Source organism: Ruegeria sp. CDSC085 (assembly GCF_059610465.1).
The window spans coordinates 113,947-223,890 of the sequence record NZ_JBXWNR010000004.1 but is presented as its reverse complement, the minus strand read 5'-3'; the positions used below and the strand labels follow the sequence as shown (position 1 = coordinate 223,890).

At 57.9% G+C, this 109,944-nt stretch carries 120 protein-coding genes (2 of these 120 cut by a window edge); 64 read left to right on the top strand and 56 right to left on the bottom strand.

Translation table 11 applies throughout. The features are described 5' to 3' along the window. On the top strand, positions 1–1,509 hold the 3' portion of the coding sequence (gene pheT, locus AC2FJB_RS09055) for a phenylalanine--tRNA ligase subunit beta (RefSeq protein WP_496717903.1). The gene continues 888 nt to the left of window position 1, outside the view; the window shows 1,509 of its 2,397 coding nt (coding positions 889–2,397); its start codon lies beyond the left edge, outside the window; the stop codon is at positions 1,507–1,509. 82 nt (positions 1,510–1,591) lie between these two features. Further along, on the top strand, positions 1,592–2,038 hold the full coding sequence (locus tag AC2FJB_RS09050; RefSeq protein WP_496717904.1) for a YtoQ family protein: 447 nt from the start codon (positions 1,592–1,594) through the stop codon (positions 2,036–2,038). A gap of 50 nt (positions 2,039–2,088) precedes the next feature. Here AC2FJB_RS09050 and AC2FJB_RS09045 read toward each other — a convergent pair whose 3' ends face one another. Further along, a complete protein-coding gene (locus AC2FJB_RS09045) occupies positions 2,089–2,787 on the bottom strand; it encodes a glutathione S-transferase N-terminal domain-containing protein (RefSeq protein ID WP_117870500.1) in 699 nt (232 codons plus the stop codon). A gap of 261 nt (positions 2,788–3,048) precedes the next feature. Between AC2FJB_RS09045 and AC2FJB_RS09040 the strand changes: the two genes are divergently transcribed. After that, entirely contained in the window at positions 3,049–3,810 is a 762-nt protein-coding gene (locus AC2FJB_RS09040; RefSeq protein ID WP_496818201.1) for a mechanosensitive ion channel family protein, read from the top strand. A gap of 189 nt (positions 3,811–3,999) precedes the next feature. Here the strand turns inward: AC2FJB_RS09040 and ald are convergent, their stop codons facing one another. Further along, positions 4,000–5,118, bottom strand: a complete 1,119-nt coding sequence (ald, locus tag AC2FJB_RS09035; RefSeq protein ID WP_117870498.1) for an alanine dehydrogenase — start codon at positions 5,116–5,118, stop codon at positions 4,000–4,002. A gap of 134 nt (positions 5,119–5,252) precedes the next feature. Between ald and AC2FJB_RS09030 the strand changes: the two genes are divergently transcribed. Then, on the top strand, positions 5,253–5,711 hold the full coding sequence (locus AC2FJB_RS09030; protein ID WP_170346285.1) for an Lrp/AsnC family transcriptional regulator: 459 nt from the start codon (positions 5,253–5,255) through the stop codon (positions 5,709–5,711). Between the two features lie 3 nt (positions 5,712–5,714). Here AC2FJB_RS09030 and AC2FJB_RS09025 read toward each other — a convergent pair whose 3' ends face one another. After that, positions 5,715–6,554, bottom strand: coding sequence for a CPBP family intramembrane glutamic endopeptidase (locus tag AC2FJB_RS09025; protein ID WP_496717908.1), 840 nt, complete (start codon positions 6,552–6,554; stop codon positions 5,715–5,717). Positions 6,555–6,833: 279 nt separating this feature from the next. On the opposite strand from AC2FJB_RS09025, the gene ppk2 reads away from it, so the two are divergent. Further along, entirely contained in the window at positions 6,834–7,751 is a 918-nt protein-coding gene (gene ppk2 / locus AC2FJB_RS09020) for a polyphosphate kinase 2 (RefSeq protein WP_371415280.1), read from the top strand. A gap of 67 nt (positions 7,752–7,818) precedes the next feature. Here the strand turns inward: ppk2 and AC2FJB_RS09015 are convergent, their stop codons facing one another. Both AC2FJB_RS09015 and rpsU read right to left on the bottom strand, forming a co-directional pair. Then, on the bottom strand, positions 7,819–8,826 hold the full coding sequence (locus tag AC2FJB_RS09015) for a CAP domain-containing protein (protein ID WP_496717909.1): 1,008 nt from the start codon (positions 8,824–8,826) through the stop codon (positions 7,819–7,821). Positions 8,827–9,120: 294 nt separating this feature from the next. Then, the gene (gene rpsU / locus AC2FJB_RS09010) at positions 9,121–9,327 is read right to left on the bottom strand and encodes a 30S ribosomal protein S21 (protein ID WP_005614280.1); all 207 of its coding nucleotides are present in this window, start codon (positions 9,325–9,327) and stop codon (positions 9,121–9,123) included. A 111-nt stretch (positions 9,328–9,438) separates the two neighbouring features. Here rpsU and AC2FJB_RS09005 point away from each other — a divergent pair, with 111 nt between their 5' ends. Together AC2FJB_RS09005 and AC2FJB_RS09000 are read left to right on the top strand one after the other, a co-directional pair. Continuing rightward, the gene (locus AC2FJB_RS09005) at positions 9,439–10,131 is read left to right on the top strand and encodes a COQ9 family protein (protein ID WP_299899274.1); all 693 of its coding nucleotides are present in this window, start codon (positions 9,439–9,441) and stop codon (positions 10,129–10,131) included. A gap of 61 nt (positions 10,132–10,192) precedes the next feature. After that, complete coding sequence (locus AC2FJB_RS09000) at positions 10,193–11,179, top strand: NAD(P)H-quinone oxidoreductase (RefSeq protein ID WP_496717910.1); 987 nt, start codon at positions 10,193–10,195, stop codon at positions 11,177–11,179. A 30-nt stretch (positions 11,180–11,209) separates the two neighbouring features. Here the strand turns inward: AC2FJB_RS09000 and AC2FJB_RS08995 are convergent, their stop codons facing one another. Then, positions 11,210–12,067, bottom strand: a complete 858-nt coding sequence (locus AC2FJB_RS08995) for a DUF2189 domain-containing protein (RefSeq protein WP_496717912.1) — start codon at positions 12,065–12,067, stop codon at positions 11,210–11,212. A gap of 193 nt (positions 12,068–12,260) precedes the next feature. On the opposite strand from AC2FJB_RS08995, the gene AC2FJB_RS08990 reads away from it, so the two are divergent. After that, positions 12,261–13,244: a quinone oxidoreductase family protein gene (locus tag AC2FJB_RS08990; RefSeq protein WP_117870487.1), complete on the top strand. Its 984-nt coding sequence runs from the start codon at positions 12,261–12,263 to the stop codon at positions 13,242–13,244. A 49-nt stretch (positions 13,245–13,293) separates the two neighbouring features. Here the strand turns inward: AC2FJB_RS08990 and AC2FJB_RS08985 are convergent, their stop codons facing one another. The 9 genes from AC2FJB_RS08985 to AC2FJB_RS08945 form a co-directional block, all read right to left on the bottom strand. Continuing rightward, a complete protein-coding gene (locus AC2FJB_RS08985) occupies positions 13,294–13,827 on the bottom strand; it encodes an outer membrane protein (RefSeq protein WP_117870485.1) in 534 nt (177 codons plus the stop codon). A gap of 260 nt (positions 13,828–14,087) precedes the next feature. Continuing rightward, entirely contained in the window at positions 14,088–14,564 is a 477-nt protein-coding gene (locus tag AC2FJB_RS08980) for a YHS domain-containing (seleno)protein (protein ID WP_117870483.1), read from the bottom strand. 449 nt (positions 14,565–15,013) lie between these two features. Further along, positions 15,014–15,619, bottom strand: a complete 606-nt coding sequence (plsY, locus tag AC2FJB_RS08975; protein WP_496717913.1) for a glycerol-3-phosphate 1-O-acyltransferase PlsY — start codon at positions 15,617–15,619, stop codon at positions 15,014–15,016. Beyond that, positions 15,619–16,899 carry a dihydroorotase gene (pyrC, locus tag AC2FJB_RS08970; RefSeq protein WP_496717914.1) on the bottom strand — a complete coding sequence of 427 codons (1,281 nt, stop codon included), beginning with the start codon at positions 16,897–16,899 and terminating at the stop codon, positions 15,619–15,621. Before pyrC ends, plsY begins: the two co-directional genes overlap by 1 nt. Then, entirely contained in the window at positions 16,896–17,348 is a 453-nt protein-coding gene (locus AC2FJB_RS08965; protein ID WP_496717916.1) for a hypothetical protein, read from the bottom strand. The genes pyrC and AC2FJB_RS08965 overlap by 4 nt, the downstream gene beginning before the upstream one ends. After that, the gene (locus AC2FJB_RS08960) at positions 17,345–17,731 is read right to left on the bottom strand and encodes a hypothetical protein (protein ID WP_496717918.1); all 387 of its coding nucleotides are present in this window, start codon (positions 17,729–17,731) and stop codon (positions 17,345–17,347) included. The genes AC2FJB_RS08965 and AC2FJB_RS08960 overlap by 4 nt, the downstream gene beginning before the upstream one ends. Beyond that, positions 17,716–18,234 carry a hypothetical protein gene (locus AC2FJB_RS08955; protein WP_496717919.1) on the bottom strand — a complete coding sequence of 173 codons (519 nt, stop codon included), beginning with the start codon at positions 18,232–18,234 and terminating at the stop codon, positions 17,716–17,718. Before AC2FJB_RS08955 ends, AC2FJB_RS08960 begins: the two co-directional genes overlap by 16 nt. After that, positions 18,231–19,166, bottom strand: a complete 936-nt coding sequence (locus tag AC2FJB_RS08950; RefSeq protein WP_117870472.1) for an aspartate carbamoyltransferase catalytic subunit — start codon at positions 19,164–19,166, stop codon at positions 18,231–18,233. Before AC2FJB_RS08950 ends, AC2FJB_RS08955 begins: the two co-directional genes overlap by 4 nt. Positions 19,167–19,225: 59 nt before the next feature. Continuing rightward, a complete protein-coding gene (locus tag AC2FJB_RS08945; protein ID WP_496672405.1) occupies positions 19,226–19,813 on the bottom strand; it encodes a scavenger receptor class F, member 2 in 588 nt (195 codons plus the stop codon). A 110-nt stretch (positions 19,814–19,923) separates the two neighbouring features. Between AC2FJB_RS08945 and AC2FJB_RS08940 the strand changes: the two genes are divergently transcribed. The 5 genes from AC2FJB_RS08940 (at position 19,924) to AC2FJB_RS08920 (ending at position 27,021) form a co-directional block, all read left to right on the top strand. Then, a complete protein-coding gene (locus AC2FJB_RS08940) occupies positions 19,924–20,691 on the top strand; it encodes a uracil-DNA glycosylase (RefSeq protein WP_117870469.1) in 768 nt (255 codons plus the stop codon). Beyond that, positions 20,688–21,287, top strand: a complete 600-nt coding sequence (locus tag AC2FJB_RS08935) for a metallophosphoesterase family protein (protein ID WP_496682469.1) — start codon at positions 20,688–20,690, stop codon at positions 21,285–21,287. Before AC2FJB_RS08940 ends, AC2FJB_RS08935 begins: the two co-directional genes overlap by 4 nt. Before the next feature lie 229 nt (positions 21,288–21,516). Continuing rightward, positions 21,517–22,059 carry a molybdenum cofactor biosynthesis protein B gene (gene moaB, locus AC2FJB_RS08930; protein ID WP_117870465.1) on the top strand — a complete coding sequence of 181 codons (543 nt, stop codon included), beginning with the start codon at positions 21,517–21,519 and terminating at the stop codon, positions 22,057–22,059. Positions 22,060–22,165: 106 nt separating this feature from the next. Further along, a complete protein-coding gene (locus tag AC2FJB_RS08925; protein WP_496717921.1) occupies positions 22,166–23,614 on the top strand; it encodes an efflux RND transporter periplasmic adaptor subunit in 1,449 nt (482 codons plus the stop codon). Between the two features lie 5 nt (positions 23,615–23,619). Further along, positions 23,620–27,021: an efflux RND transporter permease subunit gene (locus tag AC2FJB_RS08920; protein ID WP_496717923.1), complete on the top strand. Its 3,402-nt coding sequence runs from the start codon at positions 23,620–23,622 to the stop codon at positions 27,019–27,021. Here AC2FJB_RS08920 and AC2FJB_RS08915 read toward each other — a convergent pair. Together AC2FJB_RS08915 and AC2FJB_RS08910 are read right to left on the bottom strand one after the other, a co-directional pair. Next, positions 26,988–27,437 (bottom strand): NUDIX hydrolase, encoded by a 450-nt coding sequence (locus AC2FJB_RS08915; protein ID WP_299899230.1) that lies wholly within the window; start codon positions 27,435–27,437, stop codon positions 26,988–26,990. The genes AC2FJB_RS08920 and AC2FJB_RS08915 overlap by 34 nt on opposite strands. Before the next feature lie 4 nt (positions 27,438–27,441). Beyond that, positions 27,442–28,242: a protein-disulfide reductase DsbD domain-containing protein gene (locus AC2FJB_RS08910; RefSeq protein WP_299899228.1), complete on the bottom strand. Its 801-nt coding sequence runs from the start codon at positions 28,240–28,242 to the stop codon at positions 27,442–27,444. 157 nt (positions 28,243–28,399) lie between these two features. Here AC2FJB_RS08910 and AC2FJB_RS08905 point away from each other — a divergent pair, with 157 nt between their 5' ends. Continuing rightward, complete coding sequence (locus tag AC2FJB_RS08905; RefSeq protein ID WP_496717925.1) at positions 28,400–28,954, top strand: YqgE/AlgH family protein; 555 nt, start codon at positions 28,400–28,402, stop codon at positions 28,952–28,954. Here AC2FJB_RS08905 and AC2FJB_RS08900 read toward each other — a convergent pair whose 3' ends face one another. Then, entirely contained in the window at positions 28,955–29,905 is a 951-nt protein-coding gene (locus tag AC2FJB_RS08900) for an L-threonylcarbamoyladenylate synthase (RefSeq protein WP_496717927.1), read from the bottom strand. Between the two features lie 138 nt (positions 29,906–30,043). Between AC2FJB_RS08900 and AC2FJB_RS08895 the strand changes: the two genes are divergently transcribed. The 7 genes from AC2FJB_RS08895 (at position 30,044) to AC2FJB_RS08865 (ending at position 36,548) form a co-directional block, all read left to right on the top strand. Continuing rightward, complete coding sequence (locus AC2FJB_RS08895) at positions 30,044–31,747, top strand: acyl-CoA dehydrogenase (protein ID WP_496717929.1); 1,704 nt, start codon at positions 30,044–30,046, stop codon at positions 31,745–31,747. Next, positions 31,747–32,793 carry an MBL fold metallo-hydrolase gene (locus tag AC2FJB_RS08890; RefSeq protein WP_496717931.1) on the top strand — a complete coding sequence of 349 codons (1,047 nt, stop codon included), beginning with the start codon at positions 31,747–31,749 and terminating at the stop codon, positions 32,791–32,793. Before AC2FJB_RS08895 ends, AC2FJB_RS08890 begins: the two co-directional genes overlap by 1 nt. 4 nt (positions 32,794–32,797) lie before the next feature. Beyond that, on the top strand, positions 32,798–33,250 hold the full coding sequence (locus tag AC2FJB_RS08885) for a DUF6173 family protein (RefSeq protein ID WP_496717933.1): 453 nt from the start codon (positions 32,798–32,800) through the stop codon (positions 33,248–33,250). Positions 33,251–33,306: 56 nt separating this feature from the next. Then, positions 33,307–35,148: a glycerophosphodiester phosphodiesterase gene (locus tag AC2FJB_RS08880; protein WP_496717935.1), complete on the top strand. Its 1,842-nt coding sequence runs from the start codon at positions 33,307–33,309 to the stop codon at positions 35,146–35,148. Beyond that, positions 35,135–35,674, top strand: a complete 540-nt coding sequence (locus tag AC2FJB_RS08875) for a hypothetical protein (RefSeq protein ID WP_117870445.1) — start codon at positions 35,135–35,137, stop codon at positions 35,672–35,674. Before AC2FJB_RS08880 ends, AC2FJB_RS08875 begins: the two co-directional genes overlap by 14 nt. Positions 35,675–35,763: 89 nt before the next feature. Further along, positions 35,764–35,898 (top strand): aa3-type cytochrome c oxidase subunit IV, encoded by a 135-nt coding sequence (locus tag AC2FJB_RS08870; protein WP_117870443.1) that lies wholly within the window; start codon positions 35,764–35,766, stop codon positions 35,896–35,898. 17 nt (positions 35,899–35,915) lie between these two features. Next, on the top strand, positions 35,916–36,548 hold the full coding sequence (locus tag AC2FJB_RS08865; protein ID WP_496717937.1) for a hypothetical protein: 633 nt from the start codon (positions 35,916–35,918) through the stop codon (positions 36,546–36,548). Here AC2FJB_RS08865 and AC2FJB_RS08860 read toward each other — a convergent pair. Then, positions 36,537–36,869, bottom strand: coding sequence for an AzlD domain-containing protein (locus AC2FJB_RS08860; RefSeq protein ID WP_117870439.1), 333 nt, complete (start codon positions 36,867–36,869; stop codon positions 36,537–36,539). The genes AC2FJB_RS08865 and AC2FJB_RS08860 overlap by 12 nt on opposite strands. Then, positions 36,866–37,582 (bottom strand): AzlC family ABC transporter permease, encoded by a 717-nt coding sequence (locus tag AC2FJB_RS08855; RefSeq protein WP_496717939.1) that lies wholly within the window; start codon positions 37,580–37,582, stop codon positions 36,866–36,868. The genes AC2FJB_RS08860 and AC2FJB_RS08855 overlap by 4 nt, the downstream gene beginning before the upstream one ends. 49 nt (positions 37,583–37,631) lie before the next feature. Between AC2FJB_RS08855 and AC2FJB_RS08850 the strand changes: the two genes are divergently transcribed. From AC2FJB_RS08850 to AC2FJB_RS08825, 6 genes are read left to right on the top strand one after another with little or no spacing between them, the layout of a single operon-like run. After that, positions 37,632–38,519, top strand: a complete 888-nt coding sequence (locus tag AC2FJB_RS08850) for a formate dehydrogenase accessory sulfurtransferase FdhD (protein WP_117872876.1) — start codon at positions 37,632–37,634, stop codon at positions 38,517–38,519. Further along, positions 38,516–39,052, top strand: coding sequence for a hypothetical protein (locus AC2FJB_RS08845; RefSeq protein WP_117870435.1), 537 nt, complete (start codon positions 38,516–38,518; stop codon positions 39,050–39,052). Before AC2FJB_RS08850 ends, AC2FJB_RS08845 begins: the two co-directional genes overlap by 4 nt. Beyond that, the gene (gene mobA / locus AC2FJB_RS08840; RefSeq protein ID WP_496717941.1) at positions 39,049–39,693 is read left to right on the top strand and encodes a molybdenum cofactor guanylyltransferase MobA; all 645 of its coding nucleotides are present in this window, start codon (positions 39,049–39,051) and stop codon (positions 39,691–39,693) included. Before AC2FJB_RS08845 ends, mobA begins: the two co-directional genes overlap by 4 nt. Further along, positions 39,690–40,181, top strand: coding sequence for a molybdopterin-guanine dinucleotide biosynthesis protein B (gene mobB / locus AC2FJB_RS08835; RefSeq protein ID WP_496717943.1), 492 nt, complete (start codon positions 39,690–39,692; stop codon positions 40,179–40,181). Before mobA ends, mobB begins: the two co-directional genes overlap by 4 nt. A 20-nt stretch (positions 40,182–40,201) precedes the next feature. Further along, the gene (locus AC2FJB_RS08830; protein ID WP_496718098.1) at positions 40,202–42,247 is read left to right on the top strand and encodes a molybdopterin-binding protein; all 2,046 of its coding nucleotides are present in this window, start codon (positions 40,202–40,204) and stop codon (positions 42,245–42,247) included. Beyond that, positions 42,244–42,837, top strand: coding sequence for a GNAT family N-acetyltransferase (locus AC2FJB_RS08825; RefSeq protein WP_496682504.1), 594 nt, complete (start codon positions 42,244–42,246; stop codon positions 42,835–42,837). The genes AC2FJB_RS08830 and AC2FJB_RS08825 overlap by 4 nt, the downstream gene beginning before the upstream one ends. Here AC2FJB_RS08825 and AC2FJB_RS08820 read toward each other — a convergent pair. The 3 genes from AC2FJB_RS08820 to AC2FJB_RS08810 all read right to left on the bottom strand — a co-directional run bounded on the left by AC2FJB_RS08820 (position 42,834) and on the right by AC2FJB_RS08810 (position 44,926). Beyond that, entirely contained in the window at positions 42,834–43,829 is a 996-nt protein-coding gene (locus AC2FJB_RS08820) for a hypothetical protein (RefSeq protein WP_496717945.1), read from the bottom strand. The genes AC2FJB_RS08825 and AC2FJB_RS08820 overlap by 4 nt on opposite strands. Before the next feature lie 14 nt (positions 43,830–43,843). Then, the gene (gene greA, locus AC2FJB_RS08815) at positions 43,844–44,314 is read right to left on the bottom strand and encodes a transcription elongation factor GreA (protein ID WP_117870427.1); all 471 of its coding nucleotides are present in this window, start codon (positions 44,312–44,314) and stop codon (positions 43,844–43,846) included. Positions 44,315–44,545: 231 nt separating this feature from the next. Next, positions 44,546–44,926: a VOC family protein gene (locus AC2FJB_RS08810; RefSeq protein ID WP_496682510.1), complete on the bottom strand. Its 381-nt coding sequence runs from the start codon at positions 44,924–44,926 to the stop codon at positions 44,546–44,548. A gap of 86 nt (positions 44,927–45,012) precedes the next feature. Here AC2FJB_RS08810 and soxR point away from each other — a divergent pair, with 86 nt between their 5' ends. From soxR to AC2FJB_RS08790, 4 genes are all read left to right on the top strand, one after another. Further along, the gene (gene soxR / locus AC2FJB_RS08805) at positions 45,013–45,468 is read left to right on the top strand and encodes a redox-sensitive transcriptional activator SoxR (RefSeq protein WP_496717947.1); all 456 of its coding nucleotides are present in this window, start codon (positions 45,013–45,015) and stop codon (positions 45,466–45,468) included. A 136-nt stretch (positions 45,469–45,604) separates the two neighbouring features. Then, entirely contained in the window at positions 45,605–47,251 is a 1,647-nt protein-coding gene (locus AC2FJB_RS08800; protein WP_496717948.1) for an electron transfer flavoprotein-ubiquinone oxidoreductase, read from the top strand. A 145-nt stretch (positions 47,252–47,396) separates the two neighbouring features. Beyond that, positions 47,397–49,067, top strand: coding sequence for a tetratricopeptide repeat protein (locus AC2FJB_RS08795; protein WP_496818158.1), 1,671 nt, complete (start codon positions 47,397–47,399; stop codon positions 49,065–49,067). Next, positions 49,057–49,878, top strand: coding sequence for a 4-(cytidine 5'-diphospho)-2-C-methyl-D-erythritol kinase (locus AC2FJB_RS08790; protein ID WP_496717950.1), 822 nt, complete (start codon positions 49,057–49,059; stop codon positions 49,876–49,878). Before AC2FJB_RS08795 ends, AC2FJB_RS08790 begins: the two co-directional genes overlap by 11 nt. Here the strand turns inward: AC2FJB_RS08790 and AC2FJB_RS08785 are convergent. After that, entirely contained in the window at positions 49,871–50,869 is a 999-nt protein-coding gene (locus tag AC2FJB_RS08785; RefSeq protein ID WP_496717952.1) for a polyprenyl synthetase family protein, read from the bottom strand. The genes AC2FJB_RS08790 and AC2FJB_RS08785 overlap by 8 nt on opposite strands. A 56-nt stretch (positions 50,870–50,925) precedes the next feature. Here AC2FJB_RS08785 and AC2FJB_RS08780 point away from each other — a divergent pair, with 56 nt between their 5' ends. From AC2FJB_RS08780 to AC2FJB_RS08770, 3 genes are all read left to right on the top strand, one after another. Then, positions 50,926–51,141, top strand: coding sequence for a putative signal transducing protein (locus AC2FJB_RS08780; protein ID WP_117870413.1), 216 nt, complete (start codon positions 50,926–50,928; stop codon positions 51,139–51,141). Further along, the gene (locus AC2FJB_RS08775; protein ID WP_299899194.1) at positions 51,138–51,902 is read left to right on the top strand and encodes a tRNA1(Val) (adenine(37)-N6)-methyltransferase; all 765 of its coding nucleotides are present in this window, start codon (positions 51,138–51,140) and stop codon (positions 51,900–51,902) included. The genes AC2FJB_RS08780 and AC2FJB_RS08775 overlap by 4 nt, the downstream gene beginning before the upstream one ends. A 130-nt stretch (positions 51,903–52,032) precedes the next feature. Beyond that, positions 52,033–52,197, top strand: coding sequence for a YdcH family protein (locus AC2FJB_RS08770; RefSeq protein WP_083445267.1), 165 nt, complete (start codon positions 52,033–52,035; stop codon positions 52,195–52,197). Here the strand turns inward: AC2FJB_RS08770 and yddG are convergent. The 11 genes from yddG to AC2FJB_RS08715 all read right to left on the bottom strand — a co-directional run bounded on the left by yddG (position 52,194) and on the right by AC2FJB_RS08715 (position 60,624). Then, positions 52,194–53,060 (bottom strand): aromatic amino acid exporter YddG, encoded by an 867-nt coding sequence (yddG, locus tag AC2FJB_RS08765; RefSeq protein ID WP_496717955.1) that lies wholly within the window; start codon positions 53,058–53,060, stop codon positions 52,194–52,196. The genes AC2FJB_RS08770 and yddG overlap by 4 nt on opposite strands. Continuing rightward, on the bottom strand, positions 53,057–54,004 hold the full coding sequence (locus tag AC2FJB_RS08760; RefSeq protein ID WP_496717957.1) for a transcriptional regulator GcvA: 948 nt from the start codon (positions 54,002–54,004) through the stop codon (positions 53,057–53,059). Before AC2FJB_RS08760 ends, yddG begins: the two co-directional genes overlap by 4 nt. 298 nt (positions 54,005–54,302) lie before the next feature. Further along, positions 54,303–55,025 (bottom strand): acetoacetyl-CoA reductase, encoded by a 723-nt coding sequence (phbB, locus tag AC2FJB_RS08755; protein WP_496717959.1) that lies wholly within the window; start codon positions 55,023–55,025, stop codon positions 54,303–54,305. 186 nt (positions 55,026–55,211) lie between these two features. Beyond that, complete coding sequence (locus tag AC2FJB_RS08750; RefSeq protein ID WP_496717961.1) at positions 55,212–56,387, bottom strand: acetyl-CoA C-acetyltransferase; 1,176 nt, start codon at positions 56,385–56,387, stop codon at positions 55,212–55,214. 190 nt (positions 56,388–56,577) lie between these two features. Beyond that, positions 56,578–57,411, bottom strand: a complete 834-nt coding sequence (locus AC2FJB_RS08745) for an EAL domain-containing protein (RefSeq protein WP_496717963.1) — start codon at positions 57,409–57,411, stop codon at positions 56,578–56,580. A gap of 103 nt (positions 57,412–57,514) precedes the next feature. Continuing rightward, positions 57,515–57,703, bottom strand: a complete 189-nt coding sequence (locus AC2FJB_RS08740) for a hypothetical protein (protein ID WP_117870399.1) — start codon at positions 57,701–57,703, stop codon at positions 57,515–57,517. A gap of 93 nt (positions 57,704–57,796) precedes the next feature. Beyond that, positions 57,797–58,768, bottom strand: a complete 972-nt coding sequence (locus tag AC2FJB_RS08735) for a sterol desaturase family protein (protein WP_299899184.1) — start codon at positions 58,766–58,768, stop codon at positions 57,797–57,799. Next, positions 58,765–59,151 (bottom strand): hypothetical protein, encoded by a 387-nt coding sequence (locus AC2FJB_RS08730; RefSeq protein ID WP_496717965.1) that lies wholly within the window; start codon positions 59,149–59,151, stop codon positions 58,765–58,767. Before AC2FJB_RS08730 ends, AC2FJB_RS08735 begins: the two co-directional genes overlap by 4 nt. Positions 59,152–59,210: 59 nt before the next feature. Continuing rightward, the gene (locus AC2FJB_RS08725; RefSeq protein WP_496717967.1) at positions 59,211–59,540 is read right to left on the bottom strand and encodes a hypothetical protein; all 330 of its coding nucleotides are present in this window, start codon (positions 59,538–59,540) and stop codon (positions 59,211–59,213) included. A gap of 84 nt (positions 59,541–59,624) precedes the next feature. Beyond that, positions 59,625–60,074, bottom strand: a complete 450-nt coding sequence (locus tag AC2FJB_RS08720) for a hypothetical protein (protein WP_496818153.1) — start codon at positions 60,072–60,074, stop codon at positions 59,625–59,627. Further along, positions 60,058–60,624, bottom strand: coding sequence for a TlpA disulfide reductase family protein (locus AC2FJB_RS08715; protein WP_496717970.1), 567 nt, complete (start codon positions 60,622–60,624; stop codon positions 60,058–60,060). Before AC2FJB_RS08715 ends, AC2FJB_RS08720 begins: the two co-directional genes overlap by 17 nt. A gap of 21 nt (positions 60,625–60,645) precedes the next feature. On the opposite strand from AC2FJB_RS08715, the gene argH reads away from it, so the two are divergent. The 4 genes from argH (at position 60,646) to AC2FJB_RS08695 (ending at position 66,383) form a co-directional block, all read left to right on the top strand. After that, positions 60,646–62,034, top strand: a complete 1,389-nt coding sequence (gene argH, locus AC2FJB_RS08710) for an argininosuccinate lyase (RefSeq protein WP_496717971.1) — start codon at positions 60,646–60,648, stop codon at positions 62,032–62,034. Between the two features lie 284 nt (positions 62,035–62,318). Continuing rightward, entirely contained in the window at positions 62,319–62,474 is a 156-nt protein-coding gene (locus AC2FJB_RS08705; RefSeq protein ID WP_162896828.1) for a hypothetical protein, read from the top strand. 62 nt (positions 62,475–62,536) lie between these two features. Beyond that, positions 62,537–63,802, top strand: coding sequence for a diaminopimelate decarboxylase (gene lysA / locus AC2FJB_RS08700; protein ID WP_496672356.1), 1,266 nt, complete (start codon positions 62,537–62,539; stop codon positions 63,800–63,802). Between the two features lie 37 nt (positions 63,803–63,839). Continuing rightward, positions 63,840–66,383 carry a TIGR02302 family protein gene (locus AC2FJB_RS08695; RefSeq protein ID WP_496717972.1) on the top strand — a complete coding sequence of 848 codons (2,544 nt, stop codon included), beginning with the start codon at positions 63,840–63,842 and terminating at the stop codon, positions 66,381–66,383. Positions 66,384–66,386: 3 nt separating this feature from the next. On the opposite strand, the gene AC2FJB_RS08690 is transcribed toward AC2FJB_RS08695, so the two are convergent. Next, the gene (locus AC2FJB_RS08690) at positions 66,387–67,127 is read right to left on the bottom strand and encodes a zinc-ribbon domain-containing protein (RefSeq protein WP_496717974.1); all 741 of its coding nucleotides are present in this window, start codon (positions 67,125–67,127) and stop codon (positions 66,387–66,389) included. Between the two features lie 182 nt (positions 67,128–67,309). Between AC2FJB_RS08690 and AC2FJB_RS08685 the strand changes: the two genes are divergently transcribed. The 4 genes from AC2FJB_RS08685 to AC2FJB_RS08670 are packed head-to-tail and all read left to right on the top strand — an operon-like array spanning position 67,310 to position 70,215. Continuing rightward, positions 67,310–67,987 carry a cell division ATP-binding protein FtsE gene (locus AC2FJB_RS08685; protein WP_496718099.1) on the top strand — a complete coding sequence of 226 codons (678 nt, stop codon included), beginning with the start codon at positions 67,310–67,312 and terminating at the stop codon, positions 67,985–67,987. Then, a complete protein-coding gene (locus AC2FJB_RS08680) occupies positions 67,984–68,883 on the top strand; it encodes a cell division protein FtsX (protein WP_496717975.1) in 900 nt (299 codons plus the stop codon). Before AC2FJB_RS08685 ends, AC2FJB_RS08680 begins: the two co-directional genes overlap by 4 nt. After that, positions 68,883–69,623, top strand: coding sequence for a lysophospholipid acyltransferase family protein (locus tag AC2FJB_RS08675; RefSeq protein WP_496717976.1), 741 nt, complete (start codon positions 68,883–68,885; stop codon positions 69,621–69,623). The genes AC2FJB_RS08680 and AC2FJB_RS08675 overlap by 1 nt, the downstream gene beginning before the upstream one ends. Then, positions 69,610–70,215: a pyridoxamine 5'-phosphate oxidase family protein gene (locus tag AC2FJB_RS08670; protein WP_496672345.1), complete on the top strand. Its 606-nt coding sequence runs from the start codon at positions 69,610–69,612 to the stop codon at positions 70,213–70,215. The genes AC2FJB_RS08675 and AC2FJB_RS08670 overlap by 14 nt, the downstream gene beginning before the upstream one ends. Before the next feature lie 20 nt (positions 70,216–70,235). On the opposite strand, the gene AC2FJB_RS08665 is transcribed toward AC2FJB_RS08670, so the two are convergent. Further along, positions 70,236–70,829: an NAD(P)H-dependent oxidoreductase gene (locus AC2FJB_RS08665; RefSeq protein WP_299899163.1), complete on the bottom strand. Its 594-nt coding sequence runs from the start codon at positions 70,827–70,829 to the stop codon at positions 70,236–70,238. A 100-nt stretch (positions 70,830–70,929) separates the two neighbouring features. On the opposite strand from AC2FJB_RS08665, the gene AC2FJB_RS08660 reads away from it, so the two are divergent. Next, positions 70,930–71,508: a TetR/AcrR family transcriptional regulator gene (locus AC2FJB_RS08660; protein ID WP_496717978.1), complete on the top strand. Its 579-nt coding sequence runs from the start codon at positions 70,930–70,932 to the stop codon at positions 71,506–71,508. Positions 71,509–71,529: 21 nt separating this feature from the next. Here the strand turns inward: AC2FJB_RS08660 and lpdA are convergent, their stop codons facing one another. From lpdA to sucC, 9 genes are all read right to left on the bottom strand, one after another. Beyond that, a complete protein-coding gene (lpdA, locus tag AC2FJB_RS08655; protein ID WP_117870374.1) occupies positions 71,530–72,918 on the bottom strand; it encodes a dihydrolipoyl dehydrogenase in 1,389 nt (462 codons plus the stop codon). A 72-nt stretch (positions 72,919–72,990) separates the two neighbouring features. Further along, the gene (locus AC2FJB_RS08650) at positions 72,991–73,260 is read right to left on the bottom strand and encodes a hypothetical protein (RefSeq protein WP_117870372.1); all 270 of its coding nucleotides are present in this window, start codon (positions 73,258–73,260) and stop codon (positions 72,991–72,993) included. Between the two features lie 2 nt (positions 73,261–73,262). After that, on the bottom strand, positions 73,263–74,774 hold the full coding sequence (gene odhB, locus AC2FJB_RS08645; RefSeq protein ID WP_496717979.1) for a 2-oxoglutarate dehydrogenase complex dihydrolipoyllysine-residue succinyltransferase: 1,512 nt from the start codon (positions 74,772–74,774) through the stop codon (positions 73,263–73,265). A 3-nt stretch (positions 74,775–74,777) separates the two neighbouring features. Next, positions 74,778–77,735, bottom strand: a complete 2,958-nt coding sequence (locus tag AC2FJB_RS08640; RefSeq protein ID WP_496717981.1) for a 2-oxoglutarate dehydrogenase E1 component — start codon at positions 77,733–77,735, stop codon at positions 74,778–74,780. Continuing rightward, the gene (locus AC2FJB_RS08635; protein WP_496717982.1) at positions 77,732–78,274 is read right to left on the bottom strand and encodes a DUF805 domain-containing protein; all 543 of its coding nucleotides are present in this window, start codon (positions 78,272–78,274) and stop codon (positions 77,732–77,734) included. The genes AC2FJB_RS08640 and AC2FJB_RS08635 overlap by 4 nt, the downstream gene beginning before the upstream one ends. Continuing rightward, on the bottom strand, positions 78,271–78,957 hold the full coding sequence (locus tag AC2FJB_RS08630) for a hypothetical protein (protein WP_496717983.1): 687 nt from the start codon (positions 78,955–78,957) through the stop codon (positions 78,271–78,273). Before AC2FJB_RS08630 ends, AC2FJB_RS08635 begins: the two co-directional genes overlap by 4 nt. A 3-nt stretch (positions 78,958–78,960) precedes the next feature. Then, positions 78,961–79,842, bottom strand: coding sequence for a succinate--CoA ligase subunit alpha (gene sucD, locus AC2FJB_RS08625; RefSeq protein ID WP_117870362.1), 882 nt, complete (start codon positions 79,840–79,842; stop codon positions 78,961–78,963). Between the two features lie 13 nt (positions 79,843–79,855). Then, positions 79,856–80,683: a glycosyltransferase family 25 protein gene (locus AC2FJB_RS08620; RefSeq protein ID WP_496717985.1), complete on the bottom strand. Its 828-nt coding sequence runs from the start codon at positions 80,681–80,683 to the stop codon at positions 79,856–79,858. Positions 80,684–80,780: 97 nt separating this feature from the next. After that, positions 80,781–81,974 carry an ADP-forming succinate--CoA ligase subunit beta gene (sucC, locus tag AC2FJB_RS08615; protein ID WP_496717987.1) on the bottom strand — a complete coding sequence of 398 codons (1,194 nt, stop codon included), beginning with the start codon at positions 81,972–81,974 and terminating at the stop codon, positions 80,781–80,783. A gap of 392 nt (positions 81,975–82,366) precedes the next feature. On the opposite strand from sucC, the gene AC2FJB_RS08610 reads away from it, so the two are divergent. Then, positions 82,367–83,359, top strand: coding sequence for a zinc transporter ZntB (locus tag AC2FJB_RS08610; RefSeq protein ID WP_496717988.1), 993 nt, complete (start codon positions 82,367–82,369; stop codon positions 83,357–83,359). Between the two features lie 122 nt (positions 83,360–83,481). Here AC2FJB_RS08610 and mdh read toward each other — a convergent pair whose 3' ends face one another. Further along, positions 83,482–84,444, bottom strand: coding sequence for a malate dehydrogenase (mdh, locus tag AC2FJB_RS08605; protein WP_496717989.1), 963 nt, complete (start codon positions 84,442–84,444; stop codon positions 83,482–83,484). A 161-nt stretch (positions 84,445–84,605) separates the two neighbouring features. On the opposite strand from mdh, the gene AC2FJB_RS08600 reads away from it, so the two are divergent. After that, positions 84,606–85,361, top strand: a complete 756-nt coding sequence (locus tag AC2FJB_RS08600) for a sulfite exporter TauE/SafE family protein (RefSeq protein WP_496717990.1) — start codon at positions 84,606–84,608, stop codon at positions 85,359–85,361. Here AC2FJB_RS08600 and AC2FJB_RS08595 read toward each other — a convergent pair whose 3' ends face one another. Further along, the gene (locus AC2FJB_RS08595; RefSeq protein WP_496672323.1) at positions 85,362–85,667 is read right to left on the bottom strand and encodes a hypothetical protein; all 306 of its coding nucleotides are present in this window, start codon (positions 85,665–85,667) and stop codon (positions 85,362–85,364) included. It abuts the gene before it with no gap. A gap of 171 nt (positions 85,668–85,838) precedes the next feature. On the opposite strand from AC2FJB_RS08595, the gene AC2FJB_RS08590 reads away from it, so the two are divergent. The 13 genes from AC2FJB_RS08590 to AC2FJB_RS08530 all read left to right on the top strand — a co-directional run bounded on the left by AC2FJB_RS08590 (position 85,839) and on the right by AC2FJB_RS08530 (position 95,658). Continuing rightward, positions 85,839–86,696 carry an HpcH/HpaI aldolase/citrate lyase family protein gene (locus AC2FJB_RS08590; protein ID WP_496717992.1) on the top strand — a complete coding sequence of 286 codons (858 nt, stop codon included), beginning with the start codon at positions 85,839–85,841 and terminating at the stop codon, positions 86,694–86,696. Between the two features lie 6 nt (positions 86,697–86,702). Then, the gene (locus AC2FJB_RS08585) at positions 86,703–87,257 is read left to right on the top strand and encodes an NnrU family protein (protein ID WP_496672317.1); all 555 of its coding nucleotides are present in this window, start codon (positions 86,703–86,705) and stop codon (positions 87,255–87,257) included. Positions 87,258–87,269: 12 nt separating this feature from the next. Further along, positions 87,270–87,476 (top strand): DUF1737 domain-containing protein, encoded by a 207-nt coding sequence (locus tag AC2FJB_RS08580; protein ID WP_117870343.1) that lies wholly within the window; start codon positions 87,270–87,272, stop codon positions 87,474–87,476. Next, a complete protein-coding gene (locus AC2FJB_RS08575) occupies positions 87,476–88,504 on the top strand; it encodes a MaoC family dehydratase (RefSeq protein WP_496717994.1) in 1,029 nt (342 codons plus the stop codon). Before AC2FJB_RS08580 ends, AC2FJB_RS08575 begins: the two co-directional genes overlap by 1 nt. Before the next feature lie 54 nt (positions 88,505–88,558). Beyond that, entirely contained in the window at positions 88,559–89,221 is a 663-nt protein-coding gene (locus AC2FJB_RS08570; RefSeq protein ID WP_117870340.1) for a DUF1194 domain-containing protein, read from the top strand. A 215-nt stretch (positions 89,222–89,436) separates the two neighbouring features. Then, positions 89,437–89,823, top strand: a complete 387-nt coding sequence (sdhC, locus tag AC2FJB_RS08565; protein WP_496672309.1) for a succinate dehydrogenase, cytochrome b556 subunit — start codon at positions 89,437–89,439, stop codon at positions 89,821–89,823. Positions 89,824–89,836: 13 nt separating this feature from the next. After that, a complete protein-coding gene (sdhD, locus tag AC2FJB_RS08560; protein ID WP_117870336.1) occupies positions 89,837–90,208 on the top strand; it encodes a succinate dehydrogenase, hydrophobic membrane anchor protein in 372 nt (123 codons plus the stop codon). 18 nt (positions 90,209–90,226) lie between these two features. Then, on the top strand, positions 90,227–92,032 hold the full coding sequence (gene sdhA / locus AC2FJB_RS08555; protein WP_496717995.1) for a succinate dehydrogenase flavoprotein subunit: 1,806 nt from the start codon (positions 90,227–90,229) through the stop codon (positions 92,030–92,032). A 24-nt stretch (positions 92,033–92,056) separates the two neighbouring features. Next, on the top strand, positions 92,057–92,656 hold the full coding sequence (locus tag AC2FJB_RS08550; RefSeq protein ID WP_496672303.1) for a class I SAM-dependent methyltransferase: 600 nt from the start codon (positions 92,057–92,059) through the stop codon (positions 92,654–92,656). Positions 92,657–92,803: 147 nt separating this feature from the next. Further along, positions 92,804–93,430: a sulfotransferase gene (locus tag AC2FJB_RS08545; RefSeq protein ID WP_496717996.1), complete on the top strand. Its 627-nt coding sequence runs from the start codon at positions 92,804–92,806 to the stop codon at positions 93,428–93,430. Between the two features lie 31 nt (positions 93,431–93,461). Beyond that, positions 93,462–94,241: a succinate dehydrogenase iron-sulfur subunit gene (locus AC2FJB_RS08540; protein ID WP_117870326.1), complete on the top strand. Its 780-nt coding sequence runs from the start codon at positions 93,462–93,464 to the stop codon at positions 94,239–94,241. A gap of 122 nt (positions 94,242–94,363) precedes the next feature. After that, positions 94,364–94,504, top strand: coding sequence for a hypothetical protein (locus AC2FJB_RS08535; protein ID WP_299899122.1), 141 nt, complete (start codon positions 94,364–94,366; stop codon positions 94,502–94,504). A gap of 290 nt (positions 94,505–94,794) precedes the next feature. Further along, on the top strand, positions 94,795–95,658 hold the full coding sequence (locus tag AC2FJB_RS08530) for an urea carboxylase-associated family protein (protein WP_496717999.1): 864 nt from the start codon (positions 94,795–94,797) through the stop codon (positions 95,656–95,658). A gap of 36 nt (positions 95,659–95,694) precedes the next feature. On the opposite strand, the gene deoD is transcribed toward AC2FJB_RS08530, so the two are convergent. The 3 genes from deoD to AC2FJB_RS08515 form a co-directional block, all read right to left on the bottom strand. Further along, the gene (deoD, locus tag AC2FJB_RS08525; protein WP_117870320.1) at positions 95,695–96,405 is read right to left on the bottom strand and encodes a purine-nucleoside phosphorylase; all 711 of its coding nucleotides are present in this window, start codon (positions 96,403–96,405) and stop codon (positions 95,695–95,697) included. An 18-nt stretch (positions 96,406–96,423) separates the two neighbouring features. Further along, the gene (locus AC2FJB_RS08520; protein ID WP_496718001.1) at positions 96,424–96,741 is read right to left on the bottom strand and encodes an H-NS histone family protein; all 318 of its coding nucleotides are present in this window, start codon (positions 96,739–96,741) and stop codon (positions 96,424–96,426) included. Between the two features lie 124 nt (positions 96,742–96,865). After that, positions 96,866–98,833, bottom strand: coding sequence for a methylmalonyl-CoA mutase family protein (locus tag AC2FJB_RS08515; protein ID WP_496718003.1), 1,968 nt, complete (start codon positions 98,831–98,833; stop codon positions 96,866–96,868). Positions 98,834–98,977: 144 nt separating this feature from the next. Between AC2FJB_RS08515 and AC2FJB_RS08510 the strand changes: the two genes are divergently transcribed. The 6 genes from AC2FJB_RS08510 (at position 98,978) to AC2FJB_RS08485 (ending at position 105,890) form a co-directional block, all read left to right on the top strand. After that, positions 98,978–100,342, top strand: coding sequence for a 1-acyl-sn-glycerol-3-phosphate acyltransferase (locus AC2FJB_RS08510; protein ID WP_496718005.1), 1,365 nt, complete (start codon positions 98,978–98,980; stop codon positions 100,340–100,342). Between the two features lie 136 nt (positions 100,343–100,478). Further along, positions 100,479–101,762 carry a crotonyl-CoA carboxylase/reductase gene (gene ccrA / locus AC2FJB_RS08505; protein ID WP_496718006.1) on the top strand — a complete coding sequence of 428 codons (1,284 nt, stop codon included), beginning with the start codon at positions 100,479–100,481 and terminating at the stop codon, positions 101,760–101,762. A 368-nt stretch (positions 101,763–102,130) separates the two neighbouring features. Further along, positions 102,131–102,850, top strand: a complete 720-nt coding sequence (locus AC2FJB_RS08500; RefSeq protein WP_496718007.1) for a helix-turn-helix transcriptional regulator — start codon at positions 102,131–102,133, stop codon at positions 102,848–102,850. Positions 102,851–102,933: 83 nt separating this feature from the next. Next, positions 102,934–103,572, top strand: coding sequence for an acyl-homoserine-lactone synthase (locus AC2FJB_RS08495; RefSeq protein WP_496718009.1), 639 nt, complete (start codon positions 102,934–102,936; stop codon positions 103,570–103,572). A gap of 60 nt (positions 103,573–103,632) precedes the next feature. Continuing rightward, positions 103,633–105,165: an ATP-dependent DNA helicase gene (locus AC2FJB_RS08490; protein ID WP_496718010.1), complete on the top strand. Its 1,533-nt coding sequence runs from the start codon at positions 103,633–103,635 to the stop codon at positions 105,163–105,165. Next, the gene (locus tag AC2FJB_RS08485) at positions 105,162–105,890 is read left to right on the top strand and encodes an SDR family oxidoreductase (RefSeq protein WP_117870302.1); all 729 of its coding nucleotides are present in this window, start codon (positions 105,162–105,164) and stop codon (positions 105,888–105,890) included. Before AC2FJB_RS08490 ends, AC2FJB_RS08485 begins: the two co-directional genes overlap by 4 nt. 3 nt (positions 105,891–105,893) lie before the next feature. Here AC2FJB_RS08485 and AC2FJB_RS08480 read toward each other — a convergent pair whose 3' ends face one another. The 5 genes from AC2FJB_RS08480 to AC2FJB_RS08460 all read right to left on the bottom strand — a co-directional run. Beyond that, complete coding sequence (locus AC2FJB_RS08480) at positions 105,894–106,661, bottom strand: TIGR02186 family protein (protein WP_496718011.1); 768 nt, start codon at positions 106,659–106,661, stop codon at positions 105,894–105,896. 2 nt (positions 106,662–106,663) lie between these two features. Beyond that, the gene (locus AC2FJB_RS08475) at positions 106,664–107,584 is read right to left on the bottom strand and encodes a sulfite exporter TauE/SafE family protein (RefSeq protein WP_299639497.1); all 921 of its coding nucleotides are present in this window, start codon (positions 107,582–107,584) and stop codon (positions 106,664–106,666) included. 90 nt (positions 107,585–107,674) lie between these two features. After that, complete coding sequence (locus AC2FJB_RS08470; RefSeq protein WP_117870295.1) at positions 107,675–108,598, bottom strand: sulfite exporter TauE/SafE family protein; 924 nt, start codon at positions 108,596–108,598, stop codon at positions 107,675–107,677. Positions 108,599–108,688: 90 nt separating this feature from the next. Continuing rightward, positions 108,689–109,657, bottom strand: coding sequence for an ABC transporter permease (locus AC2FJB_RS08465; protein ID WP_496718012.1), 969 nt, complete (start codon positions 109,655–109,657; stop codon positions 108,689–108,691). Beyond that, a protein-coding gene (locus AC2FJB_RS08460) for an ABC transporter permease (protein WP_496672287.1) crosses the window boundary here: on the bottom strand, positions 109,657–109,944 show its end. 807 nt of this gene lie beyond the right edge of the window; 288 of the gene's 1,095 nt are visible here — the last part of the coding sequence; its start codon lies beyond the right edge, outside the window; the stop codon is at positions 109,657–109,659. The genes AC2FJB_RS08465 and AC2FJB_RS08460 overlap by 1 nt, the downstream gene beginning before the upstream one ends.

Below are 109,944 nucleotides of genomic sequence, written 5' to 3'. Positions count from 1 at the left end.
GAGAAGGAATACACCCTACAGCCCGGCATGATGGTTATTTCCGGTGATAAAGGGCCGGAATCCATCGCAGGCATCATGGGCGGTCAGGAAACCGGCTGCACCGAGGATACTGTGAATGTGTTCCTGGAAAGCGCGTTTTGGGATCATGTGCAGATCGCGCTGACGGGTCGGGCGCTGAAGATCAATTCGGACGCGCGGTATCGGTTCGAACGCGGCGTGGACCCTGAATACACTCTGGAAGGTCTTGAGCACGCAACCCAGTTGATTCTGGACATCTGCGGCGGTGAAGCGTCCAAAGTGGTCGAGGCGGGTAAAGCGCCGAACCACGCACGTGCGTACAAGCTGGATGCTGAACGGGTGCAGTCTCTGGTCGGGATGGACATTCCCGAAAGCGAACAGCGTCAGACGCTGACCCGCCTCGGGTTCCGTCTGGAGGGCGAGATGGCCCACGTGCCAAGCTGGCGCCCCGATATCATGGGTGAGGCCGATCTGGTGGAAGAGGTCGCACGGATCGCCTCGTTGACCAAGTTGCAGGGCAAACCCTTGCCGCGTGTCACCGATGGTATTCCCAAGCCGGTGATGACACCGGCTCAGCGTCGCCAGTCCATGGCGCGCCGCACCTGCGCCGCGCTGGGTTACAACGAATGCGTCAGCTATACGTTCATCGATCAGGCTTCGGCCGCTTTGTTCGGTGGCGGTGACGATGCGACCATGCTGGAAAACCCGATCTCGTCCGAGATGAGCCACATGCGCCCCGATCTGCTGCCCGGATTGTTGCAGGCCGCGGCCCGCAATCAGGCACGCGGATACGCCGACGTCGCCCTGTTCGAAGTTGGCCCTGTATTCCATGATGGCGAACCCGGCGACCAGAAAACCCAGATCGCCGGCCTGCTGGTTGGCCGCAACGGCCCCAAGGATGTGCACGGGGCATCGCGCCCGGTGGATGTCTTTGATGCCAAGGCGGATGCCGAGGCCGTTCTTGCGGCGATCGGAGCACCGGCCAAGGTGCAGATTCTGCGCGACGGCGATGCCTGGTGGCACCCGGGTCGCCACGGCAAGATCTGTCTGGGGCCGAAAAAGGTACTGGGTGTCTTTGGTGAGTTGCACCCGCGCGTGTTGCAGGCGATGGATATCAAGGGCCCGGCATTGGCCTTTACGATTTGGCCGGACGAGGTTCCCTTGCCCCGTAAGTCCGGTGCCACACGTGCCGCATTGGAATTGCGTGATTTGCAAGCGGTCGAACGGGACTTTGCCTTTGTCGTGGATGAAAGCGTCGAGGCGCTGACCTTGGTAAACGCGGCAGCAGGTGCCGATAAGGCACTGATCGAAGATGTACGTGTCTTTGACGAATTCATCGGCGGCAGCCTGGGTGAAGGCAAAAAATCTCTGGCCATCACAGTACGCTTGCAGCCGACGGACCAGACGCTGAAGGAAAAGGACATCGAAGCGGTGGCCGAAAAGGTTATCGCCAAGATTACCAAGGCAACCGGCGGCGTTCTGCGCGGTTGATGCTGAGCAGCTTTCGGCGGACGCACAACTGAAATAGTGAAAGGGCTGGCGGCGCTCTTTCTGTTTTTGCGGAGGACTAAAGATGCTGAACGTATACCTCTCTGGTGAAATACACACCGACTGGCGCGAACAGATCATCGACGGCGCACAGGGGTTGGATATCACCTTCAACGGCCCGGTGACTGATCACGAGGCCAGCGACGATTGTGGCGTTGCCATTCTGGGGGAAGAGCCGAACAAATACTGGCATGATCACAAGGGTGCGATGGTCAATGCGATCCGGACCCGAAAGGGCATTTCGGATGCCGATGTGGTGGTTGTGCGGTTTAGCGACAAGTACAAACAGTGGAACGCCGCTTTTGATGCGGGTTATGCAGCAGCGCTGGGTAAGTCCATCATCGTGCTGCATGGTCCCGAGCATCAGCACGCGTTGAAAGAAGTTGATGCAGCCGCGCTGGCGGTGGCGGAAAAGCCCGCGCAGGTGGTCGAAATCCTGCGCTATGTGCTGACGGGGGCACTGCCGGGCTGAGCTTTGCGAAGAGGGTGCCAGCTTTGGCACCCTTCCTATTGCGAAACCGTTTAAGCGCGTGCGGGTATGGCCTTGCCGCGCTGCACAGCCGGACGCTGCATGAAACGGTCAACATAGGCGACGACATTGGCGTAGTCGTCCCAGCCAACAACCTCTTTCGCGCCGTAGAAGTCCAAAGCATTCAGCCAGGGGGCAAGAGCGATATCGGCGATGGAGTAATCGCCTGCAATCCAGTCCTGCCCGTCCAGTTGCATGTTGACCACGTTCAGCAGGCGCTTGGCCTCGTTGATATAGCGTTCGCGCGGTCGGGGGTCTTCGATTTCGCTGCCAGCGAATTTGTAGAAAAAGCCAAGCTGACCAAACATTGGCCCCACGCCCCCCATCTGGAACATCAGCCATTGCGTAATGCGATACTTGTCTGCTGCGCTTTGCCCCAGGAACTTGCCTGATTTCTCGGCCAGATACAGCAGGATCGCGCCGCTTTCGAACAGGGCAAGCGGTTCACCGTCCGGACCGTTGGGATCGAGGATGGCGGGGATCTTGTTATTCGGGTTCAGCGACAGAAACTCGGGGCTTTTGACATCCGCATCCGACAGCGTCACCAGATGAGCCTCATAGGGCAGGCCAGTTTCCTCCAGCATGATCGACGCCTTTACGCCGTTTGGAGTCGGATAGGAATACAATTGGATCTTGTCCGGGGATTGCGCGGGCCAGCGGGCCGTTATCGGATGTGGTTTGTTGTCCAGCATTGGGGGGCTCCTGTTTGGCTGTTCCGTCAAAACTAGGGACCAAGGCGCATTTATTTAAGCCCTGTGCGATGTGCATTTCCGGTCAGGCCGTGTTTTCTGGCGAACAGAGGGGAATTCCAGTGAAACTGGCACCTAGACCGGATGGCAAATTTGGCTCACAATCTGGTGACCCCCGCGAAAACCTCGCGGGTTTCTTGCTGTTGAAAGGAGATGGGCGTGGATGAGGTAGTAACACAGGTGGGAGCATATGCCCCGCTGATCATGAGTGCCGTCAAGGCGCTTGTCGTTCTGATCTTGGGCTGGATTGTGGCTGGCGCAATCGGGGGTATGGTTCGCCGCCGGATCAATTCGACGCCGCATATTGATCCGACACTGGGGAACTTTTCGGCAAGCTTGGTCAAATGGGCCATTCTCGCCATGGTTCTGGTTGCTGTTCTGGGTATCTTCGGAATTGAAGCCACCAGCATCGTCGCCATTCTGGGTGCCGCATCGCTGGCCATCGGTCTGGCCCTTCAAGGCACGCTCAGCGATCTGGCGGCCGGTGTGATGCTGGTTGTCTTCCGGCCCTACAAGCTGGGTCAATTTGTTGATATCGGGGGCACGTCGGGCACCGTAAAGGACCTGAACCTGTTCACCACCGAGCTGGTGACGCCTGATAACGTGCAGATCATCGTTCCGAACGGTCAGGCATGGGGCTCGATCATCACGAACTACTCTGCCCATGACACGCGCCGTGTCGATCTGGTGTTCGGGATTGATTACGGCGACAGCGCGGACAAAGCCATGCAGATCATTCTGGATGTGGCGAAAGCGGACAGCCGCATTCACAGCGACCCGGAAGCATGGGTTCGGGTTACGAACCTGGGTGACAGCTCGGTGGATCTGACGGCACGGCTGTGGTGCTCGGCACCAGACTATTGGGATGTCAAATTCGAGCTGACGAAAACGATCAAGGAAGCCTTTGACGACAAGGGTATTTCGATCCCTTATCCCCATTCTGTGGAGATCCAGAAACAGGGGTGACGGCTCCCGCCCGTCGATCGGGCATTCGAAGATGCCCTCCTCCGTTGGGTCCGGCACCGCGCCCTTGCGCGGTGCCCTTATCTTTGTTCAAACCGTCGCGTTTGATACTGACCGCGCCACGCCGAGGGCGTGGCGCTATGCCCAACGCTGTAAATCGTTTCTCAAAAGCGATTTCAGGGGCGGGAGTGTTTACGACTTGACGATCACGTTAGGTGAAACAACGTCGATACCAAGGGCCTTGCCGACCGCATAGTAAGTCAGCTTGCCTGCGTGAACGTTCAGGCCTTCCAGCAGATGCGGATCGTCCTGACACGCCTGTTTCCAGCCTTTATCCGCCAGAGACAGCATGAACGGCATCGTGGCGTTGCCCAGGGCGATGGTCGAGGTGCGCGCCACTGCGCCCGGCATGTTGGCAACGCAGTAATGCATGATGCCATCGACATCATAGATCGGATCGGCATGGGTGGTGGCTTTTGAAGTCTCGAAGCACCCGCCCTGGTCGATGGCAACATCGACAAGTACGGCACCGGGTTTCATCGTCGACAGCTGTTCGCGCGAGACAAGTTTCGGAGCTGCAGCACCGGGGATCAGAACGGCACCGATGACCATATCGGCATCCTGGATCAGCTCGGCCGTGGCGCCCGCCGTCGAATACTGGTTCTTGAAGGTTCCGCCAAAGACGTCATCCAGATAGCGCAGCCGCGGCAAGGAGCGATCCAGAACGGTGACATCCGCGCCCATTCCGGCAGCGATCTTTGCCGCATGGGTTCCTACGACGCCGCCGCCGATCACGACCACTTTGGCAGGGCCGACACCGGGTACGCCACCCATCAGAACGCCGCGCCCGCCATTGGCCTTTTGCAGTGTCCACGACCCGACCTGAGGGGCCAGGCGACCGGCGACTTCGGACATCGGTGCCAGCAGAGGCAGGCCGCCGTTCGCGTCGGTTACGGTCTCATAGGCGATGGCAGTACAACCTGATTCCAGCAGGTCATGCGTCTGATCCGGGTCCGGAGCCAGGTGCAGATAGGTGAACAGCAGCTGTCCTTCGCGCAGCATCTTGCGTTCCACAGCCTGGGGTTCCTTGACCTTCACGATCATGTCGGCGGTGGCAAATACTTCTTCCGCAGTGTCGATGATATGCGCGCCCGCCGCGACATAGGCGTCATTGTCGAAACCTGCGCCGATGCCTGCACCGGATTCGATAAGGACTTCGTGACCACGTGCAACAGCTTCCTGAGCAGCATTGGGCGTCATCCCGACGCGGAATTCCTGGGGTTTGATTTCCTTGGGGCAACCGATCTTCATGGGGGTCTCCGTTCATAAACTGCCTAAATTATGTGCATTTTCAGTGCAATTTCTGTGAAAGAAAACGTGTCAATACGTTTTTCTTTGGAAGAATTTCGCGTAGTTTACAAAAATCATGCAAAGGAATTGCAGCAATGAGCTTGGATGCGACTGATCGAAAGATTCTGGCGGCACTTCAGAAAAATGGTCGGATGTCGAATTCGGAATTGTCTGAACAGGTCAACCTGTCTCCGTCCGCTTGCCACCGGCGCGTGCAAAGGCTTGAGGTTGAAGGGTATATCCGCAACTACGTGGCTTTGCTGGATGCCCGGAAGATGAACGTGCCGACAACCGTCTTTGTCGAGATCACGCTGCAAGGTCAGGCCGAAGAGGTTCTGGATGCGTTTGAAAAGGCGGTGGCCCGGATACCGGATGTGTTGGAATGCCATCTGATGGCCGGTACGGCGGATTACATTTTGAAAGTCGTGGCGGAGAACACCGAAGATTTCGCACGCATTCATCGACAATACTTGTCGCGCCTGCCAGGGGTGGCCCAAATGCAAAGTTCGTTTGCTCTGCGTACCGTGTTCAAGACCACTGCCTTACCGGTCTGATTTTCATAAGGGGCCAGGATAGGTGAACAGAAACAGGTGCGTCAGGTTGAACCCAAAATGCATCGCAACGGGAACCCAGAGGCGCTTGGTTGCATAGTATCCCAATCCGCAGGCCAGCCCGAGAATAGAAGCAAAAGCCACGAGCGCCGGACCTCCGGCGAAATGGGCCAGCCCGAACAGCAGGCTGGCAGCGATCACGCTCCAAGCGTCCCCAAGACGTGCGGCGAAAGCCGATTGCAGATAGCCACGAAAAAAGGCTTCTTCCGTCAGGCAGGTCAGAAACGCGTTGGACAAGGCAAATACCAGCCACCAAGGGGGGACTGTAAACTCCGGCTGCACCGAGCCGAGGGAAAAACCGATGAGAAACAGGCCAGGAAGGATCAGTAACCCTACCAGCAAAGCTGTGGGTTTGATCTGCGTTTTTCCGCGCTGCATCCGGGGCCAGGCCAGAAGAATGGCAAAGAAGACCATCGGTTTGTCCAGGTTCAGATGCATGGTGAAACTGGCGCTTCCCGCACCCGCCTGCACCTGATCCAGAATTTTCAAATTGTTGAATCCTGGCAGCAGATGTGCACCCATGACCAGGCACCACAGGATCAATAACAGGTGCCCGGCGATAGCAGGCCAACCTTTCAGATGGGGTAGCAAAGCAGCTCCGACCAAACCAAAGACCACCGCAGCGATCGCCGTGGGTGACATCAATCCTATTGCCGAGGCAATGCTGATGAACAAAACCAGCAGAGAAAAGGCGATGCCAGTTCGCCGGGCCAGTGCCGCCAATTGCGCCGAGATCAGGACCAGCCATGGCCAGATGGAGGGCATCAGGGAAAGAAGGAATGTCACAATGGTCTCATCTGTTTTACGCGCCCCGTCATGCCGCACAAAAACAAGGCAATGCAAGCAGCCGTGGTGAAGTGCAGTGCGTTGCGTCAATTCAAACGCTTGTATCCTGCGGGTCAGACGTACAAATTCAGGGAAAAGACCGTATACCGCGCTGGACCTGATTTGCAGGTGTGACTACAGCCGCAGGACCCGTGACCCTCGTATCAATTTATCTGATGACATCAGGTGGTTATACGGGCCCGATATGGTCCGAACCCGAAGACCGAGAAGGAGCTGACCTTGGACAACGAAAACACTGGCGCCCCTAAAGACTGGCTGGAAGCCGAGCTGGAGGACACGCTCGATGAAGACTTCGAGATAGAATTCAGTGAGCCGATGCTGTCGATGGAAGTCCGGAAAATCTATCGGGAACAGCATCCGGACATGTTGGATCGCAAGGTTTACTTCCGCAACCTGCTGCGCCTGCAGGCCGAACTGATCAAGGTTCAGGACTGGGTGCAGCATACCGGGGCCAAGGTCTGTATCCTGTTTGAAGGCCGTGACAGTGCCGGCAAGGGCGGGGTGATCAAGCGGATCACCCAGCGTCTGAACCCGCGCGTGGCCCGCGTGGTCGCGTTGCCGGCACCCAGCCGCCGTGAGCAAAGCCAGTGGTATTTCCAGCGCTATGTACCGCATCTGCCGGCGGCGGGTGAAATCGTTCTATTCGACCGCTCGTGGTACAACCGGGCGGGGGTCGAGCGGGTAATGGGTTTTGCGTCCGAGGACCAGGTTGAACAGTTCTTTCAGGACGTTCCCGAATTCGAACGAATGCTGGTGCGGTCAGGGGTCATTCTGCTGAAATACTGGTTCTCGATCACGGATGAGGAACAGCAGTTGCGGTTCCTCATGCGTATTCATGATCCGATGAAACAGTGGAAGCTGTCGCCGATGGATCTGGAATCCCGCATCCGCTGGGAGTCCTACACAAAGGCAAAAGAGGACATGCTTTTCCGAACCAACATCCCCGAGGCCCCTTGGTACATTGTCGAAGGCAATGACAAAAAGCGTGAACGGCTGAACTGTATCGAGCATCTATTGACAAGAATCCCGTACGAGGACGTGCCTCAGGAAAAGGTCAATCTGCCCGACCGCAAGTACAACCCGGAATACGAGCGCCGCGTTTTGCCGGATGAGCTTTACGTACCAAAGATCTATTGAAGCAAAATCAGGCTCTGAGCCGGAACATGCGAGGCCGACACGGCCGGCCTCGCACAGGTTCAATTGATCAGGCTGCATCCATCATGCAGTCAAAGTTGAAGAAGTTGACCATTATGATGTCACAGTCATCGACGTCGGCTGTTTCGGTACCCGCAGGCTCGGATTCCGTTTCTGGCGTGGCGTCGGCGGTCGGCATCATGTCGACATCATCGGTGCCGGCCACGTCCGTGTCGCCGTTCATGTCGTCTTCCCAATCGAACTCGTCAAACTGCGCTTGCAGGTTTTCGAGGAAATTGGCGATTTCATCGAGGAAGGCCTGAACGTCAAAGCAGATTGCTTCGGGCTCACCGCCATCAACCACTTCGGTGTCCGGCATTTCAGGTTCCGGTTCCTCGGTTTCGGTGACGTCAGTATCCGGCGTTTCGGGTCCCGGCTCTTCAGTCTCGGTGACATCGGTGTCCGGTGTCTCGGGTGTAGGCTCTTCGGTTCCGGGCGTCTCAGTTCCTGGCTCTTCGGTTTCGGTGACGTCAGTATCCGGCGTTTCGACTTCCGGCTCTTCTGGTACGGCGACTTCGTCCGGCGTGGTTGGCGGAACTGGCGGTGTGTTTGTATTGCCGTTGTCCAGCATGACTGCCGCGTCGGTCGCGGCAAAGTTCTGGGTGACCATCACCGCATCAAAGCCCTGCATGTCACCGGTTTCGACGCCGATCCCGATATATTTGAAATCCGGGTTCAGGATATTGGCGCGGTGGCCCGGGCTGTTCATCAGGTTTTGGTGCAGCTGGGCCACGTCATCGCTGATGCCAGGCGCTCCGCGTTCTGACTGCCATGCGATGTTTTCGCCAGTACGCCAGCTTCCCTCAAGATCGAAACCGGCACCTTGCATCCGCTGGGTTGCACTGGAACCGCCAGAACCGGTGTGACTGAATGTGTCTGTATTCAACATCCAGGTGCTGTGATCTTCGGACGAGTCGTTTAGCTGCGTTTCAAGTTGCAGCGGGTTGAGCCCGCGGGATGTGCGTTCCTGGTTTATCAGCCCCAGCATCTCGCGTTCGAATGTACTTGCAGTCGACATGTTTGCCTCCGTTTGTGTTTGTGTCCTTTCAGACGGGCTCACTTAGAGGTGGGGGTGTCGACGGTGATAGGGGTTGGTTCAACTCAGGCGAGTTTTGGCGAGGCGATGCTACCAACACGAGATTCGCTGCGCTGCTAAATGCCGGGCAAAATGTTGCTGGTGAGGAAATGGCGGCTTGCCGCACAGCCCGTCCCACGAGTCGGCGGATTGTATCCGATCCCTGAAACGACAAACCCCCGGGCGATGCCTCGGGGGTCGTCAAATAGTGTCATCCAAAGCTGGACGAGCGAGGTTTTAGAGCAAACCTTCGCGCTGTGCTTTCTTACGTGCCAGTTTACGGGCACGACGGATCGCTTCAGCCTTCTCGCGCGCTTTTTTCTCGGACGGCTTCTCGAAATGTTGCTTAAGCTTCATTTCGCGGAATACGCCTTCGCGCTGCAGCTTTTTCTTCAGGGCACGAAGCGCCTGATCGACGTTATTGTCGCGAACACTAACCTGCATGTGGTTGTCACCACCTTTCTAGATAGAGTTGCAAGGAAATTGCAGGAGTTGGCGGTATAGCAAAGCCGTTCTAACTTGTCTAGTACTGGCCCCGACAACCGGAGAAACGTCATGACCACCACATATGAAGATGCAAAACACCAGCTTTTGGATGCAATGCTGAACCATGTTCCCTTCGATGGATGGTCGGAAACCAGTTTTCGTGCCTCCATTTCCGACTGTGGTCTGGATGACGGCCTGGCGCGCGCGATCTGTCCGCGCGGCGCAGTTGATCTGGCACTGGCCTATCATGCGCGCGGCGATCAGGCGATGCTGGACCGCATAAAGTCCGAAGACCTAAGTGGGCTGAAATTTCGGGACAAGATTGCCGCTTCGGTTCGGTTCCGTTTGCAAGCGGTCGAGGATAAAGAACTGGTGCGCCGGGGCATGACGCTGTTTTCCCTGCCAACTTACGCGGCAGACGGTGCCAGGGCAGTTTGGCAGACCTGCGATCTGATCTGGGATACGTTGGGCGATACCTCGGACGACGTGAACTGGTACACGAAACGGGCCACTTTGTCGGGTGTCTATTCCTCGACCTTGTTGTTCTGGCTGGGCGATGACAGCCCGGGTCATCAGCGCACGTGGGAGTTTCTGGATCGCCGGATCGCGAACGTCATGGAGTTCGAAAAGCTCAAGGCACAGATGCGCGACAACCCGGTGTTGAAACCGTTTCTGGCAGTTCCGAACTGGCTGGCGGGTCAGGTGAAAGCACCAGAGAAAATGCGAGCAGACCTTCCGGGAAAACTGAACCCCCGAAAGTAGCTCGTCTTGGTGCTGGGCCTTGACCCTGATGCCTGCTAGGCATTGGGCAAAGGAGGTGCCTATGACCCAGATGATGCGCGCTGTTGAGATCACCGAACCGGGTGGTCCTGATGTTTTGCAACTGACCGAGCGTTCTGTCCCCGAACCGGGTGCAGGGCAAGTGGTGCTGAAAGTGGCTTATGCCGGCGTGAACCGCCCGGATGCGTTGCAACGTGCGGGCGCTTACGATCCGCCGCCCGGTGCCAGTGACTTGCCGGGGCTTGAGGCTTCGGGCGAGGTTGTCTCGGTTGGGGCCGGGGTTCAGGGACTGTCCGTCGGCGATCAGGTCTGCGCGTTGCTGCCGGGCGGAGGCTATGCCGAATACGTCGCCACCCCTGCGGCCCACTGCCTGCCGGTGCCTGCCGGCATGGGAATGAAAGAGGCGGCTTGCCTGCCCGAGACCTTTTTCACCGTCTGGTCCAACGTGTTTACGCGGGGTGGGTTGAAGGCAGGCGAGAGATTTCTGGTCCATGGTGGCTCGAGTGGGATTGGTACGACAGCCATCCAGTTGGCCAACGCCTTTGGTGCCCGCGTTTTTGCCACCGCAGGTTCGGATGAGAAATGCGAAGCTTGCGTCAAATTGGGTGCGGAAAGGGCGATCAACTACCGCGATGAGGATTTTGTGGCCGTCATGCGGGCCGAAGGTGGGGCAAACCTGATCCTCGACATGGTCGGTGGCGACTATATTCCGCGTAACGTCAAAGCTCTGGCCGAGGATGGGCGGCTGGTCCAGATCGCCTTCCTGCAAGGACCGGTCGTGGAGCTGAACTTTGCCCTGATGATGGTCAAGCGCCTGACCCTGACCGGCAGCACCCTGCGCCCACAAAGCGATCTGGCCAAGGCCCGGATTGCGCAGGACCTGCGCGAAGCCGTCTGGCCTCTGCTTGAGGCTGGCAAGGTAGCGCCTGTTATGGATAGCGAATTTGATCTGGCCGAGGCTGCGGCTGCCCATGCACGCATGGAAAGCTCGGGCCATATTGGCAAGATCGTTCTGAAGGTCTCGGGCTGAGTATTGAAGGCGCGGGGTTGTCCCGCGCGTTCACGCAATCGCGCGGCGGTACAGGTGCCATGTGGCATGACCCAGAACCGGCATCACTACGATCAAACCCAACAGCATCGGCAGGGCACCCAGAAACAGAAGGGCAGCCACGATGAACCCCCAGGTCAAGATGACGCCGGGGTTGTGACGCAACACGCGAAACGACGTCACGACCGCCACCGGCAATCCGACTTTCCGGTCCAGAAGCAATGGAAAGCTGACGACACTGACCGCCAGAGCGCACAGAGCGAACACGAATCCAACGGTGAGTCCGACTGCCATCATCGTCCAGCCGGCAGTCGTAGAGAATACTTGCTGAGCAAAAGCGCCCAGTGACGCAGGGGCTTCTGGACCCATTGTATACGTGTAGATGCTTTGCGCCACCATCAGCCAGATCAGCAGAAGCATCACCAGATAAAACCCGAGTACCAGAATTGCGCCGAATGACGGCGAGCGAAAGACGCCGAACGCATCCAGCCAATGCGCCGTGCTGCCTTGCTCTCGTTTGCGGCTGATCTCGTACAAACCCACGGCTGCCACAGGACCGATCAAAGCAAAACCGGCAACGAGAGGAGCCAGAAGTGGAATCATACTGACGTTCAGGGCAAAGCCGAACATCAAAAGCCCTGCGATCGGGTAAATCAGTACAATGAATATGGCGTCCGCTCGTGTTTCGAGAAAGTCGTGATACCCCGCCCGCAGGCAAGCGCGCAGATCCTGCATCGTCAATGTCTGCACCATCGGCAGATGCTTGATATCTGCGCTTCCGAGTTGTGAAACGCTATCCGAGACATGATCACCGGCCGCACCCAGATTCTGGGCTGCCCAGCTGATCGGATTTCCGATTGTTTTTGCCATTTTCATCCCCTTCCCTGGCGAGAATTGCGCCGCGGAACGGATCCGGCAATTTGTTGTCCGTGGCCGGACCAGCCGACAACGCCTGACCTCATTATAGCACAGTTTGGCGAAATCCTGTTCAACACTGTGGCACCAGACGGATTGCCCTGCATCGCAGTCATGTTAGCTTGAGGTCAGGCAAGAGGAGGTCAGGATGCAGACAACAGCGAAAACGGTTGTAGTTCACGAATTCGGCGGGCCCGAGGTGTTGCGGATCGAAGACAGGCCAGTGGGCGACCCCGGACCGGGTGAAATACGTATTCGCCACCAGGCCTGCGGCCTAAATTTTATCGACGTATATCAACGTACTGGATTGTACCCCCTTGATCTTCCTCATGCTTTGGGCATGGAAGCGTCCGGCGTCATCGAGGCCGTCGGGGACGGGGTGACGCACCTGCAACCCGGCCAGCGGGCCGCATATGCGGCAGCCCCACCCGGAGCGTATTGCGAGGCCCGCGTAATGCCTGCGGCACAGGTGTGCCCTCTGCCGGACGGCATCACATTCGAAGCTGCTGCGGCAATGATGTTGAAGGGTTTGACGGTTGAATACCTGTTTCACCGAACCACTCCGCTGAAACGCGGGGATACGGTGCTGTTTCACGCAGCGGCCGGTGGGGTCGGACTGATCGCCTGCCAATGGGCGAAATCCGAGGGGATCACCCTGATTGGCACGGCGGGAACCGACGAGAAATGCAGCCTTGCCCGGTTCAACGGGGCTGCGCATTGCATCAACTACCGATCCGAGAATTTCACCGAACGGGTGGCCGAGATCACCAAGGGTCAGGGCGTGGACGTGGTGATGGATTCCGTCGGGGCGGATACGTTCCAAGGATCGCTGAATTGTTTGAGACCGTTAGGGATGATGATTTCCTTCGGCAACGCGTCCGGGCCGGTGCCGCCGTTCGATATCGGTGTTCTGGGTCAGAAAGGATCGCTCAAGATCACCCGACCCACCTTGTTCACCCATATTGCGGATCACTCCGTGTGTCAGGCAATGGCGCGCCGCTTGTTCGGCAAGGTCGAGGGCAGAGAGGTCAAGATTCACATCGATCAGCGTTTTGCGCTTGATCAGGTTGCCGATGCCCATCGCGCGCTTGAAGCGCGACAGACCACGGGCAGTACGATTCTGGACCTCTGAATCGAAGCCCGGCCGGACAGGCCGGGCCCATTTTTGTCTGGGATGCCATTCAGAACCGGTAAGAGGCGCGGATCTGCAATGTGGTTGCGTCGACATCCACATTGTTTCCGTTGAAGTTATCGAATTCGTGGTACAGCAGTTCTCCACCAATACTCACGTTTGGGGCCACGATCTGTTCGTAGCCTGCGCCAATGAACCACCCGTCATCGCTGCCCAAGGTGTCCGTACCAGCTTCGGCATAGCCTGCCGTGCCATATAGCAAACCTTGCGGGTTTATTTTGTAGCCAGCACGCGCCTTCAGCCGCCAGACATCTTCAACAGTTGCGGCGCCAGACAGATCCACGTCAGTCCAGTCATAGTCAAAACCGCCGCCAACGACCCAGTCGCCGAGATCATAATCGTAACCCAGGATGATACCACCGATTACGCCATCGCCGTCGACCCCGGACAGGCTGGTGTCCACATCGGCATAACCCAGTTGCAGACCGCCATAAAACCCGGTCCAGTTGCCCGAGGATTGTGCCATTGCCGATCCCGCGACCACGGTTGCGACAGTGGTGATGAGAGCCAATTTCAATGTCATCTCATTTCCTTTCGATTGTCACTCTGCTTCAGTGAAATTCAGTTCACTTATGCAGACCATTACGATCCGCTAGCGTCATCGGATCAGTGATACCTACGAATTCCAGCCCGTATTCTTGCGTTGAAACGTGACAAGACACGCCGTTGCCCTTTGAAAACGGGCACTTCTGATACTGATGAGATAGGAAGAAATGAGAGGTCTTCAAACGACGTGCGGCGGCGGAACGTTCCGCCGCCGACACGCCTGACAGTTTCAGCGGATTATTGCTTCTGCAATTCAGCAGGGGTCTTGTCCGCGATGTCTTCCCAGTTTGCGCTCGCGCTTTCGATAAAGCCCGGGATGTCGCCTTCCCAGCGTTCCTGGATGTCTTCCGACAGGTTCAGGTACAGCTTGTTGTCGACGATTTTCCAGTAGTTCGGGTCACCGTCGAACTTGAAGCCCATGGCTGTACCGAAGGCACAGTAGCCACCGTAGGCAGGCAGGTAGGCTTCCGGGTTGGCTTCGAAGGCGGCTTTGTTTTCTTCCGACGAGAAACGATACATTGCATCGTCGTACAGCGTGGTGATGCGGTAGTCACCTTTGGTGGCTTCACCAACGGTGAAATAGGCAACCGGGTCATAACCCTGCATGGCCAGACCAGTCGAGCTCGCGTTGATGTCCACACCCGCAGCCAGAGCGGATGTTGCCACTGCAACGGACAGAGCGACGCCACCGATCAGAGATTTAAACTTGTTCATTGTTCCACCTTTCGTGAAAGGAGCCTCGTCTGTGTGCGGATCGAAGGCCCCGGATTGTTGTCCTGTGTGGCCCGTAATTGACCGTCACGACAGCGATCTGGGGTGCAGTTGGATCACGTTCAAAACAATGAATCGTGATTGTGCGCCAGAGAATAACGCCTGTTCATAAATGCAGGCCCGGCATTACGCGTCCGGTTCAAAGTCCAGAACAAACGCAATGACTTTGCAGGCCGCCATTTCACACGGCCTCAGCAGTGCCCCGCTGAGGCACGTCTGATACAGGTTCATGCTTATATAGTCGGTTCCGCCCAGTTCGTGTGCAACCAGCTAGTGGGATTTTCCCTCTGCCATATGTTGACGCACAACGACGTAGCGCCGGTCCCCCGATATACCAGTGAAACTACCCTTGGGCAGCGCGAAAAAAGCGGAAATAAAAGCGTCCGGCGGTGTCACGACTTTCCGATTTTCGGTTCAGTTCCGGCCTTGATTCGCGCGACGTTGGTGCTGTGACGCCAGTAGATTAGAAGCGTCAGAATAACCCCCAGGATAAAAGATTGCCCGCTGGTCAGAACCAGCACCCAGGTTGTTGAAAGTGCAGCCGCGGCCAACGCGCCGACCGAGGATATCCGCCAGATCGCTGCCGCCACCAACCAGCTGAGACAGCAAGCGACACCGACGCGCCAGTCCAGCGCCAGCCAGAGGCCTAGAAAGGTGGCCACGCCTTTTCCGCCCTTAAACCCCAGCCAGATAGGAAAGCAATGGCCCAGAAAGGCAAAAAGGGCTGCGATTTGTGCGGCGTCTTCTCCGGCATAAGTACGGGCAATCAGAACCGCCACCGCGCCTTTGGCCGCGTCAAACAGCAATGTCAGCGCCGCTGCGGCTTTGTTGCCGGTGCGCAGGACGTTGGTTGCGCCGATATTTCCGGATCCGATTTCGCGCAGATTTCCCAACCCCATGACCTTGGCAAGCAAAAGGCCGAAGGGAATGGAGCCCATCAGATATCCAACCACCGCCCACTGGAGCAGTTCGCTAGTCGAGTTGTCGATCGGGGGCATTAGGAACTCCGGAACACTTCTTGACCTGCAACATAGGTCGAAATGACCTTACCTTGCATCCGCTGGCCGTCAAATGGAGTGTTCTGAGATTTGGATTTTAAGGCAAACCGATCAAGCACAAAAGGCACATCCGGGTCGAACAGAACCAGATCTGCCGGGGCACCTTCCGACAATCGGCCACTTTCCAGACCAAGCCGTTTGGCCGGGTTCAATGCCATCGCCCGGAACAGGGTCGGCAGGTCCAACTGGTCGGCATGATACAGGCGCAACGCCGCAGGCAACAGCGTTTCCAGCGCCACCGCACCCGAGGCGGCTTCTTCGAACGGCAGGCGTTTGCTTTCCTCGTCCTGCGGTGTGTGCATCGAACTGATCGTATCGATGAGGCCGGTGCGGACGGCCTCGATCACCGCCTGCCGGTCATCCTCGGACCGCAGCGGCGGCTTGACCTTGAAGAAGGTGCGATAGTCGGCCACGTCGAGCTCGTTCAGCGTCAGATGGTGAATCGACGTACCAGCGGTTATGTCCAGCCCGTTGCGCTTGGCCCGTTCCAGCGCGGGCAGGGCGCGAGCCGTGGTGATCTGGTCGGCGTGATAAGCTGCGCCCGTCATTTCGAGCAGCGCAATGTCACGGTCCAGCCCCATGCGCTCGGCCATGGGTGAAACGGCTGGCAATCCGCGCAGGGCGGCGAATTTGCCGCTGGTGACAGCAGCCCCGGCGCTGAGGCCCGGGTCCTGCGGATGGGCAATCACCAGCGCGCCGCAGGATTTCGCATAGGTCAGTGCGCGGGAAAACACCTTGGTATTGGTGATGACGTGATCGCAATCGGTGAAGGCCACCGCACCCGCGTCCTGCAAGAACCCGATCTCGGTCATCTCACGCCCTTCGCGCCCCTTGGTCAGCGCGGCCATCGGCAGAACATTGACCGGCGCATCCGCCTGCGCGCGCCTTGTCGCAAATTCCAGCGTTTCCGGCGTATCGACCGCAGGCAGAGTATCCGGCCGGGTGACGATGGTTGTCACACCCCCGGCAGCCGCCGCAAGACCAGCGGATTTGTAGCTTTCCTTGTGCCGTTCCCCCGGCTCGCAGACCTTGACGCCGATATCGACGATGCCGGGAGCGAGGCACTTGCCGCCGCAGTCGATGACCTGAGCGTCAGTGACGGGCATGTCCCCGTTGCCCTTGCCCTGAATGAGGCCGTCGGCAATGTGCAGCCAGCCGAGACTGTCCGTGCCGGTTTCAGGGTCGATCAGGCGGGCATTGGTGAAGATCATGGTGTTCATGTCTGGGCCTCTCGGGCTTGGGTCAACGCCGCCAACGCGGCATCCGGATCGGGCAGATGGTCGAATCTGAAAAAGGGGTGGCGGTTAAAAACTACCGCTGAGGGCACAGTGCGGAAATTCAGGAACCGGTTGATTTCCAGTTTCTTAGGTTTCAGTTCTTTGTTGATTTGCCACGCGTTTTGCGAGGTCACAACGTAAACTCTTTGCGAGCGAACAAAGCGGTCCGCCCACATCACAAATGCCAACGCGCCCGTGCAACTGATCAGCTTCCAAATATCCCGCAGGGTGTCAGCAAACCAAGGGATAGCTAACCACGACAGAATGACAGAGCCGATCAAAATTCTGTAAGACCAACCCAGATGAGGCGGAAAAAAACCGTTATGCGGCCGCCCGAACCATAGAACCTGTTCGCCCTCTGGTATCTTCTCGCGCCACCATTCGTCGCTCATCCCATTGCCCTTTCAATCGCGGCTTTGGTGGCGGCCGGGTCTGACTGGTATTTGATCAGATGCTTGTCGCCGGTTTTGGTGACGATCTGGACGAAGCTGCCCATGATATTCACGGCGGTGATCTGGTTCAGCGGCACGCTGCGTCCGCCGGGACCGGTCAGTGTTGTGTCTGATATTTCCCAATTGGCGACCAGTTCTTCCGAGGACAGATACCAGGCGCGTATGCCGATGGCAGCAAGGCCGGCGGGGGCTCCGGTCCAGACGTAGGGATTGCCGATCAGCCAAAGAACGATCATCGCACCGGCCATGGCAACAGCAGCCAGCCATGCGTTGGTGCGGATATAGGCCCCTTTGTCCGGGGCGAAGATCACAGGATCAGCCATAAGATGCCCCCGATGACCAAAAGCGCGACCAGTGCCAGTATGGCTGATCCGACGAGGCGGGGGGTGTCACCCGCTGTGACGGTTTGCGGAGCGGAAAAGGGCTTGGCGCTTTCGGTTTCAATGGTCCCCCCGGTCCAGTTCGTGGCCTCTTCCGTGAACAGGCCGATCAGGCGCAGGCGCGGATCAGGGTTCAGCGTCGCCGGGTGTCCGTTGAAAGCCGCGCTGCGAAGGACCATGACCCAACCGTCGACAGAGGCCAGAGCGTTCCGGTCCAGCTGATCCGCAGACACGCCGCAGCCCTCGGTCAGATAGCCGTAAAGGCCGAGGTCCTCGAGGTCGGAGACCGGGAATACATCGATGTGGCTGGAATCCAGCCCGTCGACCCCAAGCACCTGATCGGCGGCACCCGGTTCGCGCAGGAACTTTGCCTCTTCCGGACGCATGTCCAGCGCGAACAGGCGCAAGACGCCGTGTTCGTTGGGGGAGATGGCCAGCTTGTTCACGCGGCCTCGCGCAGGTTGCGGGCCAGCAGTTCCATTGCTGCCATGCGAACGGCGACGCCCATTTCCACCTGTTCCTGAATGACGGACCGGTTGATGTCGTCCGCCAGTGTGCCGTCGATCTCGACCCCGCGGTTCATCGGACCGGGATGCATGACGATCGCGTCTGGCTTGGCCTGTGCCAGCTTCGCGGCGTCCAGACCATAGCGGTGGTAATACTCGCGTTCCGAGGGGATGAACCCGCCATCCATGCGTTCTTTCTGGAGGCGCAACATCATGACGACATCGACGTCTTTGAGGCCCTCGTTCATGTCATCGTATATTTCGGCGCCAAACTCGGCAAATTGCGCGGGCACCAGCGTCGGCGGCCCAATCAGGCGGATGCGGTTCTCCATCTTGCCCAGCAGGATCAGGTTCGAGCGGGCCACGCGGGAATGGGCCACGTCCCCGCAGATCGCGATGTTCAGCCGGTGCAGGCGACCCTTGGCGCGACGGATGGTCAAGGCGTCCAGCAGGGCTTGCGTTGGGTGCTCATGTTTACCGTCGCCCGCGTTCAAAACGGCGCAATTGACCTTTTGCGCCAGAAGATCGACCGCGCCGGAATGCGGGTGCCGCACAACCAGAAGATCGGGATGCATCGCGTTCAATGTCATCGCAGTGTCGATCAGGGTCTCGCCTTTTTTGATCGAGCTTGCCTGCATCGCCATGTTCATCACATCCGCGCCCAGCCGTTTGCCCGCCAGCTCGAAACTGGCCTGCGTCCGGGTCGAGTTTTCAAAGAACATGTTGATCTGGGTGAGACCCGACAGCACGTCCGAATGCTTGGTCGACTGGCGGTTCATGGCGACATAGGTCTCGGCCAGATCCAGAATTTCGGTGATATCGGATTGCGACAGATGCTCGATGCCAAGAAGGTGACGATGGGCGAAACGCATGGGCGGGCTCCTGTCTGACAATCGCGCCGCTTATAGGAAGCCGTGCGACGCAAGGCAACCTAAGGTTCCGTACCCTCAGGCAGTTTTTCGCAGCCGCCCTCGGGCAGGCATTGCTCACCCGGCTTGCACCACTTGCCGTAGCCGCAGTCGATCGCCTTGATCGGTACACAACCCTGATGGGCCGAACATTTGAAACCGGGACGGCATTGTGATCCGGTTTCCTCGCACAGGAACCATCCCGGACGAGAACATCCCCCGCCGGGCAGGCAGGACGAGCCGCGCGCGCAGGTTCTGCCATCAGCGCAAGTGGTTGGAGGCGTCGTATCCAACTCGGGTGCGCTCCGTTCACACTCACCACGACCATTGCAGAAACTGTCGCCCGGACAGTCCAGCCGCGAGGCGCATTTGTTCAGGCCTGCGGGCGCACATCTGAGTCCACCTGCGACGCAGCGTTCGAACGGACCGCAACTGCGCCCGCCGCCGCAATAGGTGCCGCCCAGCGGAATGCAGTGGCCATCAAAACTGCATCTTTGCCCGCCTGAGCAACAGGTGCTGCCGCATTTGAACTGACCAGCACGGCACTGCCCGTGTTTGTCGTGAAACGTGGCCACTGCCGGATCACCAGTGACTACCAGCACTAAACCCATGATGAGGAATCGCAGAAATCTGAGCATCGCACGCCGATGGTCGGCGCGACAGAGCGTCCGATCAAGTCCTATTCGCTTTCCCTCAGCCCTCAGGAAGGTAAGTTATCCCTATGGAATCGGGTTTGGACTATTATTCTGCGCGGGCGCTGCTGGAATGGCAGATCGAATTGGGCGCCACCGAGGCAATCGGTGATGTGCCGGTTGACCGGTACGCGTTGCCCGACACCACGGCCAAACCCAAGAAAGCAGAAGCGCGCCCCGCCGCCCCGGCGAAGCCACGGGATGTAGACCCAGTTGCAATAGCGGGATCTGTAGCACAGGGCGCGGGATCGCTGGATCAATTGCGCGCAGCGATGGACGCTTTCGAACACTGCGAGCTCAAACGCGGGGCGCGACAGTTGGTTTTTGCCGATGGTACCCCCGGCGCGCGCGTGATGATCATTGGCGAAGCTCCCGGGCGCGAAGAAGACCGTGAAGGCAAGCCCTTTGTTGGCCGTGCAGGTCAATTGCTGGACCGGATGCTGGCGGCAATTGATCTGGATCGCCGCGAAAGCGTCTATATCACCAATGTGCTGCCATGGCGGCCCCCGCAGAACCGCGATCCCAAGCCCGAAGAGATCGGGATGATGAAGCCGTTCTTGGAACGCCACGTGGCACTGGCCAGGCCCGAGGTTCTGGTTGTGATGGGGAATATCAGCTGTCAGGCGGTGCTGGGCAAACGCGGAATCACCCGCCTGCGCGGCAAATGGGATCAGGCAATGGATCTTCCAGTGATTCCGATGTTCCACCCGGCTTACCTGTTGCGACAACCGCAGATGAAACGGCAGGCCTGGGCGGATCTGCTGGAACTGAAAGCGCGGCTGCGAGGTGCAACATGAAGGTTCTGGCATTCTCTGATCTGCACATGGCGCGCAACCGGGCAGCCGATCTTGTCGCCGCCAGCGCCGAGGCTGATCTTGTCATTGGCGCCGGTGATTATTGCAACTCGCGTCAGGGGCTGGACGAGGCGATGCATATGCTGTCCGGCATTTCGGCCCCGCTGGTCCTGATCCCGGGAAACGCAGAAAGTGCGGAAGAACTGGGCGATGCCGCCCCGGAAGGTGTCCATGTCCTGCACGGGTCTGGTATGACGATAGACGGCGTGAGCCTGTTTGGCCTTGGCTACGGCGTACCACCGACTCCGTTCGGAAACTGGTCCTGTGACCTGACAGAAGGTGAGGCGTCCGAGATGCTCGACCGGTGTGAAACGGCTGATGTCCTGATCGTTCATTCTCCTCCCAAAGGGTATGGGGATCAGACATCGCAAGGTCTTTCGGTCGGATCAACTGCCATACGAGATGCGGTGGAACGCCTTCAGCCAAGATTTGCGTTCTTCGGTCATGTACATGAAAGCTGGGGCTATCGAGGGTCCTTGGGTCGAACGCATTTGGCCAATCTGGGCCCGACGCCGAGTTGGTTTGAAGTAGGCTCATGACCGAAACCTTTACCCTGTTGGCGCCCATTCCGCAGTTTGTGAACCCCGAGGCGGGATCATCGCCGTCGGAGTGTTTGCGGTGAACGGGCTTGTGGGCATCTTTGCCGGATGCGCGAGTGGGCTGCGTGTCGGCAATCCACACGCCTCACGTAATATTGGCCGGATTACGGGGGGTATTTTTCCCGCCCTCGCTATCCGACTTGCCATTCTGGAAAGGGTCTGACGCAAGATGTCACGCATTGACGAAACCATGGAGTTCATCCCCGTCAGAATTGCCGTTCTGACCGTTTCGGATACCAGATCGATGGACGAAGATCGCTCGGGGCAGACATTGGTGGACAGGATTGAAAAAGCGGGCCATGTGGTTGCGGATCGCCAGATCATTCGGGACGAGCGCGACCAGATCGCCGACCAGTTGCGTGCATGGGTGGCTGATGAGCAGATCGATGTCGTGATCTCGACCGGGGGAACGGGTCTGACCGGGCGGGACGTGACAGTCGAGGCGCACCGGGACGTGTACGAAAAAGAGATCGACGCATTCGGCACTGTCTTCACCATCATCTCGATGGAAAAAATCGGCACCTCGGCGGTGCAGTCCCGTGCAACCGGGGGCGTTGCGGGGGGAACATACCTGTTTGCATTGCCCGGCAGCCCGGGGGCCTGCAAGGATGCGTGGGATGGGATTTTGGAAAAACAGTTCGATTACCGGCATCGCCCCTGCAATTTTGTGGAAATAATGCCCAGATTGGACGAACATCTGCGACGGAAGTAGACTGGTCGTACGTTCAATTCCGTATAACCGCTTTGTGGCTTGGCATAATTCGTGATCCGGCTACATGTTGTGGACGGCAGTGTGGTGCAACCGGGGTAACTGTTTGATGCGATTTTTACGGCAGAGTCTTGTCGGTATCTTTCTGGCGTTCCTGACGCTGGCTTTGCTTTTTGTTGCTGCGCAGATCATCATGGGTGCTGTGCAGGATGTCCTGACGCGAGAAGAAGCGACGCCTCCCTCGCGCGAACGGGTTTTTGCAGTGTCCGTGCATCGAGCCGAGGCTGAAACAGTTACCCCTTATCTTGAGGCTTTCGGGGAGGTTCAGAGCCGTCGCAGGCTCGAGTTGCGGGCCGCATTGGGTGGACGCGTTATCGGGCTAGCCGAAGACTTTGAAGATGGCGGAGTGGTTTCGACAGGCGAGCTTCTGGTCGAGCTAGACCCGGCGGATGCGCAATCTGCTCTGGACCGGGCCAAATCCGATTTATTGGACGCACAGTTTGAAGAACGGGACGCCGAGCGGTCTTTGTTACTGGCTCAGGACGAGCTGAAATCGGCAGAAGCACAGGCAGACCTTCGCGAACGGGCGCTGCAACGTCAGCGCGATCTGCAATCTCGGGGTGTCGGTGCTGCCGCCAGTGTGGAAGAGGCTGAACTGGCCGCCACCTCGGCGCAACAAGCGGTATTGGCCCGTCGCATTGCGCTCGCGCAGGCGGAATCCCGCGTCGATCAGGCCACAACTTTGCAGGCCCGCGCCGTGATCGCTTTGGAAGCGGCAGAACGTGACCTTGAAGATATGACCATTCGGGCGGGCTTTGGTGGTACCTTGACCGACGTGACGTTGGTGGAAGGGCGGTTGGTTTCGGCCAATGAAAAGCTGGCCGAACTGGTCGATCCCAACGCCCTTGAGGTGGCGTTCCGGGTATCGACAGCACAATACGTCCGCCTGCTGGATGAAAACGATCGTTTGATCAATGCACCGGTTACGGTCTCGCTGGAAGTTACTGGAACCGATCTTACCGCCCCAGGCCGGATCAGCCGCGACAGCGGTTCGGCAGGTGAAGGCCAGACAGGTCGTTTGATCTATGCGCATTTGCAAGAAGCCTCGGGCTTCAAGCCCGGCGATTTCGTAACAGTCTCTGTTCAGGAGCAACCGGTTGCCAACGTCTTTCGCCTGCCATCCTCTGCACTCGATGCGGCGAGCACTGTTTTGGTGCTGGGCGCAGACGACCGTCTGGAAAGTCTGCCGGTACAGCTGATCCGCCGGCAGGGCGATGAGGTCCTGCTGCGGGGCAATGGGTTGGAAGGGCGCGATGTCGTCGTCGGACGTACGCCTTTGCTTGGTTCAGGTGTGAGGGTACGGCCTCTGCGGATCGACGCCAATGCGGACCCGGGCATGGTCGAGCTGAGCCCATCGAAACGGGCCGCTCTTGTGGCACAGGTCGAAGCGAGCGAGACCATGCCGCAAGACGAAAAATCGCAGCTTCTGGGTCAGTTGCAGGAAGCGCGCGTTCCGGCCTCGCTGATACGTCGCCTTGAAACCAAGGCTGGGGGCTGATCGCCATGATGCGCGAGATACCGGGCGCGGCTGGTGGCATCCTCAGCTATTTCACGCGCCATCGGACCGTAGCCAATCTTTTGCTGCTTGTGATGCTTGTTCTGGGTGCGGCGGCGATCCCCAACATGCGGGCGCAGTTCTTTCCCGATGTGGTACTGGAACGTGTGGATGTCACCGTCTCGTGGGATGATGGCGGACCGGAAGACATGGACACTGGGATTGTCCAACTTCTGGAACCTGCCTTGTTGGCCGTTGAAGGCGTGACCAGTACCGAGGCCAGCTCTTACCCCGGTTGGAGTCGAATCCGGCTGGAATTCGAACCCAACTGGGATGTATCCCGCGCGGTCGAGGATGTGAGAACCGCGGTTGATGGCGTCACCGATCTGCCTGAAGGCGCCGAGGAACCCAAAATTCAGCGCGGTGTTTGGCGCGACCGGGTGACGGATCTCATAATCAGCGGCCCAACCGATACCGCGCAATTGGCCAAACTAACCGATGAGTTGATCAACCGACTGTTCGCTGCCGGTGTCACGCGAACCAGTATCCGTGGCATCGCGGCACCGCAGATCGTTGTCGAGGTGACCACGGCGCAGTTGATCGCAAACGACATTACAATGGCCGAGATCGCTTCGGCCATTGGAGCTGAGGTTAACACGGATCCCGCAGGTGAAGTGGATGGCGCGGGTGCGCGCATTCGCGCCGGCACCGAAAAACGCACCCCCGAGCAGATTGAAGGTATTGCGCTTCGGACCAATGCAGATGGATCGAAGCTGCGCGTTGGTGATATTGCCCGCATTCGCGTCGAAGGGGTCACACGTGACCGTAGCTATTTTGTCGGCGACCACCCGGCTATGTCGATCAGGGTCGACCGGTCGAACCAGGGCGATGCCATAGACATCCAGCACACTGTCGAGGATGTTGCCCGCAACATGCAGGCAAGCGTACCTGAAGGTGTGAAGATCGAACTGATCCGTACCCGGGCCCAGGCGATCACTGACCGATTGAACATCCTTTTCGATAACGGTCTGATGGGCCTTGGCCTTGTGGTCTGTTTGTTGTTCCTGTTTCTAAACGCGCGTATCGCGTTTTGGGTTGCGGCCGGTATTCCTGTGGCAATGTCGGCGGCCATAGCGCTGATGTATCTGGGTGGCCTGTCGCTCAACATGGTTTCGCTATTCGGCCTGATCATCACGCTGGGTATCGTGGTGGACGACGCGATCGTCGTGGGTGAACATGCGGATTTTCGCGCCCGCCGGCTGGGAGAGGCACCTGTCGTGGCCGCCGAACGTGCCGCCCGGCGCATGGCGATGCCGGTTTTGGCTGCGACTGTAACGACGGTAATCGCATTCTTTGGATTGACGTTGGTAGGCGGTCGGTTTGGAGAACTGATCCGTGATATCCCATTTACGGTGATCGCAGTTCTGATCGCCTCATTGGTAGAGTGCTTTCTGATCCTGCCAAATCATATGGCGCACGCAATTGCCCATTCTGCAAAAGAACACTGGTACGACCTTCCCAATCGTGTCGTCAATCGGGGCTTCCGCTGGGTGCGTGACAACCTTTTCCGTCCGCTGGTCATCTGGGTGATCTGGGCGCGTTATGTTGTTGTGGCGCTTATGATCGCAGTTCTGGCAAGCCAGGTTGCCCTCTTCATCCGGGGGGATGTCAACTGGCGGTTCTTCAACGCACCCGAGCGCAGCTCGGTCAGTGGCGGGTTTATCATGCGTGAAGGTTCGACACGGGCCGACACGATTGAAATGATGCGCATGTTGCAACAAGCCACCGACGAACTGGGGCAGATCTACGAAGAGCGTTATGGCGAAAACCCAATCGAATTTGTTCTGGCCGAGGTCGGCGGCACCGCGGGCCGTGGGTTGGCGGCGGCAGATGGCAAAGATGGCAGCGTTCTGGGTGGCATCTCGATCGAATTGATAGACGCCGACCTGCGCCCCTATTCCAGTTTCGAGTTTGTGGGCGAGTTGCAGGACTTCGTGCCGCGCCATCCGAATGTCGAAGTGCTCACCTTTCGGGGCTGGCGGTCCGGACCCGGCGGTGAAGCCATTGATGTGCAATTCTATGGCTCGGACGTGAACGTCCTGAAATCGGCGTCAGAAGACCTTCAGACCGCACTGTCGAAATTTCCCGAAGTCTCGGCGCTCGAGGATACTCTGGCCTATGACAAGGAAGAGTTCATACTGGACCTGACTGCGCAGGGAGAGGCGCTGGGCTTTCGGATCGAAACGCTGGGGCGGGCTTTGCGCAACCGTTTGAACGGGATTGAGGCCGCAACCTTCCCCGACGGGCCGCGCAGTGCCGAGATCCGTGTGGAACTGCCTGAGGGCGAACTGACGGCAGATTTCCTCGAGCGTACGCTGATGCGGTCTCCTGACGGGGTTTACGTACCGCTGGCCGACATCGTTTCGGTCGAGCGTAAATCCGGTTTCTCGACGGTTCGGCGCGAAAACGGCCTGAGGGTTGTTTCGGTCTACGGCGACATCTCGGAAGATAATCCGGCACGCGCCACCGAAATCGAACGGGCGATGCAGGAAGAAATTCTGCCCGATATCGCAGCGGAACGGCAAGTTGAGTGGCGCATGTCGGGTCTGAGTGAACAGGAAAATGATTTCCTTGCCGAAGCGCGCACCGGTTTGATCCTGTGCCTGACAGGTATCTACCTTGTACTGGCCTGGGTGTTCGCCAGCTGGACACGGCCAGTGGTCGTTATGGCAATCATACCCTTCGGCCTCGTTGGTGCGATCTGGGGCCACTACATCTGGGAAGTGCCGCTCAGCATGTTCACGGTGGTCGGATTGCTGGGCATGACCGGAATCATCATCAACGACTCGATCGTTCTGGTGACCACGATAGATGCGTATCAAAAAGACCGTGGTCTGGTTCCGTCCATTGTCGAAGGTACCGCAGACAGGTTGCGGCCCGTGATGCTGACCACTTTGACCACGGTTCTCGGACTTGCGCCGTTGCTTTATGAAGGTTCGCAACAGGCGCAATTCCTCAAGCCGACCGTGATAACGCTGGTTTACGGGCTTGGGTTCGGGATGTTGCTGGTTCTGATTCTGGTGCCTGCTCTCCTGGCGATCGTCAATGATGTAGCGCGCCCGATGACAGCCATGCGCCGAGCTGCGCGGGCACCCGACCGGGTGGTTCGGGGCGCACTGGCGGCAACCGGGGCCGCATTGGCGGTTTGGTTCGGCCTGACAATGATTTGGCCCGCAGTTACCGGCGCACCGCTTGGCCTGCTGCAAGGCCTCTATGCAGGTGGAGATGGCATTGCGGTGCTGCAAATGGGGTTGGGTGCATTTCTGGCCGGTGCAATTCTGATCGTGATCCTGAGCGTGGTGCTGTCAGGTTTGCTTTATGGGCGGCTCACAAGATCGGCCGATGCCTGATCCGCGCGGATTGCGTGTTCCATGAGGTCGATGACCCGCGCGCTCATCGGCAAGTCGCCCCGGCGTATCTGCTCGATGGCAAACCAGCGGGCATCCAGCGCGTCATCACCGGCTTGTGGTGTGCCAGACTGATAGCGGCAGGCAACGCCGACCAACAGGTAATGGGACAGAACCTGTCCCGCCTTGTCGTGGCGCAGCAGATCCAGGTTTCTCAGGTAATGTGACGGTTCCGCAATCACCGAGGTTTCTTCCTGCAACTCGCGCTGCGCCGCCTGCAATACGGTTTCACCCCACTCCACGTGGCCGCCGGGGAATCCCCAAAGCCCCTTGTCCGGCTGTTTGCTGCGCTGAACCAGAAGAACCTTGTCCTGATGCAGAACAACCGCCAACGCACCGATCTTGGGGGATTGGCTCATGGATTCAACCCGCGATGCAGCCCAGAATATCGACTGCGTGATTGGAACCCAGAACGGTGATCCGGATCTCGGACCGGTCCAGTGCAAATGGTGCACCTGATGCGTTTATGATTTCTGCTTCGGCCACCAGAGTATCCCCTTGCCTCTGAGACACAGGTTGCGAGGCCCAAAGAGCAGGATTGCCGGGTTCGATAACAGCGACTTCGCGGCCACCCGCTGACGGCATCGTCATCCGAGCTTCAATCCGCATTCCGTCTTTCGTGGGCGTCAGATTGCAGGTGGTCTTGGTGACACGTGCTTCGCGCGCGGAATAGGGTCTTTGCGCCAGCGCTGCAGCAATCGCCGGGTTGCGATCAGCGTCGGCGTCGAGCGTGTGGTCGAAATCCAGGCGTTCCGGGATGCAAACGTCTTTGCAGACCCCCAGATCCATCCTGCCTTTCAGGTGGACCGGTTTTGCCGGATTGCGCGGAGTGACCTTAATGGGCAGGACCAGCTGGTTTTCATAGCCAATCGATTGCAGGCCATCCTGATCAAATAATTCGGGCGCGGGCCAGATGATTTCCACCTGGCCGATATTGCTGGATCGCTTCCAGTCGAACTCGGGCGGGATGCCGGAATCTCCCGGCGCGCGCCAGTAGGTCTTCCAGCCATCCTTGAGCGTCAGCTTCAAAGCGGACATGTAGGTGCCGTTGGCCGTCCGCCCGCCATCCAGAACATCCAACTGGACCACGTCATCCAGGCCTTGCGCGGCAACTGGAACGGACAGGCTCAGGCACGCGAGTGCGGCGACAGCGGTAGGTTTCATCGACATCTTCATACCCCATAAATGCGCGTCGTTGGCGCGGATTCCAAGTCACGATCCGGTCACTGCGATGAAATCCGTCGAAATACGGGTTCGTCTCTTGCAAACTATGGTGCGGCGGGGCCATTGTTGATGTGAACTGACAAAGAGATGACGGCCCATGGACCTGACCGGAAAACTGTTGATTGCGATGCCCGGAATGGGCGATCCGCGATTCGACCATTCGGTGGTGTATATGTGCAGCCATGGCGACGATGGCGCCATGGGATTGATCGTGAACAAGCCTTCGGATCTGCGAATCAAGACGTTGCTGGGGCAACTGAACATCGCCTGTCGTATCCCGGTCATCGGAGAGCGCCTTGTGCATTTCGGTGGCCCGGTCGAGATGTCGCGCGGATTTGTCCTGCATGGCTCCGATTATGAGGCCAATCTGCATTCGATGCATATTTCTGAGGATTTCAGCATGACGGCGACGCTGGATGTGCTTGAAGATCTGGCGTCTGGCAGCGGACCGCTGAATTCGATGCTGACGCTGGGCTATTCCGGCTGGGGGCCAGGCCAGCTTGAGGACGAAATTGCCATGAACGGCTGGCTGACCACCGAAGCCACGACGAAACTTGTCTTCGACGTGCCCGATGACGAAAAATGGGAAGCTGCGTTGGCGACGCTCGGTGTGGATCCTCTGACGTTATCCGCCAGCGCTGGCCGGGCCTGATCAGCTGTCGCGTGGCGCGGCGGCGCGGCGCAACCTGTCATTGATTGCAGCCCCCAATCCGGTGTTCGGGATCGGAGACACGGCAATTGGTCGCCCGGTCTCGTTCAACCTGTGAAGGGCCGCAAAGAGATTCGCGGCCGCTTCGGTCAGACGTCCTTCGACAGACAGGTTCAGGTCGCATTCTACTGGCCCGAAGCCCAGCAAAACCTCATCGCCCTGACGGGCCGTGACGTTCAGGCGCACAGGCGCATCCGGCGCATAATGCGACTGCAACTGTCCCGGAGCGGTCAGCAGATCGCCGGATTGATGCAGGTGCAGAGGTATGTTCAACACGCTTTCGATCCGGTCCAATGCAACGCCCCCCGGACGCAGCAATCTGGGCTCTCCGGCCAAACCGACTATGGTGGATTCCAGACCCACTCCGCAGGGACCGTCGTCCAGAACCGCCGCGATCCTTCCGCCAAGACCGGACCACACATGAGCTGCCGTCGTGGGGCTGATCTGACCCGAAGGATTTGCCGAGGGGGCCGCGACGGGCCCATCAACGTCGGCCAGCAGCGCACGCGCCGTCGGGTGCGCGGGCACGCGCACAGCCAAAGTGTCCAGCCCGGCGGTCACCAGTGAGGAAATCCCGTGTCCTTCGCGCAACGGCAAAACCAGGGTTACAGGACCGGGCCAGAAGGCCTGTGCCAGCTGCTCGGCATGATCCGACCATTGCACGAACCGCTGTGCCGCGCCCACCGAGGCGACATGGGCGATCAGCGGATTGAAGCTGGGCCGTCCCTTGGCCTCGTAGATCGACGCGACGGCCTGACCGTTGCGGGCGTCGCCGCCAAGGCCATAGACCGTTTCGGTCGGAAAAGCGACCAGAAGACCCTGACGCAACATATCGGCAGCCCGTGCGATGCCGCCGGGATCTGCCGTCAATTCCTGTGTGCCGGATGAGATCATATCTGATGACGCCGCGTTTTGGTTGCCTGGAACTTGAGGAAAGGTACGTAATCGGTTCAGGCCCACACGCTTACCGGCGCTTGAACTTGATTCCAAGCCCGCCGATGTATTCTGATCCGTTAGACCCCGAGAGAAATCATGCCATATCGCGCCCCAATCTCTGATTATCAATTTCTGCTGGACCATGTCGTCGGGTTCGACCAGGTCGCTGCCACCGAGACTTTCGCAGATGCCAGCGCCGATGTCGTCAGCGCCATCCTGACCGAAGCAGCCAAGATGAGCGAAGAGGTTCTGGCCCCGTTGCAGCGTGCCGGTGATCTGGAACCGGCACGGCTTGAGAATGGCGTGCTGCGCAGCTCTCCGGGCTATGCCGATGGCTGGAAGGCGATTGCCGAAGGCGGGTGGATCGGGATCAGCGCTGATCCTCAATTTGGCGGTATGGGCCTACCGATGGCCATCACTACTGCCGTGAACGAGATGATGAGCGCCGCTTGCCTGTCGCTGCAACTTGCTCCGCTGATGGCGCAGGGCCAGATCGAGGCGCTGGAACATCATGCCAGCGACGAACTGAAGTCGCTGTATCTGCCCAAAATGATTTCCGGTGAGTGGTCTGCCACCATGAACCTGACCGAAGCACAGGCCGGATCGGATGTCGGTGCGCTGACCTCGAAGGCCGAACCAAACGGTGATGGCACCTACTCAGTGACCGGGCAGAAGATCTTCATTTCCTGGGGCGACAACGACTTTGCTGAAAATGTCTGCCATCTGGTTCTGGCCCGTCTGCCGGACGGTGTGCCCGGCACCAAGGGCATTTCCTTGTTTCTGGTACCGAAATACATCCCCGATGCGGCTGGAAACCCCGGCGTGGCCAACGACCTGAAGGTTGTTTCTGTCGAACACAAGATGGGCCTGCATGGCTCACCCACCTGCGTGATGCAATATGACGGCGCCAAAGGATGGCTTGTCGGTAAGGAACATGGTGGTATGGCGGCCATGTTTACCATGATGAATAACGCCCGCCTGGGTGTGGGTGGCCAGGGTGTGGGCGTTGCGGAAGGTGCCTATCAGCACGCTTTGGCCTATGCGCTGGAGCGTAAGCAGGGCAGGACGCCTTCGGGTACGATCATCGATCATGCGGATGTGCGTCGCATGATCATGGATATGCGCGCCGATATCTTTGCTGCGCGTGCGATTCTCATGGCCAACGCAACGGCGATTGATATGGCGAAAGCCACCGGCGACACAGACTGGGTCGCGCGGGCCGCATTGTTAACGCCAATCGGCAAAAGCTTTGGGGCCCGGACCGGAATACGCGTGGCTGAAACCGGCGTGCAGGTGCATGGGGGCATGGGCTTTGTCGAAGAAACAGGTGCGGCGCAGTATTCCCGCGATGTTCGCGTGACCGCGATTTACGAGGGAACCGATGGCATTCAGGCCATGGACCTTGTTGCGCGCAAAATGATGGACGGCGGGGAGGCGGCGTCGAACCTTCTGGACGAGATCGAAGAACAGGCAGAACACGCGCGTACGACGATGCCCGATTTGGCCGGTCCTGTGTGGGAGGCAACAGAAACCCTGCGCGAGGCCACCGAATGGTTGGTGGCGCAGGACGACATGAACGATCGATTTGCAGGCGCAACGGCATATCTTCAGGCGTTTGCCCGGGTGCTTGGCGGGCACTATCACCTGTCCGCGGCACTGGCCGATCCGGAAGGACCACGGGCCAAGCTGGCGCGATACTACATCAACGCCTTGTTGCCCGAGCATTCCGGCCTTCTGGCGCGGGTGCAAAGCGGGGCGGATGATCTCTTTTCGCTCAGCCCAGACGAATTGGCGGCGTGATGGACGGGGATCGCGTTTCGGGGATCAGGTATCCGTGGGCTGAACCGCCTGCGCCGGGTGAGGCCGTCGAGGTTGCCGAGGGCGTTCTATGGATGCGCCTGCCTCTTCCGATGGCGCTGGATCACGTCAATATCTACGCACTGGACGATGGCGAAGGTTGGACGATGATTGATACCGGGCTGTCGTCGAACAAGACGCGGCGTATCTGGGAAACCCTGATGGGTGGGCCCCTCGGGGGCAAACCGATCACCCGTGTGGTGGTGACGCATCATCATCCTGACCATGTCGGCAATGCCGGGTGGTTTCAGTCGGAGCACGGGGCCGAGCTGGTCACAAGCCGCACCTCATGGCTGTTTGCGCGAATGCTGACGCTGGATGTGCAGGAAACATGGCCGCAGGAGACGCTTGATTTCTATCGCTGCGCCGGCATGGCACCCGAGGTTCTGAATGCGCGGATGAAGGATCGTCCGTTCAACTTTGCCGACACGGTCTATCCCATGCCGCTGGGCTTTACCCGGATCAAGCAGGGCGACGTGATCCGAATGGGTGGGCGCGACTGGGACGTTCATATGGGCAATGGCCACGCGCCGGAACACGCCACCTTCTGGAGCCGTGATGACAATCTGGTGTTGAGCGGCGATCAGATTCTCAGCTCGATCAGTCCCAATCTGGGCGTCTATGCCACCGAACCGATGGCCGATCCGGTTTCAGCGTGGCTGGAAGCCTGCGAGCGTTTGCAAACGCTTGCCCGGCCCGATCATCTGGTCCTGGGCGGGCACAAGCTGCCTTTTACGGGTCTGCCGCTTAGAATGAGGCAGCTTATCGACAACCACCACGGCGCTTTGGATCGCCTGTTGAAACATCTGGATCAGCCCAGAGCTGCCGCCGATTGTTTTCTGCCTCTGTTCAAGCGCACGATCCGTGAAGGTGAATATGGGCTTGCGCTTGTTGAGGCGGTTGCGCATGTGAATCATCTCTACCACATTGGTGCAGTAACCCGGACGCAACGCGCCGACGGGGCATGGCTGTATCAGCGCAAAGGGTAGAAGAATGCAGGACCAGATCGAAACCTCGGCCGAGGCCGCCGAAGCCGCTGCTTTGCCGCGGTGTCATGAGGTGCACGCAGATCCCAACGCTCAATCCGGTGCCAAGGACCTGCCCGAGAGCTTAAAGAAGCCGGTCAAGAACAAAAGCTCTGCGCAATGGGCTTACGAACGCTTGATCATGTACATCCAGAACTTCGAAAAGACGCTGGACGGTGATCACGAAGTCGCCATGGGCTTCACCGGTGGCGATGCCGGCGTAATGCGGATCGAGGGGATGGGGTATTTCGACCCCGACATGATTACTTTTTATGGATCGGGCGGGGCCGGGGCCCGCACGCAACTGGTGCAGCATGTCAGTCAGTTGAATGTGATGCTGCGCGCTTTGCCTAAATCCGTCGAGGATAAACCTGCCAACCGTATCGGGTTCCGTCTGGCTGCGGATCTGAATGACAGCTGACTTGCAATTCACGCGTGCGCGCCTTTGAATGACTGCATCAGTCCGGAGGCCGCCACGTGACAACATTTTTTCAAGCAGTAACACATGCCTACGCCGAAGCTTGGGCCCGGCGTTGGGTCTTTGTGCCAATCTATGTCGCTGTGCGTTTGCTGTTGGTGGCGTTGATCGCACCGGGTGTGGCCGTGGCCGTCAATCTAGCGGTCTCTCTGTCAGATCAGACCGCTCTGACCGACCAGGACATTGCGATGTTCCTGCTGTCTCCGGCAGGGTTCATCGCGGGTGTCGCGGTGCTCAGCCTGTTTTTGCTGGCCGAGGTCTTTGTGTTCTCGGTCATGGCCGGGTCCTTGCGCATGGGGGAAGGCGACCCCTGGCGCGCAGGGGGCGCGGCGCTGGCACTGAACCTGTCCCGCTTTCCGGCACTGTTTGGGTTTGCCGTTCGGTTCATCCTGCGTGTCTTGCTGCTTGCCCTGCCGTTTGTGGCCATCGCGGGGTTGATCGCATGGTGGACGCTGACGGAATATGACATCAATTATTACCTGACGTTCCACCCTCCGGCCTTTCAGGTGGCCGTGGTTCTTATTGGACTTGTCGGTCTTGCGTTGGCATGGGTGTTGATTCGTCGTCTGTCCGGATGGGCACTGGCCCTGCACTTGGTCCTGTTTGAAGGTGCTTCACCACGCGGAGCATTCGCCAAAAGCGAACAAAAGATGGAAGGCAAGCGCGGGCGCTTGAAGATCGAACTTGCCCTTTGGCTGGGAATGCGGCTTGTGATTGCGGCGTTGATAGCTGCAATGGCAAGTTTGTTGTTTGCGCTTGTGCCGGTGCAGGAAGGCGGCAGCCTCAGACTGGCATTGATCCTCAGCCTGATCATCGCAGGGCTTTGGTCCTTGGCGGGGTTGGTTCTGGCGGCAACAGCGCTGGGCGCGCTGGCGGTTGTGCTGGACGCGTTTTTCGAAGCTGAGACAAAAGAAGTTCCCCATCCCGAACCCCGAAGGGTCCGCGTACCTGTACTTGTGACTGTCGCAGCGGCCCTGGCGGCATTGGGCATTGGCCTTTGGTTCGGTCAAGGCCTGCTGGAACGGGTGCAGGCGCCGGATCATGCTGAGGTCATCGGTCACCGGGGCGCTGCGGCTTTACGACCGGAAAACACAATGGCCTCGGTCTTGAAAGCGATCGAGGATGGTGCGGACTGGGTTGAGATAGACGTTCAGGAAACGGCGGATGATGTGATTATCGTGGCCCATGACAGCGATTTCATGAAGTTGGCCGGCGTCAACCTGAAGGTCTGGGATGCTACGATACAGGATGTGGCTGATATCGACATTGGAAGCTGGTTCGGGCCGGAATACGCCGCAGAGCGGACCCCGACCCTGCGAGAGGTTCTGGAAGCGGCCAGGGGCAAGTCCAAGGTCCTTATCGAACTGAAATACTATGGTCATGACGTTGATTTGGAAAACCGGGTGATCCACCTTGTCGAAGAGCTCGGGATGCAGGGCGACATTGCTACCATGTCGCTGAAGTACCCGGCTGTGCAAAAGATGAAAAAGTTGCGCCCCGACTGGCGCTCCGGCGTGCTGGCGGCCACGGCTGTCGGGGATCTGTCGGGGCTTGAAGGCGAATTTGTTGCGGTCAATGCAGGCATGGTGACACCGGGACTGATCCGCAAGGTGCAGGACGCGGGCAAGGATATCTACGTCTGGACTGTGAATGATCCGTTGCAGATGTCCAGAATGGCCTCGATGGGGGTGGATGGTCTGATCACAGACCGCCCGGCCATGGCCAATGAGGTTTTGCGCGTGCGCGCTGAAATGGGGCCGGGTGAGCGGCTGTTGCTGTGGCTGGCCACTACGTTTGGATTGCAGGTCGATACAGAGGCTATGCGCGATGAAAGCCCTTAAACTGGCGCTGATTCTGGCTCTGCCGCCACTGTCGGCATGGGCCCAGGATTTGATGCGAGGATTTGAAATGCCGGGCCACCGAGCGCTGATCGAACAAAGCGAGGGCGCCGAACTGACCTCGTTTGAAACTGACGGCTGTTCAGGCGGGTTGTCAGCCAGTTGGCGCTGGGTGGCAAAGCAGTTTCCGCAAGTTGGCGAACTGTATCAAGAGCACCCGCCATGGGAGTACTGCTGCGTGACCCATGACCGGGCTTATCACAATGCAGGAGGAGCGGAGACGACCGAGGAAAGCTATGACGCACGTCTGGCTGCGGATGACGCCTTGCACGCCTGTGTGGTAGAGCACGGAGACCGCCATGCAGAAGATTATGCCGACCGGTACGACATGACACCTGACCAGATTCGCAGCGTGCACGCGATCACTGCGGATGCAATGTATGGGGCGGTGCGATTCGGTGGCGGGCCCTGTAGCGGCCTGCCCTGGCGGTGGGGTTTCGGGTATCCCGGTTGCTCGGTTCTCAAGTAAGCGCATCTTGCGCGTGAAAGACGTGGTGACAGGCGTTGTATTTTCTATTATCCAACAGATCAAACACGCGAATTGGGAATCTGAGACTCATGGCTGAATACAAGCACGGCGAAATGGACATCACGGTCCAAACCAAAACTTTCAATGGTTTCATCAAAGCCACCACGTGGTGTGTAGTCGCCATTGCCTTCCTGTGCCTGTTTCTGGCGGTTTTCGCCTCCTGATAGTATTGGGGGCTAAATTGCTCAGGATTTTGATTGCCTGCTTGTTGGCAGCGACGCTGGCAGGCTGTGCCAATTCAAGCCGTCCTCAGGCGGATCAGAATGAAGTCGTATCCCGGTCCTACCGTGATCCGGGGCTATCGACGCTAACGCTTTACACGATGATCAGCACCCGCACCGGATCGGGTGCACATACGTCGCTGATGATCTCGGGTAGCGAGCGGGTGATCTTTGACCCTGCCGGTTCGTTCCGGGCGGATGTTGTTCCTGTGAAGGATGACGTGCTCTATGGCATTACCCCGGCGGTCGAGCGGGCCTATCGCAGCTCGCACGCGCGCGAAACGCATTATGCCCGTATACAGACCATACAGGTGAGCCCGCAACAGGCTGAAATCGCCTTGCAACTGGCAAAGCAGTCCGGTCCGGTCGCCGGCGCATTCTGCACCAACGCGACTTCGCAACTGTTGAAGCAGGTGCCGGGATTCGAGCAGATCGATGTGACGTTCTATCCGGTGAAATTGTCGGAACAGTTCGCACAGATTCCGGGCGTCGTGACCGAAGAGTACCGGGAAAACGACGATGCGGATCTGCAAAAAGGGTTGGCGGCGAACAATGCGCGTCTCAACCAGCTGAACGCTGTCTCAACTCAGTAGATAAAGCAGACCATAGAGCGTGGCGGCCCCGGAAAAGATGGCCGCCAGCACGTTTTTGCTGATCACTCCCACTATCAGGGCAACAGCCGCCGCCGACATACGGGGCAGATCGGGCTGTCCTTCGGTGGCCGATGGCCAGACAACCAGCGGTGCGATCAATGCAGGAAGGATGGCCACCGCTGTATACCGCAGGTGACGCAGCAGCCAGGGCGGCATCGTGCGATCACCTACAAAACCGATAAAGACAAAGCGAAGCGCATAACTGCCGATGGCAAGCCCGATGATAATGGCCCAGATGGTAACGGACTCCGGCTGCGTCATGACTGCGTCTTTCTACGTTCAAGGATCAGTTCCGCTTGCGCTCCGGCAATCATTCCAGCGCATCCGGCGATCAACAGACCTAGATTGAACGGGATTGCGACCGTCAGCAACGAAACCGTGATGGCCACAAGTGCTGCGACCACATGTGCAAAGGTCCGCATCATCGGCCCTATCATGGCCAGAAAGGTAATAGGCAGGGCAAAATCCAGCGCCCAGCTTTCCGGTATTTGTGCACCCAGCACTGCGCCCAGATAGGTGCCCAGAATCCAGAGCGGCGTGACCGGCGTGACAGAGCCCACGAAATAGGCCATGCGTTGTGGCACTGACAGGTCAGGCTCTTTCTCGAACCGCACGATGGAGCAGGCATAAGATTGATCCACGGTCAGATATGCCGCAAAGGCACGCTGCCACATGGGCGCGGAACCCAGGTAAGGTGTCAGTGATGCGGAATACATCGCCATACGCAGATTCACGGCCAGCGCCGAGATTACGATGATCACGGTCGGGGTGTTGTCCTGCAACAGTTGCAGGGCCGCGAATTGCGCTGCTCCGGCAAAAACGGTCGATGTAAAGGCCATCGTCTGAACAAGGGTCAGCCCGGCTTCGGTCGCGAAAACACCAAACAGAAGGCCAAAGGGCACGGCGACGAAGATGAACGGCGTCCCGTCCCGAAAACCTTTCCAGAAGTATGACTTGGATGTGGCAGAGGCCATGGCTAAATCCTATGGTGATGCGTGCAGCAGTAACTGTCTTGGGAAGGGGTTGCAATTGGCCACGGAATTCGATCTGTCGGACTATCTTATCGCCCCTGATCCGGGCGCGACACGCCTGACCCGCGCGGTTGAGGGCGTGGACCAGAACGGCGAAATCAACCAGATTTCGGTGGTCGAAGAGCGCCCGTTGACGATATTCCTCAACGCGCAGGAAATCGTGACAGCGATGACCATTGGCGATTACCCCGAATATCTGGCGCTGGGCTTTCTGCGCAATCAGGGGATGCTACTGGCGGATGACGAAATCACGCGCGTGGAATATGATGACGATCTTGAAACCGTGATCGTCCGCACCGCGCGCCAGACGTCTTACGAGGATAAGCTGAAGAAAAAGACGCGCACCAGCGGGTGTGCCGTAGGTACGGTGTTTGGCGACATGATGGAGGGTCTTGAGGACGTGCAACTGCCGCAGGTTCAGGTGCGTACTTCGTGGCTGTACGAACTGGCCTCGAAGATCAACCGCACCCCGTCGCTGTATCTCGAGGCCGGGGCAATCCACGGCACTGTCCTGTGCCGTGAAAACCGCCCGCTGGTGTATATGGAAGACGTGGGCCGCCATAACGCTGTCGACAAGATTGCAGGCTGGATGCTGTCCGAGAATGAGGCGGCGGAGGACAAGATTCTCTATACCACCGGTCGCCTGACATCCGAGATGGTGATCAAGACGGCAATGATGGGCATTCCGGTTCTGGCCTCCCGCTCAGGCTTCACCGCATGGGGTGTCGAGATCGCGCGCGAAGTCGGGCTGACGCTGATCGGCAGGATGCGCGGGCAGCGCTTTGTCTGCCTCTCGGGTGACGACCGTCTGCTGCGCGACGTAGACCCGTCTACCGTGTCAGGCGAGGACAAGAAACACCGCCGCAAAAGTGCAGGATGATTTTGGAAACTCTCAGACTCTTTTTCTTGATTGTTGTGACGGTCAGTATCTTACCGCTGAGCATTCTTGCTGCCCGAAACTACGCACGCAGCAAACGGACCATCGTAGACGGGATGGCACGGTTGGACGAGGAAACTCTGAATCGATTGGGATGGGACGCAAGAGACTATATCGGTACATTTGACCTGTTTGCCCCATTCCGGATGGGGTGGACAGCTTGGGGATTGGCGGTGAAAAAACAAAGCGCTGTATTGCAACGTATCCTCCTTCAAGGTTTGCCGGACTCAGTCGTATTACCCGACGAAATCCGACGATCACTCCGCAGGTATCGGTGCTATTTCTGGTCGTTTTTCGCGCCTATGGCGGTTTTGGTGCTGTTTCTCGCTTCCATTCGCTTCAGCCATGTTTTGGCCGACTTTTCCGGACTTCCTTTGAGCCTGTGTTTCATTTTGCTTGGTGCGGGCAATGGGGTTTGGATTTTTACACCGCTGGAGAAATTTCGAAAATGGCCGGATATCGAAGACCCATCATGACCAAGCCGTTTGGCATAATTCTCGCAGGCGGGCAGGCCACACGTATGGGCGGTGGCGACAAAGGTCTGCTGCAGATTGGAAGGCAGAGCCTGCTGTCCCATGTTATCGAACGTATCGCTCCACAGGTGAGTGGCCTGGCGTTGAACGCCAATGGAGACCCCGAGCGTTTCGCCGACCTGAACCTGCCCGTCCTGCCTGATACGATCAACGGATTTGCGGGCCCTCTGGCCGGTGTGCTGGCCGGGCTCGACTGGGCGGCAGGGCAGGGGGCAGACAGCATCGTGACGGTTGCCGCAGACACGCCATTCTTCCCGCGCGACCTGGTGGCGCGACTGACACAGGCTGCGGAAGGGCAGGTGCACCCTCTGGTGTTGGCCACCACGCCGCGTACGGGCGACGAGGCGCTGAAATCCGGCGGGGGCAAGCGGGTCAACCGACACCCGACCTTTGGGATCTGGCCCGTGGCGCTGCGCGATGATCTGCGGGGGGCGCTGATGGACGGGTTGCGCAAGGTGGTGATGTGGACTGACAAACATGACGGGCGCGAGGCTTTGTTCAACGCCGACCCGTTCGATCCGTTCTTCAACGTCAACACGCCTGAAGATCTGGACCGTGCCCGAACTTTGTTGGAGCAGGCATGAGGATCTATGGCGTCACGGGCTGGAAGAATGCCGGCAAAACCGGGCTGATGGAACGGCTGGTGGCCGAGATCACCAGCCGGGGTTTCTCGGTCTCTACGGTCAAACACGCGCATCACAGCGTCGATGTGGATCAGCCGGGCACGGACAGTCACCGGCACCGCGTGGCAGGGGCCAGCGAGGTATTGCTTGCCTCGGGGCAACGCATTGCTCTGATGCAGGAATTGCGGCGCGCGCCTGAACCGCCCCTCGCCGAACTGCTGGCGCGGCTCTCGCCGGTCGATCTGGTGCTGGTCGAAGGGTTCAAGCGCGAGGACCACCCCAAGATCGAAGCGTATCGCGCCGCGGCGGGTAACGCGCTGATGGCACCTGAAAACGGCACCATCCGCGCGGTGGCCAGTGACACCGCGCTGGATCTGGATCGCCCGGTTTTTGATCTGAACGACACGGCCGGCGTCACGGATTTCATACTGAAAGAGGTCGGATTGTGAGCCTGTTCCAAACCTTTGCAATGGTGGATTGGTCTGGAGGGAACGACACCGGGCCGACCCCGCGCAAGGATGCGATCTGGGCCTGCATTGTACGTAATGGAAAAGTGCTTGACCCCGAATACCTGCGTAACAGGCTGGTTGCAGAGCAATGGTTGGATACTCTGATCCGAGCCGAACTGAAGGCCGGTCGCCGTCTGCTTCTTGGGTTCGATTTTCCTTTTGGATATCCTTGCGGATTCGCCCGCGCGATGACCGGTACGGACGATCCGCTGGCTTTGTGGGACTGGTTCGACCAACATATCGAGGATTCCCCGAAGGCCAACAATCGCTTTGATCTGGCGGGTCGGATCAACTTGCGGTTTGGTGGTCTCGGCCCGTTCTGGATGAACGGATTGCGCCGAGATATTGACGGTCTGCCACGTACCAAAACGGGCTATTCAAACCCGTTCCCGGACCGCCGTGTCGTTGAGACTCTGGCAAAAGGCAGCTTCACTTGCTGGCAGATGGCAGGGGCAGGCGCGGTTGGCGGACAAGTTATGATGGGATTGCCGGTTCTGAACCGGCTTCGCCACCGGTTTACCGGGCAAGTCTCTGTCTGGCCGTTCGAGCCGTGGGATAAACCCGTCGCCTTCGTGGAAATCTGGCCGTCTTTATCCCTTGGCGCAGCACCGGATGGACGGATCAAGGACGCTTGGCAGGTTGAACAGGTTGCCTTGACTCTGTCGCGTCTGACAGAGCAGGAGTTGGATGCGCAATTGAACGTCTCAGCGGCAGAGGAAGGTTGGATATTGGGTGTGCCTCAGGACAAGCCGAACATAGCCCCGCCTCCGTTGCGGAACGATTGTTTTGCATTGCCTGCCGGGGTCAACTGGACACCGGTCGATGACGCTCTGGCCTATTTGCGCGACAGGCTGCACCCGATCACGTCAGTTGAGACGGTTGCGCTGAACAACACGAGCGGGCGCATTCTGGCCGGGGATGTGGTCGCCCGACGCTCGAACCCGCCGTTACCGAATACGGCTGTGGATGGGTTCGGGTTTGCTGGCCCCGCCCCCGATGGCCCACAGATCATGCCATTGATTGACGGGCGTGCGGCGGCGGGAATTCCGTTCGACGGTGACGTGCCTCAAGGCCGGGCATTGCGCGTGCTGACGGGTGCGGCGCTGCCTGACGGGGTGGATACGGTTATTCTGGAAGAGGATGTCACGGTCAAAGACGGCCACATTGCTTTCCACGGCCCGCTTAAAAAAGGCGCAAATACACGGCGCGCGGGAGAGGATGTGACCGCAGGCGATATCGCTCTTCCTGCCGGGCGCAGGCTGACCCCCGCCGATCTTGCGCTGCTGTCTGCCGTGGGGATTGCCGAAGTCAACGTACGTAAACCGCTTCGCGTGGCTGTAGTGTCCACGGGCGATGAACTGGTCGAAGCCGGAGAGCGCGCTGGTCCGGGTCAGATTTTTGACGCCAACCGCCCGTTACTGCTGTCATTGATCGATCGGATGGGGTTCGTGCCCGTGGATATGGGCCGTGTTTCGGATGATCGGGACGCCTTGCGGGATCGATTGGACCAGTCCGCAGAACAGGCGGATGTGATTTTGACCAGTGGTGGCGCGTCAGCAGGCGACGAGGACCACGTCTCAGCCTTGTTGCGTCAGGCTGGGGCGATGCAGCACTGGCGCATTGCGTTGAAGCCCGGGCGGCCGCTGGCTCTGGGCTTGTGGTCCGGCGTGCCGGTGTTTGGCCTGCCCGGAAACCCGGTTGCGGCCATGGTCTGTACTTTGATCTTCGCGCGCCCGGCTTTGGGGTTGATGTCCGGCGAAGGCTGGGCTGAACCGCAGGGTTTCGAAGTGCCTGCCGCCTTTGAAAAGCGTAAAAAGCCGGGTCGCCGGGAATATCTGCGCGCCAGAATGCGCGATGGGCGGGCCGAAGTCTTCCACTCAGAAGGGTCAGGCCGGATCAGTGGTCTCAGCTGGGCTGAAGGGTTGATCGAAATCGAGGACGGTGCGCGTCACGTCAAACCGGGCGATATGGTCCGTTTCCTCCCGTATGGAAGTTTCGGGTTGTGACGGTCACGATTTCTAGAGAGTTCGCCGATCAGGAACGCGCGCAAGCGGCGGCCCTGTTCTGGCAGGCATTTTCGGCCAAGCTGGGCAAAGTCATGGGTCCGGACGAAAAAGGATTGGCTTTCTTTGAAATCGCATTGAACCCGGATTTCGCGCTGGTTGCGCGGGATGAAACGGGCCGGGTGCTGGGTCTGGCGGGTTTCAAGACACGTGACGGCTCTTTTGCGGGGGGCAATATGTCCGACCTGGCGCGGGTCTATGGCTGGTTCGGGGCTATCTGGCGCGCTTTGGTTCTGAGCGTGCTGGAGCGCGAGCTGAAACCGGGCGTGTTCCAGATGGATGGTATTTTTGTCGCTGCCGAGGCGCGCGGCAAAGGAGTGGGCACGGCATTGCTGAATGCCATCAAGTGCGAGGCCCGCAACCACAACATGTCAGAGGTTCAGCTTGATGTCATCGACACAAACCCCCGGGCCCGTAGCTTGTACGAGCGCGAGGGATTTCTGCCTTTGGGTCAAGAAAAAACCGGACCGCTGAAGTATCTGTTCAATTTCAGCAGTGCGACCAAAATGTCGTGGGTTGTCAGGCCGGATTAATCAAACGTGCCTGCCACGCGACCCAGCAACATGAATGCGCGTGCCGTTCGGGTTTCACCCAATTCACTCAGTTCCGCATCGCTTGCCGTGGGTTCAAACTCGGCCATCATCTTGTCAAACCGACGCAGGAAATGGTGAGCGGCGTCGCGGAAAATCGGGTCCTGTTTCATTCGGGCTGCCGTCAGTGCAAGTGAAGATCTGTCGCGTACACCCCCCAGCGCCGCCACAGCGCGCCCGCGTGTGCCCTGGGCGAACTGGCGCCAGATTTCTGGCCGGGCCATGTCGGGGCGCAGGTCATCCATATAGATGCCTTCCTGGCTGAGCAGCGTCAGAACATCCTGCGAAGCTTGCACAAGCTGTGCCGTCTTGCGGTCCTTCAATGCAACACGCAGTGCATTGAACCCCTCGTTGTCGTCCTGCGTTTCGGGGAAATTCAGTGCGCGGATGAAAACCTCGGTACTCAGTGGTGAAGTGATCTCTTCCGCAGGTGTCCCAAGTTCCAACGAGGTCTGGTCGCCCTGAGTGGAAGGCTGCGCCGCTGCGGCAGAGCGCGCGGTGCGTTTGCTCGAGAATGTTGCCAAGGCGTCTTCGGTTTTCCGTGTGGCCGCAGCGATTTCGTCCAGCTTTTTGGTTACCGCGGGTTCATAAGCGCTGGAGGCGCGTTGCTGCTGCGCCACATAGGCTTGTCGGATCGCGTCAATTGCTGTTTGCAGGCGTTCGCTTTCCTCTCGCATCACCCGACTGGTGCGCATCGCGGTGGCCGCAACCCAGATCATCGCCACGGGCATGAACACGGCCAGAAAGGCGACGACAAAGCCACCGTTCTGCCCCTGGCCGGGCAGCACGAGAAAGACGACCGACACCACCAGCCAGATCAGGCTGAGCACCAATGCGGCAATCTCGATTTCGGTGACAGCCGGAGTCTTCGGGCGATCATAGATGCCCAGCGACGTCGGCTTTTCGGTTTCCGGGTCAGGTTTTGGCCCCGACATTACATGCGCTCCGGTCAGGCGTACTCGATACTCAGGATTTCGTAAGAGCGCACGCCGCCGGGTGTACGCACTTCGACACTGTCCCCTTCATCTTTGCCGATCAGGGCGCGGGCGATTGGGGATTTGATGTTCAGCAGGCCGTTTTCGATATTGGCCTCGTATTCACCAACGATCTGCCAGGTCTTTTCTTCCTCGGTATCTTCGTCGACCAATGTAACCTTTGCGCCAAATTTGACTGCGCCGGTCAACTTGGACGGGTCAATGACGTCGGCAAGCGACAGGATACCTTCCAGTTCCTTGATGCGACCTTCGATGAAGCCCTGTTTTTCGCGGGCAGAATGATATTCGGCGTTTTCCTTCAGGTCGCCCAGTTCCCGCGCCGATGCGATCGCTTCGATGATCGCCGGGCGTTCAACGGATTTGAGATTCTTCAGCTCAGCCGCGAGCGCGGCATTGCCCGCAGGCGTCATCGGGATCTTTTCCATACTCTCTACGTCCACGCATAAATTGAGTCGCCCCGCCGCACAGGAGCGTCGGGGCGAGTGTTAGGTTGGCAGTTACCTGACCCAAATGCCACGTGAATTGCAAGAGGTGTCAGCGCCAGCAGCGATCAATTCGCGACTTCGCGCCGTTTTGATTTAGGATGGGGCCTGTGCCGATGATCGGGATGCCGCGACCTGCGCCAACGCTGCGACGGGGTGCAAAGCCAAATCATCTCAATCATATTGCACCACTTCGAACTCGATGCCGTTATCATCCCTGAAATAGAATCGACGTCCAGGTTCGTAATCGGCGTGGTTGTGGGGTTCGAACCCCATGTCGCGTACTTTGGCTTCGGTCGCATCGATGTCTTCGACCAGCACGCCAACATGGTTCAGCCCTCCGATCACATCGTAGCTGCTTTCATCCGACTGTTTCGGGTCGTCAGGTTTATACAGCGCCAGATACGTATGGGCCGAGCCGACATGCACAGTGTAGCCACCGGCAATTGCAGGGCCTTCCCAACGGGTTTTCCAGCCAAAGACTTTTTGCATCCAACCGGCTGAGGCCTGCGGGTCGCGGACTGTGAAATTGGTGTGTTCAAGCGTCGCCATCATGGGATCTCCTGTGTTTTTTGGCTTGTCCCGACTCACCGTAATTTCTAAACCTAACTTTAGGTCAAGGTGATTTTTGTGAGCGTGTGATGGCTGTTTTAGAGGGGCTGGCGATTGGTGCATTGGCCCGGCGCACAGGGCTGGCCGTGTCGGCCATCCGGTATTACGAAGCACAGGGTCTGATTTCGCCTTGGCGCAACGCGGGCGGGCAGCGACGTTACCAACGGGCCGATATTCGGCGGCTGAGCTTTGTCATGATTGCGCAGCAGTTTGGCCTGACCCTGCCTGAAATCCGTGAGGTGTTGTCGGGCCTGCCGGGAAATCGCACACCGACGCCGCAGGACTGGAAGGCCATTAGTGTACAGCTTCGGGCCCATCTGGATCAGCGAATCGATACCCTGACGCGGTTGCGCGACAACCTCGATGGCTGCATCGGGTGTGGGTGTCTGAGCTTGCCGAAATGTGCGCTCTATAATCCCGATGACCGCGCAAAATCGAATGGTAGCGGTCCCAGATACCTGATGGGGGACACACCGGAAGGTTGATGTGTCGAATAGCCCTCTTGTTACGCCGTGTTTCGATTGACCAATGTCTTTGAGACCATGTAATCAGCCGTGAAACAAAATTGCGCAGATCATGCGGTGACAGCGCCAATTCGGAAAGTTAGCTAAGGAGCCCGCGATGGCCGAGATTGAACGCGAAGCGATGGAATATGACGTGGTGATCGTGGGTGCAGGTCCTGCGGGCCTGTCTGCGGCCATCCGTTTGAAACAGCTGGATGCCGACCTGAACGTTGTGGTTCTGGAAAAAGGTTCGGAGGTTGGCGCGCATATCCTGTCGGGCGCGGTTCTCGACCCGTGTGGTCTGGATGCTCTGATCCCGGACTGGAAGGAAAAAGGCGCGCCGCTGAATGTACCGGTCAAGGACGACAAGTTCTACATGCTGGGAGAGGCGGGTCAGGTCCGTATCCCGAACTTCCCGATGCCGCCCCTGATGCACAACCACGGCAACTACATCGTGTCGATGGGCAATGTCTGCCGCTGGATGGCCGAACAGGCCGAGGAACTGGGTGTCGAGATCTTTCCGGGCATGGCGTGCTCGGAAATGGTCTATGGCGAAAATGGCGAGGTCAAAGGCGTGGTTGCCGGTGTCTTCGGTCTGGAACCAGACGGTTCCTATGGCCCCAACACCGAACCGGGGATGGAGCTGCACGGCAAATACGTGTTCCTGTCGGAAGGCGTCCGGGGTTCTCTTTCCAAGGAAGTGATTGCCAAATACGATCTGTCTGCCGGCAAAGAGCCGCAGAAATACGGTGTCGGCATGAAAGAGATCTGGGAAATCGACCCGGCCAAGCACAAGGAAGGCAGCGTCACGCACACAATGGGCTGGCCGTTGGGCAGCAACGCAGGCGGCGGTTCGTTCATCTACCATCTTGAAAACAATCAAGTTTACGTCGGCTTCGTTGTTCACCTGAATTACAAGAACCCGCACCTGTATCCCTACATGGAATTCCAGCGGTTCAAGCACCACCCGATGGTTGCTGATCTGCTGAAAGGTGGCAAGCGCGTCGCCTACGGGGCCCGTGCGATCACTGAAGGCGGCTATCAGTCAATGCCAAAGCTGGTTGCTCCGGGCGTGGCGCTGTTGGGCTGTTCGGCGGGCATGGTCAACGTGCCGCGCATCAAAGGCAACCACAACGCGATGCTGTCGGGCAAAGCTGCGGCCGAAGCTGCTTATGACGCCATCAAGGCCGAGCGTTCGGGCGATGAACTGACGGCTTACGAGACTGAAGTTCGTAATGGTGCGATTGGTTCCGACCTGAAAAAGGTTCGCAATGTCAAGCCGATGTGGTCGAAGTGGGGCCTGACCGCCAGCCTGATGTTGGGTGGTCTGGACATGTGGACCAACACATTTGGCTTTTCACTGTTCGGTACTCTGGGTCACGGCAAAAACGATGCAGAATCGACTGAAGAAGCCAGTAAGCACCAGCCAATCGATTATCCGAAGCCGGATGGAACGCTGTCTTTCGATCGTTTGACGAATGTGTCGTTCGCAGCGACCAACCACGAGGAAAGCCAGCCCTGCCATTTGCGTCTGACCAATCCTGATATCCCGGTAAAGGTCAACCTGCCCAAGTTCGACGAACCGGCGCAGCGTTATTGCCCGGCAGGTGTATATGAGATGGTCGAAGACGAAGACGGTCCGCGATTCGTGATCAATTTCCAGAACTGTGTTCACTGCAAAACCTGCGACATCAAGGATCCCAGTCAGAACATCACCTGGACCACTCCGCAGGGCGGTGACGGACCAAACTATCCGAACATGTAAGCAAAAAACGGGCAATGGCAGCGTCATGAAGGCTCTGCCATTGCCTCTTGCCTGCCGAAGCCCTAGCTTAAACTTCAGTCAACGATAGCAAGGCAGGATTTCGGTGGTTTCCCTGGTTCGTCGCACGGCTTTGTCCGTGCTTCTCATGTCGTCGGTCGCAGTCCCGGCCTATTCGGAATCGAGTGCCGGATCATATCTGGCCGGGCGACAGGCGATTTACGAAAGCGACTATTCTGCCGCTGAACGGTACTACGCTCAGGCCCTCAGGTTTGATCCCCAAAATGCGCTGCTGCTGGAAAGTGTTGTAGTTGCCCGCATCGCTTTGGGGGAAGTGGCCCGCGCGCTGCCTGTCGCCCAGCAGATCGAGAAAGCCAACTTGCCCAGCCAGGCTGCGCGGATGGTGATATCGGTCAATTTGATTGCCGAGGGAAAATTTGACGAACTACTGGCCCGTGACCCTGAAACACAGGGTGTCGGCCCTCTTGTTGATGGCCTGATGATCGCCTGGGCTTATCTGGGACAAGGTGAGATGACGAAGGCGATGGATCAGTTCGATTCTGTCGCCACTCAGGATGGCCTCAGGGAATTCGCGCTTTATCACAAGGCGATGGCATTGGCGTCTATCGGTGATTTCGAAGGCGCAGAGGCGATACTTGCGGACAATGATGGAACGGTTGCCCGGTTCTCGCGTCGGGCTGCGTTGGCCCGCACCGAGATTTTGTCGCAGCTTGATCGCAACGAGGACGCCATTCAGTTTCTGGACGAGGTGTTTGTGGCAGGCAGTGACCCGACCATCGAGACCTATTTGAGCCAATTGGAAGCAGGAGAAACCTTGCCGTTCACTCATGTCCGATCCGCTCAGGACGGCATGGCCGAAATATTCTTTACCGTCGGTGCCGCGTTGAACAGCGAAGCTTCAGCCGACTATGTTCTGCTGTACACACGCTTGGCCAGTTTCCTGCGACCCGATCATGTGGACGCCATTTTGCTGAGTGCAGATCTGCTGGAAAACTTGCAGCAATATGATTTGGCGGTTGAGGCGTACCGTCTGGTCCCAGCGGACAGCAACGATCACCACGCGGCCGAATTGGGCCGGGCCGAAGTTTTGGACCGTTCTGGAAAAACCGATGCCGCCGTCGAAGTGTTGCAAAACCTGGCTGCGCAAAACCCCGACTTGCCGGGTGTGCACGTCGCTTTGGCAGACCTGCAGCGGCGACAGGAAAACTATGCGGCCGCGGTGACCTCTTACGACACTGCGATTGCCCTGACGGATAGTGCAGCGGGTGGGAACTGGTTCCTGCATTACGCGCGTGGAATCAGCCATGAAAGGCTGAAGCATTGGGATCAGGCCGAAGCTGATTTCCGCCGGGCGCTGGAGCTGAACCCGGATCAGCCCCAGGTTCTGAACTATCTGGGTTATTCGCTGGTTGAGCGCAAAGAAAAGCTGGACGAAGCGCTGGACATGATCGAACGCGCTGTAGCTGCTCGTCCGGATAGCGGCTACATCGTGGACAGTCTGGGTTGGGTTCTGTTCCGTCTGGGGCGTTACGACGAGGCCGTCGAACACATGGAGCGTGCGGTTGAGCTGATGCCGGTCGATCCGGTGGTCAATGATCATCTGGGTGACGTCTATTGGGCTGTCGGGCGCGCACGTGAGGCCGAGTTCCAGTGGAGCCGCGCCTTGTCCTTTATCGACCCGGAAGATGCTGATGGCGAAGCTGATCCCGATCGCATCCGGCGCAAGATCGAAGTCGGGCTGGATGCCGTCTTGGCCGAAGAAGGTTCGGAGCCATTGAAAGTCGCCAATGGAAATTAAGGCGTTTGCGCCCGCCAAGATCAACCTGACCCTACATGTCACAGGCCATCGTGAGGACGGTTATCACCTGTTGGATTCGCTGGTGGTTTTCGCTGATCTGGGTGATCAGCTGACATTCAGACCCGGTCCAGAGCTGTCTTTGGACGTGCGTGGCGAGTTTGCCGATGGAGTACCCGCAGACCGCCGAAATCTGGTCTGGAAAGCAGCTGAGGGCGTTGGTTGGACCGGGCATATCGACCTGAGCAAATCTCTGCCGCATGGGGCGGGCATCGGGGGTGGCTCTTCGGATGCTGCCGCAACACTTGGGGCTTTGGCAGGGCAGGGTTGCGACATCCCGCCGGAGCTGCCGTTGACACTGGGGGCAGATGTACCCGTCTGCCTGAAGGGCCGGGCGATAAGAATGCAGGGCATTGGCGATCGGTTGGCGGCGGTGAACCTTCCGCACCTGCCCGCCCTTTTGGTCAACCCGAATGTACAGGTGCCGACAGGTGCCGTTTTCGACGCGCTATCGTCCAGAGACAATCCGCCGATGCCTGAGGTTATCCCGGATTTTGCAAGCGCTGACGATTGCGCCCAGTGGCTGGGCGAACAGCGCAATGATCTGCAAGTGCCTGCCATGGGTGTTGCGCGTGAGATTGAACAGGTGCTGGACGAGCTGAACATGACCAATCGCGCTCTGGTGGCGCGCATGTCAGGGTCAGGATCAACTTGCTTTGCGCTTTATCCGACGATGAAAGATGCGCATTTCGCGGCTTATGATATCGGCGCAGCCCATCCCGATTGGTGGTGCCGTGCCGCGCAGCTTAACTGAGGCGCGAAACCACGTAGTCGGCCAGTTGGCGCAGCAGACTGCGAACTTCGTGGTCAGGCAATACAGCCAAAGCGGTTTTGGCTTTATTTGCCCAACCTAAAGCGTCTTGCCGGGTTTCTTCGAGCGTGGCGTATTTGTTCATCAGACCCAGCGCGTGATCCAGATCACCGTCCTGCTGCCGGCCTTTTTCAATCGTACGCTCCCAAAAGGCGCGTTCTTCCGGCGTGGCTTGCGCCAGGGCCTTGATGACAGGCAGGGTCAGTTTCCGTTCACGGAAGTCATCGCCAACGTTTTTTCCGGTCGTTTTGCTGTCGCCCTGATAATCCAGCAGATCATCGGCAATCTGGAACGCGATGCCCAATGAATCGCCATAGTCGAAAAGCGCTTGGATCTGCTCTTCCGAGGCGCCTGCGATCACACCGCCCACCTCGGTTGCGGCCGAGAACAATGCCGCCGTCTTACCACGCACAACCTGTAGATAAACGTTTTCATCTGTACGCAGATCGGTTGCGGCTGTCATTTGCAGCACTTCGCCTTCGGCAATTGTTGCAGAGGCATTGGCAAGGATGTCCAGAACCCGAAGCGAACCCGTTTCGACCATAAGCTGGAAACTGCGTGAAAACAGGTAATCGCCAACCAGAACACTGGACTTGTTGTCCCACAGCAGATTGGCGGTCGGGCGGCCGCGTCGCTGCGCGCTCTCATCCACTACGTCGTCATGCAGCAGGGTGGCGGTGTGGATGAACTCGACCGTCGCCGCAAGGCGCAGGTGGTGGTCGCCGGAATAGCCAAACAGGCGTGCTGCGGCCAATGTCAGCATTGGGCGCAGGCGTTTTCCACCGGCTTCGACCAGGTGCTGCGTCACTTCCGGGATACGTGGCGCATGGTCCGACGCCATCCGCGTACGGATCAGCCCGTTCACGGCCTCCATCTCGCCCGCCAGAATTTCGGCCAGGCGCTCATGCGGTTTTGAGATCATGTCGACGATCATCACACTCCTGATACAAGGCTCGACTTCCGCCTCGCCTTGCCCTTACATCCATCCCCATGAAAGAACTATTGCGCAGTACCGATCCGACGATCCTAGCCTTTGCATCCGCTCTCCTTGAGGGCGAGGATATAGACTGCTTTCAGATGGACGTAAATATGAGCATCCTCGAAGGCGGTATCGGAATCTTTCCCCGACGTCTGATGGTTCGGACCGAAGACCTTACCCGAGCCGAGCGCGTGATGCGCGATAACGAGATCCCGCTGGGCCGATGACGCGCTTCAAAGACAGTGAACTGACGTGCAACGATTTCCTGGGTGGTCGGGTGCGATTGCTGCAACCTGCGTCAGGTTACCGCGCCGGGGTAGACCCTGTTTTGCTGGCTGCATCCGTCCCTGCCAAGGCCGGACAGTCCGTGCTGGAGCTGGGATGCGGCGCGGGGGCTGCCATTCTGTGCCTGTCCGCGCGGGTACCGGGGCTGCAAATGGTTGGGGTCGAATTGCAGCCTGCCTATGCAGATCTGGCGCGCCGAAATTCGGAAATCAACGGCTTTGATATGGACGTGATTGAGGCAGACCTGAACGCTTTGCCTGATGATGTTCGACAGCGCCACTTTGATCACGTTATTGCGAACCCGCCCTATTACCGTGCAGGGGCGCATAGCCCCGCCTGTGACACGGGGCGGAGCATTGCCCTGGGCGAAGAGACTCCGCTGATCGACTGGATCGCCGTGGCGGCCAAACGCCTTGCCCCTCGGGGGTTTCTGCACATGATCCAAAAAGCTGATCGTCTTCCCGATATGCTGACGGCCTGTCAGGGGAAGCTGGGTTCAATCGAGGTGCTACCGCTCAGCGCGCGGGCGGGCCGCCAGGCCGAGTTGGTCATCCTGAGCGCCCGCAAAGGGGGACGCGCGGCATTTAGCCTCCATGCGCCTTTGATTCTGCACGCAGGTGAGCGCCACGAAAAAGACGGTGAAAGCTATACCGAGGCGGTCTCTGCCGTGCTTCGGCAGGCCGCCCCTTTGCCTCGGATCTGATGCCATCGGCAATGACCAGCCGAATTTGTCGGATTTATTACAGATTCTGTGCGTCTGCAGCGTGACAGTGTGGAAACGATGTGGTCAAATTCTTACGTGACATACAGACACGTAAACAAGGAGGATCGCAATGAGCGTGAGCGCACATCTGACGGAACTGAAGAAAAAGCACGAATCTCTCGGTCTAGAAGTGGAACAAGCCCAACGCTCGCCAGGCATCGATGATCTCCACATAGCTCAGTTGAAAAAACAGAAGCTCAAGCTGAAAGAAGAGATCGAGCGCCTGTCTGCTTAAGTTTTCAGGCTTGCGCGGGCCGCTATCAAGGCCCCGCCGGTAATCAGGAAAGCCGCGATCGCAAGCCCCCAAGATGGGGCGGCGATCCCGGCCGCCACCAAAGCTAGGGTCGACAATAACGGGGCCGCATATGATGAGGTTCCGAGGATTTGTATGTCGCCTTGCTTTACACCAATATCCCAGACGTAAAACGCCAACCCGACTGGTCCAAGGCCGAGTGCCAGCACCGACGCCCAGCCCAGTGCCGTATCGGGCAATACAGTGTCTTCCACCGCCAGATGCAGCAGCCCCGAGGCGAGCGCAGCCGCAAGGCAGAATACCGCCACGGAACTTGTCGGCGTGCCCTCCAATTTGCGCGATCGAACCGAGTAGCCCGACCATGTCAGTGCGCAGAGCAAGGCCAACGCATACCCCGGCAGGTATTGGGCCTGAAAGCCTGCACCGCCGCCTCCGGCGATGATCACAGCGGCCCCGGAAAACCCAAGACAGGCGCCGATCAGGTGACCGATACGCAGGTGTTCACCTGGCAAAAGTCCCGACAAAAGCACAATGAGCAGAGGCCAGAGATAAGCGATCAGCCCAGCCTCGGCAGCCGGTGCCATGCGCAGAGCTGAAAAATACAGCGCGTGATAGCCAAATAAGCCCATTGCGCCAAAAAGGTAAGTTGTCCAGGGGACCTGCTTCAAACCGCTCAGACCACCTGTTGCCGCCGCCCAGATCAGTCCAAGCGCCCCGCCGATCGAAAAACAGATCGTGTTCAGCAGCAGCGGCGGCGTGGGTGCCGACCCAACAGTGAACAACGCCAGTAAGGCCCACAGCAAGACGGCCACGAAACCTATGGCCGTTGCACGCATTTTGGTCATGGGGAGGAAACCTCTTCAATCGGAACGATTTTGAACTCATCCGATATATGCGCGGTTTTTTCAATCTCGGCCAGGAACCAATCGCGAAACGCTGCGATCTGAGGTTTGTTTTCAGCCCCCGGCAGGCAAAGAAACCGGAACCGGCCTAGGGTTTCCAGGGCCACTTTGAAAGGCGCAACCAAGCGGCCTTCGGTCAAGTCCTTGAGAATCATGGCGCGCCGCCCCAGTGCGACGCCAACCCCGGCAACAGCCGCGTCAATCGCGTGATCAGCATTAGAAAAATGTGCGCCATGGGTCGGAGTAAAGTCCATTCCCACGGCACGGAACCAGGCGGGCCAATCGCAGGGCGGAGTCAGAAAACTGATCGAATCGTCATGGATCAACGGCGCCTCTTGAAGGCTTTCCGGCGTGGTGAATTGTTCCGCAAGTTCCGGGGTCATGACAGGGGTCAGCCATTCCTTTCTGACGGGAACGGAATACAGCCCGTCATCCGCCGAATTCCCGAACCGGATGGCGACGTCCACGTCGTCTCGCTCCAGATCCATGTTGCGCAGCGTGGCCGAGAATTTCAGATCGATCTCGGGATGCGCCCGAGCAAATTCGTAGAGCCGTGGCGCCAGCCACTTGGCGGTCAAAGCTGGACCTGCAGTGACGGTCAGGCTTGTGCCATCTTCCTGTCTGCGCACTGCGCGCCACGCGGATTGCAATGTGGCAAACCCTTCTGCCGCACCGGGCGCGAGGGCACGGCCCGCCTCGGTCAGTTCTACGGCGCGGTTCAGGCGGCGAAACAGCGGCCGTCCAAGGTGTTCTTCTAGCGATTTGATCTGAAAGGACAGGGCGGCTGGCGTCACATGCAGCTCTTCCGCCGCCCTCGCGAAAGACATGTGCCGGGCTGCGGCGTCAAAAGCGCGCAGCGCGGTCAGCGGTGGAAGATAGTCGCTCATAGTGAAGTAAATCTTAACGGAATATCCAAGAAAGCTCGTTTGTCTCTTTCTTTCGTAACCTTCATATTCACATCAGGTCAAATAAAACTGATTTAAAAAGGAGACTGCCATGATCGAGATGACGACAAATCCCGCCGCCCAAATGGCGATCCTGCGCGCCCATCAAGAGCGCAGCCGGGTGGTCTGGCAGTTTTGGGGATGGGTATTCGGTTCCCGCTGATCGCAGCGCGCGCGATCTTACGGGATTACAAAGGGCCGGCCCAAAGGGACCGGCCCGCTTTTTCTTTCCAAGTCTGGATCAGACGAAGAATTGCGCACCGTTGGCCGAAATCGTCGAGCCGTTGATGAACTGCGAATCATCCGAGGCCAGGAAAGCCACACAACGCGCAATTTCCTCTGGCTCACCCAGACGTCCGGCCGGGATCTGGCCGATGATGGACTCGCGCACTTTCTCAGGCACAGCCATGACCATTTCAGTTGCGATATAGCCGGGGCAGATTGCGTTGGCAGTGATGCCCGCTCGCGCGCCTTCCTGCGCCAGAGACTTCACGATGCCCAGATCGCCCGCCTTGGTCGCAGCATAGTTCACCTGAGCGAATTGGCCTTTCTGACCGTTGATCGAGCTGATGACGATGACACGACCGAACTTGCGCTCGCGCATGCCGGGCCAGACGGGGTGTACGGTGTTGAACACACCGGTCAGGTTGGTGTCGATCACGTCCTTCCACTGGTCGGGGGTCATTTTGTGGAACGGAGCATCGCGGGTGATGCCTGCGTTGGCGACAACGATATCGATGGGGCCAACCTCGGCTTCGACCTGTTCGATGCCTGCTTTGGATTCGTCGTAATCGGCGACATTCCACTTGTAGGTCTTTATACCGGTTTCTTCGGTGAATTTTGCGGCGGCTTCGTCATTCCCTGCATAGGTGGCCGCAACGCTATACCCTTCGGCTTTGAGCGCCTTGGAAATTGCTGCGCCAATGCCGCGGGAACCGCCGGTTACGAGTGCTGTTCGTGCCATTTATGACTCCTTCAATTTTAGTCGTCTTGGTAATGCTGTTACTCTGAGATATGATCGTGCGCAATATTGTTTCGTCATGAATTTCGGATTCCGGGCGGCAATATCGTCGCATCCAAGAGGTAGAACCTCAATGTAACAAAAAAGGCGCCCAACTGGGCGCCTATTTCTATTTGATTGTCAAAGCGCTTAGTCGCGCTCCACACACAGGGCAACGCCCATGCCGCCGCCGATGCACAAGGTCGCCAGACCCTTTTTTGCATCGCGACGCTTCATTTCGAACAGCAAAGTGTTCAAAACACGGCAGCCCGAAGCGCCGATCGGGTGACCGATGGCAATCGCGCCACCGTTTACGTTCACGATCGACGGATCCCAGCCCATATCCTTGTTCACGGCGCAAGCCTGTGCGGCAAAGGCTTCGTTGGCTTCTACCAGATCCAGATCGTCAACCGACCAGCCTGCTTTTTCCAGCGCTTTGCGCGACGCGTAGATCGGGCCGACGCCCATGATCGATGGGTCCAGACCGGCGGTCGCGTAGGATGCGATGCGTCCCAGAGGTTCGATTCCACGCTTTCCGGCGTTTTCGGCTGACATCAGCAACGTGGCCGCAGCGCCGTCATTCAGGCCGGATGCGTTGGCCGCGGTGACAGAGCCGTCCTTGGTAAAGGCCGGGCGAAGCTTAGTCATGGCCTCCATTGTTGCGCCGTGGCGAATGTATTCGTCCTTGTCCATCACGATGTCGCCTTTACGGGTCTTGATGGTGAAGGGCACGATTTCGTCTGCGAATTTTCCGGCTTTCTGAGCAGCTTCTGCCTTGTTCTGCGAGGCGACGGCGAATTCATCCTGCATCTCGCGGCTGATCTGCCATTTTTCAGCAACGTTCTCGGCAGTCTGACCCATGTGATAGCCGTTGAAAGCATCCCACAGACCATCGCGGATCATCGTGTCGATGTACTTCATGTCGCCCATCTTGTGACCGGCGCGCAGGGCGGCAGCGTGGGGTGACAGAGACATGTTTTCCTGGCCACCTGCAGCGACGATTTCCGCGTCGCCCAACTGGATATGTTGAGCGCCCAATGCAACGGCGCGCAGGCCCGAGCCGCAAACCTGATTGATACCCCATGCGGCGCTTTCCTGTGGCAGGCCGGCATTGATATGCGCCTGACGCGCGGGGTTCTGGCCTTGGGCGGCAGTCAGAACCTGACCCATAATGGTTTCGCTGACTTCGCCTTTTTCTACTCCGGCGCGCTCGACAACTGCTTCCAGGACGGCAGCGCCCAGATCATGGGCAGGGGTGTTCGCAAACGAACCACTGAAGCTGCCGACACCTGTTCGTGCGGCGGATGCGATTACTACGTTGGTCATATGATCAGTCCTTTACCGTCATGGGCCAGCGGAATTTCTGACGGCGCAGGTCAAGAGGTGTCCTCTCGAAACAAGAGCGCCCCGTGATCCCCCGCTCAAGTACTCTTGCAATAGCGTAATGCTGCACATGCAGCAACGGGCAGCTTGTCTCAGTGTCTGAAAAGACATTAAAATGTCGGTCAAAAGGCGTTCAACTGCCTGTTTTTGATTTGTTTTCCTGCTTCCAGGGTTCCGCGACACTGGGTGCGCCAAACAAGAACCCTTGCAGGCAATCCACACCACTTGCGACCAAAAACGCGGCATCCTCCTGCGTTTCAACCGATTCGGCTGTGACCAGAATTTCAAATTCACGGGCCACCGCGATCAGGGCCCGCACCAATGTCTGGTTGTCAGGATTGTTGCTGATACCCCGCACAAACTGGCCATCGATTTTCGCCGCGTCGAACAGAAATTCGCGAAGATGGCGGAAGCTGAAGTTGCTGGCACCAAAGTCATCCAGCGCAAAAGCGATGCCGCGATCCTGCAATCGGTCCATGAAATCGACAACCAGCTCAGGTACCTGCATGGCCGAGCTTTCGGAAATCTCGAGAATCAACCGTTCGCCCAAGCCGGCATCTCGTTTCAGAAACCTGTCCAGTATTCTGGACCAGTTGGAATAACCGATTGAGCGAGCAGACATGTTGATCGACAGACGAATATCCGGGTTCTTTGCCAAGGTACGCAGCCCGAGTTCCAGCGCCACGCAGTCGAGTTCGCGGCCGATAGGTGTGTTTTCAACCTGAGGCATGAACTCGCGCGCCGGGATGACGCGACCGGTTTCGTCCAGAACCCGAATGAATCCTTCGTAAAACGCGACGCCACGTGGGGCGTGCGCTTGGATCACGGGCTGAAAGGCCAGCTTGCACTGCTTATGCTTCACTGCATCGGTTGCCATCTGCACGACCGAACGATCCCGTGTCGATACTGCCGCGTTCAACGGGCTGTCCGACCCCTCAGGCAGATGTGCCAGTTTTTTGTTTCCCATAAGCGCGGATTCCCATGTGACCGGGACAGGTGTCCGGTCACAATCTCGGGGCAAAGAGATGAATCTGGGGTTAAAGGTTCAGAAAAAAATCTGCGGCGCGGTCTCAGCGGGCGGATTGCCACGCGCGCGCCAGTGAGGCTGCTGCACCAAGTATCGCGCCCATTGCGCCAAGGGCCATCATTGCAAAACCAAGCGCAATCAGGGTTGCAACAGCGCCGCCAAGGGCTGCGAGCATGGCAATCATCAAGCCGAACAACCCAACAAAGGTTGAAATGGTTGCCAAACGGTTCATGCCGACCCTCGCTCACTCTTACACTACGCCTATCGACCGATATGGCGCACAAAGACCAGATTTCAAGGTACAAGCAGGCTTTAGTCAGCAGGTTCAGGCCTTTTCTGCTTGTCCGCTGGGCAACTTTCGGTCCAGATTCTCAAAACCGGGCGTTCCGCGATCTTCTGGATGGCGCGTCAGATGCTTGGCCTTGATCTGTTCCGAATTGTCCCGGCTGCCATCGTGGCTGTACCCCGGTGGCGCGAAGCAATAGGCCAACCGCTGGCGCAGGGTCAGCCCGGGCTGCGTGGCATCGTTCCAGATGCCGACCCATTCGTGAAACGCAACGCGCAGCGGGTTGAAGGTGCCGATATTGTGAACCAACCCGTAATCTACCCGGTCGTTTTCCTGTTCTGGCACAAAAGTGCCAAACATCTTGTCCCAGATGATGAACACCCCGGCATAGTTGCAATCCAGATAGCGCGCGTTGCGGCCATGATGGGCGCGGTGATGGCTGGGCGTGTTCATTACTGCCTCGAACCAGCGGGGCATCTTGCCGATGGCTTCTGTGTGAATCCAGAACTGATAGATCAGATTGAGGCCACCGACGAACAAAACCATCGCCGGATGGAACCCAAGCAGGATCAGTGGAGCGCGTACGACCATCATGAAGGTGAATGTATAGGTCCATGTCTGCCGCAGTGCGGTCGTTAGGTTATAGTGCTGTGAGCTGTGATGGTTTACGTGGCTGGCCCAGACCCAGCGGATGCGATGGCCAAAGCGGTGGACCCAGTAATAACGCAGATCATCCAGGACAAAGCACAGGATGATAACGGGAATTGATGTACCCAGGTTCATCGGAGTGATCTGCCACAGCCACATGAAAAACGCATAGGCGATAAAGCCCAGCAAAAAGCCCGACGCGATGTTTCCAGCGCCCATTATCAATGAGGTCACCGCATCGCGTGTTTCATAACGCCCGCCTTTGCCTTTGACTGCGATCCACAGAAACTCAGCCAGAATCGCTGCGATGAAAAAAGGAACGGCCCATTGTACCGCATCGGGAAAACTAATCTGGTTTGTCATGCGGGCTCCATCAGGTAACGCCAGTGATGGCGTTCGAATTCGTCCAGTCGAATGAGTGTTTTGGGTGCCGAGAATTCGTGAAACAGAATCTCATAACCTTCCGGATGATCCAGAAGGTCATAGTCCAGCAGATGCCGGGCAACGGTGTCGACCCCGAAGGACCAAAGCAACCCATTGCCCGTACTGGTGCGCACCACCGCGGCGTGGCCATCATGGGAAACCGTGACGTCGACCACATCATCGTCCGGAAAGTGACGTGCCCATTGTGAGCGTGCCGTGTCGGGCGTCAGCATCACCTGCTGCGACCTGCCGGTGAGATGCAATAACAGGCTGACGCCAGCTATGCCGCCGACGACCAGCGCCAATAGAATTTCAAGTGGCATTCCATCCTCCTGAGCGTAGAGTGCAAAGGAGCTGAAACTCTGTCAAAGGTGGCGTGACGTCAGCTGTTTTCCAGCCGTTCCAGTATCTCGTGTTGCACCACACGTTCGACGAAAGGTACCAGCCCCTCGGGGCCGGATGCCCGGTCCTTCAGGTGGATGCAGATATCCGGGCGGCGGGCGGCAATTATGCCCACCATTTCACCGCGGATCGTGTCGTCAAGTCCCGCGCCCAACATGGCGCAGGCAATCCGGGGCTCGGCATCCAGCTGTTTTCGAACCTCGTCGGTGTCATGTGCACCCAGCCACTCTATCGGCAGGTGATCCAGTTGCCGCGCCACATCTCCGATCACATTTGGCAACCGTCCGATCAGCAGTACGACGGGTTTCATCATTGCCTCCATTCCAAACAATATGCCTGCCCTGCCCGGCAGGGCAGGAACAGTATACCATGAGATTGATTGGGGGTGATGCCTTTAGTTGTTGATCGAATAAATGGTTGTTTTGCCCTTGCCTTTTTCACGGGTCATTCGGGCAGTGTCCCCGTCAGTTTCCCAAAGCTGACAATCCGTGCCCAGTGCCTTGCCGTCCAATACCCCGTTTCGGCACCAGAATTTTTTGTTCCAGACCCAGGTTCCACTGAACTTTTTCCCGCTTTTGAGTTTGGCTGAAATCGTGCCATCGGCATTCGCGACAAAAACATTGCCTTGTTCGTCGGTCAGCTTTTTTCCAACAATATCTGAATTGAACTGCTTTGCGGTCTTGACCCGTTTGTAGTCGGCATGTGCGGCGCCAGCGATTGCCAATGTGCCTGCAACAGCAAGGAATAGAATCGTTTGTTTCATAAAAAAACCTCCCACTCTTAATACGTGGGAGGATACCACAACTCCGCGAATTTTTCTAAATGCGTTAACTTTCAGCGCCAACGAGCGTCGAGATAATCGCCTTCGCACTGTCCGAGTTCCATTCCGCGTCGCCGATCAGCCGGGCGATTTCCTGCCCTTCGGGGTTCAGGATGACTGTGATCGGCAACGCGATCACGCCAAACTCACGCGCAGCTGCCGAACTGGGGTCTTGATGACGGGGCAGGTTGGCGATGCCGTTTTCTTCAAAGAACTTTTTGATACCGGCAGGTGAATTGCGACCCGTGGCCAACGTCAGAACCTGAAACTTGTCGCCGCCGAATTCTTCCTGAAGCTCGGCAATCTGAGGCATTTCCTTGCGGCAGGGCGCACACCAGGTGGCCCAGAAATTCAGCAACACATACTTGCCCTCGTAATCAGCAAGTGTTCCGACACCGCTGTCATCTTCCAGCTGAAACTCAATCAGTTTGGCCGGTTTGGGCTCTTTATGCAGGATCAGGCGTTTCAGGCTGTCTTCCCGCAGAGGGGCGAGCGTCTCGGCATCGGTCGCCAAAGCGGCGTTTGCACCCAGCGCAAGGGCCATATAAAGGGGGATCAGACGAAATAGGCGCATATCAACTCCGGGTTTTCTTACATGACCGATCAATCCTCGAACCAGATGTGGGGCGGCCGCTTTGCCGCCGGTCCAGACGCGATCATGGAGGCGATCAACGCCTCGATCGGGTTCGATCAGCGGATGGCAGCCCAGGACATCGCAGGCTCGCGCGCCCATGCGGCCATGTTGGCTGCCACAGGCGTCATAAGTGATAGTGACGCTGAAGCCATTCGGGAAGGGCTGCTCACCGTTTTGTCAGAAATCCAGAACGGAGAGTTTCAGTTTTCGACTGCGCTGGAAGACATCCACATGAATGTCGAGGCGCGCCTGAAAGAGATCATTGGCGAGCCCGCAGGCCGTTTGCACACAGGCCGGTCGCGCAACGATCAGGTCGCAACCGATTTCAAGCTGTGGGTCCGCGATCAGCTGGACGCGGCTGAATCCGGCCTGTTGGCCCTGATCCGCGCGCTTTTGGCGCAGGCCGAGGCCGGGGCCGATTGGGTCATGCCGGGTTTTACCCACCTGCAAACGGCGCAGCCTGTGACATGGGGCCATCACATGATGGCCTATGTCGAGATGTTTGGCCGTGATTTGTCCCGCGTTCGTGACGCCCGCGCCCGGATGAACGAATCCCCGCTGGGCGCAGCTGCGCTGGCTGGCACGTCGTTTCCGATCGACCGTCATATGACGGCTGAGGCGCTGGGCTTTGACCGCCCCGCTGCCAACTCGCTGGACGCCGTTAGTGACCGGGATTTCGCGCTGGAGTTCCTGTCGGTGGCCTCGATCTGCGCCATTCACCTGTCGCGCTTTGCCGAAGAGCTGGTGATCTGGTCCTCGGCGCAATTCCGCTTTGTCACGTTGTCAGATCGCTTCTCGACCGGATCATCGATCATGCCGCAGAAAAAGAACCCCGACGCGGCCGAACTGATTCGCGCCAAGGTGGGACGGATTTTTGGGGCCAACACGGCGCTGATGATGGTGATGAAAGGCCTGCCACTGGCCTATTCCAAGGACATGCAGGAAGACAAGGAACAGGTCTTTGACGCCGCCGACAACTGGATGCTGGCGCTGGCGGCGATGGAAGGCATGATCAGGGACATGACCGCCAACCGCGACAGCCTAGCCGCTGCGGCGGGTTCGGGTTTCTCGACGGCGACCGATCTGGCCGACTGGTTGGTGCGCGTACTGGGCCTGCCGTTCCGTGATGCGCATCATGTGACTGGATCTCTGGTGGCAATGGCCGAGAACAAGGGCTGTGACCTGCCGGATCTGACGCTGGATGACATGCAGTCGGTCCATACCGAGATCACAAAGGACGTCTACTCTGTCCTTGGTGTCGATAATTCTGTAAACTCACGCCAGTCCTATGGTGGCACGGCCCCGGATCAGGTCCGTGCTCAGGTTGAACGATGGAAGGCAATCGTGTGATGATCGCGCTGCGTGCGAGCTTGTTTATAGTTTTCGGCCTAATACTGGCCGGATGCGGAGCCGATGGCGAGCCCGTTCAGCCCGCGCCCGCACAGCCAACTGTCAGTGCGACAGTTGGGGTTGGCTCAAGCGGAGCGTATGTTGGCGGCGGTGTGGGTCTGAGCCGTGGACCGCTGGGTATTTACCTGGGATTCTGAGCCATTTTCATGTTGCGCATCGGTTTTTGATCTACCAACGCGAGGTGGCATGTCGATGCGCGTGTCATCCAAAGAAAAGATACTGAAATGAGAACACTAGGACTGTTTCTGGTATTTGCGGTTTTGACGGCTTGCGAACCTACATCGGCAAGACGCCCGGAACCTGCGGCCGAACCCAAGCAATCGGGCACCGGAGTTTCGATCTCGGGCTATGGCCGGGTTGGAGTTTCAACCCGAAATTAAACCTGGTGGATGGGTTCGGAATCCATTGATTCGAAGCCATCTTCTGGTCTAAGCGCGCAGGTATGGATCATTTTCTCTACCGCGACGGCGCGCTTTTCGCCGAGGATGTCCCTGTCTCCGAAATCGCTGCTGCGGTCGGAACGCCGTTCTATGTCTATTCCACCGCAACCTTGCTGCGGCATTTCCAGCTGTTTGACGATGCGCTTGACGGCACGGACCACCTTGTCTGCTACGCGATGAAAGCGGCCAGCAATCAGGCGATCCTGAAGACCCTGGCGCAGGCAGGCGCGGGGATGGACGTGGTCTCGGGCGGTGAGTACCTGCGGGCCAAGGCGGCGGGAGTTCCGGGAGAAAAAATCGTGTTTTCGGGTGTAGGTAAAACGGCGGAAGAGATACGTACGGCGCTGACCGGCGGCATTCGTCAGTTCAACGTCGAATCCGAGCCCGAGATGGAAGTGATCAACGCCATTGCACTGGAATTGGGTGTGGTTGCTCCGATCACTGTCCGGGTGAATCCTGATGTGGATGCCAAGACCCATGCCAAGATTGCGACCGGCAAGTCCGAGAACAAGTTTGGAATACCGATTTCCCGCGCCTCGGAAGTCTATGCGCATGCGGCCAGCCTGCCCGGGCTGGAGGTGATCGGCATCGACGTCCACATAGGCTCGCAACTGACCGAACTGGAGCCGTTCGAGCTGGCCTACACGAAAGTGGCCGAACTGACCGAGCAGTTGCGGGCTGAAGGCCACAACATCCGCCGTCTTGATCTGGGCGGTGGATTGGGGATTCCTTATACCCGCTCGAATGACGCGCCGCCGCTGCCGGTGGAATATGGCGCTTTGATCAAGAAGACACTGGGCCATCTGGGCTGTGAGATCGAGATAGAGCCGGGTCGCCTGATCGCAGGCAATGCAGGGCTGATGGTCAGCAAGGTGATCTATGTGAAGTCGGGCGAAGGCCGTGACTTCCTGATTGTCGACGCCGCCATGAATGACCTGATCCGTCCGGCAATGTACGAAGCGCATCACGATATTGTCGCGGTACAGGAGCCGGCGGCAGGCGTGGAACAGCAAGCCTATGACATCGTCGGCCCGGTTTGCGAATCCGGTGACACTTTTGCCAAGCAGCGCAACATGCCGCCGCTGAAATCGAGAGACCTGATCGCCTTCCGCAGCGCGGGTGCCTATGGCGCGGTGATGGCCAGCGAGTACAATACCCGCCCGCTGATCCCCGAGGTTCTGGTCAATGGCGATCAATTTGCAGTCATTCGTGAACGCCCAAGCTTTGACGAAATCATAAACCGCGATACCATACCTACGTGGCTTTGACGCGATAACCGCGCGGGCCAAACCCCGGAGGCCCGTCTTGTCCGACCGTTCCAACCTGCCCATTCCGCGCCTGTCCCTGTGGCTGACCCATGTCGGCATGGTGGCCGAACAGGTGCTGAGCGCATTCTGGCCGGTGTTCTCGATTGTACTGGTTCTGCTTGCGGCATTGATGCTGGGGCTGCAAGATCACGTTTCGGTGGAAATCGTCTGGGGTGCCGGTGCGCTGGCTTTGGTGTCGCTTGTGGTGGCGGTTGCTCTTGGCCTGCGAAAGTTCAATCTACCCTCGCGTGCGGACGCTCTGACACGTCTGGATGAGACCCTTCCAGGCCGGCCGATTCAGGCCTTGATGGATGATCAGGCCATCGGTGCGGCCGATCGGGATTCCGTGGTGCTATGGCAAGCGCATAAAGCCCGGATGGCGCAACGGGTCGCGACGGCCGAGCCTGTCAAACCAGACCTTCGGTTGGCATCGCGAGATCCGTATGCGCTGCGCTACGCGGCATTGCTGGCTTTTGTCGTAGCGCTGGTTTTCGGCTCTTTGTGGCGCGTGGGGTCGGTGGTGGATATGGCACCGGGTACTGCAGCCGCCGGGCAAGGACCGACTTGGGAAGGATGGGTTGAACCACCCCGTTACACGGGCCTTCCGACGCTGTACCTCGCGGATCAAACGGACGCGGAGCTTTCCGTGCCCAAAGGCAGCCGCATTACCTTACGGCTTTACGGTGAGGTTGGCGCACATAGCCTGACCGAAAACAGCTCGGCCCTGGGCGTCGAAGCTGCGACCGACCCAGAGCAGGAATTCGTGGCCGAACGCTCTGGTCAATTGCGCATCGACGGGCCTTCGGGGCGGGAATGGGCCGTTGATATCATTGACGACACGGCACCACAGATAGCCGTGGCCGGATCGGCTGAGGCCGAGGCGGGCGGGCAGATGAAGCTGCCATTCGTCGCAGGAGATGACTATGGTGTGGTTTCAGGTTCAGCCCGGATTGAACTGGATCTGGCTGCCGTTGATCGCCGTTATGGTCTGGCAGCAGAGCCCGAACCACGGGAAGCGATCGAGATTGAACTGCCGATGCCGATCACGGGCGACCGGGCGGACTTTGCCGAAGATCTGATCGAGGACTTCTCGCAACACCCCTGGGCGCATTTGCCGGTCCGGATTACTTTGATGGCTACGGACGCGGCGGATCAGCAATCTTCCTCCGAACCATATGTGACCGACCTGCCGGCCCGACGGTTTTTTGATCCGTTGGCTGCTGCGGTGGTCGAACAACGGCGTGATCTGCTCTGGTCGCGCTCCAACGCGCCTCGCATCGCGCAACTACTGCGGGCTGTATCTCATCTGCCAGAGGACCTGTTTCGTTCGGACACTGCCTATTTGCGCTTGAGGGTCGTACTGCGGCGGCTTGAGACCTTTGATCAATACGGGTTGAAACCTGAACAGCAGGCAGAGATCGCTCAGGCCCTCTGGGATCTTGCCGTGTTGATCGAGGATGGCACGCTGGCGGATGCGCTGGAACGAATGCGCCGCGCGCAGGAACGTCTGACCGAAGCGATGCAGAACGGGGCCAGCGACGAAGAAATCGCGGAACTGATGCAGGAATTGCGCGAAGCGACGCAGGATTACCTCCAGCAGTTGCAGCGGCTGGCTCAGCCCAATGGTGAAGATGGCGAGCGTCAGCCCGGCCAGAACGGCGAATCCCTGCAAATGACGCAGGATGACCTGCAACGAATGATGGACCGCATTCAGGAACTTATGGAACAGGGCCGGATGGCCGAGGCCCAGCAGGCATTGGAAGAGTTCCAGCAGATGATGGAAAACATGCGTGTGACCCAGGGACAGGGTCAGGGCCAGCAGTCCGAGGGTCAGCAGGCCATGGAAGGATTGGCGGAAACCCTGCGCGAACAGCAAGGTCTGAGCGATCAGGCCTTCCGTGATTTGCAGGAACAGTTCAACCCCGGCGCCCAATCCGGTGAAAGCCAGGGCAATGAGGGGCGCAACGGCGGGCAGGGCCGGGGGCAAAGCCACGAAGGTCAGGGCGGTCAGGGGGAAGGCTCGGATCAGGCTGGCGAAGGCCAGCAGGGTCAAGGTTCACTCGCGGATCGTCAGCAGGCTCTGAGAGATGAGCTGGGCCGCCAGCAACAGGGGCTGCCCGGCGCAGGCACACCCGAAGGCGACGCCGCGCGTGAGGCGCTGGACCGGGCCGGGCGCGCGATGGACGAGGCGGAACAAGCCCTGCGCGGTGACGATCTGGCGGAAGCCATCGATCAGCAATCCGAAGCCATGGAAGCGTTGCGTGAAGGCATGCGGTCGCTGGGCGAGGCGATGGCGCAGAACCAGCAAAACCAACCGGGTCAGGGAACGCAGGATGGCGATATGCAAGCCAATAACCGCGATCCACTGGGCCGAAACCCGGGTGCCGCCGGTTCGATTTCAACGGATGAGAATCTGCTGCAAGGCGAAGACGTGTACCGCCGGGCGCGGGAACTGCTGGATGAAATCCGACGCAGAACCGGGGAATCGGACCGCCCCCAGATCGAACTGGAATACCTGAAACGTTTGTTGGAGCGGTTCTAGACCTTAGTTCTGGGTGCCCGACCCAACCTGTGCTTCAAGCCAGATTCGCGCCTGATCCAAAAGTGACACATATGAACTGAGCAACGGTTCGGTCTGGGGGATCACCTCGCTGATCTGTTGGGCATTTCCATAGATCAGATACAGAATCACGCCGATGATCAGCATCAGCGCAAAACCGCGTAAGAACCCTCCCGATTTGCGCGGTGTTTGCGCGGCCTCTTCCGGCTCATCTGATCGCATAGAGGAATTGATTGCCTCGACATCCGGTAACGCGTCTGTCTGCCCGGCATCAACTGCGGTTTCCGAAGCCGAAGGCCGTTTGGGTCGCACCTTGGGCTCTGACGGCGTATCCAGCCCCAGATCGGGCTGGCTCTCAAGGCTACTGCCTTCCTGCGACCGAAGTTCCGCTTCGCGAGCAGCTTCTTCTTTCAGAATGCTGGCAACGGAAGGATCGACATTTCCGGTGGACGCAACGGGTTCGTCAACTTCGGGCTCATCTTCGGATACCACCTCTTCAACGGGTTCCGGTTCTGCATCCTGCTGAGCTTCGACTACGTCGGACGATGCGTCATCCGGTTCAGGCGCTTCTGCTTTGTCGTCTGGTGTGCTTGCGGGCTCCGTGGGGTGCTTCGCTTGAAACCAGGTCTGATCGCAGTTGGAACACTGCACGTCGCGGCCTTCCTCGGGGATGACCTCGTCAGGAACCTCGTACTGCGCACTGCAATTCGGACATGTAAGACGCATGCTGCCTCCTCAGCCGGGTGAAGGGCCGATAATAGTTTTTTCAGGAATGATATTCCGTTAAGACCCAACAGCAAAGAGCGTTTTCGGTTTCACGGGTCAAGTGTCACCAATTGGACTCGGTAGAGCCATTGAAACCAAGACCATGCTCGGGCAAGAAGAGCGGCAAAATAATGGGGGCACGTGTGATCGAGCTGGAAAATGTCAGCTACACCTACGGTGGCGGTGAGTTGCTGAGCGATGTCTCGGTGCAATTGCAGCCGGGTTCGTTTCACTTTCTGACTGGGCCTTCCGGGACGGGTAAGACCACGCTGCTCAAGCTGTGTTATGGCGCCTTGCTACCAACTTCTGGGCGGTTGAGCGTGTTTGATCAGGATATTTCAGCCCTTGATCGCGACCAGCTGGCGGTACTGCGCCGCCGCGTGGGTGTCGTGCATCAGGATTGTCAGTTCCTTGACCACATGACGCTCGCCGAAAACGTCGCGTTGCCACTGATGGTGTCCGGGCGCGCGGAATCATCCGAGCAGGACAACCTGAGCGAATTGCTCAGCTGGGTGGGTCTTGGAGTCAGGCTTGAAGCCCGTCCACCCGAACTGTCCGGAGGCGAACGCCAAAGGGCTGCTCTGGCGCGCGCCGTTATCCTGTCGCCTGATGTGGTTTTGGCGGATGAGCCGACAGGCAACGTTGACTGGGAGATGTCGCAACGGCTGCTGCGTCTTCTGATTGAGTTGAATCGGATGGGCAAAACCGTCCTGATCGCAACCCATGACCTGAGCCTGATCCGCGCGGCCAAAAGCCAGGTGCAGGCGCGTGTCTTGCGTATTTCGCAGCGCAAGCTGCAACTGGCGGGGGCGGATTTATGATCAGCCCTGACCTGCGAAATCTGTTGCGTGGCGACAAGCGGGCAGACCGGGTTGTTCCCCCAACGGGATACACGGCGCACCTGACCCTGTTTGTCGCGGGTGCGATGGCGTTTCTTGCAGTATTCGCTTTGGCACTGTCTCTGGCGTCGGGGCGCATTGCAGATCGTTGGGCTTCGGAGCTGGCCGGAGCCGCAACCCTGCGCATCAACGCGCCCGCGGAACAGCGCGCAGCCCAGACCGAGGCTGCGTTGACGGTTCTTAGCCAAACGCCCGGCGTGGCCTCGGCCCGTGCTTTGACGCAGGAAGAGCAGGCGGCGTTGCTTGCCCCGTGGTTCGGGCCGGATCTGCCGCTGGATACGCTGCCCGTGCCGCAACTTATCGAGATCATTGAAACCGAACCGGGCATGGATGTGGCCGGGTTGCGTTTGCGGTTGGGGGCAGAGGTGCCGGGCGCCGTACTGGATGATCATTCGCGATGGCGGGAACCTCTGGTTGATGCGGCGATGTCCCTGCGTCGTCTGGGGTGGATTTCGATCCTGCTGATCGGCGGTGCGACCGCGGCCATGATTACCCTTGCCGCCAATGCCTCGCTTGCCGCCAATGCCCAGATCATCGAAGTGCTGCGTCTGGTCGGCGCACGCGACGGGTTCATAGCGGGGGCATTCGTAAGGCGGTTCACATACCGCGCGTTTTTCGGGGCTTCGGTCGGTACATTGCTGGGGATGACAGGTGTTCTGTTGTTGCCCGAAGCCTCGGACACGGGCGGTTTTCTGACCGGCGTGGGCTTTCAGGGCAAAGACTGGGTGTTGCCGGTACTTATCCCGATCCTTGGTGCCATGGTCGCGTTTTTTGCCACCTGGGCTGCGGCCCGACGCAAATTGAAGGAGCTTTCCTGATGTTGATGGCTGTTCAATGGGTCCGGTCGTTGATCTTCATGATCTTGATCTACGCCTGGATGCTGATCCTTGGCATTGTTTTCCTGCCCTACGCGCTGTTTTCCAAGGCTGGCGCCCTGAAGGCGTGCAAGACCTACGCGCGCAGTACGATGTGGCTGGCCCGCTGGATGGTTGGCATCCGGTGTGAAGTGCGAGGTACAGCCCCAACGAATGAGGTGGTCATAGCGGCAAAACACCAGTCATTTCTTGATATCATCATGATTTTCGATGCCATTCCGCACGGCAAGTTCATTATGAAGCGTGAGCTCTTGTTTACGCCCGTCATTGGCATGTATGCACGACGTCTCGGCTGCATTCCGGTCAATCGTGGCAAGCGCGGTGCCGCCGTGGCCAAGATGGTCAAGGATGTATCGAAGGAGTTCTCGGAACCCGGTCAGCTTGTGATTTACCCGCAAGGAACACGCGTGGCGCCCGGTGCAAAGAAGCCTTACAAGGTTGGAACCGCAGTTCTCTACGAAGGGCTCGGTTTTCCCTGCGTTCCGGTCGCAACGAATGCCGGCGTCTTCTGGCCCCGCACAGGTGTCATGCGCAAACCGGGCCTTGCGATCGTGGATTTCCTGGACCCGATCGAGCCGGGCGTTGGTCGGGACGACTTCCTTGCCCGGCTGGAAGAGGTGATCGAAACACGTTCTAACGAGTTGATGCGGGAAGTGGGGTTTGATCCGGATGGAGCACATTAGTGACATTGAAACGCTTGAAGCGTTGTATGGTCGGCCCGGCGCGCCGTCCTTGCGAAAGGTCGTTCGTCAACTGACGCCTCTCTATCGCAAGTGGATTCTCGCATCACGCCTCTGTGTGCTCAGCACCGTTGGTCCTGAAGGTGTGGATGGCAGCCCTCGGGGTGATGATGGCCCGGTGGTGAAAGAGTTGGATGAGAATACGCTGGCGCTACCGGACTGGCGCGGCAACAACCGTCTGGACAGTCTGCGCAATATCGTACGCGACCCACGTGTTTCGCTCATGTTCTTTGTTCCGGGGTCCAACAACGTCGTTCGGGTGAATGGGTTGGCGTTTGTAACGGTAGATGAGGGGCTGCGACATCAATTTGAAAAGGGCGGCAAACGCCCGGCGACTGTTATCGTCGTTAAAATCGCCGAGATTTACAGCCAATGTGCCCGTGCTCTGATCCGGGCGCGTATCTGGTCCAGCGGTGATGAAAGCGGCAATCTTCCCACGATAGGTCAGCTTCTGTCGGAGGCATCAGGTGGTGCGGAAGGCGGCGCGCAATATGACGAGGAATGGTCTGCACGCGCCGCAAAAACGATGTGGTAGATCTGGGTGGCGGCAGTGGTTCAAACCGCAGCGGCTCCGATCCTGGATACTTTTTCAATCCAGCGATCAACGTTGCCGGGCTTGGGATAACTTGCGCCAGCAAAATAGGTGAACCGCGTTGGTTTGAAGCCGACGAACCCAAGGATCTGGTCCCGTACCTGACGGATAAGCGCCTGCCGGTATATCAGGCGCATGAACCATCCCGGCGTGTCTGAGGTCAGGATGACGCGTGCAGTACGCCCAGTCAGCATGGGCGCCGGGAACCCGATCTTTGTCGTATTCCGGGTGTCGAAAGTCCGCCCGGGGATGAATGTCCGGTCGATCAGTCCCTTGAGTTTCGCGGGAAGGCCGCCCCACCACATCGGTGTGGTCAGAACCAGATGGTCGCTCCACTCAAAGTCTTGCAGCACTTGTTCCAGAACCGGCTCAAGCGGTTTGAAATCGTGGTAATTGCCCTGACCGAAATCAAAATCGAACTGCAGGTCGCTCAGATGGACCAACCGGACGTCATGGCCCTTTTTACGGGCGGCGTCTCCATACGTTTCGGCGAATATTCGTGACAGGCTGCTTTCTGCGGGGTGTCCGTCAAGGATGAGGATTTTCTTCGATTGCATTGTGATTCTCCTGAAAATGACCGTGGTCAGTTTGTAGGTAAAAAAATGACCACGGTCAATATAAATTTGACCACGGTCAAAAAATGTGCAATTGAGCGGTATGCAAAAGACGATCCAGAAACGTACGATCAAGACCCGCGCCAAGCTTCTCTCGGCTGCCGAAGAGGTTATCCTAAATGGCGGATATGAAGCTTTGCGGGTGGAAGACGTTGTGAAGGCTGCAGGTGTTGCGAAGGGCACCTTCTTTGCGCATTTTCGCGACAAGGATGCGCTTATGGAAATTCTGATCGCGGACAAGCTGAATGCGTGTCTGGATCAGGCCGAGGCCGGAACTTCACCCAAAACTGTTGCAGAGATCATCATGGCGCTGGAGCCGGTTAACAGTTTCATGACGTCCGAGCGGTATGTATTCGATCTGTTGATCAGGTATTCCGGTGCAACGGCTGTCGCTGAGATAGGACCGGTCGCCTATTGCTTTGAGAGATATTTCCGTGTCGTGATGCTGTGGCTCGAAGCTGCAGAGGTGCGAAAGGACGTGCCATGCGAGTTATTGGCCGAAGGTGTGCAGGCTTTCGCCATTCAGGCCATGTCACTGAAGTTTTGCGCGTTGCATTCAGCGACGACATTTACAGACAGGTTGGAGACCTATCTGGATGCTTGGTTGACCCCGACAGGCTGATCGCTGCCGGGGTCAAGGTTGTCAGCTGTGGATCGGGCCGTCGCCGCAAGCCAGTGCCGCTTCACGCACCGCTTCGGAATAGGTCGGGTGCGCGTGGCAGGTCAGGGCCAGATCCTCGGCGGATGCGCCGAATTCCATGGCGACGCAGACCTCGTGGATCAGATCGCCCGCAGCCGGACCGATGATATGGGCGCCAAGGATTCGGTCAGTCTCTTTGTCTGCCAGAATCTTTACGAAACCGTCAGAGGCAAAGTTGGCTTTGGCGCGACCATTGCCCATGAACATGAACTTGCCGACCTTGTAGGCACGACCCTGTTCCTTGAGCGTCGCCTCGGTCTCACCGACATTGGCGACTTCGGGCCACGTATAGATCACGCCCGGAATGACACCATAATTCACATGGCCATGCTTGCCGGCGACCACTTCGGCGGCGGCCATGCCTTCATCTTCGGCCTTGTGGGCCAACATCGGGCCTTCGATCACGTCGCCAATGGCATAAATGCCAGGTACGTTGGTTTGCCAATCCGCACCCACCTTGATCTGCCCGCGCGGGGTCATCTCGACTCCCAGCGCATCCAGCCCCAGCCCGTCGTAAAACGGTTTGCGGCCCGTGGCCACCAGCACGGTATCGGCGTCGATCACATGCTCGCTGTCGTCCTTGAGCAGCTTGTAGGTCACCTTGGCCTTGGTCTTGGTTGCTTCGGTTTTCTGCACCGCCGCACCCATGATGAAATTCAGCCCCTGTTTCTTGAGGATACGCTGGAATGTCTTCTGCACTTCCGGGTCCATGCCGGGGGTGATTTCCTTGAGAAACTCGATCACGGTTACTTCAGCACCCAAACGGCTGTAGACCGATCCCAGTTCAAGACCGATCACACCCGCGCCGATCACCACCATCTTTTTGGGGATCTTGCCCAGAGACAGCGCACCGGTGGACGTCACAACCACCTTCTCATCCACTTCGACACCAGGCAGCGAGGACGGTTCGGAGCCTGAAGCGATGATGATGCTCTTGGCCTCGTGCACCTCATCGCCCACTTTGACCTGACCGGCGGCAGGGATCGATCCCCAGCCTTTCAGCCAGTCGATCTTGTTCTTCTTGAACAGGAACTCAATGCCCTTGGTGTTGCCCTCGATCACCTCATCCTTGTAGGCTTGCATCTGCTTCCAATCGACCGAAGGGCTTTTGCCCTTCAGGCCCATCTTGGCAAAGTTGTGTTCGGCTTCGTGCAACTGATGGCTGGCATGCAGCAAAGCTTTCGAGGGGATGCAGCCCACGTTCAGGCAAGTACCACCCAGCGTTTCGCGCCCCTCGACAACAGCAGTCTTCAGACCCAGTTGAGCGCAGCGGATCGCGCAGACATAGCCGCCGGGTCCGGCGCCGATTACGATGACGTCATAATTTGCCATTAGATTCTCCTAAACCGACCGGACGATCCGGTGCTTCCCCGACCCGATTTGGTGGGTCAGGAATATCTTTTGTCAAACGGGTTCCAGCAGCTTGATCGAGATATGCGCAATGCCGCCTCGTTCGTGGTGCATTGCCAATTCCTCGGACCCGAAAAAGGCGCGCGCCTTTTCCAGATCCGTAACCTCGAACATCGCGATTGCATGGTCCTTCTGATCGGGATCGCGCCAGACATGCAGGTCGCGGATACCCGAGGCCTTGCGCATCGGCTTGTCCTCGCGGAACACTTTCAGCCAGGCGTCGAAATCCGCCACATCGGCCTGCCAGAGTACATGTGTCGCCATGGTTACAGATCCATCAGCAGGCGGCGGGGGTCTTCCAGCGCCTCTTTCACACGAACCAGGAACGTTACCGCGCCTTTGCCGTCAACGATCCGGTGGTCATAAGACAGGGCCAGATACATCATCGGGCGGATCTTGATCTCGCCATTGATGACCATCGGTCGTTCCTGGATCTTGTGCATGCCAAGAATGCCCGACTGCGGGGGGTTCAGGATCGGCGACGACATTAGCGACCCGTAAACACCACCGTTCGAGATGGTGAAGGTGCCGCCCTGCATCTCGGCCATTGAAAGCTTGCCATCGCGGGCGCGCTTGCCCTTTTCGGCGATGGCTTTTTCGATGGCTGCAAAGGACATGCTGTCCGCGTCGCGAATGACCGGTACGACCAGACCCTGCGGCGTGCCAGCAGCAACGCCCATGTGAACGAAGTTCTTGTAGACGATGTCGGTGCCATCGATCTCGGCATTGACCTCGGGCACTTCTTTCAGGGCATGGCAGCAGGCCTTGGTGAAGAAGGACATGAAGCCCAGGCGCACGCCGTGCTTCTTCTCGAACTGGTCCTTGTACTGATTGCGCAGGGCCATCACCTCGGTCATGTCCACCTCGTTATAGGTGGTCAGGATCGCGGCGGTGTTCTGCGCATCCTTCAGGCGCTTGGCAATTGTCTGACGCAGACGGGTCATCCGTACGCGTTCTTCGCGGGCCGCATCTTCGGCAGCAACCGGTGCGCGTGGAGCCTGAGCCGCTGGTGCAGACGCAGAAGCCGCAGGTGCCGGAGCAGAAGCGGCTGCAACCGCCTTGGCAACGTCTTCCTTCATGATGCGGCCATCGCGACCGGTGCCGGTGACCTGATCGGCTGACAACCCGGCTTCTGCCATCGCCTTTTCAGCCGATGGTGCGTTTGCAACATCTTTGCCGGTGCTTGCCGCAGCAGAAGCTGCCGCCGCCGCAGGAGCTGGCGCTGCGCCAGCGGCCGCGCCAGAGATGACTGCCAGCTTTGCGGTTGCATCCACGGTTGCACCTTCCGGCGCGACAATCTCTGCCAGAACACCGGAAGCCGGGGCCGGTACTTCGACCGAGACTTTGTCGGTTTCCAACTCACACAACATCTCGTCCTGCGCGACGCTGTCGCCGACTTGCTTGAACCAGGTTGAAACAGTTGCTTCCGTCACGGATTCGCCAAGTGTCGGGACCATCACGTCAACCGACCCGCCAGATGCGGCAGGTGCGGCCTCCGGAGCTGCTGCGGCTGTTGCTGGGGCAGGCGTGGCTGCGCCTTCGCCGGCAGTAATCGTCGCCAGCAGAGCATCGACACCAACCGTTTCTCCTTCGGCGGCTACAATCTCACCCATCACACCAGCAGAGGGAGAGGGCACTTCGACCGTGACCTTGTCAGTCTCCAGCTCACACAGCATCTCATCCACGGCGACCGCATCACCGGGCTTTTTGAACCATGTTGCAACAGTGGCTTCGGTGACCGACTCGCCAAGCGTGGGAACACGAACTTCAATCGTCATCGCTTATTTTCCTTCGATGCTCAGCGCTTCGTTAACCAGCGCTTCTTGTTGGGCTTTGTGTTGGCTGGCCAGGCCCGTTGCGGGCGAAGCCGAGGTTGCGCGACCGACGTAAGCCGGACGGGTATGTTTCGCGCCGATCCGGGACAGAACCCATTCGATATTGGGCTCAATAAAGGTCCAGGCGCCTTGGTTTTTGGGCTCTTCCTGACACCAGACCATTTCGGCATTCTTGAATCGTTCAAGCTCGTTGATCAGCGAATGTGCCGGGAAGGGATAGAACTGTTCGATCCGCATCAGGTAGACGTCGTCAATGCCACGTGCATCGCGTTCCTCCAGCAGATCAAAATAGACTTTGCCGGAACACATCACCACGCGATTGATCTTGTCATCCGCCACCAGCTTGGTGTCGGAATTACCCTTCTGTGCATCATCCCACAGCACGCGGTGGAAGCTGGAGCCGGTGGTAAAATCCTCGGCCGTGCTGACCGCCAGCTTGTGGCGCAGCAACGATTTAGGCGTCACCAGAATCAACGGCTTGCGGAACGTCCGGTGCAGTTGGCGGCGCAGGATGTGGAAATAGTTCGCGGGCGTGGTGCAGTTCGCCACGATCCAGTTGTCCTGACCGCACATTTGCAGGAACCGCTCAAGCCGCGCGGATGAGTGTTCGGGGCCCTGTCCTTCAAACCCGTGCGGCAACAGCGTAACCAAACCGGACATCCGCAGCCATTTCGATTCACCAGAACTGATGAACTGGTCGAACATGATCTGCGCGCCGTTGGCGAAGTCCCCGAACTGGGCTTCCCATAGAACAAGTGCATTGGGTTCGGCCAGCGAGTATCCGTATTCGAACCCAAGCACTGCATATTCGGACAGCATCGAGTCGATCACTTCGTACTGCGACTGGCCTGCGCGAATGTTGTTCAGCGGGTAGTACCGCTCTTCGGTTTCCTGATGAATGAACCCCGAATGGCGCTGGCTGAAGGTGCCGCGCGTGGCGTCCTGGCCAGAAAGGCGTACCGGGTACCCCTCGGTCAGCAATGACCCGAAGGCCAGCGCCTCACCAGTGGCCCAGTCAAAGCCTTTACCGGTTTCAAACATCTGCTTCTTGTGCTCAAGCAGCCGACCGACCGTCTTGTGCATGGCAAATCCGCTCGGTACGCGGGTCAGGGTGCCACCCATTTCGGCCAGAGTGTCCGGCGCGATCGCCGTCTCGCCGCGCATGTATTCGTCTTTGTTCTTGTCCAGATGCGACCAGCGCCCGTCCAGCCAATCGGCCTTGTTGGGTTTATAGTCTTTACCTGCCTCGAATTCGTCGTTCAGATGGGCCTGGAAGGCCGCTTTCATATCCTCGATTTCACCTTCGGGGATCAGGCCATCCTTGACGAGGCGTTCTGTGTACAGAGACAGCGTGGTCTTATGCGTCTTGATCTTCTTGTACATGATCGGGTTGGTGAACATGGGCTCGTCGCCCTCGTTGTGACCAAACCTGCGGTAGCAGAAGATATCCAAAACCACATCCTTGTGGAATTTCTGGCGGAACTCGGTCGCCACTTTGGCTGCATGAACAACCGCTTCGGGGTCATCCCCGTTCACGTGGAAAATCGGTGCTTCGACCATCAGCGCGATATCCGTCGGATATGGGCTGGAACGTGAGAAATGCGGCGCGGTGGTAAAGCCGATCTGGTTGTTCACAACGATGTGCATTGTCCCGCCGGTGCGATGCCCGCGAAGACCGCTCAGGCCAAAGCCTTCGGCCACGACGCCCTGACCGGCAAAGGCCGCATCCCCATGCAGCAGAATGGCCATGACCTTGGTGCGATCAGTGTCGCCCAATTGATCCTGCTTGGCGCGGACCTTGCCCAGAACCACAGGATTCACCGCCTCAAGGTGCGACGGGTTTGCAGTCAGCGACAGGTGTACGCTATTGCCGTCGAACTCGCGGTCGCTTGAGGCACCCAGATGGTACTTCACATCACCTGAGCCATCCACGTCTTCGGGCTTATAGCTGCCGCCCTGGAATTCGTTGAAGATGGCGCGATAGGGCTTGCCCATTACGTTGGCTAGAACATTCAGACGACCGCGGTGCGGCATGCCGATGACGATATCGCTGAGACCCAGCGCGCCACCCCGTTTGATGATTTGCTCCATCGCCGGAATAAGCGCCTCACCGCCATCGAGACCAAAGCGCTTGGTGCCCATGTACTTGACGTGAAGGAATTTCTCAAAGCCTTCGGCCTCGACCATCTTGTTCAGAATGGCTTTGCGGCCTTCCTTGGTGAACTGGATTTCCTTGCCATAGCCCTCAATGCGCTCTTTCAGCCATGCGGCCTCTTCCGGGTTAGAGATATGCATATATTGCAGCGCAAAAGTGCCGCAATAGGTCCGCTTCACGATCTCGACGATCTGCCGCATCGAGGCGACCTGAAGCCCCAGAACGTTGTCGATAAAGATCGGGCGATCCATGTCGGCATCGGTGAAGCCGTAGGTTTTGGGATCCAGTTCCGGATGATTGCTGGCAGCGCGCATGCCAAGGGGGTCAAGGTTGGCGGCCAGATGGCCCCGGATCCGGTAGGCTCGGATCAGCATCAGCGCCCGCAGACTGTCCAGCACTGCGCGTTTGATCTGGTCATCGCTGACTTCGACACCTTTATCGGCAGCCTTGTCCTTGATCTTCTTGCCTGCGGCCTTGGCGTCAATCTCGGCCCACTCACCGGTCAACGCACCGGTCAGATCATCGGCCGGCATGGGCGGCCAGTCCGTGCGCGCCCACGAAGGCCCTTCGGCCTCACGCTGAACATCAGGCGCGGCGTCACCCATGGCCTTGAAGAACTCGACCCAGGCAGCGTCTACCGCAGCGGGGTTCTTGGTGTACTGCGCATAAAGCTGTTCCAGGTATTCGGCGTTGTGCCCCTGCATGAAGCTCGAGGCGTGAAAGGCAGTATTGGGCGAGTGTTCGGTCATTGGGCTACCTCATGTGGGTTGGGACCGTATTGATTGGTGCCTGGTTGGCTGGGACGAGCCAGCCACCACAGCACCAGAAGGGGCGACACAAACAGAACAAGCAGTGTCGGAAGGACGATGAGCAGCGTGGCGCGGGTGAACAGGATGTCCAGACTGCCGCCATGCTGGAAATGAGAGGCAAGGCCGATACCGAAGATCAAAACAGCAAAGGCCCCAAGGATCAGCAGGATCGGCAGCAAAGCATATAGCCCACTGCGCCCGCTATCATGCATCCGCCGCCACGCGACGGCCAGATGCGGGAAGAACACGATAAGACCGACGATGCTTTGAACCGGGCCTGTTGAGGTGGCCGTGACGGATTTGGACGTCTCGGTTTCGGTCACCGCGACCTGAGTGAAGAACTGCAAATCAATGAAACCTGCGATGATGCTCCAGATCACGATGAACAGGAAAAAGAACCAGTATTCGGACCGCGAGGCACGCCCCGAGAAAGTGAAGAACTTGCAGAAACAGGTGCGGATGGCGTCAGAGAAGGTCATTCCGATTTCTCCGGTCGTTTTTTGGTAAATGTTGAGAATACGGATGAAACGATAATTTCATTGTCCGACGCATTCGAAATACGTTCAGTATTTAGAACAGCACCATTTAAGCTCCGCTCGATCCCATCGCTTTCATATGACTTAGGGCGTAGATGATAAATCGGTGGAAGCGTTTTCGGGTCTTTCCCGGAATCACCAAGCAATTGCTGATACGTAACTGGAGAGTCTTTCTCTTTCAGTGCAATTACGCAATTAACATGGCCGTAGGCTTCGTGCTCAAAGCTATCTATTCGCAAAACGCTCCCCGTTTGCTCGAGAACAAACCAGCGATCTTTTTTTTGCGAGCCATCAATAATCTGCAGGTTTCGCACACCCGCAGCATTTTTGAGGGCCAACTCCCACGTACTTGCAATTCGTGTATCCGAATAGTCGCCATAACCAAGATGGTTCAAAAGATAAGTGGCGGCGTACGATTGTATTGCACGGTTATCTAGGCTCGCAGGTATGCTGGGCGTCCAGCCAATCTGGATGAGGGCGTCAGTTATCTCCGCCAGATCGATAGTGGAGTGGCAAGCAGCTACGGTGTCCGACGCCAGCTCCGTGTCGTCGGCAATAGCAGGGGCAGTTGTGGCTGCCGTAATGGCAGCCACTAGGCCATACAGAAATTTACGGCCATGTTTCACGACTTACCCAATCGCTTCCAGCACAGCCTCGCCCAGTTGCGCCGGGCTTTCGGCCACGACGATACCGGCACTGCGCATAGCTTCGATCTTGTCCTCGGCACCGCCTTTGCCGCCAGCGACAATCGCGCCTGCGTGGCCCATGCGGCGGCCCGGAGGGGCTGTGCGGCCAGCGATGAACCCTGCAGTCGGTTTCTTGCGGCCTTTCTTGGCCTCGTCCGCCAGGAACTGCGCGGCTTCTTCCTCGGCCGAGCCACCGATCTCACCGATCATGATGATCGACTCGGTCTCGTCATCGGCCAGGAACCATTCCAGCACATCGATATGCTCGGTGCCTTTGATCGGGTCACCGCCGATGCCCACGCAGGTGGACTGGCCCAGACCCACATCGGTGGTCTGCTTGACGGCCTCATAAGTCAGTGTGCCGGAACGGGACACAACACCGACCGAGCCGCGCTTGTGGATGTGGCCGGGCATGATGCCGATCTTGCAAGCATCCGGCGTGATGACACCGGGGCAGTTCGGGCCGATCAGGCGCGAGCTTGAGCCTTCCAGTGCGCGTTTGACCTTCATCATGTCCAGCACCGGGATGCCTTCTGTGATGCAGACGATCACTTCCATCTCGGCATCAATCGCTTCGAGGATCGAGTCAGCCGCAAAGGGCGGCGGCACATAGATCACCGAGGCGTTGGCTTCGGTCACGTGCTTGGCTTCGTGGACCGAGTTGAACACGGGCAGGCCCAGATGCTCCATCCCGCCTTTGCCGGGGGTTACGCCGCCGACCATTTTGGTGCCATAGGCAATGGCCTGTTCGCTGTGGAATGTACCCTGCGAGCCGGTAAAGCCCTGACAGATCACTTTGGTGTTTTCGTCGATGAGGACTGCCATTTTGTCCCTTTCTCTAGGCGGTGTTGGATTGATTGGGTTCAGTCGCCGGCAGAACCTGCGGCGCATAGGTAATCTTCTCGAGCGTGGCACGTCCCAAGGCAAGGTTGGCCGTCGTGCGAAGGCCGCTGCTGATTTCGGCGATGCCACGCCTAACTTTTTGCCGGATCAGGGGCCAGCCGTTGGGACGCGCGCGTGGCGCACCCATCTGGTATTCGCCGGGCGCTTCGTTGCCCTGTTCGACCATGGCCGGGATCACCTGATAGATGTTGATCTGACGCGCCGCCGGCGAGGCGGAAGGGTTGAACAACAAACCATCCAGCGTAATGTCAAAGGGTTTCTGTGCCAGAAAGTGCCGGGCCGCTTCGCGTGTCAGCGCATAAGCTGCACCACCGGGATGGCGCGAGCGCATCAGGCGTAGTTCCCGCCCCAAATGGGACAACCGCTTGCGTCCAAGTGCCACGTAAAGCTTCGTGCTGCGCCAACGTTCGAACCGAACGATGTCGGCATCCTCAGGCCACCAGGACGGATCGTTCAGCCAGCCTGCCAGTTCCGGTGTCAGGAAAACATCATCCTCAAGGATCAAGGCCTGTTCCGCGCCCGAGGCAATCACCGCCTCCCACGCTTTGGCGTGACTGAGGGTGCAAGCCATGTCCTTGGTATGGAAATAGCCCCAAGGTCCTTCCGCCCGGCATTCCCGCAGAAAGTCCTCACGGGTGGCGGCATCGCAGTCAACAGCGTTGACGCGCGTCGCCGACAGGCCTGCCTTTTGCAGCTCCTGCTCCATCAAGCGCGCCCGCCCTGTGGCGCGTTCGAGGCCTATGAGGAAGATGGGGATGGTCATCAGATCGATTGCTTCTTTCGGCCTTGCGCGGCAGTGATTTGCAGCTTGGTATTTGCCGCGATGGGGCGGGCCCGAGGCCAGCCCCACTCAAACAAGCTTACCCCTTAACTGCGTTCACAATCTTCTCGGCACCGTCTTTCAGGTTGTCTGCCGCGATCACGTCCAGGCCAGAGGTGTTGATGATCTCTTTGCCCTTCTCGACATTCGTGCCTTCCAGACGCACGACCAGCGGCACTTTCAGGCCGACCTCTTTCACTGCGGCGACAACGCCCTCGGCGATCACGTCGCAACGCATGATGCCGCCGAAGATGTTGACCAGAATGCCTTTGACCTGCGGGTCCGAGGTGATGATCTTGAACGCCTCGGTCACTTTCTCTTTGGTGGCGCCGCCACCCACGTCGAGGAAGTTGGCAGGCTCTGCCCCATACAGCTTGATGATGTCCATGGTCGCCATCGCCAGACCGGCACCGTTGACCATGCAACCGATCTCACCATCCAGCGCGATATAGTTCAGGTCGTATTTCGAGGCCTCCAGTTCCTTGGGATCTTCCTCGGTCGTGTCGCGCAACTCGGCGATGTCGGGGTGGCGGTAGACCGCGTTGCCGTCAAAACCGACCTTGGCGTCCAGCACTTTGAGGTCGCCCTTGTCGGACACGATCAGCGGGTTGATCTCCAGCATTTCCATGTCCTTCTCGACGAAGGCTTGATAGAGCTGACCCATCAGTTTGACGCATTGCTTGACCTGCGCGCCTTCCAGACCCAGCGAGAAGGCGATGCGGCGGCCGTGATAGGGCATGTAGCCGGTGGCCGGATCGACCGAGAAGGACAGGATTTTCTCGGGCGTCGCGGCGGCTACTTCTTCGATGTCCATGCCGCCCTCGGTCGAACAGACGAAGGAAATGCGGCTGGTCTGACGATCCACCAGCAGAGCCAGGTACAGTTCACGCTCGATGCCCGAGCCTGCTTCGATATAGATGCGGTTGACCTGCTTGCCCGCCGGACCGGTCTGATGAGTGACCAGCGTACGGCCCAGCATCTTTTTGGCTTCTTCAGCGGCTTCTTCAACCGATTTGGTCAGACGAACACCGCCTTTTTCACCGGCGTCCGCCTCTTTGAACGAACCCTTGCCGCGACCACCCGCGTGGATCTGTGCTTTGACAACCCAAAGCGGGCCGTCCAGCTCACCTGCTGCGGTTTTGGCTTCTTCGGCGCGCAACACTGCGCGACCATCGGACACCGGTGCGCCATAGCTGCGAAGGAGGGCTTTGGCCTGATATTCGTGAATGTTCATCGAAACTGTCCCGTCTGACTGCGTTTAAACGTTATAGGGGTGTTTAAACGTCAGATTTAAAGGGTTTTCTGACTCCTCGGGGCGATTAGCCAAAGATTTTCAACTTTTGTGATCACGGTTTTTTCGCGTGTGATCACAAATTCAGTGCGCTGCGACGCTTGATTCGACAATCCGAGGATTTGTGCAAAAAAACTCATTCTACGCTGCTCAGCTTACTGCTTACGCTAACAACATCGGTCACACTTGTGGAGCGTACACCGTATGCGAGCGCGGGAAAACGCAGCAGCGCTGACTGTCTCTGGCGTCGCTTGGGCTTGGCGGTCGTCAGTTGGTTGGATAGTGTCCCGACGCCGCAAGGTGCGGTAGATTGATAGCCAGAAGGGTCCAACAGGATGAATGCACAAGGCCACAGCCTTCCGGATGCCTTGACGCTTGTCTTTGATGGTGCGGGTCGGGCGACGACGGTAAACGACGACAGTTTTCCGGTTTGGTCACCGCCGGGAACCGGGGTTGGGTTCGCATGGCAGCACCTGCGACTGGAAGCGCCAGCCACTCAATCGCTTCTGCGCGCCAGCGGGTTGGACGAATTTGTGATTGACGCGCTGATGGCTGACGAAACCCGGCCTCGGTGTACCGTACACGGTGACGGCGTCATCCTGAACCTGAGAGGCGTAAACCTGCTGCCGGATCAACTACCCGAAGATATGATTTCGGTCCGGATGTGGCTGACGGAAGCCAAAGTGATAGGTGTCTGGCGTCGGCCACTGGACGCGGTTTCCGATTTGCTGGCGTCGATAGAACGGGGGCAAGGCCCAAGAACACCCGGTGATTTTGTCGCGCGCATGGCGCTTCGGCTGGCCGACCGGGCCGAGCCGGCGATCACAGATCTAAATGAGCGCGTGGATGATCTTGAGGAAATCCTTTTGGAACCGGATGCCGATATCTCGCGGACAGAGCTTTCAGCGATCCGTCGGTCGTCGATTGTTCTGCGCGGTTACCTCGTACCCCAACGCGATGCGCTGACCACCTTGGAAATCGAAGACCTGCCCTGGCTCCAGGCGCAAGATCGGTCACGTTTACGCGAAGCATCGGAACGCATCTACCGGATCGGCGAGGACCTTGCCGCGGTTCGCGAACGAGTCCAGATCATTCATGACCAATTGATGGATCAGCGCGCCGAACGCATGAACAGCCGGATGCTAGTTCTGTCGGTCGTGAGTGCGGTGTTTCTTCCGCTAAGTCTGGTCGCGGGGGTTCTTGGGATCAATGTCGGCGGCGTGCCTGGCGCAAGCAACCCAAGCGCCTTCTGGGAGGTGTGTGTCCTGTTAGTTGTTTTAGGGGGGCTGCTTCTGGCCGTAGCTAGATGGTTAGGCATGTTCCGGTAGGTTGGGTTTAGGTCGGGCAATGTAAGTCGGGCAATGTAAAAAGCCCTGCCACAATCTCGGGCAGGGCTCTATTCTGTCCTGGCTCTCCTGTCGCCAGATCCACAGGCGACAGGGGTAGGCTACTATGCCAGCGAGCTGTCGATACCCTTGCAAGCGTCGATCAGACCCTTCACTGCGTTCACAGAGTTGTCGAAACCTGCCTGCTCGTCTTCGTTCAGCTTGATGTCAACGATACGCTCGACACCACCAGCACCGATGACGGTCGGAACGCCGACATAGAGGCCATCGACACCCAGCTCGCCGTTGCAGTAGGCCGCGCATGGCAGAACGCGTTTCTGGTCTTTCAGATAGGCCTCGGCCATTTCGATCGCCGACGTGGCAGGCGCGTAATAGGCAGAACCGGTCTTCAACAGGCCAACAATTTCAGCGCCGCCGTCACGGGTGCGCTGCACGATGGCGTCCAGTTTCTCTTGCGTGGTCCAGCCCATCTCGACCAGATCAGGCAGCGGAATACCGGCAACCGTCGAGTAGCGTACCGACGGTACCATGGTGTCGCCGTGGCCGCCCAGCACGAATGCGGTGACGTCGCGCATCGAGACGTTGAATTCTTCCGACAGAAAATGTGCAAAGCGGGCCGAGTCAAGCACCCCAGCCATGCCACAAACCTTGTTGTACGGCAGGCCCGAGAATTCACGCAGGGCCCAGACCATGGCATCCAGCGGGTTGGTGATGCAGATCACGAACGCATCGGGTGCGTGGGCAGCGATGCCTTCACCGACCGACTTCATGACCTTCAGGTTGATGCCCAGCAAATCATCGCGGCTCATGCCCGGCTTGCGGGCCACGCCTGCGGTCACGATGCACACATCCGCACCAGCGATATCGGCATAGTCGCTGGTGCCTTTCATCGAGGCGTCGAACCCTTCCGAAGGGCCGGATTCAGCGATGTCGAGCGCCTTGCCCTGCGGCAGCCCGTCTGCGATGTCAAACAGGACAACGTCACCCAGTTCTTTGACAGCTGCGAGATGTGCAAGCGTGCCGCCGATGTTCCCCGCGCCGATCAGCGCAATCTTGGGTCTGGCCATTTGGAATATCTCCGGTCGGTATTGAAATCGCGGTTGTGCTAGTCGTTAAAACGTCAATAGGCAAGGGTTCTGCGACGTGGCATACAACCGCATACCGTTTGCAGACCCTGCTTTGATTGCGCTAAACGGCCTTTGAGACAAGCCAAAACCGGGACCGTCACATGTTCGAACTGAACCTGATGTTTTTTGCCGTGGCGATCCCGGCAGTGATCTTTGCCGGTATCTCAAAGGGTGGTTTCGGTTCTGGCGTGGCCTTTGCCTCTTCGTCGATTCTGGCCTTGATCCTGACGCCCGGGCAGGCTTTGGCCTTGATGCTGCCGATTCTGATGGTGATCGACGTGGCCACACTGGGTCCGTATTGGAGACGGTGGAGTTGGCCGGATTCACGTCTGCTGATTCTGGGCGCGGTACCCGGCGTGGCGATGGGTGCGTGGCTTTATCGTGCAACGGATGATGACCTGCTGCGCCTGCTGATCGGTGGCATCTCTGTCGGATTCGTGATTTGGCACATGGCGCAATCGCAAGGTTGGGTGTGCGGGTTTGCCAGGCGACTGCCGCCGTCTTCTGGTCTTTTTGCCGGGCTGGTCGCGGGTTTCACAAGCTTTGTCAGCCACGCCGGCGGCCCCCCGGCGGCTGTCTATCTTTTGTCTCAACGGCTGACCAAAACCGAGTTTCAGGCCAGCACGGTATTGGTTTTCTGGGTGATCAATATCGCGAAATTTGTACCCTACGCTTATCTGGGCATGTTCACATGGCAGACGTTGTGGGCGGACTTGTTGCTGACACCCTTTGCGATCTTGGGGGCATGGCTGGGCGTCCGGGCACATTTCATGTTGTCCGAACGCCTGTTCTTTGGTCTCGCCTATGTGCTGCTGACACTTACCGGCAGCAAGCTGATCTGGGACTCGTTTACCTGATCAGGCATTGGGGGGCAGCGCCTCGGCGACATCTTCAAAAGACTGACCCGAAGCCACAAGGCAGGTGATCCCGTTGGGCATGGTCACCGTGATGGTCCAGCTGCCGCTTTCGTTCGAGGCAAAAAGCTCCACTACTGCGCCTTTCCGGGCCAACCCCAAACCTCTGCGCGTTTCACCATAGGCCTCGAGCAACCGTTCCAGCACATCTTCTCGAGGCGCACAGTTTTGACCCTGAGCGTGCACGTGCTGCGCGGCCAGAACCATGATTCCAAGCCCCATTGTCATCTTGAACACCGTCTTTTGCATCCCGTACCCTTTTTCGGTTCCATTTGCCGATCAGGGTGGATGGCAAGGGACGGAATCCAGTTAAGGGAACGCACGTTGCGTCGGGCTTGCTGCAGTGCGGCGATTTTATGCTTGAACTTTACTGCAAAAAATGCCCCATTCCGCGCAACTTTATTTCAATGGGAGTGGTCCATGGATCCTCGTCAGCGTCCCTATCGTTCAGTTCTGTACATCCCTGGCTCGAAGGATAGAGCCCTGGACAAGGCCCGCACTCTGCCCGTGGATGCGATCATCTTTGATCTGGAGGATGCAGTTGCAGCGGACGAAAAAGAAAACGCGCGCGAAACGCTGAAAGGCGCCCTGTCCGATGGGGGCTATGGCGCACGGGTCAAGATCGTCCGGATCAATGGGCTGGACACCGAATGGGGGCGTGCCGACGCCGAGGCTGTGCGCGACATGGATGCCGACGTTGTTCTGTTGCCCAAGGTGAATTCGGCGACCGACGCAGATGCATTGGCGGCGATCACCGGAGAATTGCCGATCTGGGCCATGATGGAAACACCGCGCGGAATGCTCAACGCGGCGGAAATCGCTGCGCATCCGCTGATGGCCGGGTTCGTGATGGGCACAAACGATCTGGCCAAAGAGCTGCAAACCCGCTTCCGTCCTGATCGCTTGCCGATGATGACTTCGCTGGGCCTGTGCCTGTTGGCTGCCAAAGCCGAGGGGTTGATCATCGTCGATGGCGTGTACAACGCTTTCAAGGATGCCGAGGGTCTGGCCGATGAGTGCGCACAAGGCCGAGACATGGGCTTTGATGGCAAAACGCTGATCCATCCGGCCCAGGTCGATGTGGCCAATAAAGCCTTTGCGCCATCGGATGATGAGATCGACCTGGCCCGCCGTCAAATCTCGGCATTTGAGGAGACCGAAGCGCAAGGGCAGGGTGTTGCTGTCGTGGATGGCAAGATTGTTGAAAATCTGCACGTTGTAACTGCCCGCGAAATTCTGGCAAAAGCAGAGGCGATATCAGCTTTGCAAGCGGGGTAAGCCAGCATGGGCTTTTTTCTTCTGATCTTGGGCGTCGCCTTGTGGTGGGCAGCGCATCTATTCAAACGTGTGGCACCCGAACGCCGCGCCGCAATGGGCGACGGGGGCAAAGGGGCAGTTGCTCTGGCACTGGTCGCGTCGATCCTGCTGATGGTGTTCGGCTATCGTATGACCGACTTCATCTATGTCTGGGCGCCGCCGACCTTCCTGATTCACGTCAATAATCTGTTGGTTCTTATCGCGATCTACATGATGAGCCCTGCAGGTACCAAAGGTCGGGTGCTGAACAAGTTTCGCCATCCGATGCTCGGCGGGTTCAAGCTGTGGGCCTTTGCGCATTTGCTGGTGAACGGAGATCTGGCTTCGATCATCCTGTTCGGCGGTCTTCTGGCATGGGCTGTGGTCGAAGTCATTGTAATCAACAAGTCCGAACCTGACTGGGCGCCGGGTGAACCCGGGACTTACGGCAAGGATGCGATGTTCTTTGTGGCGTCGATCGTGCTGCTGGGGATTATCGGATATATCCACGGCCTGGTCGGTCCGTCTCCGTTCGGCTCATGAGGACCTGACCCCATGGCGAAACTCTATCGTTTGTTGACCGAAGAGGACACGTCAGCCTTCTGTCACAAGGTGTCGGATGCGCTGGCAAAGGGATGGGAGTTGTATGGCGACCCGTCCTATACGTTCGATCCGTCCACCAACAAGATGCGCTGTGCGCAGGCCGTGACCAAAGAGGTCGCGCCCGATTATTCCCCCGACATGAAACTGGGACAGCAGTAATGGTAAAAACAAATCCGGGCCGATATTTCGAGGATTATTCCGTAGGGCAGGTACTGCAACACGCTGTGCCACGCACAGTGACCGAGGGCGAACGCGGTTTGTATCACGCGCTTTATCCCGCACGCCACGCTCTTTATTCCTCGGACGAATTTGCCCGGGATTGTGGTTTGCCGGAAAGTCCGCTTGATGATCTGGCCGCGTTTCATCTGGTGTTCGGTAAAACAGTACCGGATGTCTCGCTGAACGCAGTTGCCAATCTTGGCTACGGCGAAGGTCGCTGGCTGAAGCCTGTCTATGCCGGTGATACTCTGCGATCCGTGTCCGAGGTGATTGGTCTCAAACAGAATTCCAACGGAAAAACAGGTGTCGTTTGGGTCCGCACCCGTGGATTGAACCAATTGGACGAAGTGGTCATAGAATATGTCCGTTGGGTCATGGTGCGCAAAGCAGACGTGAATGCGCCTGCGCCCGAAACGGTTGTTCCCGAATTGAAGAAGGCATTGACACCTCAGGACTTGATCGTGCCCGAAGGTCTCGACTTCTCGAATTACGACTTCGCTTTGGCCGGTGAAGCGCATCGTTGGGGCGATTATGAAATCGGTGAGAAAATCGACCACGTGGACGGCGTCACCGTGGAAGAGGCCGAACATATGCTGGCCACGCGATTGTGGCAGAACACCGCCAAGGTGCATTTCGACCTGACGTTCCGCCCGGAAGGCAGGTTGATCTATGGTGGGCACGTGATCTCGATGGCGCGGACCTTGTCGTTCAATGGACTTGCGAACGCGCAGATGATTGTTGGCCTGAATGGTGGCGCGCATGCCAACCCCTGTTTCGCGGGCGACACGATCAAGGCCTGGTCCGAAGTACTGGATAAAGCGGAAACCGGTGTTCCCGGCGTGGGTGCGATCCGTCTGCGCATGGTGGCGACCAAGGGCGGTGTTCCATTTGAGTTGAAGACCGACGAGGGGCGGTATTTGCCCGATGTGCTTCTGGACCTCGATTATTGGGCGCTCATGCCGCAATAGGAGAGCTGACGGTTATGTGAACCATTCGCGTGCAAGCCGTGCTAGGCTTGCACCATGCATCTTCTGCGCGCGATATTAGCCAGTATTTGTCTGGCCCCGTCGGCTCAGGCCTGCGATCTGGCATTGGCCCTGGCGGTGGACGTTTCCGGCTCGGTCGACAGCAACGAGTACCGCATACAGATGGACGGGTTGGCCGCCGGTCTGCGCGACCCGGTCGTGTCCGAGGCTTTGGTTCGTGGTCAGGCGCAGTTGATGCTGGTGCAATGGACCGGGTCATCGCGTCAGCAGGTCACGATCCCCTGGACCCGTATCGACAGTTTCTCTTCACTGGATCGTTTTGCCGATCAGGTTGCCGCAGATCCACGCATCTGGCGGAATTTCTCGACGGCGATAGGTGAGGCGTTGCACACGACTCTGGATGCTTTTGATGCCGTTTCAGATTGCAAACGACGTCTGATCGATCTGTCGGGGGACGGCGTATCCAATGAAGGGGTCGAACCAACGCAGGTTCATGCCGCTCTGCGGAACCGCGGCATTGTCGTAAATGCGTTGGCGATCGAAGAGAGTGAACCGGATCTGACGGCATATTTCTTTGAGAATGTCATTGTGGGCGAAGGTGCTTTTGTCGTTTCGGCCTCCGGGTTCGCCGACTACCCGGATAGAATTCGCAAAAAACTGCTGCGCGAAGTGACGCAGCAAACGGCTGGCCTTAAGTGACAGGCTGAGAGATTCGTGATCACATCGCTTTGGCCTTGAAATCGCTAACATTGATGAAGCAGAATGTAATATGTGATCACGAGAATATTTTGTGTGATCACATACCTGAATTATCCGTCAATTTGCACTGAATTTAGTGGTTTTTGCACCCGCAGCACGTGACAGTGTCGCAAAAACCAGTAAAACGTTCGGTAGCCAACCGAAAAGGAGCCGCCATGGCCGATGTAAATCGGGGCAACCGCCCACTTTCGCCGCATCTGTCGATCTATCGTCCGCAGCTAACGTCGATCACATCCATCCTGACACGCATCACAGGCAACGCGCTTCTACTGGCCGCGTTGTTGATTGTCTGGTGGTTTCTGGCCGCAGCAACTTCGCCCGAGGCTTTCGCCATGGCAAACGGCGTAATAACCTCGATGCTTGGGGATCTGGTGATGGCACTGTCTGTTTGGGGTCTTTGGTATCACACGCTGGCCGGTGTTCGGCACCTGATCTGGGACAATGCGGTTGGTCTGGACCTTCCCACAGCGACAAAGCTGGGCTGGGCGGTTGTCATCGGATCGGTCGTTCTGACCCTTCTGACCCTTGTCATCGTCGCGTGATTGGAGGCCTGACATGCGTTATCTGACCGACCGTAAGCGCGCCGCTGGCCTTGGCTCGGCGAAATCAGGCACAGCCCATTTCTGGGCGATGAAAGTCAGCTCGGTGGCTCTGCTGATACTTGTGCCATTGTTTGTCTTCACGTTTGGCCCGGTTCTGGGCCAGCCGTTCGATGTGGTACTTGAGTATTACTCGCGGCCTTTCCCAGCCATCGTGGCAGCACTGACGCTGGCGGTTGGCTTCAAACACTTCGCAGACGGTGCGCAGGTGATGCTTGAGGACTATGTTCACGGCACGCTTGAAAAGGTCCTGATCATCTTGGTCACCTGCCTGTCCTACGGTGCGGCTGCGGCCGGCATCTTCGCCATCGCGCGCATTGCCCTTTAATTCCCGGAGCTGAAAGAAATGGCTGCATACGAATACGAAACGCATGAATATGACGTGGTCGTTGTCGGCGCCGGTGGGGCCGGTCTGCGGGCGACATTGGGTATGGCAGAACAAGGTCTGCGCACGGCTTGCGTAACCAAAGTTTTCCCGACCCGTTCCCATACCGTGGCCGCACAGGGTGGCATTGCCGCGTCGCTGTCAAACATGGGCCCCGACCATTGGCAGTGGCACATGTACGACACCGTCAAGGGCTCGGACTGGTTGGGCGATACCGATGCGATGGAGTATCTCGCGCGGGAGGCACCCAAGGCAGTCTACGAGCTGGAGCACTATGGCGTTCCGTTCAGCCGGACGGAAGAGGGCAAGATTTATCAGCGCCCCTTCGGTGGGCACACCACTGAATTCGGAGAGGGTCCTGCGGTACAGCGCACCTGTGCGGCCGCCGACCGGACCGGCCACGCGATTTTGCATACTCTGTACGGGCAGTCGCTCAAGAATAACGCCGAGTTCTATATCGAATATTTCGCCATCGACCTGATCATGTCCGAGGACGGCCAGTGTCAGGGGGTCGTCTGCTGGAAACTGGACGACGGCACCATGCATGTCTTCAACGCCAAGATGGTGGTTCTGGCGACCGGCGGCTATGGCCGTGCCTATTTCAGCGCGACCTCGGCCCACACCTGCACTGGCGATGGTGGTGGCATGGTGGCCCGAGCAGGGCTGGCCTTGCAGGATATGGAGTTCGTTCAGTTCCACCCAACCGGCATCTATGGGTCCGGCTGCCTGATCACCGAAGGTGCGCGCGGCGAAGGCGGTTACCTGACAAACTCGGAAGGTGAACGGTTCATGGAGCGCTATGCGCCCCAGTACAAGGATCTCGCACCGCGCGACTACGTTTCGCGCTCGATGACCTTGGAAATCCGCGAGGGACGGGGCGTAGGGGCCGAAGGGGATCACATTCACCTGAACCTCAGCCACTTGCCTGCCGAGGCTCTGGCGGAACGCCTGCCTGGCATCTCGGAAAGCGCCAAGATTTTTGCGGGTGTGGATGTTACCAAGGAACCGATACCGGTTCTGCCCACCGTGCATTACAACATGGGCGGTATCCCCACGAACTATTGGGGTGAGGTTCTGAACCCGACCACCGATGACCCGACGGCGATTGTTCCTGGATTGATGGCCGTTGGCGAAGCCGGCTGTGCCTCGGTCCACGGGGCGAACCGACTGGGGTCGAACTCGTTGATTGACCTTGTGGTCTTTGGCCGGGCGGCAGCGATCCGGGCTGGCAAGGTTGTCGACGCCGAAGCCGCGAACCCGGTTCTGAACCAGGCGTCGGTAGACAAGGCGTTTGACCGTTTTGATGCTGTGCGTAATGCCAGCGGTTCAATCCCAACCGCTGATCTGCGACTTGAGATGCAAAAGACCATGCAGGCGGACGCGGCCGTGTTCCGAACCGCCAAGACCATGGCCGAAGGCGTCGAGAAGATGACAGCGATTGCCGCAAAGATGGACGACCTGAAAGTCACAGACCGTTCATTGGTCTGGAACAGCGATCTGATGGAAACCCTTGAACTGGCCAACCTGATGCCAAACGCGCTTGCCACCATCGTCGGCGCCGAGGCCCGCAAGGAATCCCGAGGGGCCCATGCGCATGAGGACTTCAGCGAGCGTGATGACGAAAACTGGCGCGTTCATACGGTCAGCCGGGTTGAGGGCAACAAGGTTGAGCTCAGCTACCGTCCGGTCATCGTTGATCCACTGACGACCGAAGACCAAGGCGGTATCAGCCTGCAGAAAATCGCGCCGAAGGCGCGGACGTTCTAAGGGCTGGTCAGGAATAGGGGCGAGATGGCTGAGTTTTCTTCGACTGATTATTGGCAACGCCGATATGAGCGCGGCAAGACCTCGGGTGCGGGGTCTTACGGGCGTCTTGCTGTCTACAAAGCGAATTTCATCAACACGATGGTCGAGATGGAAGGCCTGGAATCGGTTGTGGAATTGGGGTCGGGAGACGGAAATCAGGCGCAATTGTTTGATATCCCGAAATATACCGGTTTGGATGTCTCTGACCTTTGCGTTCGGCGCTGCAATGAAGTTTTTCGATCCCGGCCCAATTGGGTGTTCAAAAACGCTGATTCTGAGGTTGAGCCGCATGACGTATCTCTTTCGCTGGATGTAATTTATCATCTGACAGAAGACAGCGTTTTCGAAAACTACATGCGGCGGCTGTTCGGACTGGCAAAGCGTTTTGTCTGTATCTATTCGTCGGATTTTGACCAGAACCCTTCCAATCAACATGTTCGCCATCGCCCGTATTCCGCCTGGATTGAAGACTTCATGCCCGGCTGGCAACTCTATTGTGAAGAAGAAAACCCGTTTGCCGTCAAAGGGCATGCTCATGCCTCAAAGAACAGCTTTGCCGCGTTCAAAGTGTTCGAGCGGAGATGAACGAGTGACTGGCACAAGCACCATATCGACCCGGGAAGCCAAGCCTACCGCTTTTGGTCCTTTCAAATGCCGGAAGGACGTTCAAAAAAGCGCATGTAGTGCTGAGATCCCAGGCGGACGGCGGCGTATGTTTTGCTGGTGCTCTCAATGACAGTCGAGAAGCTCCAATCCGGGCAAAGCGATCCCAAGATAATCCTGATCGGCTTGAACCGATGTGCGACGACCTCGTTTCACAAGCTGTTTCAGAACAGTGGGATCCCTTCGGTGCATTGGGAAGATGATCAGGGAAAAAACCTTGCCCTTCGAATGGTTACAAACATTACCATGGGCCGCAGGCCACTGGATGGGTTCGGGGCAATCCGGGCCTTCACCGATATCGCCTTTGTCAATTCGCGTTTCATGCTGGACGGCGCGAGGTTCTTTCGAGAGCTGCACGCGGCTTACCCGGACGCCTTTTTCTTGCTGAACACGCGCAATCGCGATGACTGGATCGCATCCCGTGCCAATCATTCCGGCGGTAGGTACCTTGAGCGATGCTGCAAGGCCAATGGACAAACGGCCGATGAGGTGAAACGGGGTTGGGCACATATGTACGATGTGCACCATTCCGAGGTCGAAGCTTTCTTCGACGACAACCCACGCTTTTTGCGTTTTGATATCGATCAGGACGATCCGCAAAACCTTGCGGATTTGCTCTCTCCGGATTTCGACGTGAACATCGCCCATTGGGGGCATTATAACCGAGGGGCGTCTGACCGCGCCCGGACAGGCTGAAAGGCGGCCTTGTGCTGAATGGAGAATTGACATGGTTCAACTGACCCTGCCCAAGAATTCCCGGATTATCACCGGCAAGACCTGGCCAAAGCCGGACGGCGCCACGAACGTGCGCAAGTTCCAGATCTATCGTTGGAACCCCGATGACGGGCAGAACCCGCGTGTCGATACGTATTTCGTTGATATGGATACGTGCGGTCCGATGGTTCTGGACGCGCTGATCAAGATCAAAAACGAGATTGATCCGACCTTGACGTTCCGCCGGTCTTGCCGCGAAGGCATCTGTGGATCCTGCGCGATGAATATCGATGGGATCAACACGCTGGCCTGTATCTATGGCATGGATGAGATCAAGGGTGACGTGAAAATCTACCCGTTGCCGCACATGCCGGTGGTCAAGGACCTGATCCCTGATCTGACCCATTTCTATGCCCAGCATGCGTCCATCATGCCATGGCTGGAAACCAAGACCAATCGCCCTGCGAAGGAATGGAAGCAGTCCATCGAAGACCGCAAGAAGCTGGACGGTCTTTATGAATGTGTGATGTGCGCCAGCTGCTCGACTTCATGCCCCAGCTACTGGTGGAACGGCGATCGCTACCTTGGCCCCGCAGCCTTGCTGCACGCCTATCGCTGGATCATCGACAGCCGGGATGAGGCGACGGGTGAACGTCTGGATGAGCTGGAAGATCCGTTCAAGCTCTACCGCTGTCACACAATCATGAACTGTGCCAAGACCTGTCCGAAAGGTCTGAATCCAGCCAAGGCGATTGCCGAGATTAAGAAGATGATGGTTGAGCGCGCAGTTTAATCACGGGCGCGATTTGCGATTTTCGCATGTCCATCTTGCAAAATTAGGCGATGCAGCCCCGGCTGCATTGCTATATTTTTTTGGGCAGGGAGGAGTGATGAGCTTTAATCAGGATCACTCCAATGAGCAAAGACACATTCAAACAGAAAACCGACGCCCAAGAAGCGCTGTACCTGCTTGAACAGGCATGGGCCTATTACACGCCCGAACCTGCCAAGGCTGACAAGGAACCAGAGCTGTTCGAATACGCAAACGCAGCCTGATACGGGCGGCAAGACTTGAAAACTGACGGTTTATCGGCAAAGCAGAGGGATGCCTGTTCTTCTGCTTCTTCTGGTGGCCGGCGTGTTTGCCTATTTCCTCTGGCGCTCGCGCCATTCCGGGCTGACACGTGAGTGTAGGTGGCGGCAGGACAAGAGACACGGCATCTGGCGGTGCAGCTTCTGCGGTGCCGAAATCACTGCACTGGACCAACCTTTGCGGTGTTTGAGGGCGCGTGATCCCTGAAAGATAGTGCTTTTCGCGGGCTGAATAATGCGCCACTCTGCCCGGCATGACCGTTTCAGAAAACACTATCCATCCTCCCGAAGATGCCGAATCCCGTCGCGCGGTGGCCCCTGTCATCTGTTACCCGAACGAGGCATTGCCGCGACCCGATGTGCGCTGGATGAGGTCCCTTCGCGAACGTGCAAGCAAAACGGGCGAAGTGCTGGTTTCGCCACGTGATGCGCGTTGTTTTGAAGTGCCTGCCGGCCATTTCTTTCGCATCACTTCCGTCGAGGGGCCGCAGGTTGGCGATCTGAACGTCTGGAACCTAAACGACTTGTCGGAACGCTTCTATTCCGGAAAAACCCGGGCGCTGCATGGCACGCATCTGACCACCGGAGAGCGGATGTGGTCCAGTTTCCCTCATCTGCGCCCGATGGCCACGATTATTGCGGATACGCTGGAGTGGTACGGGATCGATACCTATGGGGGGTCGGTTCATGACGTCATCGGCACGCGATGCGATCCGTATACGGGCAACCTTTTGTCCGGCACGCAATACCACCATTGCTGCCACTCCAACCTGACCCGCGCGCTTGCTGATCACCTCAATATTCCGCTGATCGAAGCCGAGCCTGCGGTGCACGATGTTTTGAATGTCTTCATGTGCACTGGTTTCACCCGCGACACTGGTCAGTACTTCATGAAAGCCTCACCCGTACGTCCCGGAGATTTTCTGGAGTTCTTTGCCGAGATTGATCTGCTGGGCAATCTCAGCGCCTGTCCGGGTGGGGATTGTTCATCCGAGCATTCCTCGGACACAGCTGCGTGTTACCCCTTGCTGGTCGAGGTTTTTGCGCCGGCTAGAGGCGATTTGGAGGGGTGGGGAAGCCCCGCGAGCAACGGTTATGATCGCTCGCACGGGCGTTAGGATCGGCAGGCACCAATATTCGGTACCTGCGCTTTGTCAGCTGTTCGGGAATGCGGCCTGAAGTGCGATCTCGACCATATCGCCAAAGCTGCTTTCACGTTCTGATGATGGCAGAGCCTCTCCGGTCAACAAGTGATCCGAAATCGTAAGTACAGCCAACGCCCTGCACTTATGACGCGCGGCCAGAATATACAGTTCGGCTGCTTCCATCTCGACTCCCAGAATGCCGTGACGCACCATTTGTTCGTTGAGATCCGGACGCTCGTCATAAAAGACATCTGACGAGTAAATTCCACCAACATGGGTTGGCGTTCCTTTGGCGGCAGCCGCTGTGGCGGCAGCTTGCAGCAGCTCCCAATCGGCGCAGGGCGCAAAGTTGAGCTCTTTCATGATGCCGCGCGACGGTGTGCTCAGCGTGGTTGATGTCATGGCCAGAATAACGTCACGAATTTTGACGCTGTCCTGCATCCCCCCGCACGAGCCAATGCGGATCAGGGTTTTTGCATCGTAATCGCGGATCAACTCGTTCACGTAAATTGAAAGAGACGGCATTCCCATGCCACTTCCCTGTATTGTTACGGGATTTCCCTTCCAGTTTCCTGTAAAGCCAAGCATTCCTCGAACGTTATTGACCTGTTTAACATCGACCAAAAACGTCTCGGCCGCCCATTTTGCCCGGTACGGATCACCAGGCAAAAGAACGGTTTCAGCTATTTCGCCTTTTTCGGCGCCAATATGAATTGTCATTTTTCCAAAACACTCAGATTAAATTTCCAATTCCGAAATATCTGCTCCTGCCGTCAGCGCGTCATGCACCCATTGAGGTTTGCGGCCGCGGCCGGTCCAGGTTTGATCGGGATTTTCCGGATTGCGGTATTTAGCCTTTGTTTTTGTTGGCTTTAAACTGCGCGGTGCTTCTCCGGACAGTTCAGACAAAGAGAAGCCAAATTCTGCCGCGGCCTTTTCTGCGGCTTTCAATGCTTCGTGACGTTCGCGCTTTTCTGCCTTTATCAAAGCTTTTTCAACGTCATCACGCAAAGCCAAAAGGTCTTTACGTGACATTTGCTCAAGATTGATCCCCATCAGTCTTCTCCACTAGATAATAATTACGGTGCACATGAGCGCGCACCGTAATTCCAAAAATCAGCTTATTCCATCCCGAATATTTCAGGGACTGAAACAGGAGAAAAAGTGCCTTAAACCTTAATTACTCTGCTGCGAGGTTCTGAGGATCTGCCAGAGTAACAATATCGCCCATTATCGAATTGAGTTCGAAGTTTTTCGGGGTGTAGACCTTGGCAACACCCATGGTTTTCAGTTTTTCGGCATCTTCGTCCGGAATAATGCCACCAACCACGACTGGGATATGAGACAACCCCGCCTGTCGTAGACGTTCCATGACGTCTTTGACCAGCGGCAGGTGGCTGCCGGACAGGATCGACAATCCAATGACATGCGCGTCATCTTCGCGGGCGGCCGCAACGATTTCTTCGGGTGTCAGGCGAATGCCTTCATAGCTGATGTCCATACCGCAATCGCGGGCACGGAAGGCAATCTGTTCGGCACCATTGGAATGGCCGTCCAGTCCGGGTTTGCCTACCAGAAACTTCAGGCGGCGGCCCAGCTTGTCGCTGACGGCATCAACGGCGGCACGCAGGTCGTCCAGACCTTCGGTCTTGTTCGAAACGGACCCCGAAACGCCGGTTGGGCCGCGATAGGTTCCGTATACCTTTCGCATCTCTTCGGCCCATTCGCCCGTTGTCACGCCTGCCTTTGCGGCGGCGATGGAGGGTTCCATGATGTTTGCCCCGGTCCGTGCTGCTTCGCGCAGCGCAGCCAGGGTGGCCGCTACGGCCGTTTCGTCCCGCTCTGTGCGCCACGTATTCAGGCGGTCGATCTGTTCTTGTTCCACAGCAGGATCAACAACCATGATGCCACCGTCTTCGGTCTGCAGGGGCGATGCCTCGCCTTCGATCCATTTGTTCACACCAACAACAACGGTTTCGTTGCGCTCGATCCGGTTCAGGCGTTCAGCGTTGGAATCCACCAGTCGGGACTTCATGTATTCGATCGAAGCGACTGCGCCGCCCATCGAATCCAGGTTGGCCAATTCGGCCCGCGCGCCTTCTTTCAGCTCTTGCACCTTGGCATCGACAGCGGGGTTGCCATCGAACAGGTCATCGTATTCCAGCAGATCGGTTTCGTAGGCTAGGATCTGCTGCATCCGCATCGACCACTGCTGGTCCCATGGGCGCGGCAGACCCAGAGCCTCGTTCCAGGCGGGCAACTGCACTGCACGGGCGCGCGCATTTTTCGAAAGGGTTACGGCCAACATCTCGATCAGGATGCGGTAGACGTTGTTTTCCGGCTGTTGCTCGGTCAGCCCCAGAGAGTTCACCTGCACGCCATAGCGGAATCGACGGAATTTCGGATTCTCTACGCCATAACGCTGTTGCAGTATTTCATCCCAAAGATCAACGAACGCGCGCATTTTGCACATTTCGGTGACAAAGCGGATACCAGCATTCACAAAAAAGGAAATGCGGCCGCAGAGTGCGGGGAAATCCTCGGCAGGTACTCGTGGGCGCAATTCGTCCAGAACGGCGATGGCCGTGGCCAGCGCATAGGCCAGTTCCTGCTCTGGCGTCGCACCCGCCTCTTGCAGGTGATACGAGCACACGTTCATCGGGTTCCATTTCGGAACATTGGTGTAGCAATACCCGGCCACGTCCGCGATCATCTTAAGTGACGGCTTTGGTGGGCAAACATAAGTTCCGCGGCTCAGGTATTCCTTGATGAGGTCGTTTTGAACTGTGCCCTGCAGTTTCGACACATCCGCGCCTTGCTCTTCCGCGACGGCGATATACAGCGCCAAAAGCCATGGGGCAGTGGCATTGATGGTCATTGAGGTGTTCATCTGTTCCAAGGGTATCTGGTCGAACAGAACTCGCATGTCACCCAGATGGCAGACTGGTACACCCACCTTGCCGACTTCACCGCGCGCCAAAGTGTGGTCGCTGTCATAGCCTGTTTGTGTCGGCAGATCGAAGGCAACGGAGAGACCGGTTTGGCCTTTCGCAAGGTTTCCCCGATAGAGCGCGTTCGAGGCTTTGGCTGTGGAATGACCAGCATAGGTTCGGATGAGCCAGGGGCGATCTTTCTGCGTCTGCGTCATTGCGGGGCCTCGCGTTTCAGTGGGCAATAAAATTACGTCTTGAGGTTCTAAAGCGCAATTTTCGGGATATGTCAATTCGCTGCGTTGCGGCATGTCGCAATTGTTCAGATTGTGGGTCAGTGTGATTGGTGGCAATGTGCGGCTATGACGCAAACCGTGGAACTTCCGCTTTGGCTTTTCGTGCTGATCGTGGTCTTTGCCATGGTCACTTTCGCATCGCATTTCTTGTTCCCGTCTGTCCGCTGGTTTTTCCGCCGGAGGCTGGAGCGCGCGGTGGCACGTCTGAACCAGCGCCTTCAACGCCCGATCCAGCCCTTCAAGCTGGCGCGTCGACACGACATGATTCAGCAATTGATTTATGATCCGCAGGTCGGTCAGGCGGTTCAGCAACATGCCCGCGAAACTGGTATGCCCGAGGCTGTCGCCTCGGAGCAGGCGCGCCGCTATGCCCGTGAGATCGTGCCATCCTTTTCGGCCTTCGCCTATTTCAGCTTTGCGATTCGACTGGCCCGGCTGCTGAGCAACACATTCTACGAGGTGCGGCTTAGCTATCAAGACGAAGAAACCGTCAAGACCATCGACCCTGAAGCAACCGTTGTCTTTGTCATGAACCACCGGAGCAACATGGATTACGTATTGGTCACGTATCTTGCCGCCCATCACTCCGCTTTGTCCTATGCAGTAGGAGAATGGGCGCGTGTCTGGCCGCTGAGCCGATTGATTCGGGCGATGGGGGCTTACTTCATCCGGCGCAAGTCCGGCAACGAGCTCTATCGTCAGGTTCTGTCCACTTATGTGCGCCACGCAACCGAGGCCGGCGTGACCCAAGCCATGTTTCCAGAAGGCGGGCTGAGCCTGACCGGGGCCATTGCCCGCCCAAAGCTTGGGCTGCTCAAATATATTATGGATGGAGCATCGCCACAGGGACGTGATGTAGTGTTTGTTCCGGTGGCACTGAATTACGACCGTGTGTTGGAAGACACTATCCTGACCCGGGCGGCGCTTGGCACAGAACGGCGATTTCGCGCGCGGATCGGCGTCATCACGCGCTGGATATTGAAACAGTTTTGGCGTCGTTTGATCGGCCGATACAAGCGGTTCGGTCTGGCGTCCGTCCGGTACGGGGGGCCGATCTCTCTGAAGGACTTCCGGGCTGAGGGCAGCGACGACATGATGACTGATTTGGCTCGGGCGCTGATGCAGCGTATCCAGCATGCTATTCCGCTGGTGCCGGCACCAGCGGCCTGTTTGCTGGTGCGCGACAACGGGCCAATGCCCGAAGAAGACGTGCTGTCACGTATCCAACAGATGATGGAACGCGATGACCCGCAGACAGAGGATAATTCGCAGGCCATATCAATTGCTTTGGATCAATTGGTTGAACGCCGGATTCTGAGCCGACAGGGGAACATGCTGACGGTATCAGGTCAGCGAAGCGATCTTCTGGACTATTATGCAGCATCCGTTCCGGCTGGTTCGGGGAGCGATATTTCTGCATTCGCGAAATAACTTTCTGCACTCGCTGGGTCATAAAATTTCAAAGTGAAGCCAAAAACAGTTGCAATATTTCGCAGCGGCCAATATTTCATTCTGTGAAGCGCGCGATTCTGCGTCGCGGCAAAGGTACTGAAAAGAGGAGGCCAGCATGGCTTTGGACACCGAAAGTGGTATCGCGTCGTACGAGGCACCCGAAAAAGATTTGTATGAAATGGGTGAAATCCCACCCATGGGATATGTCCCAAAGAAAATGTATGCTTGGGCCATCCGTAAGGAACGTCATGGCGAGCCGAACACGGCCATGCAGCAGGAAGTTGTCGATGTTCCGGCCTTGGACAGCACCGAAGTTCTGGTTCTGGTTATGGCCGCTGGGGTCAACTATAACGGCGTCTGGGCTGCTCTGGGGCAGCCGATCAGCCCGTTTGATGGTCACAAGGCACCTTACCACATTGCCGGTTCGGATGCGTCGGGCATCGTTTGGGCCGTTGGTGACAAGGTAAAGCGCTGGAAAGTCGGCGATGAGGTCGTGATCCACTGCAACCAGGACGATGGTGACGACGAGGAATGCAACGGCGGCGATCCGATGTATTCGCCCAGCCAGCGGATTTGGGGTTATGAAACACCTGATGGCTCTTTCAGCCAGTTCACCCGCGTGCAGGCACAGCAGCTTATGCCGCGCCCCAAGCATCTGACATGGGAAGAAGCGGCGTGCTACACCCTGACGCTGGCAACCGCGTACCGGATGCTGTTTGGCCACGAGCCGCACGATCTGAAACCGGGTCAGAACGTCCTAGTCTGGGGCGCGTCGGGTGGCTTGGGCTCTTATGCGATTCAGTTGATCAATACCGCAGGCGCGAATGCGATCGGAGTGATCTCGGACGAAAGCAAACGTGATTTTGTTATGGGTCTGGGGGCCAAGGGTGTTCTGAACCGACGGGACTTCAACTGCTGGGGTCAGCTGCCCACAGTCAATACGCCGGAATACGCCGAGTGGTTCAAAGAGGCCCGCAAGTTCGGCAAGGCGATCTGGGACATAACCGGCAAGGGCAACAATGTTGATATGGTGTTCGAGCACCCAGGCGAAAGCACTTTCCCTGTGTCGACCTTCGTGGTCAAAAAAGGCGGTATGGTCGTGATTTGCGCCGGCACCTCGGGTTTCAACTGCACGTTTGACGTACGCTACATGTGGATGCACCAGAAGCGTTTGCAGGGCTCACACTTTGCCCACCTGAAACAGGCGGCAGCTGCGAACAAGCTGATGGTAGAACGTCGTCTGGACCCCTGCATGTCCGAGGTGTTCGCATGGAACGACCTGCCGGAGGCGCACATGAAAATGCTTCGGAACGAGCACAAGCCGGGCAACATGTCCGTTCTCGTGCAGGCGCCCCGCACCGGTCTGCGCACTCTCGAGGAAGTCCTGGACGCAGGGTGATCGCCCGTAAGGGTTGTAGACAAAAAACACCCGCGAATCGCCTGTTCGGTTCGCGGATGTTTTGCGCTGTTGAGCCTTTTGATGAGCTTTCAAATGCTTGTGTTTTTTTCCATCGCTATTTTTGGGGAGTAGAAACCGGTGAATAGGCCAAAAAAGATCATACATGTTATGGTTGTGTTAACCCTTCGTTAACTGTTTCAGAGAGACCCTGATGGCGCAAAATGAGTGGATATTGGACGTATTGTCGGACCTCAATGCTTTCGCCGTTGCGAATGGGTTGAGCGCGCTTGCAGAGCAGCTTGATGACACAAGACTGATCGCGGCGGCCGAGATTGCGTCCTTGAAGAACGAGGCACGGGCGCCCGCGGATGGCAACAAAGGTCGATTTGAGTCAGATCCTGCAGGATTTGGAAAACACCAACACGCTTGAAGAACTCAGTGCAGTAGCTGAGCGTCTGCGGGACGCATTGAAGGTCGAGCACCTGACGTATCACTGGGTTGACGGTGCCGGAGATCAATACGGCTACACCACCTATTCAGACGCCTGGGATGAGCGCTACAGAGAAAAAAACTATCACCGCATCGACCCCGTCATCTTGGGGTGCTTCCAGCGATTTCACCCGGTTGACTGGAAGTCGCTGGATTGGTCCAGCAAAGTGGCAAAATCCTTCCTTCTGGATGCGCAAAACCATAGCGTTGGCAATCAGGGGTATTCCATCCCAATTCGGGGTCCAAATGGTCAGTTCGCCCTGTTTACGGTCAACCACAGTTGTGATGATCCAACCTGGAAAAGCTTTATCTCGACTTACGGGCGTGATTTGATTCTTGTTGCGCATTACATAAATCGCAAGGCGCTGGAGTTTGAAAAAGACAGGCAACCGGACTGCCCACGCAGCTTGTCACCAAGGGAAATAGACGCGATCACACTTTTGGCGTTGGGGTACAGCCGGGCCCAAGTGGCCCATTCCCTGACGATTTCCGAACACACGTTACGCGTTTACATTGAAAGTGCGCGGTCGAAACTAGGCGCTCATAACACAACCCACGCAATCGCCACGGCACTAAGCCGAGGATTAATAGTGGTTTAAGGGCTGAACGGCCTCCAAACGCAAAATTAACCACGACTCTGTACTCCCTTCGTTCCTGCACAGGACGACAAGGGGAACAAGTCATGTTGCGTTATCTATATGCCGATGAGTTACACAGATTTCCGATTCTGGCAGAGGGGATGTTCAAAGATCGCGCGGATCAGTTCAAGACCCGGTTGGGGTGGGATGTCCACGTCAACGAGAAAGGGGAAGAGCGGGACGAATACGATGATCTCAATCCGCTTTATGTCATCTGGGAAGAGCCGGATGGCAGCCACGGAGGGTCGATGCGGGTATTGCCCACAACAGGTCGGGTCATGATCAATGAGGTTTTTGGCCATCTGAATGGCGGCAAGCCGATTTGCAGCCTTCTGATCTGGGAGGTGACCCGGTTCTGCCTGTCGCGAACAGCCAGCCCGCATACTGCCGGCGCCATCATGCTGAGCGGAGGCGAAATGATGGAAGGCTTCGGCCTGACTCATATTGCTGGCGTATTCGATGCCCGCATGATCAGAATCTATCGCCTGATCGGGTCGTCGCCCGAGGTTCTGGGAACCCAGGGCAGCGGGCGCGATCAGATTTCAGTCGGCTTGTGGCCCTATTCAGCGGGCGACTGCAACCGAGTGGCCGAGCGTGCGGGCATCCCGCGCGACCTGTCGCGGATGTGGTTCAGGACCGCATTTGGCCCCAGGAAACAGCACCGGTTCGCCCTGTCCGCTTAAGTGCCGGAAAACGCAAATTCACATCTGGTGATGGCTGGCGCGGCCCTGTAGGGTCGCGCCATGTCTTTGCCGAATGTGACTTTCTCTGAAGATCAGGCCGCCGCGTTTGACAGCATCGCCGAGATGTTGCGATCGGCAGGTGTTGATCTGGAAGATGATGCCCTTCTGAAACTGCCGGGCACAGGAAAATCCGGTGTGATGGCCGTTATCGGCAAAGCAGGTTCGGGCAAAACGCTTCTGTTGGCCGAGCTGTACAAGGCACTGGCAGAGACGGGTGTTCAGATCGTGTCCGGCGATTATGAAAGCCGCAAATCGAAAGACAAGCGCAGCCTTGCCATCCTGGCGCCGACGAACAAGGCTGCAAGCGTTCTGCGATTGCGCGGTGTGCCTGCGACCACGATTCACCGCATATTGTACACGCCGGTCTATGATCCGGAATACGAGCGTATTGCCGAATGGTTGGCCGGCAATGACGAACGCCCCAATATCGAAGGTTTGACAGATGAAGCCTTGGATCGTGCGGCTGCTTTTTATCAAAACAACAAATCGATCCCCGGGGCGTTGGCCGCCGCTGGATTGCGAGGATCGGATTTCATCACAGGGTGGAAGCGCCGTGATGAGCCGCTGGATATCGGGTTGGTCGATGAGGCGTCGATGCTGGATGACCGTCAGTTTGACGATCTCAAGGAGATTTTCCCGACCCTTCTGTTGTTTGGGGATCCGGCTCAGCTGGCTCCGGTTAATCAGTCCGGTAGCATGGTGTTCGAGGCTTTGCCCGAGCCCAGGAAGCTGACACTCCAGCGGGTGCACCGCCAGGATGCGGACAATCCAATTCTGGATCTTGCGCATGCGCTGGCCGATCCGGCAATGGGCTTCGAGGGTTTCGAACGACTGGTAGAAGAATCCGCTCGTCGGGATGACCGGGTTGTCTGGGGCCAGCGGGTTGAAGTGGATTTGATGGCTCGAAGCCCGGTTCTTGTCTGGCGCAACGCCACTCGCATTCGGTTGATACAGGCTTTCAGGCAAGTTTACGGTGCGCCGGATACGGAACTGCTGGCCGGTGAACCGCTCATTTGTGATGGGACTGAGTTGCCCATGAAACATCGCAAGAAACGGCTGGATCTTGAGGCGCGCGGGCTGATCAAAGGGGCCCAGGTCGTATATCTCGGGCCCGGTCGGAAACCGGGTTTTTCACGCCTGCATGTGATTGGGGCCGAAGACCCTCAGGTCAGTGCCGCCTCGATCGTTCAGATCGAAAAACCCGACGAGGAAGAGCCTTTTATTCCCTACGCTGCCCGCATGGGGGCGACCTTTTTGCACGGGGCGGCCGTTACGATCCACAAGGCGCAAGGGTCCCAATGGGATACGGTTCAGGTGTTCGCTCCGGATCTCTATGCCGCCGCTCGCATGGGCCGGACCGAGGCCGGTCAGCCATTGTGGAAACGTTTGGCATATGTCGCGATCACGCGCGCGCAGGAACGTTTGATCTGGGTGGTGCGCAATCGCCTGTCAAAACCTACGCACCCCCTGCGTGTGGACGATTTGCGGGCGATCCCGGCCGCTTCGCTGACATTGGAAGTGGAAGAGACATGAAATCCATCATCGTAACGGGTGCCAGTTCAGGTATTGGCCGTGCAACAGCCCAGCTGTTCTTGTCCGAAGGGTGGACGGTTGGGCTTTTGGCCCGCGGCAAGGAAAAGCTGGAAACTCTGGCAAAGGAGCATCAGGCGGTTGTTGTTCTGCCTGCGGATGTGACCGACCCGGATGCGGTCGAACGGGCTTTCCGGTCCTTCGTGGACCGCACGGGGCGGCTGGATGTTCTGTTCAACAACGCCGGGATATTTGCACCGGGCGGCACGATTGACGAGATCGCTTTGGACGATTGGTACCAAAGCGTCAACGTGAACCTGAACGGCATGTTCTTGTGCGCTCGCGAAGCCTTCAGATTCATGCGCTACCAAAACCCGCAAGGCGGGCGGATCATAAACAACGGCTCTATAGCCGCGCATGTTCCACGCCCGAATTCGGTGCACTATTCGGCCACAAAGAACGCCATTACAGGGCTGACGCGCAGCCTTTCGCTGGATGGGCGACCCTTTGGAATTGCCTGCGGGCAGATCGACATCGGAAACGCGCGCACGCAGATGGTGCAAGGCCTTGTGGATGCGGCGCAAGCCGCTGGCGAGACACCAGACCCGACGATGGCTGTGGAAGACGCCGCGCGCTCGGTCCTGCATATGGCAAGCCTGCCGCCCGAGGCCAACGTGCAATTCATGACCGTCATGGCCACGACCATGCCCTATATCGGCCGAGGTTGACCGTTATTTTTCACGCAACAGCCGGAAGGCTGTTGAGGCTCCCCAGCCTGCCGCAATCGCTATGACCAGCGACATCAGGCCGTACCAGACGGGCTGTTGGCGGGACATATTGTACAAAAAACGCTCCAGGCCAACTTTCCGGACATCAATGATCGCTTCATATTGCGAGACGACCTCTCCGCCCCGGGTCAGGAATATCCGGGCGGCATAATCGCCTTCCGTCAGGTCTGCAGGCATGTCGATTGAAGTACGGAACAAGGTCTGTTCATCCACTGCCACGGTCTCTTCGCGGATGGAATAAAGGTGTTCGTTCTCACGAATCCTAATCACGGCATCTGCAAAGTCCTGTGCGCCCCGGATGTGCATCGCGGCACCGACTGAGCGGATCGCGCGTTCGATGGAAATCCGGTAGCGCAGGTCCTCGGTGTCGGACAGGATTTCGTCGAAGGGCCCGCTGGTCGCAACAGCATAAAAGCTGGGTGCAAGGTCGACCAGAACGCTGTCGGTGTTCACCCAAATCCCAAGTTTGCGTTCCTTGCGTCGCACGGTGACAGGTTCGGACGGACCCGCAACTGCGACGATGACTTCAACTGGTGGGCCGGAAGGGATTGGGGTTTCCCGTTTGATGGCCCCAAAAATCAGAAGTTCCGATCCGTCGAATGTAGCGGTGATGGCAACCCGGTCCTGGCTGAGACCAAGGACAACCTGCTCTTCCGCTGCCAAAGCGGGCGTGCAGAACAAGCATAGGGCGGTAGTTAATGAACGCAGCATCCTCAGTGCCCTCCGCCATTGCCAAGCGAGTAGAGCTCGGCGGGTTCAAGAAGCAGATCAAGTGCCAGCTTGCCGCATACGACCAGAACCAGCGCAGCCAGCAACACGCGCAATTGTTCCGCCGGCATCCGCGCTCCGATCACGGTTCCGATCTGGGCGCCAATGACGCCGCCTACCAGCAACAAGACCGCCAGAACAACATCAACCGTATAGTTGGTGGTGGCGTGCAACATTGTGGTGAAGGCTGTCACAAAGATGATCTGAAACAGCGACGTGCCGACAACAACCTTGGTCGGCATACCGAGTAAATAGATCATGGCAGGGACCATGATGAAGCCACCGCCGACACCCATGATCGCGGACAAAACCCCAACGCACAGACCAACCAAAGCCGGTGGAATGACCGAGATATACAGGCCTGAAGTGCGGAAACGCATTTTGAAGGGCATGGCGTGAACCCAGCCACGCTGTCGGCGTTTGGCTGGGGCCGCGCCGCCCTTCTTGGCTTTGCGCAGCGCCCTGAGGCTTTCGATGAACATCAGGCTGCCAATGACGCCGAGAAAAACAACGTAACAAAGCGTCACCAGCAGATCGACTTGACCCAGGCTTTTGAGGTAGTTGAAAACAACCACACCCAAAGCGGCCCCGATCAAACCGCCGGTCAGCAGCACCGTTCCCATTTTGAAGTCCACGGTTTTTCGTCGAAAATGCGCCAGAACACCGGAAAAGGACGATGCGACAATCTGATTGGCCTCAGTTGCAACAGCCACTGCCGGGGGAATGCCGATGAAGAAAAGCAGCGGGGTCATCAAAAAGCCGCCACCGACACCGAACATTCCGGATAGGATGCCGACCATGCCGCCCAGACCAAGGAGTAGAAATGCGTTCACCGAGACTTCGGCTATGGGCAGGTAAATATACATGATACCGTCACTTTGCGTATGCGCGTGGCTTGCCTGTTAATGGTTGCGAGTTCAAGTGTGGTTATTGTCGTGTGCTACGGGTCAAACACATCATACCCCCCCGGGTTCTGCCAGGGAAAAGATCTCTCCCGGCGGTAACAGAAGGTCAAACCCGATCTTTCCCGCAACGCCCATAACAAGAAGCGCTAATAGAATACGCAACTGTTCGGCTTTCAGGCGTGCACCGATCTGAGTCCCGAATTGCGCACCCAGAACACCGCCGAGCAACAGGAACAGGGCGAGGACCACGTCGACACTGTAGTTGGTCGACGCATGTATCATCGTTGTGAACCCGGCGACGAAAATTATCTGGAACAGGGATGTCCCAATTACCACTTTTGTCGGGATACCAAGGACATAGATCATTGCGGGCACCATGATGAACCCACCGCCGACTCCCATGATCGCCGACAGAACACCAACGCCAAATCCGACCAGCGCCGGGGGTATGACCGAGATGTAAAGGCCCGATGCTGGGAACCGCGTCTTGAACGGGAGGGCATGAATCCAGGTTCGCTGGCGTCGCTTGGGGGCAGGTTCATTGCCTGACTGGCTGACCTTTCGGATCGCCGCCAGGCTTTCGATGAACATCAGGGTCCCGATGGCCCCCAAAAACACGACATAGCAAAGCTGTACCGCCAGATCGACCTGTCCGAGATGCTTGAGGAAATTGAAAACAACCATCCCAAGAGCCGCACCAAACAACCCTCCGGCCAGCAGAACGCTTCCCATTTTAAGGTCCACGGTCTTGCGTCTGAGATGCGCCAACAAACCCGAAATAGACGAGGCAACAACCTGATTGGCTGATGTTGCCACAGCAACCGCAGGGGGTATGCCGATAATGAACAGCAACGGAGTGATCAAAAATCCACCTCCGACCCCGAACATGCCGGACAGAATGCCGACAGCTCCGCCGATCCCCAAAAGCAGGAATGGGCTGACAGAAACTTCTGCTATGGGAAGGTATACGTGCATACCCTCTTAGAACGGTTGCGGCATGCAAAATCAACTCTGCATGCCGCTCTGCAGCGAACAGGACTGAAACTCAGTTCACAACTGGCCTTATCAGCGTTCTTTGACGTAGGGTTCTCCACCAGCCCGAGGTGGAATGGCTTTGCCGACAAAACCGGCCAGAATCACCACCGTCAGGATGTAGGGCAGGGCGTCCATCACCTGCACGGGAATCACAATACCACCCAGGTCGATGTTCTGGAACCGCAGCGCGACCGCTTGCAACAGACCAAACAGCAAGCAGGCCCACATGGCATGCCACGGGCGCCACTTGGCAAAGATCAGGGCAGCCAATGCGATAAAGCCACGACCGGCGGTCATTTCTTTGACGAACCCGGCCTGCAAGGCTGTGGCCAGATAGGCGCCTGCAATACCGCACAGCACGCCACAGATGGCGACAGCAGCGAACCGCAGGCCGACCACTGAGACACCAGCAGTGTCCACCGCCGCAGGGTTTTCACCTACGGCCCGCAGGCGCAGACCGAACCGGGTGCGATATAGAATCCACCAAGTGCCTGGAACCATCAGGAACGCGACATAAACCAGGATCGAGTGGCCCGAGAGCAATTCGGAATAGATGGGGCCGACAATCGGCACACCGCTGAGGGACTCGGCGAAGGGGAAGTTGATCGGTTCGAACCGCCCACCGCCAAACAGCGATGGTGTCCGCCCACCCTGCTGAAACCAGCTTTGGGCGACCAGAACAGTCAAACCCGAGGCAAGAAAGTTAATGGCCACACCCGATATCAGTTGGTTGCCCCGGAAGGTGATCGATGCCAGCCCATGCAGACCCGACAGCAACAACGAGGACGCGATACCAGCCAGCAGGCCCAGCCAAACCGACCCTGTGACAGCAGCGATGGCAGCAGAAAAGAACGCTGCCATCAACATCTTGCCTTCGAGGCCGATGTCGAAGATACCGGCTCGCTCCGAAAAAAGACCGGCCAGACAGGCAAGCAGCAGCGGCGTAGACAGGCGAATGGTCGAATCCAGAACCTGAATGAGGGTAACGAAGATTTCCATCACTCAGCCCTCTTCCGCATACCAAGAAACAGTTTTTCAAGCGGTATTCGCACCATGTTATCCAATGCACCGGTGAACAGGATGACCAGTGCCTGAATAACCACGATCAGTTCCCGCGGGATCGAAGCCCACAGCGCCAGCTCGGCGCCACCCTGATACAGAAACCCGAACAAGAGCGCGGCCAGAAACACACCGAACGGATGTGACCGCCCCATCAGTGCCACGGCGATGCCAATGAAACCCGCGCCCTCGGTCGAGTTCATTACCAGTCGCTCAGCTTCGCCCAT

Excerpts from the sequence above, each read along its gene's own strand:
- ald (WP_117870498.1), bottom strand. The coding sequence starts at position 5,118 with ATGAAGATCGGTTGCCCCAAGGAAATCAAACCCCAGGAATTCCGCGTC.
- AC2FJB_RS08980 (WP_117870483.1), bottom strand. The coding sequence starts at position 14,564 with ATGAACAAGTTTAAATCTCTGATCGGTGGCGTCGCTCTGTCCGTTGCA.
- AC2FJB_RS08905 (WP_496717925.1), top strand. The coding sequence starts at position 28,400 with ATGGACCTGACCGGAAAACTGTTGATTGCGATGCCCGGAATGGGCGAT.
- AC2FJB_RS08490 (WP_496718010.1), top strand. The coding sequence starts at position 103,633 with ATGTCTTTGCCGAATGTGACTTTCTCTGAAGATCAGGCCGCCGCGTTT.
- greA (WP_117870427.1), bottom strand. The coding sequence starts at position 44,314 with ATGGAAAAGATCCCGATGACGCCTGCGGGCAATGCCGCGCTCGCGGCT.
- deoD (WP_117870320.1), bottom strand. The coding sequence starts at position 96,405 with ATGACAATTCATATTGGCGCCGAAAAAGGCGAAATAGCTGAAACCGTT.
- lpdA (WP_117870374.1), bottom strand. The coding sequence starts at position 72,918 with ATGGCAAATTATGACGTCATCGTAATCGGCGCCGGACCCGGCGGCTAT.
- AC2FJB_RS08790 (WP_496717950.1), top strand. The coding sequence starts at position 49,057 with ATGGAAATTAAGGCGTTTGCGCCCGCCAAGATCAACCTGACCCTACAT.
- AC2FJB_RS08675 (WP_496717976.1), top strand. The coding sequence starts at position 68,883 with ATGTTGATGGCTGTTCAATGGGTCCGGTCGTTGATCTTCATGATCTTG.
- AC2FJB_RS08575 (WP_496717994.1), top strand. The coding sequence starts at position 87,476 with ATGGTAAAAACAAATCCGGGCCGATATTTCGAGGATTATTCCGTAGGG.
- AC2FJB_RS09040 (WP_496818201.1), top strand. The coding sequence starts at position 3,049 with ATGAGTGCCGTCAAGGCGCTTGTCGTTCTGATCTTGGGCTGGATTGTG.
- rpsU (WP_005614280.1), bottom strand. The coding sequence starts at position 9,327 with ATGCAGGTTAGTGTTCGCGACAATAACGTCGATCAGGCGCTTCGTGCC.
- AC2FJB_RS08620 (WP_496717985.1), bottom strand. The coding sequence starts at position 80,683 with ATGACCATCCCCATCTTCCTCATAGGCCTCGAACGCGCCACAGGGCGG.
- AC2FJB_RS08610 (WP_496717988.1), top strand. The coding sequence starts at position 82,367 with ATGAATGCACAAGGCCACAGCCTTCCGGATGCCTTGACGCTTGTCTTT.
- AC2FJB_RS08910 (WP_299899228.1), bottom strand. The coding sequence starts at position 28,242 with ATGAAACCTACCGCTGTCGCCGCACTCGCGTGCCTGAGCCTGTCCGTT.
- AC2FJB_RS08735 (WP_299899184.1), bottom strand. The coding sequence starts at position 58,768 with ATGACAAACCAGATTAGTTTTCCCGATGCGGTACAATGGGCCGTTCCT.
- AC2FJB_RS08890 (WP_496717931.1), top strand. The coding sequence starts at position 31,747 with ATGGACGGGGATCGCGTTTCGGGGATCAGGTATCCGTGGGCTGAACCG.
- pyrC (WP_496717914.1), bottom strand. The coding sequence starts at position 16,899 with ATGAACACCATGATCTTCACCAATGCCCGCCTGATCGACCCTGAAACC.
- AC2FJB_RS08480 (WP_496718011.1), bottom strand. The coding sequence starts at position 106,661 with ATGCTGCGTTCATTAACTACCGCCCTATGCTTGTTCTGCACGCCCGCT.
- phbB (WP_496717959.1), bottom strand. The coding sequence starts at position 55,025 with ATGGCACGAACAGCACTCGTAACCGGCGGTTCCCGCGGCATTGGCGCA.
- AC2FJB_RS08985 (WP_117870485.1), bottom strand. The coding sequence starts at position 13,827 with ATGACATTGAAATTGGCTCTCATCACCACTGTCGCAACCGTGGTCGCG.
- AC2FJB_RS08475 (WP_299639497.1), bottom strand. The coding sequence starts at position 107,584 with ATGTATATTTACCTGCCCATAGCCGAAGTCTCGGTGAACGCATTTCTA.
- AC2FJB_RS08570 (WP_117870340.1), top strand. The coding sequence starts at position 88,559 with ATGCATCTTCTGCGCGCGATATTAGCCAGTATTTGTCTGGCCCCGTCG.
- AC2FJB_RS08845 (WP_117870435.1), top strand. The coding sequence starts at position 38,516 with ATGATTTTGGAAACTCTCAGACTCTTTTTCTTGATTGTTGTGACGGTC.
- sdhA (WP_496717995.1), top strand. The coding sequence starts at position 90,227 with ATGGCTGCATACGAATACGAAACGCATGAATATGACGTGGTCGTTGTC.
- AC2FJB_RS08600 (WP_496717990.1), top strand. The coding sequence starts at position 84,606 with ATGTTCGAACTGAACCTGATGTTTTTTGCCGTGGCGATCCCGGCAGTG.
- AC2FJB_RS08660 (WP_496717978.1), top strand. The coding sequence starts at position 70,930 with ATGCAAAAGACGATCCAGAAACGTACGATCAAGACCCGCGCCAAGCTT.
- AC2FJB_RS08495 (WP_496718009.1), top strand. The coding sequence starts at position 102,934 with ATGTTGCGTTATCTATATGCCGATGAGTTACACAGATTTCCGATTCTG.
- AC2FJB_RS08920 (WP_496717923.1), top strand. The coding sequence starts at position 23,620 with ATGATGCGCGAGATACCGGGCGCGGCTGGTGGCATCCTCAGCTATTTC.
- AC2FJB_RS08510 (WP_496718005.1), top strand. The coding sequence starts at position 98,978 with ATGACGCAAACCGTGGAACTTCCGCTTTGGCTTTTCGTGCTGATCGTG.
- AC2FJB_RS08945 (WP_496672405.1), bottom strand. The coding sequence starts at position 19,813 with ATGGGTTTAGTGCTGGTAGTCACTGGTGATCCGGCAGTGGCCACGTTT.
- AC2FJB_RS08465 (WP_496718012.1), bottom strand. The coding sequence starts at position 109,657 with ATGGAAATCTTCGTTACCCTCATTCAGGTTCTGGATTCGACCATTCGC.
- AC2FJB_RS08725 (WP_496717967.1), bottom strand. The coding sequence starts at position 59,540 with ATGAAACCCGTCGTACTGCTGATCGGACGGTTGCCAAATGTGATCGGA.
- AC2FJB_RS08965 (WP_496717916.1), bottom strand. The coding sequence starts at position 17,348 with ATGAGCGACGAATGGTGGCGCGAGAAGATACCAGAGGGCGAACAGGTT.
- AC2FJB_RS08935 (WP_496682469.1), top strand. The coding sequence starts at position 20,688 with ATGAAGGTTCTGGCATTCTCTGATCTGCACATGGCGCGCAACCGGGCA.
- AC2FJB_RS08705 (WP_162896828.1), top strand. The coding sequence starts at position 62,319 with ATGAGAACACTAGGACTGTTTCTGGTATTTGCGGTTTTGACGGCTTGC.
- AC2FJB_RS08820 (WP_496717945.1), bottom strand. The coding sequence starts at position 43,829 with ATGTCGGGGCCAAAACCTGACCCGGAAACCGAAAAGCCGACGTCGCTG.
- AC2FJB_RS08810 (WP_496682510.1), bottom strand. The coding sequence starts at position 44,926 with ATGATGGCGACGCTTGAACACACCAATTTCACAGTCCGCGACCCGCAG.
- AC2FJB_RS08715 (WP_496717970.1), bottom strand. The coding sequence starts at position 60,624 with ATGCGCCTATTTCGTCTGATCCCCCTTTATATGGCCCTTGCGCTGGGT.
- AC2FJB_RS08995 (WP_496717912.1), bottom strand. The coding sequence starts at position 12,067 with ATGGCAAAAACAATCGGAAATCCGATCAGCTGGGCAGCCCAGAATCTG.
- AC2FJB_RS08530 (WP_496717999.1), top strand. The coding sequence starts at position 94,795 with ATGACCGTTTCAGAAAACACTATCCATCCTCCCGAAGATGCCGAATCC.
- AC2FJB_RS08830 (WP_496718098.1), top strand. The coding sequence starts at position 40,202 with ATGGTGGATTGGTCTGGAGGGAACGACACCGGGCCGACCCCGCGCAAG.
- AC2FJB_RS08535 (WP_299899122.1), top strand. The coding sequence starts at position 94,364 with ATGAGCAAAGACACATTCAAACAGAAAACCGACGCCCAAGAAGCGCTG.
- AC2FJB_RS08950 (WP_117870472.1), bottom strand. The coding sequence starts at position 19,166 with ATGCGTTTCGCCCATCGTCACCTTCTTGGCATCGAGCATCTGTCGCAA.
- AC2FJB_RS08915 (WP_299899230.1), bottom strand. The coding sequence starts at position 27,437 with ATGAGCCAATCCCCCAAGATCGGTGCGTTGGCGGTTGTTCTGCATCAG.
- AC2FJB_RS08745 (WP_496717963.1), bottom strand. The coding sequence starts at position 57,411 with ATGGGAAACAAAAAACTGGCACATCTGCCTGAGGGGTCGGACAGCCCG.
- sucD (WP_117870362.1), bottom strand. The coding sequence starts at position 79,842 with ATGGCAGTCCTCATCGACGAAAACACCAAAGTGATCTGTCAGGGCTTT.
- AC2FJB_RS08800 (WP_496717948.1), top strand. The coding sequence starts at position 45,605 with ATGGCCGAGATTGAACGCGAAGCGATGGAATATGACGTGGTGATCGTG.
- AC2FJB_RS08730 (WP_496717965.1), bottom strand. The coding sequence starts at position 59,151 with ATGCCACTTGAAATTCTATTGGCGCTGGTCGTCGGCGGCATAGCTGGC.
- ccrA (WP_496718006.1), top strand. The coding sequence starts at position 100,479 with ATGGCTTTGGACACCGAAAGTGGTATCGCGTCGTACGAGGCACCCGAA.
- sdhD (WP_117870336.1), top strand. The coding sequence starts at position 89,837 with ATGCGTTATCTGACCGACCGTAAGCGCGCCGCTGGCCTTGGCTCGGCG.
- sdhC (WP_496672309.1), top strand. The coding sequence starts at position 89,437 with ATGGCCGATGTAAATCGGGGCAACCGCCCACTTTCGCCGCATCTGTCG.
- AC2FJB_RS08750 (WP_496717961.1), bottom strand. The coding sequence starts at position 56,387 with ATGACCAACGTAGTAATCGCATCCGCCGCACGAACAGGTGTCGGCAGC.
- AC2FJB_RS08550 (WP_496672303.1), top strand. The coding sequence starts at position 92,057 with ATGGCTGAGTTTTCTTCGACTGATTATTGGCAACGCCGATATGAGCGC.
- AC2FJB_RS08515 (WP_496718003.1), bottom strand. The coding sequence starts at position 98,833 with ATGACGCAGACGCAGAAAGATCGCCCCTGGCTCATCCGAACCTATGCT.
- argH (WP_496717971.1), top strand. The coding sequence starts at position 60,646 with ATGACCGATCAATCCTCGAACCAGATGTGGGGCGGCCGCTTTGCCGCC.
- AC2FJB_RS09000 (WP_496717910.1), top strand. The coding sequence starts at position 10,193 with ATGACCCAGATGATGCGCGCTGTTGAGATCACCGAACCGGGTGGTCCT.
- yddG (WP_496717955.1), bottom strand. The coding sequence starts at position 53,060 with ATGACCAAAATGCGTGCAACGGCCATAGGTTTCGTGGCCGTCTTGCTG.
- AC2FJB_RS08690 (WP_496717974.1), bottom strand. The coding sequence starts at position 67,127 with ATGCGTCTTACATGTCCGAATTGCAGTGCGCAGTACGAGGTTCCTGAC.
- AC2FJB_RS08895 (WP_496717929.1), top strand. The coding sequence starts at position 30,044 with ATGCCATATCGCGCCCCAATCTCTGATTATCAATTTCTGCTGGACCAT.
- AC2FJB_RS08595 (WP_496672323.1), bottom strand. The coding sequence starts at position 85,667 with ATGCAAAAGACGGTGTTCAAGATGACAATGGGGCTTGGAATCATGGTT.
- AC2FJB_RS08485 (WP_117870302.1), top strand. The coding sequence starts at position 105,162 with ATGAAATCCATCATCGTAACGGGTGCCAGTTCAGGTATTGGCCGTGCA.
- AC2FJB_RS08650 (WP_117870372.1), bottom strand. The coding sequence starts at position 73,260 with ATGGCGACACATGTACTCTGGCAGGCCGATGTGGCGGATTTCGACGCC.
- AC2FJB_RS08860 (WP_117870439.1), bottom strand. The coding sequence starts at position 36,869 with ATGACGCAGCCGGAGTCCGTTACCATCTGGGCCATTATCATCGGGCTT.
- AC2FJB_RS08585 (WP_496672317.1), top strand. The coding sequence starts at position 86,703 with ATGGGCTTTTTTCTTCTGATCTTGGGCGTCGCCTTGTGGTGGGCAGCG.
- AC2FJB_RS08775 (WP_299899194.1), top strand. The coding sequence starts at position 51,138 with ATGACGCGCTTCAAAGACAGTGAACTGACGTGCAACGATTTCCTGGGT.
- AC2FJB_RS08520 (WP_496718001.1), bottom strand. The coding sequence starts at position 96,741 with ATGGGGATCAATCTTGAGCAAATGTCACGTAAAGACCTTTTGGCTTTG.
- AC2FJB_RS08875 (WP_117870445.1), top strand. The coding sequence starts at position 35,135 with ATGAAAGCCCTTAAACTGGCGCTGATTCTGGCTCTGCCGCCACTGTCG.
- odhB (WP_496717979.1), bottom strand. The coding sequence starts at position 74,774 with ATGACGATTGAAGTTCGTGTTCCCACGCTTGGCGAGTCGGTCACCGAA.
- moaB (WP_117870465.1), top strand. The coding sequence starts at position 21,517 with ATGTCACGCATTGACGAAACCATGGAGTTCATCCCCGTCAGAATTGCC.
- AC2FJB_RS08740 (WP_117870399.1), bottom strand. The coding sequence starts at position 57,703 with ATGAACCGTTTGGCAACCATTTCAACCTTTGTTGGGTTGTTCGGCTTG.
- AC2FJB_RS08680 (WP_496717975.1), top strand. The coding sequence starts at position 67,984 with ATGATCAGCCCTGACCTGCGAAATCTGTTGCGTGGCGACAAGCGGGCA.
- AC2FJB_RS08580 (WP_117870343.1), top strand. The coding sequence starts at position 87,270 with ATGGCGAAACTCTATCGTTTGTTGACCGAAGAGGACACGTCAGCCTTC.
- sucC (WP_496717987.1), bottom strand. The coding sequence starts at position 81,974 with ATGAACATTCACGAATATCAGGCCAAAGCCCTCCTTCGCAGCTATGGC.
- AC2FJB_RS08870 (WP_117870443.1), top strand. The coding sequence starts at position 35,764 with ATGGCTGAATACAAGCACGGCGAAATGGACATCACGGTCCAAACCAAA.
- AC2FJB_RS08770 (WP_083445267.1), top strand. The coding sequence starts at position 52,033 with ATGAGCGTGAGCGCACATCTGACGGAACTGAAGAAAAAGCACGAATCT.
- AC2FJB_RS09030 (WP_170346285.1), top strand. The coding sequence starts at position 5,253 with ATGAGCTTGGATGCGACTGATCGAAAGATTCTGGCGGCACTTCAGAAA.
- AC2FJB_RS08470 (WP_117870295.1), bottom strand. The coding sequence starts at position 108,598 with ATGCACGTATACCTTCCCATAGCAGAAGTTTCTGTCAGCCCATTCCTG.
- AC2FJB_RS08590 (WP_496717992.1), top strand. The coding sequence starts at position 85,839 with ATGGATCCTCGTCAGCGTCCCTATCGTTCAGTTCTGTACATCCCTGGC.
- mobB (WP_496717943.1), top strand. The coding sequence starts at position 39,690 with ATGAGGATCTATGGCGTCACGGGCTGGAAGAATGCCGGCAAAACCGGG.
- AC2FJB_RS08500 (WP_496718007.1), top strand. The coding sequence starts at position 102,131 with ATGGCAACAAAGGTCGATTTGAGTCAGATCCTGCAGGATTTGGAAAAC.
- plsY (WP_496717913.1), bottom strand. The coding sequence starts at position 15,619 with ATGCCCCCGATCGACAACTCGACTAGCGAACTGCTCCAGTGGGCGGTG.
- AC2FJB_RS08940 (WP_117870469.1), top strand. The coding sequence starts at position 19,924 with ATGGAATCGGGTTTGGACTATTATTCTGCGCGGGCGCTGCTGGAATGG.
- AC2FJB_RS08640 (WP_496717981.1), bottom strand. The coding sequence starts at position 77,735 with ATGACCGAACACTCGCCCAATACTGCCTTTCACGCCTCGAGCTTCATG.
- AC2FJB_RS08545 (WP_496717996.1), top strand. The coding sequence starts at position 92,804 with ATGACAGTCGAGAAGCTCCAATCCGGGCAAAGCGATCCCAAGATAATC.
- AC2FJB_RS09050 (WP_496717904.1), top strand. The coding sequence starts at position 1,592 with ATGCTGAACGTATACCTCTCTGGTGAAATACACACCGACTGGCGCGAA.
- mobA (WP_496717941.1), top strand. The coding sequence starts at position 39,049 with ATGACCAAGCCGTTTGGCATAATTCTCGCAGGCGGGCAGGCCACACGT.
- AC2FJB_RS08785 (WP_496717952.1), bottom strand. The coding sequence starts at position 50,869 with ATGATCGTCGACATGATCTCAAAACCGCATGAGCGCCTGGCCGAAATT.
- AC2FJB_RS08925 (WP_496717921.1), top strand. The coding sequence starts at position 22,166 with ATGCGATTTTTACGGCAGAGTCTTGTCGGTATCTTTCTGGCGTTCCTG.
- mdh (WP_496717989.1), bottom strand. The coding sequence starts at position 84,444 with ATGGCCAGACCCAAGATTGCGCTGATCGGCGCGGGGAACATCGGCGGC.
- AC2FJB_RS08990 (WP_117870487.1), top strand. The coding sequence starts at position 12,261 with ATGCAGACAACAGCGAAAACGGTTGTAGTTCACGAATTCGGCGGGCCC.
- AC2FJB_RS08795 (WP_496818158.1), top strand. The coding sequence starts at position 47,397 with ATGTCGTCGGTCGCAGTCCCGGCCTATTCGGAATCGAGTGCCGGATCA.
- AC2FJB_RS08635 (WP_496717982.1), bottom strand. The coding sequence starts at position 78,274 with ATGACCTTCTCTGACGCCATCCGCACCTGTTTCTGCAAGTTCTTCACT.
- lysA (WP_496672356.1), top strand. The coding sequence starts at position 62,537 with ATGGATCATTTTCTCTACCGCGACGGCGCGCTTTTCGCCGAGGATGTC.
- AC2FJB_RS08960 (WP_496717918.1), bottom strand. The coding sequence starts at position 17,731 with ATGGCTGATCCTGTGATCTTCGCCCCGGACAAAGGGGCCTATATCCGC.
- AC2FJB_RS08900 (WP_496717927.1), bottom strand. The coding sequence starts at position 29,905 with ATGATCTCATCCGGCACACAGGAATTGACGGCAGATCCCGGCGGCATC.
- AC2FJB_RS08780 (WP_117870413.1), top strand. The coding sequence starts at position 50,926 with ATGAAAGAACTATTGCGCAGTACCGATCCGACGATCCTAGCCTTTGCA.
- AC2FJB_RS09045 (WP_117870500.1), bottom strand. The coding sequence starts at position 2,787 with ATGCTGGACAACAAACCACATCCGATAACGGCCCGCTGGCCCGCGCAA.
- AC2FJB_RS09005 (WP_299899274.1), top strand. The coding sequence starts at position 9,439 with ATGACCACCACATATGAAGATGCAAAACACCAGCTTTTGGATGCAATG.
- AC2FJB_RS08540 (WP_117870326.1), top strand. The coding sequence starts at position 93,462 with ATGGTTCAACTGACCCTGCCCAAGAATTCCCGGATTATCACCGGCAAG.
- AC2FJB_RS08855 (WP_496717939.1), bottom strand. The coding sequence starts at position 37,582 with ATGGCCTCTGCCACATCCAAGTCATACTTCTGGAAAGGTTTTCGGGAC.
- AC2FJB_RS08670 (WP_496672345.1), top strand. The coding sequence starts at position 69,610 with ATGGAGCACATTAGTGACATTGAAACGCTTGAAGCGTTGTATGGTCGG.
- AC2FJB_RS08885 (WP_496717933.1), top strand. The coding sequence starts at position 32,798 with ATGCAGGACCAGATCGAAACCTCGGCCGAGGCCGCCGAAGCCGCTGCT.
- soxR (WP_496717947.1), top strand. The coding sequence starts at position 45,013 with ATGGCTGTTTTAGAGGGGCTGGCGATTGGTGCATTGGCCCGGCGCACA.
- AC2FJB_RS08760 (WP_496717957.1), bottom strand. The coding sequence starts at position 54,004 with ATGAGCGACTATCTTCCACCGCTGACCGCGCTGCGCGCTTTTGACGCC.
- AC2FJB_RS09015 (WP_496717909.1), bottom strand. The coding sequence starts at position 8,826 with ATGTCGACTGCAAGTACATTCGAACGCGAGATGCTGGGGCTGATAAAC.
- AC2FJB_RS08665 (WP_299899163.1), bottom strand. The coding sequence starts at position 70,829 with ATGCAATCGAAGAAAATCCTCATCCTTGACGGACACCCCGCAGAAAGC.